Origin of the sequence: Candidatus Villigracilis proximus (assembly GCF_016717045.1) — a bacterium.
Taxonomy (GTDB): Bacteria; Chloroflexota; Anaerolineae; order Anaerolineales; family Villigracilaceae; genus Villigracilis; species Villigracilis proximus.
The window spans coordinates 1-81381 of the sequence record NZ_JADJUO010000037.1; the positions used below are offsets into that span (position 1 = coordinate 1).

An 81381-nucleotide genomic window follows, 5' to 3' on the forward strand; every position below is an offset into this window, starting at 1 on the left:
ACCTGAAACCTGCTCCCGTTTTCTCAAGCATTTCACCATATTTTACATCTTTTGCACGAAGAATGGCACAGACAAAACCTACAATTGCTTTACGTAATGTACGAGCCGTTTCCACTTCAACATATCCCATCTTCACATGTGCGCGGATACTGGACTCATTATCCAGCCAGGTGTCTGACGCCACCTCGGTACAGCCTTTTCCACGGATCCAATCCTCGGCAGCACGTGTCATAATCCCCACGACGCTTTTCCCCCGATAGTCATCCTGAACGAACCACCCCTCAAGATAACCAACGGGACTGGTCTCACACCCTTCGGCTGATCCTTTGATCTGTGCCTCGGTCAAACCGATCGGCTTATCTCCATCGCAGGCAAAGATCACCATATAATTATCATCCGCCAGAATTTCATCCATATCAAAATTCAAATATTCATCAGGCGCTTCGGGCCAGATTCCTTTACGCATACGAAGCCATTCTGCTTTGTCTTCCTGGGTTACACGTCGAATTGTAATATCCATAATTCTCCTAAAAAAAAGACCTAAAGGCATGGAAGCCTTTAGGGTCTTAAGTATAAATCTATTCCCCGCCGCGCTTTGCGAGACGGTGATCCAACATCAAAACGGCTGTGCCGCGCGCTTCGATCAACTTCAAATTTGACACGATCTCAGCGGCGTTCTTCTCTTCTTCGACCTGTTCTGTGATAAACCATTGCAGCATCACCTGCGCGGGATAATCCTTCTCCTTGAGCGCAGTTTCATATAATGCGTAAATCGAAGCTGTGACTTTTGCCTCGTGCGCGGCCACTTCCTCAGCTACTTCGAGCGTGGATGTCCATTCGGTCTTCGGCGCATCAATGGCCTTAAGCACAACCTTGCCGCCACGCTCCAAAATAAAATCATAAAGCTTCATGGCGTGTTCGCGTTCTTCAGCTTCCTGAATACGCATCCAATGGGCAAAACCGGGCAGGTTTCCATCCTCAAAATATGCGGCCATGGAAAGATATAGGTAGGAGGAATATAACTCCTTGTTGATCTGATCGTTCATTGCATCTTGCATTACTTTGTTTATCATATGTATCTCCTTGTTATTAACAAAATTATACATTCGTTTACAAAGAAAAGCATAAGTTTTGTGTAAGACTTACTCTCTACAAAGTGAACCTGTTTTACTCACCAAACACAAACAGGTCACTTAAAGACTCACGATTAATGTTGTGGTGAATGGCATCCGCAAAGACCGGCGCCACAGACAGCACAGTCAATTTTGGGTGCATCTTTTCGGGCGGAATGTGAACCGTATCAGTTGTGATGATCTCGGATATTTCAGCGACAGCCGCCAGCCGCTCCAGTCCGCCGCGGCTGAAGACACCATGCGTACAAACCACACGAATATCCTCGATCCCTTCCGCGACCAACACGCGACTCAACTCCAGGATAGACCCGCCGGTGGCGATCTCATCATCGTAGATCAACGCACGTTTATGACCCTTGACTTGATTCCCGACCAGACCGCTGATGATCACTTCTGTATCTGAAACGCGCTCTTTATTCCCCGCCGCGACGGGCAGATTTAATGCGCGTGCAAAGCGTGCCGCCGATTTCGCTTGTCCCATATCAGGCGCAACGATGATCGACCCGTTCAGGTCAAGTTTTTCAAGGTAATCCTTGAAAACCATACGGCTGCTTAGCGGATCGGTGGGCAGGCCAAAGAATCCATGGACTTGCGGCGAGTGGAACATCATACTCATCACATGCGTGGCGCCGGCTGTCTTCAACAAGTCCGCGACCAAACGGGCTGTGATCGAAATACGCGGTGCATCCTTTTTATCGGAACGGCCAAATGAATAATAAGGAATAATTGCATGAACTTCAGATGCCGCCGCACCGCGCGCAATATCGATCATCATCAACAATTCCATCAAATGATCGTTGACAGGCTGCGAGAGTGACTGCACGATATAGACACGCCGATAACGCACACTGGAATCCAACTGAATATATAGATTGTCATTGCTGAAACGGGTGATGTGGGTATTATCCAATGGCACGCCCAATTGCGCGGCGATCTTGCCTGCCAACTGCGGATTTGAGCTTCCGCTAAAAAAACGAACTTCCCCTGCTGAGATCAAACCTTCTGTCATTTTGCCTCCATTTAAAAATGCACAATATTATTAATGATTCTTTGATTCGCCCCTAAATTTCTGAAAACCAGAAACAAGAAACGCGCCAATACTATACCAAAAAATAACATCCAAAACCAAATAGAAACCATTGAATTCTGAACAAACAGTTCCCGGCTTACAGGGTCCCCAGGCAAGGAAAAACTGCAAGGGAAAGCCCATCGGAAAAGTATCAGAAATGGTCGCCATGATGTACGCCCGCCACAACATACTGGACACCAGAGACAAGGCAAAAGCGATCATGATCTTCAATAGAGATGGCTTAAGGATTTTCTTCATATTTTGAAAGCGGACTGAAGTCCGCGCTCCGTTTTTTACTTTCTTTTTGCCAGCCAACCTAACAACTTCTTTGTTGACCAGGTATTGATCACATCTTCCTTCGTTAACCATGCGCGTCGCGCGGTTGCGACACCATAAAACAAATTATCAAAATCCGCTTCTGAATGTGAGTCTGTATTAATGCTGATCGGAATACCCAATTCCTTTGCGCGGCGGGCGTACATATCATCCAGATCAAGGCGTGATGGATGCGCATTAATTTCTAATGCAACGCCTGTCTCTGCGGCAGCATTGAGTATCGCTTCCATGTCAAGATCCGCGCCTTCACGGTCGGGAATCAAGCGTCCCGTGGGATGACCGATAATATCCACGTGCGGATTGCGGATGGCGTTGATCACACGTTGTGTCACTTTCTCACGCGGCTGTCTTAGACTGGTATGCATGGAAGCCAGCACCAGATCGAGCGTGGCGAGAAATTCATCGGGATAATCAAGCGTGCCATCGGCTTTAATTTCAACTTCACTGGCGTGCAGCACCAAAATGCTGTCGCCAAGTTGTTTTTGTATCTTCTTAATTTCAGCGGCCTGCTTTTTATGGTCTTCCATTTTCAATCCACCGGTGACGCCGAGGCTGGCAGAATGATCAGTGAAAGCGATGACCTTCATGCCGCGTTTCGCCGCCGCCTGCGCCATCTCCAGCATGGATAATTTTCCATCGCTCCATGTCGAGTGAGTCTGCAAATCCGCTTTGATATCTTTCAACTCAATTAACTTCGGAAGTGTCCCCGCCTTCGCCGCCGCCACCTCTCCATGATCTTCGCGCAACTCAGGTGGAATCCACGGCAGGCCGAGGGTTTCATATACTTCTTTTTCCGTGGCGCAAAGAATTTCCCCTGAGCCTGCCGGGTTCCTTTGTAAATGAATGTTCTGATAACGACAAGCCTTTTGAAAGCGCAATTTGTCTTAACTGCACATTATGATCTTTTGAACCGGTTGCATACTGCAAGGCTGTACCAAATTTTTCAGGCGCGTGTACCCAAACCTGCGCGCGCACGCCGTCTGTAAATTCAATGCTGGATTTTGTTTCGCCCTTACCCAACACACGGCTCACACCCGGCAGATTAATGAACGCTTCCATAACAGCGGATGAATCTTTGGATGCCACCAGAATATCAAGGTCGCCCACTGTGGAACGCATCCTTCTTAAACTGCCAGCGGATTCTGCTTCGACGACCCCATCCACCTTTTTGAGAGTCTTGATGATCTCCTGCGCCAGCGGATACGCGCGCCCCAACGGAATCCGCCCTGACCTGCGGGCGAGAGAAGCAATGCCTTCCAAAATCGCAGCTTCGGACTTGGCACCCATGCCCGGGAGGCCGCTTAACTTTCCGTTTTTCGCAGCAGTTTCCAGTTCAGAAAGAGCCGTGATGTTTAACGTCTTCCAAATTAATGCGATCTTCTTCGGTCCAAGTCCCGGCACTTGTAACCAATCTGCCAGAGAAGCAGGGACTTCTTCTTTAAGTTTTTCCAAAAATTCAAGTTTGCCGGTGGTGAGCAGCTCATCAATTTTTTCGGCGATGGCTTTGCCCACCCCGGGAATTTCTCTGAGTTTGCCTTCCTTCCAATATTCGCCGGCTTCACGGCCCAGAGTCATTAAATTTTCAGAAGCCTTGCGATAAGCAAGGATGACATAAATAACTTCGCCCTTGATCTCACATAAATTGGCGATCAGGGTAAACGTATCAGCAAGTTGACGATTATTCATCATGAGACACCTCTAAAATGATTATACGATTAATTACGAATTCAAAAGCGTAACAGATGAAAAAGACAAATACAGTTTTTAACATCATGACCTTTGTTGAATATCTTTTACCCAATTTTCTACTCAGGCACATCAAGCGTTTTGAGATCACGCATTTCAGGCCATGCTTTTGCAGCGATCAGCACAACCAAAATCGTGCAGATGCCGCCACCCACCACCGCGATGACAGGCCCCAACAACGCCGCCGCGAAACCTGATTCAAAACTTCCCAGCTCATTCGAGATTCCGATAAAAATACTATTCACACCGGAGATACGTCCGCGCATTTCATCGGGCGTGTGCGTCAACAGCAGCGTGCCGCGAATCACAACACTAATATTATCAAGCCCACCCAACAGCCCAAGCATTGCTACAGAAAGCAGAAAGGAAGTTGAAAGCCCGAAGATGATCGTGGCGATGCCGAAGCCCGTCACCGCCCACAGCAAAGTCTTGCCGGCGTTTTTCATCGGCGGTAAATGCGCGATCGCAAAAGCCATCAACAACGCGCCAATCGACGGCGCGGCGCGCATCACGCCCATGCCTTGCGGACCGACGTGCAAAATATCAGTCGCATAAATTGGAAGCAGTGCCACCGCCCCACCGAATAAAACCGCGAACATATCCAAAGTGATCGCGGCCAGAATCACTTTTGTATCGCGCATAAATTTAAAACCTTCGATCAACGCGGACCATGTTGCAGATTTGCGTGCGAGCGGCAATGGTTTGCCTTTGATCCGGCTCAATAGAATTGTAAATGTGATCGCACCGATCACTTCAAACAAATACATATAGGTAACATTCCCAGCAAACGCGACCACAATGCCCGCCGCAGTCGGCCCGAGAATGGAAGCAATATGCCAGGTACTGCTGTTCCATGTGGCCGCGCTCGAAAAAAGATGCGGCGGCACAGTCTCAGGTACAAGCGTGGAAGATGCCGGATCATTAAATGCACGTGAGACGCCCATCCCAAACAAACATAAATACACCAGCAAAAGCGGGCCTTCTGTATATGAAAGATACGCGAGTCCCAGCGCACACATACCCAGCGACAATTGCGTGATCAACACAATGCGCCTGCGGTTATATTGATCGGCCACATGCCCCGCCGGCAGCGACAGCAAAATCACCGGCACCACCTGCACCAACCCCACCAACCCCAACGCAAATGCACTGTGCGTGCGCAGCCATAATTCCCACGCGATCGCGAACGAAACCATTTCACTTCCAAAAGAAGTAATAAAACGCCCTGTCAGCAGCAAACGAAAATCAAAAAAACGTAAAGCTGCATACGGATCGTGGCGCACTTCGGGAGTCTTGTCTATTTGAGAATCCATGCCTGTCCTTGAAAAAAATTGGGATGGGGTATGATACCATCTTGGCATGGATCACAACGACCATGTTAATCTTTTAAAACCTGCGGATATACAACCCGGCGGATCATGGGCGGACCTCGGAGCGGGTTCTGGCGCATTTACATTCGCCACCCGTGAGTTGACCGGGCCAACTGCAAACATCCACGCCGTTGATAAAGACCGCGCCAGCCTCAACGAACTGGAGCAAGCCTATCGCGCCCGCTTCGGTGATTCTCAAAATTTGCACCTTATCGTTGGAGATTTTTCACGCACATTGGATATCCCCGCACTCGACGGTATCGTCATGGCGAATTCCCTGCATTTCTTCAAAGACAAGGAAAAAGTATTACGCCATGTAAGTTCGTTCCTGAAGCCGAACGGCCTGCTGCTGATCGTAGAATACAACATAGACTCGGGAAATCCATGGGTGCCGTATCCATTTTCGTTTGAAACCTATTGCAAAATCACCCCGCGCGCAAACTTTAGCGCACCACGGTTACTGGCAAAAGTGCCCTCAAGATTTCTGCGCGAGTTCTATTCAGCGGCCTGCAATAAAAATATTTCTTAATTTCGGGAATAGTGTAGTATATTACGGCGGGTAGATAAACCCGATCATCACAAAAAACAATGAAAGAGAACCAGAAAATAATGGCGTCCAAAATATCTGGCTCGCGCAAACTGAAAAAAAGCTCCCTTCCAAAATTCGAGGCGGATGTTTACTCCAAACTCTCTTCCGGAGAGTTGATCGTCTTTGCTGTTCATTATTTAATTGAGCACAAGGTCGAGATCACCCTGGACGACATCGTCTCTGTTTGCTTTCTCTTATTCCCTCACAAGTTCGGACTCAAAAAATATCCCAAGTGGCCTGATTCTGCCTACGTTGGCAGACGCTGGGGAGATATCCGTCGGAAGCGATACATCGCGGTACACAATGACCCGGAATACAAATTGACCGTCAAAGGGTTAAATCTTGTTGCGCGGATATCAAAAGTCCTGGGTTTAACTGCTGCCAAGTCAACAACAAAAGTACAGCCCAAACAAATTGCAGTTAAGAAAACGAAGTCTCTGGTCAACAAGAAGAAAATAAACAATCCCGCTAAGAAGACCATCAAGGCTTCACTTGTTATTCAGGACAAGAAAGCACAACCGATTCAAAAATCACCTGCGCCGGTTAAAAAGAAACAGACTGTCCACGCGAAAGAAATAAAACAAGTTGCAATACCAGAAGCGAAGAAAATGCAGCCTGTTCAGGAAAAGAAGAAGCCTGTTCGCGCGAAAGAAAAGGTTGTAAACCAAGACGGTTCGGGAGCAACCCGTCTGCACCTGTTAAAAGATACAACCCATTCACGTGAAGCAAGCAAAACAGATCGCGGTACCTGAAATAAAGAAAGTAACTTCGCCTGCACCGGTCAAGAAAAAGCAACCTGTTCACGCGCCCGAAGTAAAACAGATTGCAATACCTGAAATAAAGAAAGTACAGCCAGTTCAGGAAAAGAAAGCAATTTCGCCTACGCCAGTTAAGAAGAAACAACCTGTTCACGCGAAAGAAGGAAAACAAGTTGCGACACCTGATGTAAAGAAAGTAGTTCCTGCCACACCAGTTAAGAAGAAGCAGACTGTTTCAACAAAACCGATCAAACAAATTGAGATGGTCGAAGTTAAACCGCAGATCGTGTCAGTACCTGCGCCGATCAAAGAGAAATCAGTTCGAGTAAAACCGATCAAACAAGTTGAAGCCAAACCACAGGCTGTGACCGTACCGGAAGAAAAAGCGGTTCAACTTAAACTACTGGTTGAGATCAAGCCGGTACAGGAAAAGAAGATCGCACCCAAGCCTGTGAAAAAGCAGGCGGCTCCAAAGTCCGCTGAAAAGATTCAGGCAGTTCAACCGAAGCGGATGGATGCGCCAACAAAACTCACGAAACCGGCACCAATCGAAGCGGTGATTATCCAGCCTGTGAAAGTAGAAAAGGCGAAACCAGTCATTGCGCCAACTCCGGTCAGCAGGGAAGCCAAAGAGCGCGCGCTGAAATTCACGCGCATGATGGAACGGTCCGATGCGTATGTCCATTACAAAAAGAATGGCAGCAAGTCCACCATCAACGAGTTTGATTTTAGAAGTCTTTTACTCTGCACGATGGAATCATCCGCTGAAACTCTGGCCCGAAACGTGGACTTGTTCAAAGGCTATGCAGAAATCCACAATCGACAGGACCTGATGTTATTCCTGAATCACTGTGAAGATAAGTTTTCTTATCTCTTGAAACCGCCAAAAATTGAAAAATAACCAGACCAGACTCAAAGCGAAGAAATAATTGTTGGAGAAAGTATTTAATGAGTAGCAGCAGCAGAAAATTACAATTTGCAGACCGTGTTGCACTTCAACAGGCAGATCAGGCCATCCGCAAGGATGTATTGCGTGCACTGGTGGAAGTGATCACCAACTGCAATGACAGTTATTCACGACTCGAATATACCGGTCAACGCGTTAAGGGCGAAATCGTGATCGACATCCTCAGAAAGCATAAAAATTCGATCATCCGCGTGCGTGACCATGCTGAAGGCATGACCGATGTCCGCATGGATAAGGTAGTGGGCACCTACGGCGAAGCCACTAGCGGATTGAAAGAGGATAAACACGTACGCGGCATGTGGGGACGCGGCATGAAGGATTCCATCTTCGGGCTGGGACATGGCTATGTACATTCCTTTCGGGGCGCGAACTTTTATTCATGCTCGCTGCTGGTGAAGAACGGCATCCCCACTTTTAATTTGAACGAGCCTGTGCGGGCGACTGTCCCATTGCGTGAAAGCCATGAAATGCCCGAAGGGAATGGCACGATCATCGAGATCATTGTCTCGCGCGACGATGTCAAAGTGCCGCAGTTCGATAACTTCCGCAATTATTTACAGCGTCATTTTGAACTGCGCCCGATCATGAGCAACACAAAGCGCAAGATCATTCTGCGCGAGATTAAGTCAGATGGGAAAATTCGTCAGGAACACGTACTCAGCTATAAGTCACCGCGAGGCGAAAAAGTCCTGAGTGAGAAAATAAAGATCGAGGGCTATCCAGTCAGCGCGAAGCTGGAAGTCTTCCGGTCAGCCATCCAATTATCAACCAGAGGCGAGGAAGGCGATTATGCCGATGGCGGCCTGCTGGTGGTGAGCAAGGCGACTGTCATTTCGATGACGATGCTCAAGTTTGAGAATGATCCCTACGCCGGATATTTTTACGGCTCGATCCAATGCGATCATTTGCATGACCTGATGAAGAATGACGAACCCGTGTTGACCGCCACCCGCGACGGCATCAACTGGACTCACCCATTTGCGAAAGCCTTGAAGCTCGCAGTGGAAAGTAAACTCGAACCGATCATCGAAGCCGAGCGTAAACACGCCGTACACGATGAACAAACAAAACTCGATAAACAACTGCGCCAAAAAATAGATCATGCGCTGCATGAATTGAACACGATCGCGTTGACAGAACTCAGCGACAAAAGAGACGGGGTTCAAAAACAAATTGAATTACCGCCTTCAGGAATCGGATTCTTTCCCGAGCGGGCGTATGTCCAAACCGGACAGGTGATCACGATCAATTTGTATGTTGATCTGGTGGAAAATGCGAAAGCGGGCGCGACGGTCAGTGTGATCTCGAACAGCGCGGAAATTATGATCCTGACTCCGCAGGTTGTGATTCAGCCGCATAAGAATGATCCGCAGATCGGGCAGGCGCGGATTCGCGTGGAAGGCCGTCAGGTGGGCGGCGAAGGCGTGGTGACTGCCTATCTTGGAAAGCACAGAGCCGAAGCGTTGATCCAGGTGCATTCCAAAAAAGAGACGATGGTCGTTGCCCCGGCACGCAGCAGCAATGCACTGTTCACGGATATTCATTTTGATGACCGCACTGATCCACGTCAACGGGTGTATTTTGATCGGGTAAATTCAAGCATTGTGATCGCAACTGCCGCGCCTTCGGTAAAGATCTATCTCGATCCGCAGGGACGATTGGACACTACCGTGCAGGGACAGGTCTTATTGGCAGAGTTGATCACCGAAGCAGTGTGCCGTGAGATTGCACGCAGCGGCGTGGAGCGCGGAAGATTCCTCGCCCCCGATGGCGCCGAAGCAGACGCGATCAATAATCACTTTATTCGTTTACAGAATCAATATTCACATCTGATCCATAAATATATTGTGACGCTGGGTTGATGATTTACGCGAGAAAAAGAAAGAGCGGACTTTGACGTGAATGTCAAAGTCCGCTCTTTATAAAATTTTATCCGGGGATATAAATCCGCTTACTCCAATGCTTCAATACTAAGTAAGATCCACACGCCCTGATCCTGCACGGCGTAGGCCCGGTACAGTCTTTTGGATTGAAGAACTTCATATAGTGAAGATGAGATCGAAAACTTGATGCTTTCCATTTCAAGAAAATCTTGTGCATAGTGCGGACGGCGAATATCATTGTAATGATAGGCATGGGCGCACGCTTCGATGATTTGAATGGAGCCCAACGGACTTTCAGCCAGCGGCGTCCCCATCGCTTGAAATGCATCAACCGAAGATTGATACTGACGGGGAATTACGACAAAAATAAGAATCGCGGCAAAAACAAAGGCACCCGCCAAAACCGGCAGGAATAATCCGCCAAGAATATCCCGCAAAACATCAAGCACACCAACAAAATATAAAACTACTGCAAAGCCAAACAACCCGATAAAGAAGATCAAACTGACCAGCGGTGACTTGTTATTGTATTTGACCGCGCTCTGCCGAATGAACTCACGTTCCTCCTCAAAGCGTTTAAGTTGGGCCGGAGAAAACTTTCCGCGCTGATTTTCGATTAGATCAGACGCGGAGAAAGTTCCTGCCTGTTGTAATTCGTGATTATGCTCGAACGTGGAATTCATATTCAAAGTCATCGCTTCATTACCAGTCAGCCATTTCCTTAACACGCTGGCGCTCAAACATAGCCACCAGAGTTAAGGCAGGAATAACCCATCGTTCATTGGCATCTGTCAATTCACCAGCCTTGGACAATGTGTAACGATCAACGAGCAGGTCGCGTTGTTTTTGCAATGTCAACACGGTGGGATTGTACAAATTACCCAGTTTAAATTCATAAGACGGCGCGTAAGCGCGTGCCGCAAAAGGCAGATTAAGAATCTGAATGCGCGTGGAGTAAGGTAAAAAATCAAACCAGCCAGTTCCACGCGAAGGAACAACCCAACCGAGGATGCTGCCTCCCTCTTCATTAAGTACCTGATACACAAGCCTGCTCGGAAGATTGCTACTGATACTATTATTGAGAAAATTGGCGGCGGCATTCCCCAGCGCCCCGCCAATGGAAGCGCGTCCATCCGCCATCATCGCATTTGGCGCATCGACTCCCACAGATTTAAATTCCTCCATGCGTGCATAATAATTACGAACATGGGCTACGGGTTTTCCATCCGGAGTTTGAATATCCCAGCTTGTAGACATACTGGCAAACTGAAAAAGAAAACGAAAACTTGTATCTCCCTTAAAGTAATAAACAGGCGCCCCTGAACCATTTGTGACCGTGACCTGATCCTTAAAGGAAATAAACGGGTCAGCGGCTCGCATAATGAATTTACCATCGCCGTTTCTTACATCCACCTGACGCCCAATGCTGATCATTGGGAATTCAAGCTTAATGGGATATGTATACATATAGTTGCCTCCGATCAAATTTAATAACATCCGGCATTATATAGATACAGCAAAGCGTGCGATATAGGATATAGGTAATGGATTTATTTTACAGTCAACCAGACACCCGCCAAAACAATCGCCAGACCGAAGATGCGCGAAAACTCCAATGGTCTTTGAATTGCACCAAGCAAACCAAAATGATCGAGGATCGTGCCGATAAAAAGCTGGCCCGCCAACAAAATAATGAGCGCGGTCGCAACCCCAACGCGGGGGATCATGTAACTCATGGAGAAAATAACCACAAGTCCAAATACTCCGGCACATAATGCATACCAGGGAACAGTACGCCAGTTGGAAATTTTTCCGCCGCCATAATAAATCAGCGGAATCAAGGCTGCGATGGCTCCGCCAAGATGGATGATGAAAATGCTCTCGATCACACCCAACCGTTGACTGATCATGCTCGAAAGAGGAGACTGTACCCCGACGGCGATTCCACCTACCAAACCAATAAGAATGATGACGATGATTGACTGCATGTTGATTGTCCTTTTTATTTAAATTGAGCAATGACACCGGCGATCAACATGATCTGGCCGAGATGATAGGCGGCGATATTGTAGATACGTCCATGCTGAATGGGGGCGACGAATTTATTCCAGGCGAGGAGGATATCTGAAATATAAAACAGGAGCGCACCCAGGCTGACAAGGGCTGCAGCATTTGCATTCCAGGTTAGATCACTCAGCTTCATCATCGCAGATAAAAGCATGAGCGAGATGACCAGACTATAGATGAGGATCGGCGTCCGCATGGCTGACTGCCCATTGGAAGCCAGAGCAGTTACGATACGTCGAATGATCCGTGCTCCGCCAAGACTGACAATAACAGCGAAGACGAGTCCCCAGGCGGAGAATTCCGGCAGTGGGATGTTGAATCCGATCACGTAGGCGATGTGTGCCAGTAGAAAAGCAACCAGCCCAAAGATAAAGAAACGATCGAGGGCGATCATCAGGAACACGTCACCGGCCAGGGAAAATATAATCCCCAGCCCAAACCAGAGCGCGGCGTCGTTCAATCCGATGGATGTGAAGAGCCAGGCGAAGAGGATGAGCATGACGGCGGGCTTGGCGATATATTCCAGTCTTGTCCAGCGCTTCCACAAGGCCAGCGACTCAAGCGCGGCAAACAACAATGCAGCAGGTAAAAAAATATTCATGGATACTCCGTGGATTGGGAGGAAAAATATGGGCAAAAGAAACCTGGAAGGCCAGCCCGACTCCCATGTATATCCTACCATGACCCACACACCTTTAATGCTATACTGTGGACATGGCATCTAAAACCGTTCACCTCAATTGGAATCCCGAACAGCAGTTCACGCTTCAAGATAATGATAATTACCAGATCATTATGAAGAAGCCGAAGGGCGTTAGCGCCTCAGACTTACTGCCCATGTCTTTGATCGGATGCGCATCACACGATGTTGTCAGCATTCTTGAAAAGCAAAGGCTGCAGATTCACTCATTGAAAGTCACCGCGGAGGCAACGCAGGACGACACTCCGCCCTGGCGATTTAGAAAGATTCATGTTCACTATCAAGTGACAGGAACAGGTATTGACCCGGAAAAAGTTGGCAAGGCGATTCTGTTGAGCGAGGAAAATTATTGCTCAGTCTACGCGACCTTGCGCGATGCGATCGAGATCACACATGATTATGAGGTTGTGGAAGGATAACTCCACTTCAAAAAGCAAATCCCCTTTCCTAAACAGGAAAGGGGATTTTTTATAGGATAAATCTGTGTTTAAGTCCCAACGTATTCGTTAAAAAACAAGTTCAGTACTGCCGCAGATCCCCCGCCGATCAGCAAGGCCATACCGCTTAGTATGGCAGCCAGAATTTTCTGCGAAATAAAAGCGCAACCCAGGATGCCAGAGAAAAAACACCGGGAGCGATAATTAGAATCAGGAAAACAGGGAGCAGAACGGGAACAAACAAGGTTCCTAAAAGCGCCATAACGGCAGGAACGATGACCAACTGCATGGCAAAATATTGCGAAACGATCATCCACACAACTAAAATAACCATCGACCAGGGGACTTTCTTAAGAAATTCCTTCACACGTTCCATTCCACTCTCCTAAAGATAAAATTTAACTCAAGTATATTATATATAGAGACGACAGAGAAATTCTCTCGTCTCTTTTTTTAGAGAATACCCATCTATTATTAGTGTTTCACGAAAAAACTCCAAGATCGGATAGTTCGCCTGCCATGCGGATCACGAATATTCCAAGGGTCAAAAAACCTTTTAAATTCGTTCATTCGGTAAACACCTGCACTGGCGCGCGGCGCAAGCGTTCGCGTTCCAAATACGACACAAAAATTAAGACGCGTCAAGCGAGCTTGGAATCACCATGCCCTGCAGGTGCCGTCTGTGTTTTAAACGCAAATCCATCAACATGATGATCTTCAAAATAAGGAATTACTGATTACACAGAGACGTTACTCATGTAACGTGCGAAGGCTTCGGGTCTGAGAAAGAGCAGGATGGAGAAGCATGCGAAAAATCCGCCGAGATGCGCCCAGTAGCCGGTGCTGTATTCCACGCCGTTCATATAAGTATCCAATGCAGGCGGAATCTGGATCAGCAGATAATACAACACGAACCAAAATGCGCGGACTTTGGGCCAGGTGGGAATAAAATAAATGAACCACAGCGTGCGGATATATCCACCGGGGAAGAGTAAAAGATAGGCACCCATTACACCAAAAATAGCGCCGCTCGCTCCAACACCGGGAATGTCCATCTTTGGCATGGCGAGCGCGGTCATCACATCGGAACTGGTTCCGGCGAGGATGTAAAACATCAGGTAGCGCATCGGGCCGCAGGCATCTTCCACGCGGCGGCCAAAGACCCACAGGAAGAGCATGTTTCCCAACAGATGAAAAATTCCGCCGTGCAGGAACATGGATGTGATGGTGGAGATAACACCTGCTCCCTGCCGCGCCCAGATCAAACTGGGCGTGGAACCGTAGACATCAAAGATACGGTCAAGGGTTTCGGTGGGCAGAGTCAACTCCCAGATGAGAATCATTGTGTTGATCAGAATCAGCATCAGGGTTATGAAAGGAAACGCGCTGTATCGGTTGGGTTCAGTGTCATTGATCGGGAACATGCGCGGGCGTTGTCCTATCTAAAAAAGTCGAAATGAAACAGGCGATTAAATGCCGTGAAAAACATCAACAGGAATGGAAGGGAGAGCAGCACCCAGCCGGCGGCCGCCAGTAAAAACGTGCGACCGGGGTTCCACCGGAACCGGCATCTTTAAAAAGCGTGGACCATAGCCGATGGCGCGAGCGGACAGATGCAAACGCGATCATGATGCCGCCGAGTACCACCCAAATAAATCCGATCCAGAGGAACGGCTCGGGCTGTGCCAGCGGATTGATTCCCACGTGCACGAGGAGCAGCATTAAATATAAAAGCGGCGGGCCAGCGGTGAGGCGCGCAACCGATGCGCCTGGAGAGACATGCGCGATGTTTTCGAAACGGAGATTTTCAAGCTGAACAATTTTTCGGTAGATGCTGTTCCCTTTGTTTTTTAACTCGGGACGCAGCAAGGCAAAACCGTAAGTTTCAATCGCCTTATCAATATTCCCCTGCTCTTCATACATGGCCGCCAGATCAAGCGGATTATTTTAAAGTGGCGGATACGATCAATTTCCTGACGGGCTTTGATATCACCCGGCGTGAGGGTTAATAATTTTTCAAGCGCAAGCAGACGGTCTTCCATATCGGTTGACAGGTCTGCAAATAGACGCCACGCTTCGACAGTTGGCGTGGTCCTCTGGGTTACATCGCGGACGAGGGCCAGCGCATCACCACGGTGATTGGACTTGACCAGTTCACGCGCCCTTTGAAGCTGATTCTGTGCGTGGAGTTTTTCTTCGGCGAGCTGCTTTTGTTTTTTAACCTGGAGTTGATCGAGATACTGACGGGCGCTCGCGTGATGCGGATTAATATCCAGAACCATTTCGCAGGCGTAGATGCAATCATCAAGATCATCAAGCAGACCGGTCAGCCACATCCAGGCGATCTCATTGCGCGGATTGATCTCGATAATTTCCAAAAAAATATCCCGCGCCGTTAATTCGTGCCCGGCACGCGCCGCTGAGATGGCCTGTTGAAGCAAGGTGTCTTCCCGCATCATGGACTTTTTCGCCTAGGAGGATGTTTAATTCAAGTTGCCATCTTATTCAATTTCACCGCGGAGTCGCGGAGAGCGCAGAAAAAAAGCCATAAAAACCCCGCGAACTCTGCGGTTCAAAATAGTCTTATAAAGGCTCTTGTCCTAAAGGAGCAACTTGGGTTGTTTACTGTATTTTACACCTCTCAGCCAATTATCTTTTTATAATGCGCATTTTCTTTAACCTGCGATAGATAATTTTTGCAGGAGGCTGATCTGTGAAGCGAGATTTTTAATTGCACTGGCGGACGAGTCGAGTTGGATCTGTTCGATGAAGCGCAAAACCTGTTGAGCGTAACTGCGTTCAATGGGATCCTGACTGACAGCGTTGGCTTTCAATACAGCGAGCGCTTCGGCTTTGTCTTCTTCAGTTTCGAGATAGCCGTAGATCAAATAGGCATCAAATTGCGCGAGTGTCCATTTGTAAATGCGGTCGTTGATATCAAGTTCCTGCTTGAGCTCGTCTGCCAGGGAGTGGATATCTGCTTTTGAAAGAGCGGCAAGTAACAGGTCGTATGATGCGGGTTTGTGGGCCTTCATCGCCACCAGCAGGGCAAGTAAAAATGGGAACATGCGCGTGTTCGGGGGCGTTGTCCGCAAAACGAGGTTGATCTCGGTGAAGCATTGTTCGATGACGCGCAGACTGAAGCGATAGGATTTCGCAAGATGGACGAAGGTACGCATGAGCGATTCACTTTCTTCACGTCCGCTGCGGCGTTTGGCGAAGATCTCCTGAAGCTTGAATCGGTCAAAAAGGAATTTGCAATATTTTTCAACGGTGGGCTCAGGCAGATTAACACTGAAGTCGATAAAGCGTCTGAGATAGCCGTCTTTGTCGATCTCGGTTCCATGCACTGCTTTGACCGATTGCTCCAGCTGGGTGCGGTCAGTGCCGATGACAAAGATAATGCCTTCAACGCTAAAGACCTGTTTGATGCGTTCAAGCAGCAAAATACTGAATTCAGGACGGCAGCGGTCGAGTTCGTCAATGAAGAAGACGACGGGCGTGCGCCTGCCGCCGCCCGCGGACAATGATTTAACGAAGAGGGTTAACTCGGTTTTGAATTCCTGAATCCCGTTCTTGTCACTTTCGTATTGACGTATTTTTTCCTCGGCCAGTTCGGATGCGAAGTTGGCGATCTCACTGCCTTTGGTAAAAAGAATATCGGATGCTTTCCTGACGGATTCCTGTCCGAGCAGACCTTGTGTAGCAATTTGAATCGTAAGCGGAAGCGCGCGGCGCGCGATCTTGCCGCCGAAGTTTTGCAGTTTCTTGATCTGGGCGTTGAACTGTCCCATGAGACTTTTATCGAGCGAGGTTTTGTTGATCTCGCCGATGAAGGCGATCAGCGGATCATCTACGAAGTCATTTTCCCAGGCGTTGAAATAAAAACAGATGTGACCCGATTGTTCCAACTGCGCCTTCCACATTTTAATGAACGTGGATTTGCCCCAGCCCGAAGGCGCTTGAATGCTGATGACGAAGGGCTGATTGGTGGATTGAACCAGCAGGGTTAAATTATCGGCAACTTTGTTGCGTTCCAACTGGTCGTTTTGAAAGGGATTGTTGAGCGGAATGGTCAGTTCTGGGTTTTTCTGCAGCATCGAGTTCACCTACGTTTTTAGAGTTGGAAAACTTTACCACCAAGTGATGGGAATGCGAAGGTGGAAAGGTTTCGTTCTCCATGCGGACATGGGCATCAGACAGTTCCCACATATCCAAGTCTCTAAATAGCAAACACCGGGACATTCATCCCGGTGTTTTTTCTTACCAAAAAGAAGCGCACTCTCTCGTACAACCAACTATTTCTACCGCAAAAAGAAGAAGATCAATTCCCAGTTTCGTTTTCGCGCCAAATGAGTCCTGCCGCCCAGCGCGAGAGAGCGCTGACAATGGCACCAAGATAGATAAAGGTTGTGCCAAATACAAAGGGGAAAAAGATAAGAATACCAAAAAGACCAAGGACAAAACCAAAGTCCCGCCCTGCAGAAGTTTCCATAAAACCGGTTAAGGACAATAAGTATAAGATCCCGACCGTGACTGCGCAGAAAACGGGAATCGCAATATATACAAGCAAGGTATATAAGACTCGCTTGTCCTTTACCTGTATGTTTGCCAGTTTATTATCAACTTTTGCACCCGTCCTGATCAAGAAGATCAAAATGATGGAGGATATAACCGCCAGTGAAATCATGAATATCAGGTGCTGCACGAACGTACCATCAAAATGCCGTAAGGTGGTAAATATGAATACAAAGGATGCAATGACTGCAATCGCCGAAAGGACATTAAGACTGATCTTGGGAAGGTTGTTTTTGTTGACCATGATGCAGAATTCTATTCACACTCATGCGATTTACCAATGCCCCCATGGTGGGAATATTTCTCGTTAACAAGCGCCACTTCGCGCAGCGGTCCGTTGACAATTGCACGGGGATATGGATGAGCATCAATCAGCCCCTCACCTCTTTAAAAAAACAAAAAAATCCAAGGCCAATGGCTTTGGATTTTTTAAGTCACAGATCACCTACACAGCGACCGTCTCAAATGCGACTTTGATTGCATCACCCACATGACCTGTGAAATTCAATTTCTCGAACCCAATCACTTTACCATCACGGTCTTTCATCAGCACAATTTCATCCCCTGTTTCTTCCGCGACATATTCATTGGCAGGATCGCCAAACCAGACGGTAAGTGTATTTCCTTCTCTATCGTAATAAACTTTTACTTGTGCCATATCTGTGCTCCTTCCTTGATCGCGTCTGTTGGATAAGTCGTGATCAAAAAGCCTGATTCACCTGTTTGTTTGGAAACTGCGCAAATCCATCTCTTTTCACGTTCTGCTTTATAAAATAAATAAACATCCTCATCCGATTTGCTTTGACGAATTTCGTCTGGGTTTTCCAAGGCGTTTCTGACATCATCTTCACGCCCAGACATCACGGGATGTTTTACACTGACAATTAAATCCCAATATCCTTGTGTTACGCGGACATAAAACCCAAGCGGAGTCATCACTTCAAATAAGACATCTTTGTTATCAGTCATATAAATATCCTGCCTTTATTTTACCCTACCAGCCTTCCCCTACACGCGGACATGGCTCCTCATTATTCAGCTTTCCCACCATTGAGATTTATCCACGTCTCAGCACCCTACAATGCGGACAATATGCAAATCGATTCGCCTACTCTTCCGCTATCACTCAGATTTTTTAGATTGAGCGCGCACAACTTTCATTAGCAATATTAGGTAATCGAAATTTCATTTTCCCTATCCTAGCAGAGTGAGGGTCGCTTAGATCGGCTACTGTGATTTTTTACCTTAGGAACAAAGACTGTAGTCTTATTATCTCTTTCCAATTCTTTTAAGATATTTGTTAGTATTTCAGAGAAATCTGGTACAGACTTAATTTTATCTATCACAACTATTTCACTACTCGAAGGTATTAATTTATTTCTCTCACTTTTGTATACTTCTCGCCAATCTCCAACATAATAGTGATACTGGATTTCAGACTTTCTTAAGTTTGGAAAGTTTGACATTACTTTATCTTGGCTTACTCCACTTAAAAAAGGCCATAATGTTATTCGTCTAACAGCCTTTATTGTATTGGAGTATCTACCAAGTTCATCAGGGAGTCTTTCCCATGACTCAAACGCACGGGAAAAGATACTGCGTGGATAAAACCATTCAACATTTTGCTTCGAGAGACTTTTAACACAGGAAAAACAATTAAGTACAACAAGTGTTGTCCCAATTTGTTTCCACGCTACAGAGAATGAAAATGGCCCTTTAGTCCAAATCAATTCTTTATTTCCAAATTCAGTTTGAACCACTTTTTCCATCTGCTCAAAAACTACTGAACATTTTTCAGAGACCGAAAGAACTGAAAACTCGTAACGGGCCCTTTTCCTTGCTTCTGTTTCCTCTGACGTATTAACCGGTTTTTTTGAATACTCTAACCGTGGGAGGCGGGTATATAGCAGTTTTAAGTAAACTTTGAATATTTTCATCTGTTAATTTTGAATTCTGGACACTCGCAAAGTTTTTTACGTCATCAGAAACGCCAAATATTAAATAGCTACTAATGTTTCCATTATTAGCCATTGCACATATATCTTTAACTAACTCAGCCTTTGGGTATTCTAATTTAGAAGCAAACGCATGAGACTCAAACTTGAAATCAACATTCGTTTGCTCCTTATTAACTAAAAGTTTCTTAAATTTTTCATATTCCATGTTTCCTCCCTACCCACCGAATCCCAATTCCTTCATACTCTCTGCTTCACTCTTTTTCCCCTTTCCTCCAAGCAGTTCCTTCCAAAACGCATCATCATACCTGCGTGACTTGACAGGCAGCGGCATCGGCACGCCCCAGCCAAGCAAAAGGACTTCCTCTTTCGGTTGGAGTCGCGCCAGCATACCGCGCAAAGCGTCCCGTCCAGAAAGACCCGAAAGCACGGCTTGAATATCCAGGTCATCGCCGAGCCAGCCGCTGATACGCGTCCCCAACTGACTCATCACCTCGTCATAAATTTGCGACGGGCGCTGGTCCACGATCAGCAGGGTCACATAATATTTGCGCAACTCACGCGCGATGGTCGCGAAGGTCGTCTGCGCCGCCATCTCACGATTCAAAAGTTTATGCGCTTCTTCAACAACGATCACCAACGGCCTTGGCTCACTCTTGCCGTGTGTTCTGAATTCATTGGTCTTCTTTTCCCACGCCGCGCGGATCTTGCGCGTCAACAAATTCGACACTAGCAAATAATCCAGATCGCTTTCGCAGTCGCCATACGAAAGCACCACATGCTGACCATTCTCCAGCGCGTCGATAATATTCTTCACACTGTCCGCGGCGGGCTTCTCAACAATATACGCCGTATTAAACAAGCGACGCAATTTATCATGCAGAGCCTCGGCCGCCATCACATTCGCGCCATGCGCATCCGCCCACGCCGCCACACTATCAGGATGCGGCACCTTCTTGATCTTGCCCTTCTCATCCTCGATCTCCACCTCTTCACGGTTCATGGCCTTGAAGCGCGCAAACCACTCACTCTTAAACGTCCCATACAACGCGTTCAACGTGGTGGGCGTCGTCTCTTTCAGATTCAATTCACGGCTCAACGTTTCAATATCCGCTGTGGATATGTCTCCGGTTGAGATTTCCAAATTAAAATCAGGGACTTGCCCTCTGATGGTTGCTCCTGCTCCCAAGCCGACGATTCGTACCTTCGACTTGAACTTGGTCTTTAATCCCGTAACGGGCTGTTTCGTGTCTGACGCCACATCGTCAAAACCATATTCGTTGTGCATGTCCAACACCAGCACCGAAGCCTTGTTGTAATGCATCAAGCCCGCCAGCACCAAACGCGTCAAAAAAGACTTCCCCGTACCCGTCGCCCCAAACACCCCCGACGACCTCTGCACAAACTTCTCCATATCAATGCAAACAGGATGTCCCTGCTCGCGGGTGTAGCCGATGATAAATTTACCGTCCGCATTCGGGTCGCCAAAGATCTCAGCGATGTCGCCCTCGTTCGCCATCCGCACCTGCGAATGATGCGGCGGAATCGTCTTCACCGGAATCGGGTGTGGAACTTTATCGCCAAGCTTCTTGACCCAAATATCATACTCAGCCGAAGCGGGGTCAGGTCCGCGCTCGAGCATCAAGGCCGGCAGCACTTCGAGATTTGTGTAGAGCGTCTGTCCATGCAAAGCCTTGGCCAACACAGCCGGCAATCGATCAGACTTTTCATCTGCAAACCTATCATCTGTCGCGCCCAGCTGCATATCGGTCACAAGGCCATAGAAATGATAGTCCCCGCTCTCGATCACCACAAACGCCCCCTCCTGCACCGTCAACGGGTCCACTGTAAGACGTACCCGGAAAGACTCCTTGAGTCCGCCGCCAACTACATAGCCGATAATTTTATTTTCCATAATAGCTCCGTTAGATTTTCGATTTTAGATTGATGATTTTTGATTGAGGTGCGCTCGTGCGGTTTTGATGGAGGCGGTGAAAATGGCAACCAGTTCGTCAGCTTCCTTCATCAAGTCTTTGAGTTTTTCGGCGGGAACGATTCCTGCCTCTTGCAGCATTTCCATCCAATACATACATTCATCGGCTTCCTCGAGCGAAATGCCAGCCTTGGCAACAAAGTCAGCTTTTGAACGACCACGACATGCAGCGCGGTAGTTCGCTCCCACCGACAATCCTGATCGCAAAAGTTGATTGCCTATCGTCCTTGCTGTTTGTGTGCCAGGTAAAGACTCTACCAATCGAATCACACGCAACCCGAACTGTTTCGTTCTCTTTTTTAATTCAGCCTCGTTCATTGCAGACTCCTGTGCTTGAAGACCAATCTAAAATCTCCAATCAAAAATCTAAAATACGGTATTCTATCCTTCGTGTTTAATAGGTTTTTGCAAGAATCCCAATACCACCACCGCCGTCAATATCACAAACAAAAACGGAAAAGAATTCTCCAGCACCACCGGCCTTGCATTGGACGGAAACAAGGTCGCTGAGTACGCAAACGAAGCGGATGTGATCAACACGATGGAAAGTATCTTCGCCCACAGCGCATCGCGCACATCCTGAGCGGACATAACCAACACGAACGGCGCAGCGAGCAGCGGCAGGTTGTAATCATGGCTGATAGCGGGGAGCATTAATCCCCCGATCAGGCAGGCCATTAATAAACTGGCATTGATTCCTTTTTCATTTTGAAAATATGCTTTGCCGAGAACGATAAAGAAACAAGCAAAGAAATATAGATACAGAAAACGCTCAAGCCAGCCCGGCGCGGACGCAAGATTGGCAACGAAAGCGTAGATCGAGTGGTTATACATCAACTCGTGGGTGGCGCCGCTTTCGATGATGTGACTAAAGAACAGGGCGAAGTAGGAATATCCCAGCAGGAAAAGCAGGGCAATGTTTGCAATACCCAACGCCGCAAACCGTTTGATAATTCCCTGCCAATCACGCCAGTCGTCCACGAACATCACGACAAAAATAGCGGGGAAGAGTTTAAGCTGAATGGCGATGCTGAATAAAATATAAGCAAAGATTCGATAAGACGGAAATTTATGAAAAATATAAATCGCCGCAACAGTCAACATCATCGCGATGGTATAGAACTGCCCCGTTTCCAACTCGAATTGCAGTCCATACGAAAAGATGGAGACGGCAAAAACAAAAAAGATCAGCAGGCGGTCTTCCTTCTTGCGCATCCACAGCGGAAGAAAAAGATTCAGAAGCAGGTAACTCGTCAGCGTGAGGGCTGTCACCGTGTAAAAATTAGCAGGATAACGTAACAGCAACAAGGGTGTGAAAAGAACCGTGGTCAGGGCGGGGAAAATATACTTCGGTTCACGTCCGCCCTCGAACCAGACGCGGATGTGGTCGAGAGTCAGGCGGGTATCGAAGCCGATATGTTCGCGCTCGGGTAAATATCCGCCGGGATAGTGAAAACGGCCTTCGGGATTTAAGAAAGTGGGGAAAATAAAAAATGCAAAATACGCGATGACAAAACCCAGCACGACCCATGTAAACACGGGTTGATTAAGAATCCTGTCGGCCAATCCGCGCCAAAAATTTGCGGGGAGCGAATGCCCATTGCGCTGACTGATAAAAAGCCCCACACCCAACAAAACGATCAGCACGCCAACTTCTGCGGCGATGATTTGCACAGCGGGAATACCGCCCCGCTTCCCCAACCCGATAAAATCAGCGAGAATGGAAAGCGCGGTGAGCAGTGTGCCAAAGATAATTAGCAGGACGGGGAATTTATTTTTCATAAAATTTATTCACCACAAAGGAGCACAAAGGTTTAATGCTCTTTCCTTGGTGTCCCTTCGTGACACTTTGTGGTTTAAAGGTTTTTTTAAGCAACCTCGCTCAAAGCTCCCAGCACAGACATCAATGTCGGGTAATCATCACGCAGCAATGTGATCACTTCCTGAGTCGCAGACTCGATCCACTTTCCACTTTCCGCGCCTCTGGCTTTGCCTGCCTGCAAAATATGCGCCGCGAGTACTTCGCCCACAGGTACATCCTTACCATTCAATATGTGACGGAAATACCCGAAGCGCTCGGTGAAGCGTGCAATATCTTTATCATCGCATAAATAAATTACATCCAAACTCAAGGGCGGACGTGGCGGCAGCAGATGATGCACCTTTCCATCCTGTTCATAGCCCACGGCCAGCACAGACATTTCAACGGGCACAATACGGCGCTCACGGTTGTCTTTCATCACTTCCGCGCTGACATTATCCGCGGTGACAAGTTGGCGCACCAGCCCGTCATCGTCAATGTGAATATCGTGGATCAGGCCGTACACTTGATAGCCCTCCCCCAACGGAGCGCGGACCAATGCGCCAAAGGCCGGCACGGTCAATTGAGATACACGGCAGCCGGCGATGAAGCCAGTTGTCCCTGCACGAAGTAAACGTCCGATTTCGATTTGTTGTGTCATTGTTGCATTCTCCGTAGGGGCGGGGCTTGTCCCCGCCCGTTATTGTTGCATATATACAAGGACGACCACAAGGGTCGCCCCTACGATTACATTCTTGTTCTGCCCTGCAAATCCTTTGCCGATTGCTTATTCGAACCATCGTCCATGTCTTCGCCCTGATTGCGTAATTCCATGGACAGCATTTGCTCGATCTGCTGTTTCTCTTCCATTTTGACAACGGCGGTTTCGTGTGCGCGATGCAATAAATATGGATAGGGCTTGCTGCCCATCATGCGGCATTGCTCAACCAAAACGCTGTGCAATAGATCCAATTTTGTCTTATCGTCTGCCACCCATTTGGGGATTTCAACCCGCACAGGCCAGGGGTGTCCTTCCGTGCCAACATTAAGATAGAAGAAGTGCAATGAGAGCACGCCTGTATATTTTTTTTCAGAGCTGGATTGAATCCCAAAGACGGCCGAGCGGTGACCGGGCGGCAGCAGCGGATTTTTATGCTCGCCATATAACCAGCGGTCACTCACGCCACGCAGCGGGTGGAATTCTTTCATCTTTTGAATTTGTTCATGGTCGGCTTTTGCGATCTCAAGCAGACGTATTACTAGGTCGGCGGAGGGTTTATCTACATAACCGGCTGTGACCACTCCGCGCTCTTGCAAGCGGGAGAGTACACCGAGATATTTTCGAACGACTTCATCATACGAATTCGCATCTTCGCCTTTTGCGCCCCATAATTCAATTGGACCATCGGTGAAGGTAACCACGGAACCCTTCAAGCCTTTGGATAATTTCTCCAGCTTGGTGCGCTCGTCGAGGTCACGTTTTAAGGCCACCATACCGTCAGACATGGGAAAGCCGTTTGGCAAAAGGGCGTCGCCGTAGAGCAATTCGGTATCGGTAAAAATTTCGGGCGTTTCGCCTGAGTTAAGTCTCATCTGGATCGCGCCCACGTTGACCACGCAAAACTGGATCGCGGCGTGACGATCAGGGTTGATCTGCGAACCGTCAGCGGCGATTAATGTCACATCGGAGGCAGGAGCAGGCGCGGGGTAGGAGGATGCGAGATTCTCATTAACCGGGTAAGCACAGCGGATGTTGGGGTCGGCCTGTTTGGCAGAGTCCACTTTGGCGCGCAGCGCATCCAATTGAGAATCATAAAGGCCAACAACTCACGCGCCGATGCTTGCGCCTCTTCTTTTTTCTTACGGCGTTCCTTCGCGTTTTTACCGATCTCTTTTATTTGAACGAATATTTGCTGGTAGTCTATTGGCATGTTTTTTCCATTAGAACATTTGTGCAAAATTTTAGCCGTAAACAGGCTAAAATACAAGTATGCGATTCGGGAACTTTTTTTTAGGCCCGTCGTCATTAGAGCAACACCATATATCAAGGAGATTTAAAATGCGTACAAAATTTTTAGTTTTTGCAGTTTTGGCCTTTGCCCTCGTGCTAAGCGCCTGCGGCCCAACCACCATCAATCAGGAAGCTCAACCCGTCAGCCGCACCATGAACGTCAACGGGGTCGGCACCGCTTATCTAACACCTGATATTGCCTACATCTACATTGGCGTACACAATGAAGGCGCAACCGCCACTGAAGCCGTGGATGCAAACAAAGTACAGACCAAAGCCGTGCTTGATGCGCTCAAGAAAGCCGGCGTAGCCGATAAAGATCTGCGCACTACAAATTTCAGTATCTATCCTTCGCAGCAATACGGGCCAGATGGCACAGTCATCGGTACGATCTACATGGTCGATAATACGGTCTATGTCACTGTGCGCGATCTCGATGGCCTTGGCAACCTGCTCGATGACACCATCAGCGCCGGCGCCAACAGCATCAACAGCATTCAATTCGACGTGGCCGATAAAGCCGCCGCAATAAAGGAAGCCCGCGCCAATGGCGTGGCAGATGCCAAAACACAGGCTCAGGAATTAGCTGACGCCGCGGGCATTACCCTCGGTGAAATTCAAAACATCAGCTATTACGATAACAGCCCCTACCCCGTAGCGGATGGAAAGGGCGGCGGTGCATTCGCTGCGGATTCCTCCGTCTCGATCCAACCCGGCCAGTTGACCATTTCCGTCTCGGTCAGCATTACCTACGCGATCAAATAACGCTTCACACTTAACGTTGAACCTGCTCCTGTTTCGAGGAGCAGGTTCTTTTTTTTAGCCCCTTCGGATCGCGGACTTCAGTCCGCGTTTTATGTGCCAACGAAAAGATCATGTCATCCCTTCGGGATTTGTGAAATTCTTGCATCACATCTATAATCATTTCACTCCTTCGGAGTTACATTTGCATAAAGTAAGTTGATCATTGAGATACAGGCCAGTCTCCCCCAAATGCGATGCTCGTCGCATTCGGGGGAGATGCCGCAAAGCGGCAGGGGGGCAGGTTATAATCTCGAAATCATTCTCGCTTAAGGAGCTACAACATGCTTAAAGTTGGATACATCGGTCTCGGATTAATGGGCAAATCGATTGCCCGCAATATTCTTAAAGCTGGCTACCCGGTTGTGGTCCACAACCGCTCACGCGCCGCCGTGGACGAACTCGTCGCAGAAGGTGCAATCGCCGCATCGTCACCGGCCGTGGTCGCCGCACAAGTGGACATTATCTTCACCAACCTGCCCGATTCGCCGGATGTTGAAAAAGTAGTATTGGGTGAAAGAGGCATCATCGAAGGCGCCCACGATGGACTGATCGTGATCGACAACTCCACCATCAAGCCGGCCACCGCGCGTTTGATCGCAGAAAAACTCGCCATGAAAGGCATCTACTCGCTCGATGCGCCCGTCTCCGGCGGTGACATTGGCGCGCGCAATGCCACATTAACCATCATGGTCGGCGGTGACGCATCTGCGTTAGAGAAGGTGATGCCAGTGCTTCAAGTCATGGGCAAGACCATTACCCATGTCGGCGATGCGGGTGCGGGGCAGGTGGCGAAGGCCGCCAATCAAATCATGGTCGCGGCGCAAATGGTTGCCATGGGCGAGTTACTCGTCTTCGCAAAGAAAGCCGGTGTGGACCCGCGCAAAGTAGTAGACGCGATCAAAGCCGGCGCCGCGCAATGTTGGGCCTTGGATATCAAAACGCCGCGCCTGTTCGATGGTAACCGTGAACCAGGATTTAAATCCTATATGCAATTAAAAGATATGAACATTGTTTTCGAAACTGCGAAACAATACAACGTCCCGATTTCGGCAACCGAAGAGAACACAAAGCTCTATCAGCAAATGATCGAGATGGGCATGGGCGAGCTGGATAATTCCGCGGTGCATCTTTGAGTTTTGTGCCTTCGTGGTCAAGATATGATGGACATAAATCACCCCGCACCAGACTTTGAATTGCCCGACCTTAACGGCGGGCTTCATCGTTTAAGCGACTATCGCGGAAAGATCGTCATCGTTAACTTTTGGTCGTGTGAATGTCCGCATTCAGAGCGGACGGATAAGGCGATCATGGCGATGTTCGTGCAGTGGCGCGACGATGTGGTAATGCTGTCGATTGCGGCGAATCGAAGCGAGAATGTTGAGGCGGTGAAAACTGCCGCTGACGCCCGCAGCCTGCCAACGGTCCTGATCGATGCGCTGTGTGTCGTCGCGGATTTATATGAAGCACAGACAACTCCGCACGTATACGTCATCGACCGGGATGGAATCCTACGCTACCGTGGCGCAATTGACGATGTCACCTTTCGCCAGCGGACTCCATCCCGCTTCTTTCTGGACGAGGCGGTTGAGTCGCTGCTCGAAGGGCATTTGCCCGCGCTGACGGAATCTCCGGCATATGGCTGCGCCATTGTGCGAGAAGTTTGATAGAATCAAATCGTGATCGAATTAAAGCAACGAGTCAGTTTAATCAATAAGATCCATCTTTTCAATGGCTTGAAAGAGGATCAGCTCGCAGGTATCGCCGTCAAATTTGACGAGCGCGAAATACCTGCCAGCCAAATTGTATTTAAACGGGGAGATAAGCCCGATGGTTTTTATATTGTTTTCAAAGGCAAAGTAAACATCACCCGTCCCGGCACTGGAAAAGATCAGGATGTATTCATCTGGCTGACAGCCGGAGATTACTTTGGCGAGGAAGCATTGGTGGAGAATCGCACGCGCTCGGCAACGATCACCGCCGCTGAAGATACCACCCTGCTTTTTCTAACACGCGCTCATTTTGAAGAACTGTTTTCAAAATATCCAAACCTGAAGCCAAATTTTCTAGTTGCGATTAAAAGCCATAAACTCGCGCGTTCAATAAAATTCTCATGGCTTGGGCCAAAAGAGATCATTTACTTTGTAGCACGCAGACACAAACTGCGCTTATATCAGTCACTGGTTGTGCCTGTCCTGTCCTTGATCGTACCGATCGGATTGTTCTTTTGGGGCACATTGGTCAGTGCGGTAACTCCGCTCGCGCTGGCTGCCATTTCACTGATCTTTATTCTTGGCTGGATAACCTGGAACACGATCGACTGGAGCAATGACTATTACATCGTTACCAACCAGCGCGTGATCTGGCTCGAAAAAGTGATCGGCCTGTACGATAGCCGCGAAGAAGCGCCATTAAGCACGATCCTCTCGGTGGGCGTGGAAACCGATCAACTGGGACGTATGCTGGATTTCGGCAATGTGATCGTGCGTACCTTTGTAGGCCGGCTTGAATTTGATTATGTAGACCATCCCAATCAGGCCGCGGAAATGATCCGCGAATATTGGGAGCGTGTAAAATCTGTGCTCACGGTTTCGCAAAAAGAAGTGATGAACAACACCATCCGCCAAAAGTTGGGATTGCCCGTCGACAAGAAGCAGCTCCCCGATCTGCCGCCGATTGTCACGGTCAGCAAAGACCTCGCACATCTGCCGCTCTGGTGGGTGGCATTTCTCAGTCTGTTCACTTTACGTGTGGAAGATGCGGGCAAGGTCATTTATCACAAACACTGGATCGTATTATTGCAGCAGGCCTGGCGGGCGATGGCATTTCTCCTTGGCATGATCGCTCTTTAAATCTGGCGCGGAGTATTTCTTTGGAATTCCGAAACCGCATCTTTCCTATATAGAAACGCCAAAGACGCGCTTCGCCCTGACACGATCATGGTTGCGCTGCCCATGCTTTCCCTGCCCTTTATCGCCTGGCTGGTCTGGGAATACGTGGACTGGAAGAATGATATCTTTATGATCACATCAGATGAAATCTTTGATATCGACCGCAAGCCTTTCGGCAAGGAAGAAAAACGCGCAGCGCAAATAGAGAGTATATTGAATACGTCCTATACCCGCGAAGGAATCATCGCGTATATGTTCAATTACGGCACGGTCAAGATCACAGTGGGCGGCGCGCAATTTGACTTTCAAGATGTAGCCGACCCGGCCGGTGTGCAGGCGGACATCAACCGCAGACGCATGGTGCGTATCGCCAAAAAGAATGAAGATGCCGGCAAGGATGACCGCGAACGTTTTGCAACATGGATCGCCGCTTATCATGAAAACGCGGACTCATTCAAGAAGCCGATCATTGTCCCGAAGGATGATGAGAAAAAAAGTAGTGAAAAGTAATCAGTTATCAGTGGGCGTTATGTGACGCCAAAATTACAAAAAAAGGAAATAACCAGTATGACATTAAGACCTATCGTAACCCTGCCTGATCCAGTTTTAAAGCGCAAGGCAAAACCAGTTACAAAATTTGACAAAGACCTGCAAACGCTGATCGACGACATGATCGAAACCATGCGCGATGCGCCGGGCGTGGGGCTGGCTGCGCCGCAAGTCGATATTTCAGAACAGTTGATCGTTGTTGAATATTCAGAAGAGGACGATGACGAAGACACCGAAGAAGAGGCTGAGGCGAAACCCAAAAAACTCTATGTGATGATTAATCCGGTCATCGTGAAAGCCTCGGAAGAAAAAGTTGTGGGCGTGGAAGGTTGCTTATCCATCCCCGGCATTCAAGGTGACGTGGAAAGATACGAAGCCATTCAAGTCAAAGGATTGAACCGCTTCGGCAAGCCGCAAAAAATCAAAGTGAATGGTTGGATGGCACGCATCTTCCAGCATGAGATCGATCATTTGAATGGTATCCTCTTCACAGAAATTGCCAGCCGCCTGTGGAAATTCCCGCCAGACGAAGAAGAACACGAGCTTTAACTACTTTGTCGAAAAAGGTCGAAGGTCTTGTGACTTTCGACTTTTGACTTTTGACTCGCCTAATCATGTATCTCAAACACTTATCACTGACCAACTTTCGCAGTCTTACCCGTCTGGATATTGAACTGCCGCGAAGAGAAACCCCGCCAAAAAACGGCGGGGTTGTTTTGCTTGTCGGTGAAAATGCACAGGGCAAGACCAGCGTACTCGAAGCCATTTATTTTCTGGCAGCATTTACATCCTTTCAAACGCATGTGGATCGGCAGATCGTTAACTTTCATGAGGCCAAGAATCCGCTGGCAGTGACACGGCTTGTGGCCGATTATCAGCGCGGAAAAATAAAGCATCGCCTCGAAGCGCGTCTGATCCTTGAGCCGACCGGCGTCAACGGGCAGCGCTTGCGCAAGGAAGTGTTGCTCGATGGCGCGAAGAAACATGTCAGCGATATTATGGGACATTTCAACGCGGTCATCTTTGTGCCGCAAATGTCGCAGATCATTGAAGGCGGACCTGACGAACGCCGACGTTATCTCAACCTTGCACTGGCGCAGGCTGTCCCGGCTTATGCGCGGGCCTTGAGCGAATACAACCAGGCACTCACCCAACGCAACGCACTTCTCAAAGCGCTGAGTGAACGCGGCGGAAACAGCGACCAGCTTCAAGTGTGGGATGAAACGCTGGTAAAACTTGGGGCGCAAATTATTTTGTGGCGCATCCAGGCTGTGCAGGAGATCGAACGTTTCGCGTCCCGCATCCATCATGAGTTGACTCGCGGCAACGAAGTGCTGCGCCTCGCCTATGAGCCGGCTTTTGATCCGCTACCGAAACCTGAAATGCAATTGGGATTAAAACTCGATACGCCGATCGATCGCTCCAGTTTGGAACTCGATGAAATTCAAAAAGGATTTCTCGCGCGATTGAAAGCGATTCGTAGTGAAGAGATCGCGCGCGGCGTGACGACGATTGGTCCGCACCGTGATGACTTGCGCTTCATCATCAACAAAGCCGATGTCAGCGATTACGGTTCGCGCGGACAACTGCGCACGACCCTGCTCGCACTCAAACTCGCCGAAGTGGAATGGATGAAGGAACGCACCGGTGAGTGGCCGGTCATTTTGCTCGATGAAGTCATGGCCGAGTTGGATGTCCACCGCCGCGCCGATTTGTTGAAATATGCAAGCAAGAGCGAGCAGGTTTTATTCACCACCACCGACACAAAATTATTTACCCCCGAATTCGTTGAACAATCACAGATCTGGGATGTCAGCGGCGGCGTGGTGCAGCCGAGAAAGTAAAATATTTACATCCTGAGCGGAGGGCTGAGCGCTCTTGCACTTTGCGAAGCCCGCAGTCGAAGGACGAAATCTCGAAAACAATTATTTATCTTGAAAACTTACATCCTTCGGCTTCGCCGCAAAGTACATCGGCTCCGCTCAGGATGTAGAACTCTTGAAGTAAAATAACCCCCATGCCAAATATCCTCGTCATCGGTTCACTTAATGCAGACCTCGTGGTACGCGCGCCGCATTTTCCTCAGCCCGGCGAAACCATCAGCGGGGACGACCTGCATATCATCCCCGGCGGCAAGGGAGCCAATCAAGCCGTGGCCGCCGCGCGACAGGGCGCAAGCGTGGCCATGCTCGGGCGCGTGGGAAACGACAGCTTCGGCCCCTTTCTTTTAGACAGCCTCAAATCAGACTCAGTAGATATCACCCACGTCCACACAGATGACTCCGCCACCGGCACAGCCATCATTGTCGTGGATGCCAACGGGCAGAATAGCATTGTCTTGTCCGCGGGTGCGAACGGCAAAGTTTCACCCGCGGATGTAGACCACGCATCTGACTTAAGCCCGAGCCTGATTCTGCTTCAACTGGAAATCCCCACGCTGACAGTTCTCCACGCCGCGCAGGTTGCGAAACAAAATAACATTCGCGTCATCCTCAACCCCGCCCCTGCAAAATCCCTGCCCGATGAATTGATCGCGCTGGTTGATTTCATCATCCCCAACGAAACCGAATTAAGTCTATTAACCGGCTTGGAAGTGAAAGATATTTCATCCGCCGAACAAGCCGCAAAAATTTTGTTGGATCGCGGCGCAAAGCATGTGATCGTCACCCTCGGCAGCAAAGGCGCATTATTTGTATCTGACAAACAAGTGACTCACATCGAAGCCTATTCCATCAACGTTGTCGATACCACCGCCGCCGGAGATGCCTTCATCGGCGGTTTTGCATCTGCTTTATTGCGCGGACTTGAAATCGAAGAAGCCGTGAAATACGCCAACGCTTGCGGCGCACTGGCCGCCACAAAATTCGGCGCACAGCCTTCATTACCCACAAAAGAAGAAACAGAAAAATTTATATCGTAGGGGGGGGCCCTGTGTGGGCGCCCCCTCGGGCCCGCGGGGCGGCGGGGGGTGTGCCAAAATGGGCAGGCACGAGGCCTGCCCCTACGGGAACGGGAATACGAATATCACAATAGGACATTATGAATCCAACACGAATCATCATTGACACCGACCCGGGCGTGGACGATGCGCTCACCTTCCTTCTCGCGCTTGCTTCTCCTGAGATTCAACTCGAAGCGCTGACCACTGTCTGCGGTAACATCGGCATCGACAAAACCACACGCAACGCGCTTTCCGTTTTGGAACTGGCACATGCCAGCCACATTCCCGTCGCACGCGGATGTGCGGATCCAATGCTAAATAAACTTGGAAACTCAGGTGATGCCGTACATGGCACCAGCGGAATTGGCAAATCAAATCTGCCGGAGCCAAAGACTCAACCGATTGAACAGCACGCAATCGATTATTTGATCGAGCGGATTCTGGCCGAGCCGCAGCAGATCAGTCTGTATACCATCGGACCCATGACCAATCTTGCGCTGGCGATCCGCAAAGATCCACGCATTGTGCCGGCCTTGAAGGAAGTTGTCATCATGGGCGGTTCGCTCCGGGCAGGCGGAAATATCACACCGCAGGCCGAGTTCAACATCCACGCGGACCCGCACGCGGCGCATGTTGTCTTTCATTCAGGAATTCCAATTACATTGATTCCACTAGACGCCACTTATAAATGTCTGCTTACTTCTGCTGATATTGAACGCTTAAACAAGATCAAATCCCCCATCGCCAGATTTGTCGGTGATGCGACTGCGATCTATATGGATTTCTACAAGAAATACGAAGGCTTCGATGGCTGCGCTTTACACGATCCGCTGACATTGGCGGTCATCATCGCGCCTGAGTTGTTCACTTTTGAAAATCACTACATCGATGTGGATATTTCCACTGGCGTTTCCATGGGAAATACCTTCGCCGATTTTATGAAGGTCACGAAAAAACCTGCCAATATAAAAGTTGCGCTCAACGTACGCGGACGCGACTTCGTTGAATTATTCCTTGAAAGGATGGAAACGCTCAGCCGTTCCATTGCGGATTAACAACCATGCCCAAACATATTATTTTAGACACCGACCCCGGCATAGATGATGCGCTTGCAATTCTGCTTGCGCTCGCTTCGCCCGAAATTGTGCTCGATGGCATCACAGCGATTCATGGAAATGCGTCCACGGCGCAGGTGACGACAAATGCGCTTTCGATTTTGGAACTGGCAAAGGCAGGTCATGTGCCTGTTTACAAAGGCTGCGAGATTCCGCTGGTGCAGCCTTCGCTGCTCAGCCCTGAGACGCACGGCAACACCGGCCTGGGCTATGCGAATCTGTCAGCACCGCAGAATCAGGCCCGGGCGCAGCATGGATGCGATTATCTGATCGAGCAGATCATGTCACATCCAAAGGAAATCACATTGGTGGCGATCGGTCCGCTGACGAATGTCGCGTTGGCGATTCGCAAAGAGCCGCGCATTGTGGAAAATGTCAAAGAGGTGTTTATCATGGGCGGGGCGATTCGTCATCAGGGCAACACCACGCCGCTGGCCGAATACAATACCTATGTGGACCCGCACGCCGCGCACATGGTTTTTCATTCGGGTATGCCGATGACTCTCACGCCGCTGGATGTGACCTATCAATGTATTTTTTCTAAAAGAGGATTTGGATCGATTGCTGAAAATTGATTCACCGATCACAAAATTCATCGCGGACTCAACCCGCTTTTACATGGAGTTTCACGATGAATATCAAAAGATCGACGGCTGTGTGATCAACGATCCGATGACTCTGGCGCTGACCTTCATGCCCGAGATTTGTGATTACGAAAATCTGTATGTGGATGTGGATATTTCAACCGGCGTTGGGCTGGGAAATACCTTCGCAGATTTTTATAACTATGAGAAAAAAGCTCCGAACATGAAAGTGGCTTTGGGCGTGCGCCCGCGCATGTTCATGGAGTTATTTTTGGAAAGAATGGAAAAACTGGCCAAGTCTCTCTCGTGACCATTCAGGTTAAAAAGTGTTATTATGGAAAAGTAAAAAGCATTTCATCAATCATTTCACTCGGAGGATAACATGCTCGAAAAGATCAAGAATAATTTCAACACACAGACCTGGGTACTCATCCCAATCGCCATCGCCATCAATATCGCCATAGGCCAGATCGTGCTCTTGCTCAAATTACCCGTGTTCCTCGATTCCATTGGCACAGTTTTGGTGGCTGTATTGTGCGGCCCATGGGCCGGCGCACTGACCGGTATGCTTTCAAATATTATTTGGGGTATTGCCATTGATCCGGGCGCTTTGCCCTGGTGGCCTGTGGCCGCGATGATCGGTTACATGGCCGGACGCATGGCGCAGTGGGGTTTCTTCAAATCCTGGTGGAAGGTGGTTGTCACTGGTTTTGTTGTGGCGCTGACCGCCGCGATCGTTTCCACCCCGATCGCTGTTTATCTGTTCGGCGGCATTACCGCCAGCGGATCATCCTTCATCACCGCTTATTTGCTCCAGACCGGTCAGGGCATTTGGTCGGCAGTGGTCAGCACCAGCTTCCTCACCGAACCCGTGGATAAGATCACCACGGCCATGCTCGCATTCGCAATTATTCAGGGTTTGCCCAAGCGCACCATTGGCGGATATCCCAAGGCGGAACAGGCAGCTGTTGAAGGCGGCACAAGCCAGAATCAATTGTATATTGCTGTCGGTGTCGTTGTGGTTCTCGTTTTATTCGCGGCTTTCATGCTGCGCAATATTCTCGGCGGATAGTTAATAGTTAGAAAGACTTCGGAAGTCTTTTTTGAGGACTCTATAATCCAGACGAATCAAAGCAGACTTCCGAAGTCCTGTGTTTTATGTGAAAGAGACCGGCTTTTAGCCTGGTCTCTTTTTTGTTTCGAGTGAGATTTCCTACGCTCAATCCGCGCCCCAGCCGACTTTAATCGGCTTCGTACGTGCGGGGATAACCATACCATGGATAGTTTGGAACTGAAATGATCTCGATTCTTTCTTAACTGAAAACTGATTCTGTTTCAAATGATTTTTTCTCCCCTGCATCCCCGCCCGATGATAAATCATCGGGCTATTCCTACGAAGCCCGCTCAGGCGGACTAAATTTAATGAGAATAAAAAAATTCGCGTAATTCGCCTTATTCGCAAATTCGCGTTAATGGTTTGTGGCAGCTTAAAACATACATCGCTACTAAATTTTTTTGTGGTTTATAATCGGCACTTATGCATGAGCGACTTTCATTTTATATCAAACGCGACAGCGTAATCCACGATCTCAATCCGCTCACAAAATTGACGCTGGTGCTTGCGCTGATCCTGATCGCCTTTGTCAGTCCCTGGTATTGGACGCCGCATTTATTGGTATTGATCGCGATCATCCCATTAAGTTTCACTGGCAAAGTAGCGCCCGAGTTTTTCAAAACAGCGTTCCGCCTCATCCTGCCCGCTGCCGGATTCCTGTTTCTAATGCAGGCGTTCTTTCAACCGGTTGGGGAAACCGTGATCTTCAAATTTTATTTTTTGGATGTCACACAGGAAAGTATGCTGTTCGCATTCAGGAACGCGATGCGTGTCATCGTCATGGTTTCCGCGTTCACCTTTCTACTGCTCACCACTCACCCCAGTGAATTAATGTCCGACCTGACACGGCGCGGTCTGCCCGGTCAATTTGCATACGTCATTATTTCAACTCTGCAAATTCTGCCGCAAATGCAAGCCAAAGCACAGACCATCATCTCGGCTCAACGCTCCCGCGGACTGGACACAGAAAGCACCTTCATTAAAAGAATGGGCTCGCTCACTCCGCTGATTGGCCCGTTGGTTTTTGGCTCACTGGCCGAAGTAGAAGAGCGTGCAATTGCGATCGAAGCACGCGGCTTTACATCGAAAAAAGTAAAAACATCCCTGTATGAAATTCCTGATCACAAATCAGATCAGATCATCCGCTGGGTTCTCATCCTCCTCGTCATCGTTTCCATCGCGCTAAACCTATGGCCTTCATAAATCTTCAAAACGTCACCTATCAATATCCGCTTACCAAAACGCCTGTTTTGCAAAATATAAATTTGCAAATTAACGAAGGTGAGTTCGTCGCGGTCATCGGGCCGAACGGCGCGGGCAAGTCTACGCTGTGTTATGCGCTGGCGGGTTTTGTTCCGCACTTTTTCAAGGGCGAGATCAGCGGAAGCATCGAAGTGGCCGGCATGGAATCAAGCAAGTCCACGCTCGATGAGTGGGTGCTGAATGTGGGCCTCGCGTTTCAAAATCCATTCAACCAGATTTCCGGCGCAAAATATACGGTCTTTGAAGAGATCGCATTCGGGCTGGAAAACAGCGGCGTGCAGCGCGAAGAAATGAAAGTCCGCGTGGAGGAAGCCATGAAGTTGACCGACATCAGCGATCTGGCGGATCGCTCGCCCTATTCACTCTCCGGCGGACAACAACAACGCGTCGCTCTGACCTCGATCCTGGTCATGCAACCCAAGCTGCTCGTGCTCGACGAACCGACCTCGCAAATGGACCCGATCGGCACACGCGAGGTCTTCAGCGTGGTGCGCAAGATGGCCGAAGGCGGCATGACGGTGGTGATGGTCGAGCATAAAATGGAATGGATCGCGCAATTCGCAGATCGAGTCATCGCTTTGAAAGACGGTCAAGTTCTGCTCGAAGGCAAACCCAATGAAGTATTAACTTCAAATATTCTGGCTGAAAATGGATTCGGGGTTTCACGTTACACGTCCACGGCCAGAGAAGCGAAGAAGCAGGGACTATGGAAGAAGGAAAATTTACCAGTCACATTGGATGAGGCTGTGGAGGGATTTGTGAAACGTGATGAGTGAAACGTAAAACAAATTACGTATCACGTTTCAGTAAAATAATTATGAAAATACAAATTAAAGACTTACGTTTTACCTATCCTACGGGGCTTGAAGCTCTGCGTGGCATTTCGTTGTCGATTGAGGCGGGCGAGCAGGTTGCGATTGTGGGTCAGAACGGCGCGGGCAAGACTACGCTCGTGAGACACTTTAATGGGTTGTTGCAACCAGCTAGCGGGTCGGTCATGATCGGTGACTGGGACACGAAAAAAACTTCAGTGGCGAAATTAGCGTCACGAGTCGGGTATGTCTTCCAGAATCCTGATGAGCAATTATTCTCAAAAGATGTGGCGACAGAGATCAGGTTTGGTCCGCGCAATTTGGGATATTCAAAAGAGAAAATAGATGAGTTGGTCACGCGCGCGCTTGCGTTGACCGAGTTGAGCGACAAGACCGAAACCAATCCCTACGACCTCTCACCCACCTGGCGCAAGATGGTGGCGCTGGCATCTGTGATCGCGATGGATACGCCGATCGTTATTTTCGATGAACCCACCACCGGGCAGGATGCAGTCAATGTGGCGCGGATCGCGCATGTCATCGCGGAACTGCGCAGGGAAGGCAAGACGGTCATTACGATCACGCATGACATTGATTTTTGCGCCGAGAATTTTGAGCGTGTAATTGCATTATCAAAAGGACAAATTTTGCTGGATGGCCCGGCGCGCGAAGTTTTGGGTCAGGAGGAAATTTTGGCGCAGACCTATGTTGACCCGCCGCAGTTGACAAGGCTGGGGAAAACGCTTAGGGTTAAAAGAAACCGTTAGAAATCAGAACGAGTTTTTGAGTGCAATGAGAAAATAACAAAACGCGGACTTCGGTCCGCGTTTTGTTATTTTGGATAAACCACTAACTCTTCATAGCCAGAGTCGTTTTCCAGCAATTCACGTTTATAGATAACATCTTCAAGGACGGCCAGAACGATCTCGGCGGTTGTGTAGATTTTGCAGCCTGAAACGAGGTGACCGCCGATGGTCACGCCATCGCCATCGGATATGGCGATGTGGATGTGCGAGCCATTCGTTGAGACAGTGCCGGTCATAGAAACGATCTCGAAGTGGCCTTCGTATTCATTGTAATAACTGCGGTTGGCAAGGCGCAAGGTGGCATGCGTTAAACTCCCGACAGAGGAGAGTACGCAGCCCGCTTGAATATGCTGTTCGGAAACAAAATTTTCAATTGAGTCGAATAAGTCCGCGCCGGGTTTTAGACGAAAAGTATGCGTTTTCATTTGAGCCTCTTTGTGCATTTATGGTAAATAAAAAGGACATAAAATGCATTTTTATTGCACTCATGTCTTTTGATGTTTTAGAAGATGTTTTCTACCAGAGTGGAAAACCGATCAACGCTGTCAGCCAGACAATCATCGGCGGGTAGATCTGCAAACCGATCAAGGCAACGATGGTACCTAAAATTGCACCGGCAATTACATCTGAAAGGTAATGTACGCCCATGGCTACGCGGGCTAAAGATACCAGCGGCGCCCAAACCCAAAGAACAGTGGCAAGCCAGAGCGGGGCAAGAGCCGAGCCGAGGACTGCGATCAGGAATGCACGGGCGGCATGTCCAGATGGAAATGAATGCGGGTCGGTGTTGCGATAAATTCCGCCCCACTCACCTTGCGGCCTTTCCCTGCGGACTAGAAACTTAATGGCAAGCACAACGCCGGCCAAACCCAGAATCCCAAAAAACTCAACGACTTCCCATTGCTTCCAGGCTGAATTGCTGAAAAACCATAACAGGATGATCGCCGCCGCCCAGAACCATGAGTCACCGGAGTGTGCAAGGAAAGCGGCAAGGTTTCGCAAAAGACCCGGCTTCTCAGCCACACGCAGTTGACCGGAGAGTCGGGCATCGAGTTCGAGTAAAGAACGAAAACTCATTTTGTCTTTGCCTTCGTTCTAAGCTGCACGCACTTTGGGTGATGTGGATTTTTTAACGCTGCGGATTTTTTCACCACGGCAGATTCTTTTTTATTTTGACGCGCAAGGTCTTCGCGCATGATTTCCAATTGATGCGGTTTATCCACATCCATGCCGGGTTCGGCATGATCCCAAAGAATGGCGCGGCCTTTGATACCGATGCGTTGAGAGGCGCGTTCCACCATGCCTTGTAAAGTTAATTGGCGGGTAAATAATTGAAAAAGTGTATCCCAGCCGATGACAGCCGCCGATGCGAGCGGACTCTTACGGTTGCCGATTAACGCTTCCCAGGTTTCAAGATGCTCAGTGACCTGATTAACATGAATGATGTTCATGTCCGCACCGCAGACCTGCATATCTTTTAATTTTGTATAGGTCCGGTTGGATGTGGGATAACGTGACTCCATCACTTCCTGCGGACATACGCCATAATAAATATCGTCTTGTGTTTCCATGGCAGTCTTAACCAGCCAATCCACCATTTCGCCTTTGATCGCGGGAATATCAGAAGAAACGATCAGTACATATTCGCTCTTTTTATTTAATTCAATGGATTTCTTCACACCTGTGACAATGTTTGCCAGCATCCGCCCCTGATTGGATACGTAATGCAAAGGCTTCTTGCAAGTCAGTCCGCTCTTTGCAGTCAAACCAATGACGATCACATTTTCCACTTTTTTGGAATCACTCAATGCATCCAAAACCCACTGCACCATGGGCTTGCCTGCAACATCAATCAAGGCCTTGGAGTTTCCGTTTGAGTAGGCATACAAGGGATCACGAGCTTGCGGAATTCCGCCTGCGGTTACGATCGCATCCATAATTTAATTCAACTCCTGCAATTGCGGCTCGAAGCCGAGTTTATCAAGCATCTCAGTTAACTCAGGCCAGGTGAGTGCGCGGCCCTTTCCAGCGACGGCCACCAACGCGGCTTCCATCATGTTCGTACCGAAAGAGCGTCCGTCCAGAACGGGGGTGGTGGTGATCAGATATTTCACGCCGGCTTTTTTAAATTCGGCAACATCTTCAGGGGTGGTGGTGTTGGTGACGATCACTTTGCCAGTCAGATCATCAGGCATAAAGCGTTTGATGTAATGACAGTCGCCGGCAATGACAGTTGCCCACGCGTAATGCTTTCCCCATTTTGGCGTGCGCTTTTCCTGCTTTTCGCCCGTGGGATAGATCCACGAAAAAGGCAGACGCCCGGCAATGGGCATGAGCAGGGCAGCAACAATTTTAAGTTGGCTGATCTTATAAATGGCAATTGGAATATCCAACCCGAACATCAAGTCACCGTAGACGGTTTCATAACCTGCATCGGCAAAAGCCTGCGAGAGTCCCCAGCGATCCACACCCACGGTGACGAGTACTTTCCGTCCACGGGCGTTGATGTAATCGCCGATCTTCTGATCTAAAAATGCAGGGGCTTTGTTTTCGAGCGTGTTCTTTAATCCGCCGCCATCCACCAGTGGAGTCTTTTTTACATAACGCACCATGGGGGTTACAGAATGTAAGGGATACCATTTTCCGTCTGCGAGAGCGCCCAGGTCTGCGCCGCCTACACCAAAGGCATCCACTGTGCCATCGAGTTCTTTATATTTTAGTGCAGCGACTTCCATGTCGCCGTCTGTGCCAATTCGTTCGATGCTGATCTTTTCCCCCAGCAATGTTACTTCCACTGCCTTATTTCTTTTAGATGAGCCAATGCTGATGCTGACCGCACGTTTCATGAAGAATCCTCCATAGATGAGATGACGCCATTTATAACACGAATCAGGATGCAGGTCCGGTGGGAAGCGTGAAGAAGAAAGTGGATCCAATTCCCGTTTCACTCTGGACCCAGATCCTGCCTCCGTGGACTTCGACAATTCTCTTCACGAGAGCAAGCCCGATCCCCGTGCCTTCCGAGTTTGCATCCAGTTTGTTAAATAAGCCAAAGATGCGGTCATGATGAATGGTTTCAATGCCCATGCCGTTATCTTTGACATAGAAAATCGGTTTTTCATCTTCATATCCATGCAAACCGATTTCGATTCGAGGCTGGGTTTGAGTCCCTATAAATTTTGCAGCGTTATCAATCAGGTTTTGCAGTACTTCCACCAGGCGTTGACGGTCTCCATAAACCACTGGAAGGTTTTCCTGAATATGTACTTGAAGATTGCCCGCAACAAGACGCCCCTGTACGATATCAACTGCGGCGCTGGCGAGATCTGCAAAATTAATAGATTGATAAACATTCATTAAACGCCCGACACGTGAAAGTTCGAGCAATTCATTCAGCAGGGTCTGCATTCTGTCAGTCGCATCTGCGATGCGGGTAATGTCGGTCTTCAAACGGACGCTATTCCCGCTGAATGCATCCTGCTCAAGAAAGCCCAGGAAACCCTTGATCGTGATCAGCGGAGACTTGAGATCGTGAGAGACCGTATACGTGAAGCGTTCCAACTCACCGTTCTTTTCCTCCAACTCATTGATCAGTTTCTCGCGTTCGGTCTCCACCCATTTGCGCTGACTGATATCGCGCACCATGATCATCGCGGATTCAGATGAGATGGCGGCAACCCGCGCCTCAAAAAACTGGATTTCCTCACCCGGGGGCAGACCATACTCAAAGGCGTGGACTTGATCTGTTTCCAGAGTTCTTTCGAGCGCAAATATGGTCTGTTCGGCGATGGCTTTCGGAAATAATTCCCTGATATTCTTTCCAAGGAATTGCGCAGGCGGCATGACGGGTCTATGTTCGGCGGATGCCATAAAATCCAAAAAGGTGCCATCTTTGGAAACTTCAAAGATCATGTCGGGGATGGAGGTGAGAATGGCGCGCGTCCGCGCTTCTGTATTTTTCAAGGCGTCCTCTGCCTGCTTTTGCTCGGTAATATCATAGAACATGGACAGGACACAGGTCTGGTCCTTGATCTCGATCAATTCATACAAAGGCAATTGCAAAGTGGCGTTCCAGCGTAAGATAGGTAAGGAATTCATAACTTGGTTAAGAATGGAACGCTTGGTCGCTTTGATCTGCGTTACAAAATGCAGACGGTCCTCCATGGAATCCCACATTTCCAATTCTTCGGCAGAGCGCCCAATGGACTCTTTCGGGTCATACCCGCTCATTTTCCAGTAGGCATCATTCCCATCCAGCAGTGTGCCGTTATCAAGTGAAGTGATACAAATCGCCACGGGACTGGCTTGAAAAACTTTTCTAAATCTTTCTTCACTGGCGCGCAGCTCAATCTCAACCACGCTGCGTTCATGGATCTCTTTTTGCGCCTGTTCATATAAGCGGGCATTATCAATGGCAAGTGCAGCCAGCGCGGCGAACTGCTCCATCAAGCGGACTTGTTCCTCGGTAAATGTGCGTTCCTTCTCAAGATAGGAAATGGCAAGTACGCCGATCACCACATTGCCTACTTTGAGAGGCACACCAAGCACCGCGTTAAATCCGGCATCAATAAAATCCGGCAGACTTTTTTCCCAGGTGCCATATTCCTGGATCACCATTGGCTGTCCACTGACCCACACACTTCCAGTCACTCCTTCATTTTTACCGGTAAGAGTCCCATTATATTTGGAGAGAACGCCATGTCCTACATCCTGCCGCAGTGCAGACCCGTCTGGTAACACCAGATCGATCAATCCATGCCGCGTATTGAGCAGATCGCAGGCGCGAGTCAAAATAGATTCAAGTAATGGCTGAAGTTCGGAGCGGCTTAACAACCCCATAGCAGTTTCGTTTAGCGCGGTGAGATAATCTGCCTGCCGCTGAAGTTTCTCCTCGATCCGCAGGCGTTCATTTAATTCAAGGCGGGCTGACTGTAATGTACGTGACCAACTGGAGATCAGCAGATAGATCAATATACCGATCAGAATAATAACGAGTGAAATATCACGCGCATAATTAAAAGGGGAATCCACATGAAAAGAACGCAGTCCGTTTTTTTCCATGATCGCAAAAACCCAGATCGCAGCCACACTCAAGCCGCCCACAGCGGATGCAAAACGCCACCCCAGCAAAAGACTGGAGAATATGATTACAACGATGTAGGCGATCACCGCCACATCGCGAATTCCATCCGCCTCCCAGGCTTGATAGGTCATCACGATCCATAATGCACTTACCAGGAATACACTCGCGCCGCGCACATATCCACGACGGATCAAAATCTGTCCCCCGACCAATACACCCACAACCGTCAGCAAAACCAGGATTGGCACATATCCATTTTCGTCCCAGACAACCACACGAAAAAGAATAATGGATAAAAAGAATGGCGATTGCACTCCACACAAAGCTATTGAGAATAAACGCAACTCGCGTTTTCTCTTCGTCAGCAAAAATGGGCGGGGCCAACAAACGACGCAAACGATTGGGCATGATGTTTCATTATATATCAGACTTTTTACAATGACATATGCATTTTTAATAAAAACGGGATTGCCATTTTGGGCAATCCCGTTTTTATTATTATATTTTTCTGTTTAGCGTGACATCAGATCTTCCAAAACCTTCTTTGAAGATTCGTCGATCACCGCGTGTTGACTTCCACCATGTGAATCCATGGTGACGACGACCGGGAATTCTTTTACTTCGATCACCCAGATCGCTTCAGGCACACCAAACTCCAACTTGAACACGCCATGCACTTTGGTGACTGTCTGCGCGATATAGGAAGCCGCGCCGCCAATCGCATGGAAGTAAACAGCGGGGGTTTCTTCACAGCCTTTCAGGGTCTTTGGTCCCATGCCGCCTTTGCCGATCACACCTTTGATATTAAAGTGTTTCATCACATCAGCCTGATACGGTTCCTCGCGGATGGAAGTGGTCGGCCCGGCGGCTACGAATTTATAGTCTTTCGTATCAAGCCCCGAGACGACCGGTCCGCAATGATAGATGACCGAGCCGTTCAGGATTCTCTTCAGTTCTTCATACACCTGAAGGTCATCGCCTTGCGGCTGGCGGGTCTTCTTAATAAAAGTTTCCATCATCCACTTATGGACTGCATCGCGCCCAGTGATCATCATGCCTGAAAGGGCAACCGCATCACCCACTTTCAGGTCACGGATCACATCATCAGTTATTGGAGTAGTAATTTGTTTCATTGGTTCTCCTTGCGAACAGTGGTCTCAATATGCCCCTCAAAAAACATCCGGGGCTACTCGACCACCAATCGTAAATCCCAAATCGTCAATCGTAAATAATCTCTTCGCCCTTTACCGTCATCTTGCGGCGGCGATATGCCCAGCACATATATGAAACAGAGACAAAATATGAGGCGGGCAGGCGGCTCAAACCAACGATCTTGGTATCCAGCACAGTGGTCTTGCCGCCGAATCCCATCGGACCGATTCCCAGTTCATTGGCTTCGCTGGTCAGGCGTTCTTCCAACTCTGCGAGTTTGGGATCTTCATTACGTGTGTCCATTTCGCTGAACAACACTTCCTTTGATTTAATATAGGAAGAACCTCTGTCACCGCCAATGGCAACGCCCAAAATACCGGGCGCGCAGCCCTGACCTTGCGCCTTCTGCACCGCATCCAACACCACTTTGCGCACGCCGGCCAGGTCACGCCCCGCGCCAATAGTGTTATCTGGCAGGGAGTATTGACGGCCGACATTCTCACATCCGCCGCCTTTGAGCATTAACTCGATAGTGAGATCGTCGCCTTCAACTTCATCAAAATGGATATACGGAAAGTCGTCGCCTCCAAGATTATTACCTGAATTTTTATCGTAGATGGCATCCACGGCATTCGGTCGCATATAGGACCGTTTGGTGGCTTCGGCCATCGCAGAGCGGATCTGCGCTTTGAGTTTGATCGTGGAAACACCCACTGGATAATGCACATAAAAGATCGGTGTACCGGTGTCCTGACAGATCGGCGTGGACTGTGTACGGGAAAGATCAATATTCTTAAGGATCGTTTCCAATGCTCCGCGCGCCGTGGAGCCCGGTTCTTCCTTTTCAATGGATGCGCGCAGTTTCTTCTCTACATCCGGCGGCAGGCTGGATGATGTGCGGCGGATCAATTCAAGGATTTCGTTTGTTAAATCTCGCATGGGAGCCTCCAATGTCGTTACAAATCATAATCCCAAAGATATAAAAATGCCATATAAAAATCAGTAAAGACTCTGGAGTAGGACAGCAAGCTGTCCGTTTGTTATGAGAAATAAAGAAATACCAACTTACGACAGTTTAACTGTAAAAAATTCTTAAAAGTCCATCAGCAAGCTGATGGACTCCATAATTGTGCTATTGATTACGTGTCAACTTTACGCGCATTACATATTGATTGACTGCGCCGAAGCGATATTTATACTCTTCATCACCGCGCATGAAATCAAACTCGGTGCGTTTGTTTTCACAGCACCACTGGAGCACATATCCCAGCAAGACCCAGCCGGGAGAAAGATCCATAAAGGCGCGGTTGACGCCTGCGTTATAACCCCATAATTTATTGTTGTAATCAAAGTTGAGCGCAGCCGCGATGCGTTGACCATCTGCTTCGAGGAAGGCCAGCCAGAGCCAGCCGTTTTCGTGCGCCGTGCGGATGACGGCGCGCATTTGATCGCGCATGGATTCCTGCAAAAAGCCAGCCTTGCCTTGATCCTGTTCCATCAGACCGAGAAACGCATCGATCTCAGCATCTACATCGGCCATGTCTGAGATGAACCAGCGTACACCGCGTTCACTCTCTTCGGCTCGTCTTATTTTTCGGCGAATCTCATGGCGCTGTTTCTTTTCCACGCGCGAGAGATATTCGTCAAAGTCACCATTCAGGGCGATGCGCGGCGTGGGACGATACATCTCTTCGAGGTGAGTCCAGCCGCGTTGTGCAGATTCTGCTTTGAGGGCGGCGAGGGTGGGAGATGAATCGGGGAGGTTATACCAATCGAGACCGCGCCAACTGTCGGCTAGGGAAGATGCGAGGAAGTCTAATAATCCGGTGATGAAATGTGCGTGGTCGTCCATCCGCACGATCAGATCCAGATAGTCAGAGATTTCAATACTGCCATTTAAAAGAAGCGCAGGCTGGCCGTCGTATTCTGAAATAAAGAGCGGCGCGATGCCGATCAGTTTTTCATCTTCGCGGGCAGTGACCAAAACCAGTTGGGCATTTGCCCATTCACCGCCGCCGCGATGTTCCCACCAGGCGCGTTGATATTCATAACGCAAAAAAGGATTATCACTGACCGAACCTTGTACAAGGTCGTTCCATTCCTGTGTATTTATTTCAGAAAAATCTTTGTGAAGTGTATATTTCATGGCCGCCGAATTTTACCAGTATAATGATGGTGAAGCATATCTTGAAGAACAACAAACGCACCCTTCTGGATAGGCATTCAAGGTTTTTTCTTACATGACTCTTGATCTCACTCTCTCACCCATTTATCGTATCAGCGGACAGGAAATCGCCAGTTTACCCGGCCTACTCGCGGTTATGCCTCCGCCGAATGCCGCACGCGGACGCGAAAAAGACCGGCTGTTGGTGTATTTGCTGCTTACCGGCAATTCCACTTTTTCAACCAGCGAATATATGCAGGTTGCAATTGATGCTTCAACTATTTTTTATCAGACACCCGGCGCGTTGACCAGCGCATTACGCGCCGCAACGGAATCAGTTAACAAGGTTTTGCTCGAACGAAATATGACCACCAGCGGACAGGGCCAATACGCGGTCGGCTGGCTGACGCTTGCCGCACTGCGTGATACACAATGCACATTTTTATTAAGCGGGCCGATGCATGTGTTTTGGTTTGGTCAGAGTGAAATGCGTCACATTCACGAACCGATCGTATCTGGCAAAGGTCTGGGCGTTCATCCAGTAACCAGCATTCATTACGCCCAAACTTCTTTAAGCGCCGGCGACCGTCTGCTCTTTTATGGCAGAGCGCCAAGCGCGTGGGATAGTACACTCGAAGACCCAACCCCTTCTTCACTCGATGCAATGCGCCGCCGATTAACCACACTCACCAGCGGCGACTTAAACGCCGTCTTGATGCAAGCCACAGACGGCACGGGACTCTTAACTCTTTTAAAGGGGACGGCTGAGCTGAAAGAGCAAGAGGATGAGAAGCACAAGCCGGATCTTCCTTTAACGAACAACCTGCCCAGCCTCGAAGAAGCAGTATCCACGCCCGAGCCTGATCCTGAATTCTCCGCACACATGGTGCAGCCTGCGGATTATACAATTCCGCCGCAACTGGAAGAAACACAACCAAAAGAACAAAATGTTAAACCCGATCCCCTGGCAAGTTTGCCGCGCACAGGGCCGCGCGAATTCCCTGCATCCATTCCGCGCATCAAACCTCAAGCCCAGCCAGTTGCCAGCGAACCGCTTGTCGAAAAAAATGATTCTCCCGCAGATGAAATAAAAACCATACCGGAAGAAAAAAGCGAAGCCGAAAAAATCGTTTTGCCTGCGCCGGTCAAACAACCCGAGCCGCCGCGCGAACCCTCCGCACGGACACGTCAAACCGCGAAGCTGATCGCAACCGGCATACAATCCACACGGCGCATCAGCGAAACCATCGGCGAGAAATTAAAAAATTTCCTGCCGCGCTTATTGCCAAATACAGAAACCAATGAAGTCATTATGCCTTCCAGCGCAACGATGATGTTCATGGCGGTCCTGATCCCCTTAATGGTGGTGACCATTGCGAGCGTGGTGTATCTGCGCTATGGGCGCAGTCAACAATACGAGACGTATCTGGGGCAGGCGCAGGAAATGAAAGCGCAAGCCCTGACCCAAACCAACCCGGTGGAACAACGCATCACCTGGGAAAATGTTTTACTGAATGTGGATATTGCAGAATCTCACCGCGAAACTTCTGAAACCATCACACTCCGTCAGGAAGCGAACGCCAATCTCGATACCCTGCTAGGTATCACACGAATGCAATTTAATCCTGTATTCAGCAGTAATTTGGGAATCGAGATCAGCCGCATGGCAGCCAGTGAACTGGATCTGTTCATGCTCAACGCCGCCAATGGCGAAGTGCTCCGCGCTGAATTAACCAACGGGCGCGGCTTCCAATTGGACACAACCTTCAATTGCAAACCCGGTCTTTATGGCAGCTACACCGTCGGTCCGCTGGTGGACATACTGGCAATGCCCGCGCTGAATTCGATCAATGCCACCTTGCTCGGCATAGACGCCACAGGCAATCTTCTTTATTGCGCTCCCGGACAAGTGGCGCAAGCCATTCCCCTGCCTCCGCCCGATACCAACTGGGGGCGTGTCACTTCATTTACATTGGACAGCGGCAATCTCTATGTGCTGGATGCTCCCGCCCGCGCGGTCTGGGTCTACACCGGCAAAGACAGTACATTTATTGACCGTCCCTACTTTTTCTTTGGCGAACGAACCCCAACTCAGGATGTGATCGATCTCGTCATCGCCGGAGATGACCTCTTCATGCTTCATGCCGATGGACATCTCTCCACCAGTTCATACAGCCGCATCGAATCAGCGCCCAATCGTTATCAAGACCCTACCCCCTTAATTAATCCGTTTGCCGCTTATCAGGATATAGATCTGTTCGGGAACGCGCACTTCACACAAATGTTGTTCACCGCCCCGCCTGACCCATCCATCCTTTTATTGGACGCCGACACACAAGGCGTATTACGTTTTGCGCCGCGCTCTCTTGAGTTACAGAATCAATTCCGCCCAACAACCGGGAATGCGAATCCGATTCCATCCGGACCGGTGGGCGCCGTCACCGTTGGGCCAAACCATGTGTTATATCTTGCAGTGAATGGACAGGTTTATTTCGCAACAGGCATGCCATAATATGCCGGATATGTGGAGAATTTATGCCTAACTTCTTAAACACGCTCTTCAACTTCTTCAAACCCGCCCAGGCGAAATATCCTGCCGACAGTGCCACAGAACCCGCGCAGATCACCCTGTGTAAAGTATTGGTGATCGTGTACGACCCGATCATGGATAAATCCACAGGAGTGACACTTTCTCAACAACAAAGATGGTACCGCCCCGCCGACTTGATCACCGGATTCATGGCAGATATGCTCCAGGTCAGCGGCGGCATGGCGCGTTTCCAAATCGTCCAGCGCGTGGATGTGGATGAATTCCCGGCCAAGACAGATAACTTTCAATACACGCCGCAAACGTATATGAGCGTTTTACGCGGCGAGGCAGCAGCGCACACGCCAGTGGAAATTAATTACAATGCCATCCTGGGTAAATATAATATTTTACAATGTGTGGCAAACAATGAAATTGATGAAGTATGGATCTTCGGTTTTCCTCACGCAGGACTCTACGAATCCACCATGGGCGGGCCGGGAGCTTTCTGGTGTAATGCGCCTCCGTTGAAAAACACAGAAGCCAGCAAACGCCGTTTTGTGGTGATGGGCTATTCTTTTGAAAGATATATCGGCGAAATGCAGGAGGCTTATGGTCATCGCGCCAGATCGATCATGGAAAGAACCTTCAGCAAATTGAACGGGGATGCAAATTTATGGAAACGTTTCATCCGCTATGAAAAATCTGCACCAGGGAAATCAGCCTGCGGAAACATTCACTTCGCGCCAAATAGTCAACGGGATTACGACTGGAACAACCCGGCGCCTGTGATCAGCGAATGTCACGACTGGCAATTGAATTTTCCCAACTTCAAAGGTGACAAACGCATCGTCGCCGCCTCAGAATGGGGCAACGGCGATATCCGCGAACATCACAAATGGTGGTTCAACCACTTCCCACGCGTTGCCGGACGTAAAAATGGAATACACAATAACTGGTGGCAATATGTCGTCAACCCGCAATTGGTGATCTTATAGAATAAAAAAAATTGCGTTGTTATTCACGCAAAGTTTTCTTAAAACCTCCTCAAAACCGTAAATCAAGCGCAAAGAAACAAAACTAACAAATAAGCAAAAAACGAGTATTTTGACCCATTTGCAATGTAATAGAAACAAATTCTGTATACAATTATTGTATGTTCTTTTTTTCACCAAGTAAAAAACATGCAAAACCGTCCTGATCTTTACGTACCTTTCATTTACTTCCTGACTGCGGTCATTTACGCATGGCTGGGGTTATTTGCATGGCGTAAACGCCCGGCAATCGCGGTGACCACATTTGCATGGACGATGCTTGGCATGGCTATTTGGTCATTCGCATATGGTCTCGAAATTTTTGCGCCATCGCTTGCTTTAAAATTACTGTTTACAAACATCGAATATGTCGGGATCGTGTCCATCCCGGTCTTCCTCCTGATCTTCTCCCTCGAATTTATCGGAAAAAGCCATCTGCTAACCCGGCAGTGGCGAATTTTGCTTTGGGTTATGCCCGTACTGATCGTAATTCTGGTCTGGACGAACAGTTACCACCATCTTGTATGGGATGCGGAATCCATCAACGGCTCCAGCGGACTGACATTACTAGATATCCGTTATGGCATTTTCTTTTGGGTGCAGGTAATCTACTCCTATATCCTTGTACTTGTGGCGAGCCTGCTACTTGTGATTGAAATGATACAAAGACCGGGCGTATATCGGATTCAGGTCAGTTTGATCGTTATTGGAATCCTTGCGCCCTGGCTGGGCAGTCTCATTTTTATTGCAAAAGTAAACCCGGTCAACAACCTCGACTTCACACCGCTTTTCTTCCTCCCCACAGGGCTTGGCCTTTCGTGGGCGATCACACGCTATCACCTGTTGGAAATCCTGCCGCTTGAGCATCTCACCGTGCTAAAAAACATGGCTGATGGCGTGATCGTAATCAACAAAAATAAACGCGTGCTGTATATCAATCCATTGATCGAAAAATTGCTTAACCGCTCTGAGGTGGATACACTCGGACAACCGTTTAATTACATCTCCAAAGAATATGGCGAGGCGCTCGCTTCAGCCAAACATCAATCGGAGATCACGATCGGAGAAGAAGATCAAGCCCGAGTTTTTGAAGTAAACATTGCACCGGTGTCCACGACATCAGCTTCCAAAAATCAGGCCGGACCCGATCACATGATCGTTCTGCACGACATCACGGAACGCAAAAAAGCAGAAACCGCGCTCAGCAGACGCGAAACCATGATGTCAGCCATCAGCCTAGCCGCTGAACAATTTCTAAAAGAATCCACATGGGAGCATAATATACCCGCTGTATTGGAAAGTATCGGACAAGCCATCAGTATCAGCCGGGTCTATGTCTTCATGAATTACTCGGATGAAAAAGGCATCATCCATACCAGTCAATGCTATGAATGGTCGGCACCCGGAGTTACACCCCAAATCAACAACCCCAATCTTCAGCATATCAATCTTCGTGAAGCGGGTTTTAAGCGCTGGGAGGAATCTCTCTCAAAAGGAAAAATGATCCGCGGCCTCCTGCGTGAATTTCCCGAAACTGAACAATTGGCATTGCAAGATCAAGGCATTCTTTCGATGGCGCTCATCCCCATCTTTGTGGATAATCAATGGTGGGGCTTCATCGGCTTCGATGAATGTACCTATGAACGTCATTGGACAGGCACAGAACTCGAAGCCCTGCACATTACCGCCAGCATTTTTGGCTCGGCAGAAACCCGCGTCCGAACCGAACAGAGACTGATCCGCCGTCAACAAGCCTTGAGCCTGTTGCAGGATATTGTCAGTGAAGCATTGCAGGCAAAAACTCTAAGACACATGACAGAAGATATTGTAGACCGGCTGGCAAGGCTGATCAACGCCAACGAATGTTTCATCACCCTCTGGGACGCAGACCACACACAAACCTCCCAACTCGCCACCTATGGCACCAGTGGAGACACCTACCTACCCCTTCAGCCTGTTTCAGGTGAACACACATTTACAGAATTAGCCCTAAACGCAGGACATACCCTGATCGTGGACGATGCTCTCAACTCACCGTATCTTGAACATGAGATCGCCAAACATTGTCCATCACGCTCGCTGATCGTACTGCCATTGATCGCGGCAAAAAACAAACTTGGCGCCATCCTCCTTTCATTCAATGAATATCATCACTTTCAACCGGAGGAAGTCGCGCTCTGCGAACAAGCTACCAGTCTGATGTCACTTGCGTTGGAAAAATTCAAAGCCGTGGAGCAGGCGCAGCGGCGCGCTGATACTTCTGAAGCGCTTAGAAAAGCAGGCGCGGCCATCACGGAAACTCTTGAAATCAAAGAAACCGTGGAACGCATTCTTGAACAACTTAAACAAGTAGTCCCTTATGACACAGCATCTGTCCAATTGCTTAATGAAAATGAACTGGAAATCATAGGCGGAAAAGGCTTCATCGATGCAAAAGCTGTGATCGGGATGCGCTTCCCCGTTCCGGGAAATAACCCAAATACAATCGTAATGCAAACCGGAAAACCGTATCTTCTGCCAGAAATAGGCGATATATACACTGAGTTTCAAAAACCGCCGCACAACCACATTCACTCCTGGCTGGGCATTCCCCTTATCTTTCAAGAGCGCATTATCGGCCTGCTGACCATAGACAGTACGATGCCCAATCAGTTTACACAGGAAAATATCACCCTGGTCGCGGCGTTTGCAGATCAGGTATCTGTTGCGCTTGAAAATTCACGCATCTATGAAAAGGCAGAGAAGCAGGCCATCACGGAGCCGTTGACCGGCAAATACAACCGCCGCGGTTTATTTGAAGTTGGAGAATTTGAATTCTCACGTTCGCGCCGCATTGGCCGTCCCTTCTGCGCCATGATGTTTGATATTGATCACTTCAAACGAGTCAATGACCATTACGGGCACGCAACCGGAGATCAGGCGCTTCACAAATTGGCGCAGCGCTGCGTCTCAGGTTCGCGCGCCGTTGATCTCGTCAGCAGATATGGCGGTGAGGAATTTGTAGTCCTGCTGCCCGAAACTCATCTTGAATCTGCGCGGCTTGTCGCTGAACGTCTGCGGCAAGCAATTATGGCAGAGCCTTTCGCCACAGAGGCCGGCCCGCTGCGCATCACGATCAGCATTGGTGTTGCAGAAGCTGAAAAAATGGATACATTAAGCACGCTGATCGAAAAAGCCGATTCTGCTCTTTACAGCGCCAAACATGCCGGACGCAATTGTGTATTTGTGAACGAAGCGACTCAGACAGATTCCCAAACCTGATACAGTCCTAAATTTCCGCCATCACCATCGGATGGAAAAGACGCGGTCACACGCATTTCAGCCTGTCCGGCCAACCCAAGCAGTTCTTGCGCTGAAAAATGGTGTGCGTACCGCAGCCCCTCTCCCCCGCTGCGCCAATCCAATAAATAATCATCCTGATCCAAATCATTTTCGTTGACGCCAACTCTATCCCAGGGTTGAATCCGTGACTTGAGTTTCGCACTATTTAAAAACTGCCAGTTCGACAGGATAAATTTTCCATCGGGTTTCAATATTTTCCTAACAGTTCTCAAAATATCCAAACGCATTTCAACAGACGGAATATGATGAAGCGTTGCGAACATCGTAATCACATCCCAGCCGCCGGGCACTGATAACTGATCACTGACTGCTGATAACTGCGACAGATCAACTTCGCGGAAGATCACTCCCGGCGCTGATTCTGCATCTCGGAGCAGAGGCAGGCTAAAATCTACGCCGAGAAGCGGTTGTTTGTGGCCACGTTTACTGATCTCGTGTAGAAAATGCCCGTTGCCGCATCCCAGGTCCAAAACGGAGACATCCTCCTGAATTGAATCGAGGATTTTTTTTACGCCGGGCTGCAAACGCTGACGTGTGGCTGAAAATTGATCGCCAAAACGGTTATAAAATTCGTGATTAATGGCCAGCAGTCGCTGCGCTGTGAGTGAATTCATAACGGCATTATACCCATTCGGGCAGTATGTAACGGTATAATCCCAGCATGTTATCGGTAATGGAAATCAAAAAACTTTCAGAGGAATTTGAAACGAAGACCCCGCAGGAGATCATCGAATGGGCAGTGGGAACCTTTTGGCCCGAGATTGCAATGAGTTCATCGTTCCAAACACAATCCATGCCGTTGCTGCACATGGCAACAAGCATCAAGCGCGGACTGCCTGTCTTCTTCATTGATACAGGTTATCATTTTTGGGAAACGCTGATGTTCCGTGAGCAGGTGGCATCTGAATGGAAGATCAATGTAATTGATCTGTATCGAGATACACGCTGGGATGTGTTTGCCCGCCAAAACACGCGCACGCTGCCGCTTGAAGATCCGAACTTGTGTTGTTACCTGCATAAAGTTCAGCCCATGCAAAAAGCTTTGCAGGATATTAAAGCATGGATCAGCGGCATCCGCCGCGATCAGACCGCGGTGCGTGCACACGCAAAAATTTTAGAACTGCAGGATGATGGGTTATTAAAGGTCAATCCATTATTAAACTGGACGAAGGCAGATGTGCAGCGTTACACGGAAGAACATCATCTTCCAAAACATCCGTTGTATGAAAAAGGCTATCGCAGTGTGGGCTGCGCGCCCTGTACGATCGCCATTGGCATAAACGATGACGAACGCGCCGGTCGTTGGGCGGGCCGCGGCAAAGTGGAATGCGGGCTGCACACAACCATGTTTAGCAAAAAGAATATTACCGAGGCGCAGGTTGAATTTCAAACGGATGCCGCCAAGGTGGAAAAATTGGAGCACAGTTAATTCAGGATACAGGCTTTAGTTGGCAAAAGAAAAATTAAAACCTGCCATCCTTATAGAAAAATTTATGGAAACTTCTGAACGACGACAACGCTGGAAAAAAAATAATACCCTCACACCAGAGAAACTCACGCTGGCGCATCACGTGTTGGAGGAAATCCGCGAAGGGACAGAGGTAATGCGTGCCCTGCGGACTCATCCACTGGAGGGTGGTGAAGGTTACTTAACGAAAGCGGCTTTGGTGGCTGCATATAATCAAATGGTGGCGGCAGGCACGATTGAACCCGACCGCGGTCTGCTGGAGCGCATCCGCATGAAACCGATGCGCACGCTTTCCGGTGTGACCACGGTCACTGTTTTAACGAAACCGTATCCATGCCCGGGCAAATGCATCTTCTGCCCGACCGATGTGCGTATGCCGAAGAGTTATCTGCCCGACGAACCGGGCGCGATGCGTGCCTTGCAGCATGAGTTTGATCCTTATGAACAAGTCTACGCGCGGATTCTTGCGCTTGAAAATCTCGGCCACCCAACAGATAAGATCGAATTATTGATCCTTGGCGGCACATGGTCATCGTACAGACGCGATTATCAGGAATGGTTCATCAAACGCTGTTTCGATGCGATGAATGAAACTGAAAGAGGCGCACTGCGCGATCACGCCGATAAAGTAGAAACTGCCGGAGTGGACATCGCGCAGGCGCAGGCCACAAATGAAACTGCGATGCATCGCAATGTGGGACTGGTGATCGAGACCCGGCCTGATGAAATTAATCCCGATGAATTGCGCTGGCTGCGTCACCTCGGTGTGACCAAAGTGCAAATGGGCGCGCAAAGTTTTGATGACCATATTTTGGAGATCAACAAACGCGGACATGATGTAGAGTCTACGCGCAAGGCCACTGCCCTGCTGCGCGCCGCCGGCTTCAAGATCGTTCTGCATTGGATGCCGAATCTTTTAGGTGCGACTCCTGAATCAGACCGCACAGACTTCGCCAAATTCTGGCAGGATTTTTGTCCCGATGAAATCAAGATCTATCCGAATCAATTACTGGCAAATGCCGAACTATATGAATACTGGAAGCGCGGAGAATTTCATCCGTACTCCACTGAAGAATTAGTGGATCTGATCGCAAACATCAAACCCACCATTCCGCGTTATTGTCGGGTCAACCGTGTCATCCGTGATATTCCCGGAAACAACGTAGTGGAAGGAAATACGCGAACCAGTCTGCGGCAGGATATTCAGGCGATCATGAAAGAGCGCGGCACGCATTGTCAGTGTATTCGCTGCCGTGAAGTGCGCGGAAAAACTGTCGAATCAGAAACCCTGCGCCTTGATGATCTCACCTATCAGGCTGGCACAGCCGAAGAACATTTCATTTCCTTCATCACCCCCGATGATGGACTCGCGGGATTTATCCGTTTGTCATTGCCAGCCAAAGATGCGACACTGACAGGCATGTCTGATCTTGATAACGCAGCATTGATCCGCGAAGTGCATGTCTACGGACAGTCACTCGCAGTCGGCGCGGAACAAACCGGCGCGGCCCAGCATTTGGGGCTTGGCACCCGTCTGCTTGAAGAAGCTGAAAGCGTGGCGCGAAAACATGGTTTTGAGAAACTTGCCGTTATCTCAGCGATTGGAACACGTCACTACTATTTGGATCGCGGCTTTGAACGCGGCGAATATTATCTGGCAAAGCAGATCTAATTTACAGAATGTGTATTTTTACAATTTCGCTGCCTGCCATACCGGCGTAAAAATATTATGACAAATCAAAAACCACATCACATTGGCACGCTTTCTCCTGAAATGGCATTACTCGGTCTGCTCTATAAAGAAGCCGGACACGGTTATGACCTGCACCGCAAAGTAAACACAGACCTCGGTCAGGTCTGGCATCTCAGCCAGAGTCAGGCCTACGCGATTCTGAAACGACTCGAAACGCGCGGCGATATTTCAGTGGAAGAGATTCCACAGGAAAAACTTCCCAGCCGTCAGGTATTGCAAATGACCGCACAGGGCCGCCAAAATTTTTTAGACTGGCTTCATGCTCCCAGCGGCGGCAGCACCCGCGCCATCCGCATGGAATTCATCACCCGCCTGTATTTTCTAAAATTATTTTTTCCAAAAAAAATTGCGAAGGCTTTTGAACAACAGCGCGCCGAAGCCGTCACACACATTCAACGACTGGAAAAAACACTGGCTGCATTACCCAATGACCAGCTCTACAACCGCCTGAGTCTCGAAATGCGATTGAAACAATTGCGATTTGTTTTGGAATGGCTGGATGAAACCCGGCAATTTTTTTAGCGAAGGCAGAGTCAACATGGAATTTTGCATGAAGCCCATTGGCGTCATTCACACGCCATTCAAGGAAAAATCTGAAACACCCATTCAATTTTCGCGTTCCACCGCGTCTGGAGAAATCGAAGTTTTCCCAGAATACGAAGCAGGGCTAAAAAGCATCGACGGACTCTCGCACCTCATCCTGATTTATGTTTTTCACGAAGCGCTTCACAGCCAGGAACTATGGGTCAAACCTTTTTTGGATGAGAAAACTCACGGCGTATTTGCCACCCGTTTTTATCAACGCCCCAATCCGATCGGGTTTTCTGTTGTGCGTTTGATTCAACAAACCGGTTTACGTTTGCAAATTGAATGGGTGGACATGCTCGACGGAACCCCGCTGCTTGATATCAAACCATACATCCCCGAATTCGATGTTCACACAGTTGAAAAACTCGGCTGGTACGCCAATCGTGCCCACCCATAAAGCCATGTGATTAATCACTTGTCAGGCATAAGGTTTCTGGATATACTCACTGAGTGAGTACAAAACTCCCAATCATTGTTACACAGAAGGAGATTCCATGAAACGATTAATATCCCTGACTCTTTTGCTGTCCATCTTTTTGACAGCCTGCGGCGCATCATCCGCCCCGACGCCTGCTTCTGCCGCCGAAGCGCCAACTCTTGCGCCGACAGAAGTTCCGCCAACTGCCACACCCGAGCCTGAACCTCAGACCCTGACAGTTTTCGCCGCCGCATCCCTGACAGACGCCTTCATCGAAATCGGCGCAGCATTTGACGCCGCCAACCCTGGCGTCACCACCACTTTTAACTTCGGCGGTTCGCAAACCCTGCGGACTCAAATCGAAGAAGGCGCGCCGGTGGATGTATTCGCTTCTGCAAATGCCAAAGAGATGGATACGCTCGTAACAGACAATTTTGTCACTGCAGATATTGCGCAAGTTTTTCTGACAAATAAACTGGTCGTCATCCTGCCTGCGGATAATCCCGCTGCGCTTGAAAAGTTGGAAGACCTTGCAAACCCGGGGATTAAACTGGTACTTGCAGCCGAGGAAGTCCCAGTCGGCAAATATTCACGTCAGGCATTTGATCTCATGGATGCCTCATTTGGAACAGGGTTCAAGGACAAGGTTTTGGCAAATGTCGTTTCCAATGAAGATAATGTCAAACAGGTGGTTGCCAAGATTCAGCTTGGCGAAGCAGATGCGGGGATTGTCTACACGTCCGATGCGATAGCCGCACCTGATTTGAAGACCATCGAAATCCCAGCCGATTTGAACGTCATCGCGAAATATCCGATTGCACCACTGGTCAACTCTGAAAACACAGAACTCGCTGCTCAGTTTATTGAATACGTGCTCTCTGCCGAAGGACAATCCGTTTTGGCGAAGTGGGGATTTGCCCCGATTAAATAATTTTGAGTAAAATAAAAGCCGCGGGATGATCATCCCGCGGCTTTTTATTCACATGACCAACTCTCGTAAACTTTTCAGCCGCTTTTTTGGAGAAGGATATTCAAAATGGATATTCCTTCTACCCAGTTTGATTCTGCTTGCTTTTTTCGCGCTTCCATTAATTGCGTTGGCATATCGTTCCATCGCGCCTGATTTTTTTGAGAACGCACTTTCACAACAGTCATTTCAGGCGCTTAAATTAAGTCTGGTCACCAGTTCCATTACCACGCTTATTGCTGTGGCACTGGGAACACCATTGGCCTATCTTCTGGCACGCTGGAAATTTAGGTTCAAAGCATGGCTGGAATTAATTCTCGACCTGCCGATTGTCTTGCCGCCTTCCGTGGCGGGGCTGGCGTTGCTGATCGCTTTTGGGCGTAGGGGGTTATTCGGCGCATTCCTGAATGATATCGGAATCAGCATTCCATTCACCACAACCGCAGTCATTATGGCGCAAATATTTGTGGCAGCACCTTTGTATGTCCGTTCGGCGCGAATTGGATTCGCGCACATTGATAAGCAGCTTGAAGAATCTGCCTATGTGGAAGGGGCAAATCAATGGCAATTATTTTACGAAGTCATGATTCCAATTGCCATCCGCGCACTTGCCAGTGGAGCCATCCTCACCTGGACGCGCGCCCTTGGTGAATTTGGCGCGACGATCTTATTTGCCGGGAATTTGGAAGGCGTCACCCAGACCATGCCGATCGCCATTTACATTGGGTTTGAACGCAACCTCGGCGTGGCAATGGCCTTGTCAGTGGTCTTGATTCTGGTTTCGGTGATTCTATTGCTGATCACCAAACAATTGGACAAGGAAGAAGAGTAGCATCTACGATCACAGCTTTCATATTGCGCGTACGCTGGCGAACACCAGCCGCAAGACAAATGATGGATATACTTATTAGACTTTATCCGTATAAATGATAAACTCAAGTCGAAAGGTAAATCACATCAGGAGTTCAATTGAAAACAAAACATTGGGTCGCATTTATTGCCCTCGGCATTATTTGGAGTTCATCCTTCCTGTGGATCAAGATCGGCGTACAGGAAGTCGGCCCGATGGCGCTGGTCGCCTTCCGCATGTTATTTGGTGTAATCACCGCTGTCGCGATAGCGCTCTACCAAAAAGATGTATGGCCGCGTGATTGGAAAACCTGGGGCATCTACGCCATTCTCGGCCCCACCAGCCTCGCCATTCCGATCTTCCTCATCTCATGGGGCGAACAAAGCATAGACTCAGCCGTGGCTGCCATTCTTAATGCAACAGTGCCGCTCTTCACCTTGATCATCGCTCACTTCTATTTACATGATGACAAAATGACACTGCAAAAAGTCATCGGGCTGCTGGTTGGGTTTGTCGGCATCATTATCCTTTTAAGTGAAGATCTATTTGCAAGCCAGCATGTTTCAGTTTTAGGGCAGGCCGCAGTGATTCTAGCCTCGCTCTTTTATGCAGGCAGCGCCGTGTATGCCCGCAAAGTAACACAGCATGTCAAAGGCGCTGTGCGCGCCGCCGCTCCCCTGCTGACCGCCACCCTCTTCATGTGGATGATCGGCCCCGTGGCAGAAGTCCCGTTTAAAATCCCTGCTTTGCCCATCACATGGATCGCGGCCCTATGGCTCGGCATCCTTGGCTCAGGAATCGCCATGGCCCTCAATTATTATTTATTACACGAGATCGGCCCCACCCGCACCACCATGGTCACATACACTTTCCCCCCCGGCGGTGTTATCCTTGGTGTTATCTTCCTCAATGAAAAACTATCCTGGCAATTATTCGCAGGTGGCGCATTGATCATTGCAAGTCTTGCCGTTGTAAACTGGAAAACAAAACAATCATGACAAGTACAGCGCATCACTCAGGTTTTATCGCCATTATCGGACGCCCCAATGTGGGCAAGTCCACTTTGCTCAATGCATTGCTTGGGCAAAAAGTTGCCGCCGTTTCACCGCGCCCGCAAACCACGCGCCGCCGTCAGCTTGGTATTCTCACCATTGAAAATGCCCAGCTCGTTTTTGTCGATACGCCCGGTATCCATCAAGCCCGTCATAAACTGGGCGAGTTCCTAAACTATGAAGCCGAAGAAGCCGCAGACGGCGTGGACATCATTATCTGGCTGGTGGATTCTTCCGACGAACCCACAGAGGATGACATCCGCATCGCGGACCTGCTTAACAAACTTCCGCTTCGCGCTCAACGGTTGCTGGTCCTCAATAAAATAGATACGCTCACCCCTGAAGAGGAAACTGCCCGGGTATATACATTCTCCAATTTGCTAAATCATGCCGATGTTTCGACCGGGCTCAACACAGGCGCTATGAAAGTGTCTGCGACGAAAAAGCTCGGGCTGGATGAACTGCGCGAGAAACTGATCAGCATGCTTCCAGAGAGAGAAGCCGATTATCCCGAAGAACAAGTGACAGACTCTTACGAGCGCGACATCGCATCAGACTTGATCCGTGAATCATGCCTGAAGATATTACGCGATGAGGTGCCGCACAGTCTGGCTGTCCGCATTGACGAATTCAAAGAGCGCGAAAACGGCATGGCCTACATCGCCGCGACTATTTTCGTGGAACGTGAATCACAAAAGGGAATCGTCATCGGCGAAGGCGGCAAGATGCTCAAGTCGATCGGCACCGCCGCGCGCAAAGAGATCGAAGAAATGGGCGGACGAAAAGTCTTTCTCGAAGTGCGCGTGAAGGTTTCAAAAGACTGGCGCGATAATCAAAATATGTTAAATCAGTTTGGATATATAAAGAGGAAGTAATAAGTAATAAGTAATAAGTAATAAGCAATGAGATGCCCTGTGAGTTTTTAAACTCACAGGGCATACTACTTCAAGTTTCTTTACTTCTCACTTTTTACACTTTTTACACTTCTCACTTCTCACTTCTCACTTCTCACTTCTCACTTCTTCACTTTCCACTTCTCACTTCTTCATCCTTTCAACGGCCTAAAGCCTTCCCCTAATGCTTCATGCGCAACCCCGATCACCATAAATGCTTCGGGATCAATTTCATGTACGATGGTTTTTAACGTTGCAACCTCTGCACGTGAAACCACGCAATACAAAACGGGACGTGAACTGCCGGTGTACCCGCCGCGCCCTTCCAGATATGTAACGCCGCGTTCAAGTTCGTCCATAACTCTGGAGGTAACATCTTCTGGTTTATTCGTCACGATCATCGCCGTGCGCACGGTCCCGCCGCCTTCGAGCACCGTTTCAGCTACAAGTCCGCTGACATATAACGTGATCATTGCATACAAGGCCTGCTTCCATCCAAAAATAAACCCGGCAGAAAGAATGACCAAAGTATCCACCATCAAATAACTTTGGGTCATCGAAATGCCGCGCCACTTGTTAAGAATGCGCGCCAGAATATCCGAGCCGCCGCTTGTACCGCGTGCGCGATAGACCAGTCCATAGCCGACGCCGCTGATGATCGCGCCATATAAGGAGTTCAGAAAGATATCGCCTTTCAAGTCATTAATCAAAATATCAGAGTAGTACATGAACAGCGGAATCTTCAGCAGCAGATCGGTCAACAGGGAATATGTGACGATCGCCACCGCCGTCCGCAGGGCAAAGCGGCGCCCGCCGAGAAAACGCCATCCCAACAGAAAAAGCGGAACATTCCCCACCAAAACCATCAAACCGATCGGCCATTCCGTATAGAAATTGATCAATTGAGCAATTCCGCTCACCCCGCCCGAAGCCAGATCCGCAGGGACAAAGAATATCCGCAAGCTAACCGCCTGAATTAACGCGCCCAGGACGATCAAAATATAATCCCGGCTATTTATCCAATATTTTTTCATAAGAAATCCTTTTCCATTATGTTGAAGTCAAATCATTATAGCCGAACGAATTTAGCATCTTCTTTTTTCATCATGGTTTTTCCAAGATCGCTTGATGTGTCTTAATTTCTGTGGCGTACTTGGAACGCGAATTTCTCGAATGAACGAATTTTGCGGATTAAAAAGGTTTTTTTCGCGTAACACCTGCACTGGCGTGCGGCGCAAGTGTTCGCGTTAAGATTTTCCTGACCTTGGAATAGCCATCCATTTTTTCATCCTTTATCCCTCATCCTTTCCTTTGGTACAATAATCGCCTATGAAAAAATGGCAATTTTGGCTTGGGGTGCTGATCAGCATCGTATGTATCTGGCTTTCCCTGCGCGGATTACATCTAAATGATTTCTGGCAAACTGTGCAGAAAGCGAATTATTTCTGGTTGATCCCGGGAATTGGCGTGTACTTTATCGGCGTGTGGATTCGCGCATGGCGCTGGCATTATCTGCTGGGACCGATCAAAAAGATTCCCACAAAGACCATGTTCCCCATCACAACCATCGGCTACATGGGAAATAATATTTACCCCGCGCGCGCCGGCGAAGTATTACGCGCCGTGATCCTCAAACGCAAGGAAGGCGTGCCGGTTTCCGCTTCGCTTGCCACCATCATTGTCGAGCGCATCTTTGACGGCGTGGTCATGCTCGCTTTTGTTTTTTTAAATTTATCAGAGCTGGCAAAACTCACCAGCGCATCCGGCTTTGTGGGCAACATTCAACAAGTGGCGATCTACGGCACGGGAGTTTTTCTCGGCGCTTTATTGATTTTTCTACTGGCCGCCATGTTCCCGCAATTCACAGCAAAGATCGGATTATGGTTCATTGAACATCTGACCCCCAAACGCCTGCATGACAACATCACCAGTGTTATGAATAAATTTCTGGATGGACTCGCTTCGCTCCGATCTCCCTTTAACGTTTTGATGGTCTTCTTTACTTCGGTCATCATCTGGCTGTTGGAGACGGGAAAATACTGGTTCGTGATGCACGCGTTTAATTTTGAAGTGTCATTCTTCGCGTTGATGTTGATGAACGGCATTGTCAATCTCGCCACGACCATTCCTTCCGCGCCAGGCTACATCGGCACCTTCGACGCCCCGGGCATCGCTGTCCTCACCGCCTATGGCGTGGATCAGGCCACAGCGGCAGGGTACACGCTCACATTACATGTCGCCTTGTGGCTGCCGATCACTTTGCTCGGCGCATATTACATGGCACGCGAAGGATTAAAGTGGAGTGATGATTTACGTGAAGAGACAAAAAACTAATACGTTTCAACGTTCAAATGAGGAAAAATGAAAATAGCAATTGTTGGAGCAGGATACAGCGGCATGGTGGCTGCGTATGATCTAAAAAAAGCAGGACACGATGTGACCATTTTCGAAGCAGCCGATTATGTGGGCGGACTGGCATCCGGTTTCAAGGAACCGCACTGGGATTGGTCGGTGGAAAAGTTTTATCATCATTGGTTCCAAAGCGATTCAGAAATGCTGGGATTGATCCGCGAGCTGGGGCTGGAGGATAAGGTCCGCTTCCCCCGCCCCTTGACTGTGATGCTGCACAAGAATAAATGGTATCCATTTGACTCGATCATCAACGCGCTTCGTTTTCCCGGACTGGGATTTGGTCTGAACAAAATTAGATTCGGCTTCGTCGGATTATTCCTGCGCCTCACGAACAATTGGCGCGCGCTGGAAAAAGTCACCGCTGATGCGTGGATGTTGAAATACGCCGGCAGACAAGTCTACGAGCAGATGTGGAAGCCGTTATTGATCGGCAAGTTCGGTCCGTTTTATAAGGATGTCAACATGGCGTGGATGTGGGCACGCATTCATGCACGCACGACCCGCCTCGGTACATTTGAAGGCGGCTTTCAGAAGTTCGCTGATCTGTTCGCGGAGAAGCTGCGTGAGATGGGCGTGGAGATAAAACTCAACGCGCCGATCAAGTCCATTAAGCAGGGTCAGGCGTCGGTGAGTCTGAGCGTGGACGGTGATATCGTCGATAAGGTATTGGTCACTTCGTCGCCCAATCTGATTGCAAAGTTATGTCCCGATCTGCCTGAAAATTATGTAAAGGGTTTGCTTGAATTGAAATCAATGGGCGCGGTGGTGATGACTTTATCACTCAAATATTCTTTATCGAAGGAAGGTTATTACTGGTTCAACGTGCCGAAAGATGAAGGCTATCCGTTTTTGGCGCTGGTGGAACACACGAATTTTGTGCCGAAGGAAAATTTTGGCGGCGACCATATTATGTATGCCGGCGATTATCTCGAATTGGGTCACGAATATTTCACAATGAGCGATGATGAATTGCTCGAAAGATTTATTCCCGCATTCAAAAAATTCAACCCTGAATTTTCGCGCGACTGGGTGAAGAAGATATGGGTTTCCAAAACAAATTATGCCCAGCCCGTGCCATTGGTGAACCATTCAAAAAATATTCCTGAGATACAAACACCGATCAAAGGTTTATATTTTGCTTCGATGAGTCAGGTCTACCCGTGGGATCGCGGCACAAACTTTGCGGTAGAGATCGGAAGAAAAGCCGCGAGGATGATGAAGTAGTAATTTTGTGAGCGCAAGAAAATATTTCTTGCGCTCTATTTTTAAGGCGGTTGCTTTGAATGAAACTTTCGTAAAACCAAGATATGACTCAGGCGGGTTTGCAGGATTCCAACTCGCATTAAGGATGCGTTTGCTTCCAAAAAATATGATGCTGTCATTGTCTTTTTTATTGACGCCTTTGGCTGGCGTTTTTACGAACGCTTTCAGGATGCGGCCTTTATCAAGCGCATTGCCCAACACGGCAAAATCGAAAAGCTGACTTCGCAATTCCCGTCCACTACGGCAGCGCATGTGACCACCATGCATACAGGATTGCCCGTCGGCATCAGCGGTGTGCATGAATGGATCTACTACGAACCGCAAGTGGACCGGATCATCGCGCCGCTCTTATTTTCCTTTTCAGGCTCAAAGGAAAATAATTCACTAAAAGCAAAGAATGTGAACCCGGCATCGATTTATCCGAAGGGAACACTTTATCCTGAGTTAAAAGCCATGGGCGTTGAATCCTTTAATTTTGGTCTGCGTGATTACACGCCTTCCATCTATTCAAGCATCATCATGGAAGGCTCAGAGGCGCATCCATTCAAGACACTTTCCGAGGCTTTTACAAATGTAAATCTGCTGCTGGAAAAGCAAACGAAGCCAACTTATATTCATCTTTATTTTGACAAAATCGACTCGCTATGCCATGAGTATGGTCCCAACGCGCCGCAGGTCGATGCGGAAATTGAAACCTTCCTGCTGATGATGGAGCATTATTTTGAAACCCTACTCAAGGGAAACAAGAAGATCCTGTTCATGATGACCGCCGATCACGGCATGTGTGAAATTGACCCGCAGACCACCACCTATTTGAATATCAATCCGAACTTTGAGAATTTTCAACGCTTCATCAAGAAAAACCGCAAGGATCATCTACTTGTCCCGGCTGGTTCGCCGCGTGACATGTTCCTCTATATCAAGGACGATATGCTGGATGAGGCGCAGTCATTTCTTGCCACAAGATTGGAAGGCAAGGCGGATGTGGTCAAAACGGAAGCACTCATCGCAGACGGGTACTTCGGCCCGGAAGTGTCCGCTCGTTTTCGAGAGCGTGTGGGCAATCTGGTGATTCTTTCGTATCGGTATGAATCGGTCTGGTGGTATGAAAAAGGGAAATATGAACAGCGGTTTTACGGTCACCACGGCGGACTAACTCCGCAGGAAATGGAAACCATTCTGTATTCCTGTGAGATTGGGTAATATAAAAAATAGAAGGAGCGTCCTGTTAATATGATCGACTCTAATGTCCTTACCCCGCTCATATTTTCGGCCTTCACCAAAGAAATAACCTGGTTGGATGCCTCCTCCCGCTACTCGCTGGATGAGTTTATTGAGACCTTTCTCCGCACACGGGCACAGTCACAGGCAAATCTTGAAGACCTGACGGATGCGCAAGTGTCTTATTCATCCACTGTTCATCCATTCTGGTCGATCAGCGAATCTGTAACTCACCTTATTTTTACACAAGGGTTTTACCATAACAAATTGCTCGATATTTCCACCAGTCAACTGGCTCACGCGGTTGAAGCGCCGCGCGGGTTCGGAGAAGGCGCCAGGTTAAATATCCCTGCCAACGAATTAACCGCAAATCTGAGCATGGCTACCCGGAAAATCCAGGTGGTGATCGAAGGTACGCGTAAAAATCACAACCCTGAAAAAATCGAAGAGAGTTCTCCATTTGGAAAATGCACATACAAAACATGGATGTTACTCATGCTGGCTCATGAATCAGATCATTTACGTCAAATATCCGCCATGAGAAAACTGGCACGCACAAACAATTAAGCTAATAAAAAACGAAGGCTTTCGCCTTCGTTTTTTATTAGCTTAGAACCCATTCTCTTGCTTTTTCAACATCATCAAACTGAAAAAAATTATATCCGCGATTTCTGAAAACTGTCTCCATAAAATAGGTGTCCTGACTTAATTCCTTGAATACCATGGCGATCTTCCATTTCGGCGAAATACCGATCTTTGCGTTAACTTCCGGACGCTCATAATATTGCAAAAAACTGAAAGCAAAAGACGTCTCACGATGGTCAACGATCTGTCTGTCACATTGATGATACTCTGCAGCCTTGACGATCTCACTCACCATTAAATTTGCGGCTTCAGCGGTCATCACGCCTTTTGTTTTGATATATAAAATTTCTTCGCTTTCAAGATATTCTATTTTCCAATCCATGGCAGTTTACCGGTAAAAAATAAAAGAGCATGACATTTTTTTTATCATGCCGGAAACAGGTTCCTATTTTCCAAACCACATACGCGCAAGCAAATTATCCTTCTTCAAAAACTGGTGGTATAAAGCCGCGCCAACATGAAGAGCGATCAACGCAAGTAGCAGCCACGAGGAAAGTCCATGCCCCATGCGCGGCAGATAATCAAAGAAATTTGCAGGATAGGGTTTTTCCGCGCTGAATACGCCGGGCAGGTCTGCCATTTGGAATAACCCCAGTCCACTGAGTGCCATACCGAGCAAAAATAAATATAAAAGGCCGTGCACTGCTTTCCCGACAAGATTCAAAAAGGCATTTCCAGCATCCGCAGGCGCGGGGCGTTTCATGGTAAAAAGCAGAACAATGCGAATGAGCAGCAGTATCGCAATGGATCCGCCAATATAAGTATGACTTTGGAGCATCATCACTTTTTGCGGGTCTTCAGGTGATATGCCCGGCATGACAAACTTACCGATGCCGAGCATCATAAAGACCAGCAAAGCCATCAACCAATGAATGGCAACATGGGCGGGGTGGTAGCGTTTTGGTGTGGATTCAGACATGATTATTTTCTCCTTAGAAATGTTTGTGTTATGACAATATCACGAATTGCTTTCTTACAAAAGGGGTAGTGGTGTAAAATAGCTTTTGTTTCATTTTCCCCGTCGCGATTCGACGGGTACCTCAAACCCCAAAGGAGTAATCCCCATGTATCACACTATTATCATCGTCGGTAACGTAGGCAAAGACCCCGAAATGCGTTACACCCCATCAGGACAGGCCGTCACTTCATTTTCTGTCGCCACCAACCGCCAATATACTGCCGGTAACGGTGAACAGGTGAAAGAGACCATCTGGTTCCGTGTTTCCACCTGGGGCAAGACCGCAGAAGTCTGCAATCAGTATGTTAAAAAAGGCTCAAAGGTTTTGGTCGAAGGCAGATTGACTCCCGATAAAAACACAGGCGGCCCCCGCATTTGGACAAAATCTGATGGCTCTTCCGGCGCATCCTTTGAGATCACAGCCTCCAATGTGCGTTTTCTCTCAGCACGTGGTGAAGGCGGCGAAGGCGGACCCATCTCAGGCGGCGGAATGGAAATGGCCGAGCTTCCTCCTGAAGATGAAATTCCATTCTAATCTCGTAAACATATACCAGCCTTCGGAAGTCTCTGTCTTTGAAGCAGACTTCCGAAGTCTTTGAATTTACCACCCGTTCAGCACATTTGGATTCCCTTCCCATGACCATTCCCCAAACTCCTCAAAAACAAACCGGCCCCGTTCTTGAACTCCCCGCAGATCTTGAGCTTGTCTACGCCAACCTCGCACGCATCGCCCACTCCCCCGCCGATATCGTGCTTGATTTTGCACATCTTCTACCCGGTGAACCGCGCGCCAAAATTCGCTCGCGCGTGGTGATGACTCCGCTTAGTGCAAAATTATTGGTGCGCGCACTTACCGAAAATATTGCACGTTACGAAACCGCATTCGGCGAGATCAACATCCCAACCAACTCAACACTCGCTGATAATCTTTTCCGTCCCTTTCAACAGCCGCCTGAACCACCCAAAGAACCGTAGAAAAAAATATGCATAAACTCGAACAGATCACAGACAGCATCCGCAAAACATTTGACGCACGCACATCCGCCCGCGACCAGGCACTCGCTCAGGCACGCCAGTTAACACGCGCCTGCTCACTCGCCATCCGCGCGGTGCATCGTGAAGAAGCCGATGTGATGAACGCGCATTTACAGGAAGCACGTCAACTGGCAGATACGCTGCGCGCCTCTTTGGCAGCATATCCCGACTCTTTTTTACGCCGGATACACACAGGATGCCTTAAAGGAATTTGTCGAAGCGAACGTCACTTGCGCCTTAATTCGGAATGAACCGCTTCAGACTCCCGAAGAACTGGTCGTTGAACCTTCGACCTATCTCAACGGGTTGGCAGAAGTGGTAGGCGAATTACGCCGCCGCAGCCTCGATATTCTTCGCCACGGGTATTCTCCTGAAGTGGAACGCCTGCTAAACATCATGGACGAGATCTACTCGATCATGGTCACCATGGACTATCCCGATGCCATCACCAATGGCCTGCGCCGCCAGACAGATCTGGCACGCGGCATCATCGAAAAGACTCGCGGAGATATTACCTTTAGTCTGCGTGGGGAACATCTCACACAAGCCATCAGCCAGTTGAGCGCTCAATTAAACAGCGACCCGCTCAACGGTCAAAAAAGAAACGGGTAATTCATCATGGCAAAAGGTGGCCGCCGTTATCCGCTTGTCGTCTACACTCACATGATCGATCGCTGGTGGCCTGCCATTTCTGCGATCGGCGTTTCATTACTTGGCGTGGCCTGGCTGGTTAAGTGGTGGGGATTTGAAGAATGGCGCTGGCTGGCTTGTGCAAGCGTTGGCGCAGTAAATATATTTATCGGCTTATTCTTAATTCTTATTCGCAAAGCCGCTTATGTGCAGCCGTTCAGTGACCACCTTCGGCTGGCGACCCCCTTATTACGCCTGAATATTTCGTATAAAAGATTTCAGCGCACATCATCGGCAAACATAGGCGTACTCTTTCCGCCCAATAGTGTAACCAAATGGCAGGTTGAGATCATTCAACCGCTCGCAAAAATGACCGCGATCGTAATTACATTAAACGCCTTTCCCATGTCGCAATCTTCGCTGCGGCTTTTCCTTTCTCCGCTTTTCTTCAAAGACAAGACACCGCATTTCGTCATCCTTGTTGATGATTGGATGAAACTCAGCGGTGAAATAGAAAGTATGCGGTCAGGCACATCAGATTCATCTGCGCCCAGGCAAAGACGCGACAACTCGATCCTTTCACGATTGCCCGGCAAAGACCAATGAACATTTATTTTGCATGTTCCATCACCGGCGGACGCGAATTTGAAAGTACATATCAAGAGATTGTCGCTGCGCTTATAAAGGATGGTCATCAAATCCCCACGTCGCATTTGGTGCTGTCGGATGTGATGGAAAATGAGCGAGAGTTGACACCCGGGGAAGTTTACGAGCGCGATGTCAACTGGATCAAGAATTGCGATGTGCTCATCGCAGAGGTCAGCACGCCTTCGCACGGCGTTGGATACGAGATCGGTTTTGCTTTGAATATCGGGAAGCCGGTATTGTGTATGCACCAAAAGGAACGTAAAGTGTCAAAAATGATTACTGGGAATCAAGATGCCGCGCTTGTTATTCAGGCCTACGAAACAGTGGAAGAGGCGATTTTACAGGCACATTCATTTATTGCCAGCCAGTGAATATTTGTGAATATTGTCACAATCTATTCGTGACATTTAGCGATGGTGCAAAAAAAAGAAGTGGGCTACTATATAGACGGAGACGGAACAAAGACACCTCCAAACATGCTCCTCCTGTCTCCTCCTTTGAGAAGAGCGGTAGCGGAACATCCGGCGCGGTTGACTTGCCACAATCTTCTCCTTGGGCGGCCGCTGAGTTCCCACTCAGCGGCAGCATCTTTAAGTCGATATTTAATTTTTATTTCTGCTTTTTTATTCTTGCGCGGGGAGAATTACGATGAAGGACGAGCCCTTCCCTACGATTGATTCCACCCATACGCGTCCCTGATGACTCTCGACAATGGATTTCACAATTGCCAATCCCAAGCCGGAACCTTCCACCTGCTCCGGTGCATTCGTGGCACGGAAGAATTTCTCAAATACGCGGGATTGCTCTTCCGGTGGAATACCCGGACCTGTATCTTCAATTTTAAAGAATGATCTGATGATCTTGCATTGACATCTTCACATGCACGCTGCCTTCCGCAGGTGTGTACTTAATGGCATTGCCTACAAGGTTATCCATCATTTGGCGGATGCGAATCGGGTTGGCGCGCAAGGCTGTGATATCTCCGGCGATGGTGACATCCAGTTTGATATTCTTTTTCCTCACTTGCGCATCAAACATATCCAATGAATATTTCAAAATATTTTCAAGTTGAACCAGTTCCCGGCGGGTGTCGAACCTGGCTTCGAGACGGCCAAGATCAAGCAGGTCGTTAACAAGGGTTGTGATATGTTGAATACTGCCTTGTAAACGATGTAAAAACTCCTGTTGATTTTGATTCAGCGGCCCCGTGCGCTCGATCAATTCTGTATAGCCGAGAATCGCAGTTAATGGAGAGCGCAGGTCATGTGAAACGGTATGGATAAAATCACTTTTTAAGCGGTCAAGTTCTTTCAGGTAGGAAATATCCTGCATGGTAATGGCAGACCCGATCTTGGGAATGGGCGTATATTGCGCATTAAAAACACGGCCATCATCAAAGTTGATCTCATGATATTTCAACGGCCCTTCGCTGGAACGTGTGATCAAGGCTTCAGGTCTGCATTTGAAATGACCTCCTCGATCAACTTGCCATAGGTATCTTTGCCATCCAAATTAAAGATTTCATAAACAGCGCGATTTGCAAGCAGGACATGATGCCTCTCATCCATGACGATCACACCATCCTGAATGTTGCCAATGATCGCTTCCAGTTTATACCGCTCGGTTTCGGATATTTTAGCTTTTTCTGCCAGTGACGAAGTGGTGCGTTTTACTTCGCGGCGCAGCCAATCTCCCAATTCTCTCGCGCGCGCAAGACTCCTTTGCACTTCATCAATAATGTCGGTCATTCTAAGCGGCGGATATAAATAACCGCTCAGCCCGATCTTAAGCGCAGACTTGGCGAGACCGGAGGTGTCTTGATCTGCATATAAAATAATCGGCAGAGTGGGGAATCTTCCCAGCAAATTTCTTGAAACGGAAAAACCATCATCCTCGGCGAATTTTTCGCCAACGATCATCAAAGCGGGGATGGCTTCCTGCACAGATTTATTCAAACCTGTCTGGTCATGGGCAACAGCCACTTCATATCCAGCCGCACGCAGGGCACGTTCCATTAAATCTAAAATTGGGGATGGATTTAATGCCAGTAAAATCAGATCTTGTTTCGCCATGGGATCAGTGTAATCTTTTCTACTTTATTTATTGGGAACAACGGTCTTTTCAGAAGAACGCGAAAGGCGCTGGAGCGCCCCCTGCACAGATTCAAGCGCCTGCCTTTGCTCAGGGTTAAGCGCACCCGGCATCTCCGTCAACACCAGATTAAGCGGATAACTTGCCGCCTGTAGTTCGGTCTGAATGGAATTCCGCACTGCTTCAAGCGCCGCATAGCGATGCTTTTCACCTGTGCGCGCACTTTCAGCATTTTTTTCCAACGCGCGGAACAAACGCGCATTGACCAGTGAAATTGAAGCATAATCTGCCATGGCTTCCAGCAGAGTCTGCGCTTCGCGGGTGATCTCACGGTCTATTTTTCTCGCGACGATCAGCAACCCGATCACTTCGCTTTGGATCTTGATCGGAATCACACCGATTGATTTGCCCAAAGCCGAAACTTTTAATTTTTGTAATGGAGAACCACTCATCACCAGACTCTCCCCTGAAAGCGCAACCAGCGAACTGATGCCATCATCCACGGGCTGATTCATTTTCTTGGCCCATGCTTCAGGCAGGTTACGTTGCGCGCGCAGCAAATACGCATTGCTGCGTTCTTCACGCAGCATCAGCCAGCAAATATCCGCTTCGGCCACCTGCAAGGCGCTTTCAAGAATTCGGTCAAACAATACACGCTGATCTGTGATCGAAACCACAGCCTTGGCCGTGGACAGGATCGTCGTTAGATCGCGCAATCTTTTTTGCAACTCGGCGTTCATCGAGTCAATTTGGCTGCCCATTTTTTGCCGTTCACGCGATTCGCGAGTCTGACTTAAAGCGCGCTCGACAATGGAAACAACTTCCGCATCACGCACCGGCCAAAAGATCACATCTGACGCGCCAAGCCGGAAAGCTTGAATCGCATCTGACCTCCTGTCCCTTTTCAGCAATGACGATCACGGGAGATTTCACACCTTGCGCGTTCAACGCGGCGAGCATGTCTTTTCCGCTCAGGCCTGGTAAATTTAAATTGGCGAGGATCAGGCTAGGGGTCGTTTGAATCGCAAATTTGATCGCAGAAGCAGCATCGCCAACCACAGTCACCTGATATCCAAGCGGCTGTAAAGACTGTCTTCCGATCAAATCGGCAATATCTGGATCACTTTCAACAATGAGAATTTGTTCCCCGGGCGCCATGTTTTTTTCCTTTCGCCGATTCTATCACCTTTTCGGGTACAATCTTTGCGATGAATTTTACTGCTTATGCTATTGCAACGGTCATTCCCGCCTATCGGGTGGAGCAGAATATTGAATCTGTTTTACAGGATTTGCCTGCATATATCAAACATATTATTGTCGTGGATGATGCTTCGCCCGATTCCACTTCTGACCTGGTAACTGCTGCCGCAAAAAAAGACAGCCGCATCACCCTGATTCATCACACCGAAAACTTGGGCGTGGGCGGAGCGATGATCTCCGGCTTTCGTAAGGCGCTCGAACTCGGCGCGCAGATCGTGGTCAAGATCGACGGCGACGGTCAAATGGATCCGGCGCACATCCCTGCACTCATCACGCCGCTCATTTTAGGCAAAGCTGATTATGTAAAAGGCAATCGCTTTCGTGATTTTCAGTCGTTATTACAAATGCCTTTCGTACGCCGCATCGGAAATTTAGGGTTAAGTTTTCTAACCAAAGCCGCGACCGGATATTGGAGCATCTTCGACCCAACAAACGGATTCTTCGCCATCCGTGCCGAGATTCTCACACAGCTTCCGCTTGAGAAAATAGATCACCGCTACTACTTTGAAACATCCATGCTCGCAAATTTATACTTAATCGGCGCACTGGTCATGGACATTCCCATTCCGGCGCGTTATCGAAATGAAACATCGAGTCTTTCCATTCGACGTTCCTTGTTTGAATTTCCGGTCAAATTACTCATCACTTTTTGCGGCGCATCTTATTAAGATATTACATCTATGATTTTTCGATGATGTCGCTGTATTTGATGATCGGCATTCCACTTTTATTATTTGGCGGAATCTTCGGCAGCGTAAAATGGATCGAATACGCGAGTCAGAATATCCCCGCCCCCACAGGTACGGTTATGCTCCCACACTCTCTGTAATTTTAGGATTCAAATTTTATTATCCGCAATTGAAATTGATATGAACTCCACTCCACGCAAGGCGCTTTCGGATCCGCTATGAAAACATCAGACTTCAACACTTATAAAACACGCTATCGCAACGCCATCCGTCAGGTGCTCACACAAACTGAGGCAGGCCGTTTGGATGAAGCTGCATTTCCCGCATACTCCATCGTAACCCGATCATCAACTGGCTTTTCTGGCAGCGACTGCGCAAAGTGATGGAGCACATTCAACGCCCAACATCTTATGAACGCATTCTTGATTTTGGATGCGGCAGCGGCGTGATGCTCCCCTATGTTTCACAGATCAGCAATCAGGTCACAGCGATGGACGTGGACTTGCTTCCGCTTGAAAGTGTGCAGGTTCATATTCCACTCGCAAAAAATGTGGAAGTGAAAGATGCATCCAAAACAAACATCAGCGACCTGCCCGCAAATTCTTTTGACCTCATCATCGCGCTAGATGTGCTTGAGCATGTTAAAGATCTGCCGCGCACATTGAATGAACTTCTCACATTGCTCAAACCGGGCGGACAGTTGATCGTCTCCGGGCCTACAGAAAATATTCTATATCGCATCGGGCGCAAGATCGCCGGCCCCGAATATTCCGGCGCGTATCACGAGCGCGGCATCGCAGAGATCAAAACTGAGCTCGTGCCGATCTCTCGCATCGAACCTATTGCCACACTGTACTGGCCGAGTCCGCTGTTTGAATTGTTTGCCGCCAAAAAGTTATGAACGCGTTGCTCACGGGGGATGTATACTTAACCCAAGATGGATTTGCAACCGGACATCGCCGGATTAGGTCACACAGAGCGGGACCGCTCTCGCTTTCTTCCCGCGCTTGAAGACGGAGTGATCTCTGCCTGGCTCTCACAACAAACGGCCGGCACGGGTCAACCTCTAGCCGGTAGCTGGCTGCTCGACCCATTCGGATTCTCCCCGCGGCTGGTACTTGAGGCCGCGCGCAGCGGATATCGCGTACTGGTGACGGCAAATAACCCGGTCACCCGTTTTTTGCTGGAGATGTTTGCCAATCCGCCGGCGCAATCTGAATTCACAGCCGCACTCGCAGATCTGGGCGCAGTCAAAAAGGGGACGAAAGACTCGCGGGGCATCTGCAATCTTTATATCTCACGTCATGCGAAAATGTGAACAAAAATATATGCTCATTCTTTTTATGGCGCAAAGGGAGAGGATATTCCCTACGCGCGCATATGAATGCCCGCACTGCGGCGACTCGGGCGAGCTAGCATCACCGAAGAAGATATAGAACGTGTCAAAAAATCGCAAGACAGATACCCGCATCGCTCACGCGCCTTCGAAAAAGTTGTCGCATTAAACGATGAAGACCGCATCTACGCCGAAGAAGCCATCGGATATTATTTACCGCGTCCACTGTATGTGATCACAACCGTTATCAACCGTCTTGATAGTTTAAATTTATCACCCGAAAGAAAACGCGCATTGACCGCTCTGATCCTTGTCGCATGTGACGCGGGCAATACGATCTGGGCGCACCCGGCGGAACGTCCACGGCCGAAGCAGTTGAGCACGCCGAATCAATTCCGCGAGCATAATGTGTGGATGATGCTTGAGCTTGGATTAAGCCTGTGGACAGAAACCGGTTCAACGGTCACGGTTGAAGCGTGGCCTACGAAAATTCCAGAGAGTGGCGGCTTCTTAATCTACGAAGGTCATATGACAGACCTCGCAAATATTGTCAAAAAGGAAATTCCGATCGCGGCAGTGATCGGCTCGGTGCCGCATACTAATCAGGCATTTTGGACTCTCTCTGCTTTATGGGCGGGCTGGCTGTGGGGCAAGGATGCGGTGGAGCAGTATAAAGCTTGCGCCGCCGCCGATATGATTGGGCATGGAACGCCACCGCGTTGAATTCTGCTTTCAATCATCTGGGGGATTTGCTGCCCGAAGGCGTGACGTTTTTTGCGCTGCTACCTGAACCCGAGCCCGCATTCCTTACATCCGCTTTTACGGCGGCAAGCGCGGCAAAATTTTCGTTGCAAAGTGTGGCATTGCGTACCGAACATGATGCAGTGCAAGTCGTATGGAAGAACGAGCAAAAACGAAAAGCAAAAAAAACAAGCGCAGATATTTTACTCAATGCAATTCAAGAATATCTTCTGCTGCGCGGCGAACCTGCTCCTTATTTACACATCCACGCCGCAGGCTTGATCGCTTTAGCCGAAGCAGATTCTTCTTAAGATCCCTGAGCAGGAATTTGATGAAGCACTGCGAAAGAGTTTTATGGGATTGCTCACGCCATCCAAAGGTTTGATCTACGCCATTTTAAATTCGTACGCAGAAAGAGAATCAGGCTATTGGAAATTGCGTGACGAGGATATTGCAGCAACACGGCGTGAAGAATTAAATAATATTTACAAATTGATCGAAGCCGTCGGAAAAAGATTAAACTATACAACGCGCAAGCAGGATAAACTTCTGCACTGGGAAGAAAACGGAAACAGGGTGCGCACATTTAACGTATTGGCTTCGGCCCTGCTCGGGCGCGCAGTGCAGGATGCCGCGCCGGACACCATTATTGTCATCCCCGGCGGACGGGCAGCGCTCGCCGCCTATCAGCAGGATCGCGCCCCGTCGCTCGCGGCACGCTTGAAAAAGCATCCGCTGGTGAAATATCGTTTGTTGCGCACCCTGCTCAAGGTCCCGATCTTGACCCGCGAAACATTTGAAGAACAGATCGCCAGCGACCCCGTCGAAAAATCCACGGGACAGATGATGATGTTTTAAAGTACATGAAGTTCACCTTGATAAACGGAGATACCCATACGGGCACAATGTGAACAAAGATTTAAAAACATCCTTTTTTATCACTGATCGCATTGCACCTGCATGGGTGTCTCTGATGAAAATCAATTTGCATAATTTCTAAAAACAAGGTAAAAAATGAAAAGATTTTTTTACACGCTGTTAATCACAACTTTGCTGACGTCCTGCATTTCCGTCTCAACCGATTCAAATCCTCCCACGGTTGGACCAGATTTCGTAACAGCCACGCTGCCCCCCACCAAACAATCCTATGTTCCCCCCACATTGACCCCAACTTCAGAGATTGTAAACACGCCAACGATTGCGATCACCGCTCCGCCAAACTGCACTGACAGCGCCGTGCTTACGTGACGTGACTATTCAGGACAATACGCAGGTGAAAGCAAGCGAAAAATTCACAAAGACATGGGAATTTCAAAACACAGGCACTTGCCCGTGGATTAATTACACGCTGATCTTTGCAGCCGGTGACGCAATGGGAGCGCCTCTTTCCGCGCCGATACCTGTTACTGTTTCGAGTGAGAAGGCACTCGTCTCTGTCGACTTGACCGCACCCGCGGCCAGCGGGACATACACCGGGTATTTCACATTACACAACTCAGCAGACAAGATCGTGATGATCGGTGTTGAAAAAACATTCTGGGTAAAGATCGTTGTGGGCAGCGGCGTCATTGTCCCAACCAGTTCTTCGAGCACAAGCCCGACGCAATCAGTCAATACGACAACAACGACTACAACCAACTGCAACTACAGTTCTAATGCGGGATATATCAGTCAGATCGCATCGTTAATAAACGCAGAACGCGCAAACGCCGGTCTGCCCGCGTTGACAGTTAACTCACAGCTTGCTGCATCTGCACAAGGTCACGCCGCAGACATGGCATGTAATAACATGATCAGTCATACCGGTTCGGATGGCTCATCAGCATACTCTCGTATTCTGGCTTCAGGGTATTCGCCTTCATATTCAGAAGAAATCATCTACGGTGGAGGCGGTCCGCAGGCGGCCATGAGTTGGTGGATGAGCGACCAGATCCATCGTGACGCGATCTTAAATCCACGGTCAACGGAAATCGGGGTCGGATATGCATATTTTCAAATGGCGCGTATGGGGATTATATTGTTATAGATTTTGGAAGCCCATAAATTTATAGTTGCTACAAAAATAAAAAAAATTATATAACCTGTATAAGCGGATTCAGTAACGGATTACTGCGCAAAACGGATAAACGGATAAAGAATATATTCAAGTTTAAAAATCAACATTTGGCATGATCGGTTGATATTCAGGAAATATCTCATTTGTGGCGGGGTTATTTAATCGTTTGGTTAATATTTCAGAAAGCACATCGCGGTAATCCGTTGTGACTGCTAAATCACCCGGCCCGATCAGTTGACCTTCCGCCAGTCCCGGCCATTGCCCGTGGACTTTGCCACCGTCTACATTGCCACCCAACACCATCATCATACTGCCGTGACCGTGGTCTGTGCCGAGGCTGCCATTCTCAGAGGCACGCCGCCCAAACTCGGACATGGTGACGGTGGTGAGTTGATTTTGATGGTCTGCCATATCGGCATGGAAGGCGGCGAGTCCTTCGGCGAGGTCTTTCATCAGGTTGGGCATGATACCAGCGGATGAGCCCTTGCGCAAATGCGTATCCCAGCCGCCGAGGTCAATGGCTGAGACTTCGAGTCCCACTTCCGCTTTGATGAGCATGGCGGTTTGTTTGAGGGCGAGGCCGAATTCGGTGTCGGGGTAATTATTGGAGATTGGAGATTGGTAATTTGTGGGGTCAAGTCTTTGGAGAGTATCCATGATGGATAAAGTCTCTTGTCCCAGAATGTCATTGGCGTAGACGGTTTCAAGCGAGGCGCGCATTTGCTGCAGGATGCGCTGGTCGCCGCCGAGGTGGAAATCCGCGATGGAACGCAGGGCGGAGACTGGCACACTTCCGCTCAAACTACGTTGTGGGCGGGTGCCCATTCCCACGGCACGCAAGGGAGATGTGTTGCCTGTGTTCAAAGTCGCGAGGTGACGTCCAATCCAGCCTGAGGCGGGACCGCGTTCATCGTCGACGCCGCGCTCCATGAGTTCCATTGCTTTGAAGTGACTGCGAGATTCATCAGGTGCGCCGCAAGCATGGATGATGGCAAGTTGCTCGCTTTGCCATGCTTCAAGCAGCGGACTCATATTTGGATGCAAACCAAAAAAATCCGTCCAAGTCAACACTTCTTTCCTCTTTCTTCTTTCTTGAATCATCAGGTCTCGCAATTCCCAATGACGGCCGCAATTGATAATAGGCGTCCTCGCCATGTGGCACGACCATGTTTAATACATCCGCTGCACCGCGGAGAAAAACGACGACGAGTGTATCTCCGCGCGGGGCGGTGTTGACAGGGGCAAAGGATAAGCGGGGGAGCCAGGTTTGAGTAAGCATTAAAAAATCTCCATTATTCGTAGTAACGACTTTAGTCGTTACAAAAGCGACTGAAGTCGCTACTACATAATCAACGCCATTGAAAGGCAGGGATGCAATGATGCTCGCGGCGATGATCTGACGAGTCTCTTCATCGGTGGCGCCTGCTGCTCGGACGGTATCAATTATTTCGTTACGGGCGAAGCGATCTAACCGGGCACCTACTAATAAAGATGAAATCGCATCCACATCGTCTTGCAAAATGCCGGTAGATGAGACATCCAATAAATTTTGCAAATTATGTTTCGTGTCATTGAGTTCGTCCCGAATCAGCGCGAAGGCAAATTGCCAGCGCGGCATGAGGTTGCCCTGCCACGCCTCGCTGGTGTCGGGGTAGCCCTCGGGCGTGGGCCAGTTGAAATAAAGGCGCCCCCATGCGGACGAGATAATCGTAGCAATACCATCAGTTTCAACGTTGAGCATACGCAGCGCGGACAAAAGAAAATTGACGGGACGTTTGTATTTGTCTTTGCGCGAGCGGCAGGCCATCGAGCAGGATGACACTCAGCACAGATTTGATATCGCCATTCGTGTTGAGAAAAGTTTGCGCGGCTTTTTCGATGAGCTGCTGTGGCGGATTATCGGCGATGAAGCGACGCGCGAGTTTGGTGCAGATAAATTTTGCAGTGGATGGATGCATGACCAGCATTTCGATGACTTGCTCCGCCTCTTTAATACCCGACGACTGAATCGAAAGACCCAAAACATTTTTCTCACCCGTGTCATGGATGTCTTCCTTGAAGACGAAATCGCCAAGCCAGAAATGTTCCTTAACATTCCAACCCGTGAGACAGCGAGCGAGTTCCATCACATCTTTTTGAGAGTAACCGCCGTCCACGCCAAGAGTGTGAAGTTCCATTAACTCACGCGCATAGTTTTCGTTGGGATGACTTTTCTCGTTGGCTTGATTATCGAGATAGATCATCATCGCTGGCGAATGCGCAGATGCCCACACAAGGTCGCGGAAATTACCGAGCGCATGTTTGCGGATCACTTCGCGGTCATCCACGGTTTTGAGGAAGAACTCTTTTTCCTTGTCCATGAAGATGTTGAAGTGGTCACTCCAGAATTCAACCATCACTTCGTAGAGTTGACGTTTGCTATAAAGCTGTCGCAGGAAAGTTGCCTGACGCAATTCGTTGGGGACTTTCTCGCGGTCGTATCCATCGAAGAGTTGATTGCTGATTCCTTCGAGTTCGTTGGCTTCCATGTTTAGTGTGTCGAAGGTTGAAAGTTGAAGGTTGCAGGCTAAGTCGTCGATGGTTTCGAAGTTGAGTTGTTCTTCAATATAGTTTTTAATCATTTCCTATAAAGCGGGCGCTCCACCCTGCTGCGCCAAAGGTGAGGCGATTTAGCGCGAGGAAATCGCTTGCGGTAAGCGCTGTCCACGGAACGGTGGGAAGGTCTCCTGCGAGTTTGCGATACGCTAGTGCGGGAGCGCAAGATGAGAGTGCGGCACTCCGCTACGCTCGCGGTAACGAGGGAAGCGAGTTTGAGGAAGTCACGTCGAGAGAGGGT

General features: G+C 48.8%; 97 protein-coding genes and 1 pseudogene. 51 read left to right on the forward strand and 47 right to left on the reverse strand.

What is annotated here, in order from left to right:
- The 7 genes from IPL71_RS24860 to IPL71_RS24890 form a co-directional block, all read right to left on the reverse strand.
- A partial coding sequence (locus IPL71_RS24860) for a GNAT family N-acetyltransferase (protein WP_345326350.1) occupies positions 1-520 on the reverse strand: 520 nt, incomplete at its 3' end.
- A gap of 58 nt (positions 521-578) precedes the next feature.
- The gene (locus tag IPL71_RS24865; RefSeq protein WP_345326352.1) at positions 579-1073 is read right to left on the reverse strand and encodes a ferritin; all 495 of its coding nucleotides are present in this window, start codon (positions 1071-1073) and stop codon (positions 579-581) included.
- A 94-nt stretch (positions 1074-1167) separates the two neighbouring features.
- On the reverse strand, positions 1168-2142 hold the full coding sequence (locus tag IPL71_RS24870; protein WP_345326354.1) for a ribose-phosphate diphosphokinase: 975 nt from the start codon (positions 2140-2142) through the stop codon (positions 1168-1170).
- Between the two features lie 30 nt (positions 2143-2172).
- Positions 2173-2424: a hypothetical protein gene (locus tag IPL71_RS24875; RefSeq protein WP_345326356.1), complete on the reverse strand. Its 252-nt coding sequence runs from the start codon at positions 2422-2424 to the stop codon at positions 2173-2175.
- Positions 2425-2495: 71 nt separating this feature from the next.
- Positions 2496-3416: a PHP domain-containing protein gene (locus IPL71_RS24880; RefSeq protein WP_345326358.1), complete on the reverse strand. Its 921-nt coding sequence runs from the start codon at positions 3414-3416 to the stop codon at positions 2496-2498.
- Positions 3316-4227 carry a helix-hairpin-helix domain-containing protein gene (locus IPL71_RS24885; RefSeq protein WP_345326359.1) on the reverse strand — a complete coding sequence of 304 codons (912 nt, stop codon included), beginning with the start codon at positions 4225-4227 and terminating at the stop codon, positions 3316-3318. The genes IPL71_RS24880 and IPL71_RS24885 overlap by 101 nt, the downstream gene beginning before the upstream one ends.
- A gap of 116 nt (positions 4228-4343) precedes the next feature.
- Positions 4344-5597 (reverse strand): MFS transporter, encoded by a 1254-nt coding sequence (locus tag IPL71_RS24890; RefSeq protein WP_345326361.1) that lies wholly within the window; start codon positions 5595-5597, stop codon positions 4344-4346.
- Between the two features lie 46 nt (positions 5598-5643).
- Here IPL71_RS24890 and IPL71_RS24895 point away from each other — a divergent pair, with 46 nt between their 5' ends.
- From IPL71_RS24895 to IPL71_RS24910, 4 genes are read left to right on the forward strand one after another with little or no spacing between them, the layout of a single operon-like run.
- On the forward strand, positions 5644-6183 hold the full coding sequence (locus tag IPL71_RS24895) for a class I SAM-dependent methyltransferase (protein WP_345326363.1): 540 nt from the start codon (positions 5644-5646) through the stop codon (positions 6181-6183).
- 59 nt (positions 6184-6242) lie between these two features.
- Complete coding sequence (locus tag IPL71_RS24900) at positions 6243-6995, forward strand: hypothetical protein (RefSeq protein ID WP_345326365.1); 753 nt, start codon at positions 6243-6245, stop codon at positions 6993-6995.
- Positions 6964-7902, forward strand: a complete 939-nt coding sequence (locus IPL71_RS24905; RefSeq protein ID WP_345326366.1) for a hypothetical protein — start codon at positions 6964-6966, stop codon at positions 7900-7902. Before IPL71_RS24900 ends, IPL71_RS24905 begins: the two co-directional genes overlap by 32 nt.
- Positions 7903-7949: 47 nt before the next feature.
- Positions 7950-9830, forward strand: a complete 1881-nt coding sequence (locus IPL71_RS24910) for a hypothetical protein (RefSeq protein WP_345326368.1) — start codon at positions 7950-7952, stop codon at positions 9828-9830.
- 89 nt (positions 9831-9919) lie between these two features.
- Here the strand turns inward: IPL71_RS24910 and IPL71_RS24915 are convergent, their stop codons facing one another.
- The 4 genes from IPL71_RS24915 to IPL71_RS24930 form a co-directional block, all read right to left on the reverse strand.
- A complete protein-coding gene (locus tag IPL71_RS24915; RefSeq protein ID WP_345326369.1) occupies positions 9920-10546 on the reverse strand; it encodes a hypothetical protein in 627 nt (208 codons plus the stop codon).
- A 7-nt stretch (positions 10547-10553) separates the two neighbouring features.
- On the reverse strand, positions 10554-11318 hold the full coding sequence (locus tag IPL71_RS24920; protein WP_345326371.1) for a hypothetical protein: 765 nt from the start codon (positions 11316-11318) through the stop codon (positions 10554-10556).
- Positions 11319-11401: 83 nt separating this feature from the next.
- The gene (locus IPL71_RS24925; protein ID WP_345326373.1) at positions 11402-11839 is read right to left on the reverse strand and encodes a DMT family transporter; all 438 of its coding nucleotides are present in this window, start codon (positions 11837-11839) and stop codon (positions 11402-11404) included.
- Positions 11840-11853: 14 nt separating this feature from the next.
- Positions 11854-12519 (reverse strand): lysoplasmalogenase, encoded by a 666-nt coding sequence (locus IPL71_RS24930; RefSeq protein ID WP_345326374.1) that lies wholly within the window; start codon positions 12517-12519, stop codon positions 11854-11856.
- A 113-nt stretch (positions 12520-12632) separates the two neighbouring features.
- Here IPL71_RS24930 and IPL71_RS24935 point away from each other — a divergent pair, with 113 nt between their 5' ends.
- A complete protein-coding gene (locus IPL71_RS24935; protein WP_345326375.1) occupies positions 12633-13037 on the forward strand; it encodes an OsmC family protein in 405 nt (134 codons plus the stop codon).
- A 145-nt stretch (positions 13038-13182) separates the two neighbouring features.
- On the opposite strand, the gene IPL71_RS24940 is transcribed toward IPL71_RS24935, so the two are convergent.
- From IPL71_RS24940 to IPL71_RS25010, 15 genes are all read right to left on the reverse strand, one after another.
- Positions 13183-13431, reverse strand: a complete 249-nt coding sequence (locus IPL71_RS24940; protein WP_345326376.1) for a hypothetical protein — start codon at positions 13429-13431, stop codon at positions 13183-13185.
- A 361-nt stretch (positions 13432-13792) separates the two neighbouring features.
- Positions 13793-14479, reverse strand: coding sequence for a rhomboid family intramembrane serine protease (locus IPL71_RS24945; RefSeq protein WP_345326377.1), 687 nt, complete (start codon positions 14477-14479; stop codon positions 13793-13795).
- Between the two features lie 64 nt (positions 14480-14543).
- The gene (locus IPL71_RS24950; RefSeq protein WP_345326378.1) at positions 14544-14924 is read right to left on the reverse strand and encodes a BPTI domain-containing protein; all 381 of its coding nucleotides are present in this window, start codon (positions 14922-14924) and stop codon (positions 14544-14546) included.
- Positions 14906-15514, reverse strand: coding sequence for a hypothetical protein (locus IPL71_RS24955; RefSeq protein WP_345326379.1), 609 nt, complete (start codon positions 15512-15514; stop codon positions 14906-14908). The genes IPL71_RS24950 and IPL71_RS24955 overlap by 19 nt, the downstream gene beginning before the upstream one ends.
- A gap of 216 nt (positions 15515-15730) precedes the next feature.
- Positions 15731-17155, reverse strand: a complete 1425-nt coding sequence (locus tag IPL71_RS24960; RefSeq protein ID WP_345326381.1) for a KAP family P-loop NTPase fold protein — start codon at positions 17153-17155, stop codon at positions 15731-15733.
- Between the two features lie 224 nt (positions 17156-17379).
- Positions 17380-17877 carry a hypothetical protein gene (locus IPL71_RS24965; protein ID WP_345326383.1) on the reverse strand — a complete coding sequence of 166 codons (498 nt, stop codon included), beginning with the start codon at positions 17875-17877 and terminating at the stop codon, positions 17380-17382.
- 201 nt (positions 17878-18078) lie between these two features.
- Positions 18079-18291: a DUF2283 domain-containing protein gene (locus tag IPL71_RS24970; protein ID WP_345326385.1), complete on the reverse strand. Its 213-nt coding sequence runs from the start codon at positions 18289-18291 to the stop codon at positions 18079-18081.
- Positions 18279-18602 (reverse strand): DUF4258 domain-containing protein, encoded by a 324-nt coding sequence (locus tag IPL71_RS24975; protein WP_345326386.1) that lies wholly within the window; start codon positions 18600-18602, stop codon positions 18279-18281. Before IPL71_RS24975 ends, IPL71_RS24970 begins: the two co-directional genes overlap by 13 nt.
- A 230-nt stretch (positions 18603-18832) precedes the next feature.
- The gene (locus tag IPL71_RS24980) at positions 18833-19402 is read right to left on the reverse strand and encodes a hypothetical protein (RefSeq protein ID WP_345326387.1); all 570 of its coding nucleotides are present in this window, start codon (positions 19400-19402) and stop codon (positions 18833-18835) included.
- Between the two features lie 91 nt (positions 19403-19493).
- Positions 19494-19796, reverse strand: a complete 303-nt coding sequence (locus IPL71_RS24985; protein WP_345326389.1) for an AlbA family DNA-binding domain-containing protein — start codon at positions 19794-19796, stop codon at positions 19494-19496.
- A 9-nt stretch (positions 19797-19805) separates the two neighbouring features.
- Entirely contained in the window at positions 19806-21503 is a 1698-nt protein-coding gene (locus IPL71_RS24990) for a helicase HerA domain-containing protein (RefSeq protein WP_345326391.1), read from the reverse strand.
- Positions 21504-21527: 24 nt separating this feature from the next.
- Positions 21528-21899 (reverse strand): four helix bundle protein, encoded by a 372-nt coding sequence (locus IPL71_RS24995; RefSeq protein ID WP_345326393.1) that lies wholly within the window; start codon positions 21897-21899, stop codon positions 21528-21530.
- A gap of 63 nt (positions 21900-21962) precedes the next feature.
- Positions 21963-23363 carry a glycosyltransferase family 87 protein gene (locus IPL71_RS25000; protein ID WP_345326396.1) on the reverse strand — a complete coding sequence of 467 codons (1401 nt, stop codon included), beginning with the start codon at positions 23361-23363 and terminating at the stop codon, positions 21963-21965.
- A gap of 86 nt (positions 23364-23449) precedes the next feature.
- Complete coding sequence (locus IPL71_RS25005; protein WP_345326398.1) at positions 23450-24043, reverse strand: hypothetical protein; 594 nt, start codon at positions 24041-24043, stop codon at positions 23450-23452.
- Positions 24044-24129: 86 nt separating this feature from the next.
- Complete coding sequence (locus IPL71_RS25010) at positions 24130-25185, reverse strand: DNA double-strand break repair nuclease NurA (protein ID WP_345326400.1); 1056 nt, start codon at positions 25183-25185, stop codon at positions 24130-24132.
- A 256-nt stretch (positions 25186-25441) separates the two neighbouring features.
- On the opposite strand from IPL71_RS25010, the gene IPL71_RS25015 reads away from it, so the two are divergent.
- From IPL71_RS25015 to IPL71_RS25085, 15 genes and pseudogenes are all read left to right on the forward strand, one after another.
- The gene (locus tag IPL71_RS25015) at positions 25442-26158 is read left to right on the forward strand and encodes an SIMPL domain-containing protein (RefSeq protein WP_345326401.1); all 717 of its coding nucleotides are present in this window, start codon (positions 25442-25444) and stop codon (positions 26156-26158) included.
- Positions 26159-26466: 308 nt separating this feature from the next.
- A pseudogene (locus tag IPL71_RS25020) lies at positions 26467-27330 on the forward strand (NAD(P)-dependent oxidoreductase); the annotation flags it as partial.
- 24 nt (positions 27331-27354) lie between these two features.
- Positions 27355-27861 (forward strand): redoxin domain-containing protein, encoded by a 507-nt coding sequence (locus tag IPL71_RS25025; RefSeq protein ID WP_345326402.1) that lies wholly within the window; start codon positions 27355-27357, stop codon positions 27859-27861.
- Between the two features lie 12 nt (positions 27862-27873).
- The gene (locus IPL71_RS25030) at positions 27874-29046 is read left to right on the forward strand and encodes a cyclic nucleotide-binding domain-containing protein (RefSeq protein ID WP_345326403.1); all 1173 of its coding nucleotides are present in this window, start codon (positions 27874-27876) and stop codon (positions 29044-29046) included.
- An 87-nt stretch (positions 29047-29133) separates the two neighbouring features.
- The gene (locus IPL71_RS25035; RefSeq protein ID WP_345326405.1) at positions 29134-29595 is read left to right on the forward strand and encodes a YdbT family protein; all 462 of its coding nucleotides are present in this window, start codon (positions 29134-29136) and stop codon (positions 29593-29595) included.
- Positions 29596-29652: 57 nt separating this feature from the next.
- Positions 29653-30183 (forward strand): peptide deformylase, encoded by a 531-nt coding sequence (gene def, locus IPL71_RS25040; RefSeq protein WP_345326407.1) that lies wholly within the window; start codon positions 29653-29655, stop codon positions 30181-30183.
- A gap of 65 nt (positions 30184-30248) precedes the next feature.
- On the forward strand, positions 30249-31478 hold the full coding sequence (gene recF, locus IPL71_RS25045; RefSeq protein ID WP_345326409.1) for a DNA replication/repair protein RecF: 1230 nt from the start codon (positions 30249-30251) through the stop codon (positions 31476-31478).
- 173 nt (positions 31479-31651) lie between these two features.
- Positions 31652-32554, forward strand: coding sequence for a ribokinase (gene rbsK, locus IPL71_RS25050; RefSeq protein WP_345326410.1), 903 nt, complete (start codon positions 31652-31654; stop codon positions 32552-32554).
- A gap of 119 nt (positions 32555-32673) precedes the next feature.
- Positions 32674-33630 carry a nucleoside hydrolase gene (locus IPL71_RS25055; RefSeq protein ID WP_345326412.1) on the forward strand — a complete coding sequence of 319 codons (957 nt, stop codon included), beginning with the start codon at positions 32674-32676 and terminating at the stop codon, positions 33628-33630.
- A gap of 5 nt (positions 33631-33635) precedes the next feature.
- Positions 33636-34265: a nucleoside hydrolase gene (locus IPL71_RS25060; RefSeq protein WP_345326413.1), complete on the forward strand. Its 630-nt coding sequence runs from the start codon at positions 33636-33638 to the stop codon at positions 34263-34265.
- Positions 34252-34584 carry a nucleoside hydrolase gene (locus IPL71_RS25065; protein WP_345326415.1) on the forward strand — a complete coding sequence of 111 codons (333 nt, stop codon included), beginning with the start codon at positions 34252-34254 and terminating at the stop codon, positions 34582-34584. Before IPL71_RS25060 ends, IPL71_RS25065 begins: the two co-directional genes overlap by 14 nt.
- 72 nt (positions 34585-34656) lie before the next feature.
- On the forward strand, positions 34657-35346 hold the full coding sequence (locus IPL71_RS25070; RefSeq protein WP_345326417.1) for an ECF transporter S component: 690 nt from the start codon (positions 34657-34659) through the stop codon (positions 35344-35346).
- A gap of 465 nt (positions 35347-35811) precedes the next feature.
- On the forward strand, positions 35812-36591 hold the full coding sequence (locus IPL71_RS25075; protein WP_345326419.1) for an energy-coupling factor transporter transmembrane component T family protein: 780 nt from the start codon (positions 35812-35814) through the stop codon (positions 36589-36591).
- Positions 36579-37427, forward strand: a complete 849-nt coding sequence (locus IPL71_RS25080; protein ID WP_345326421.1) for an energy-coupling factor ABC transporter ATP-binding protein — start codon at positions 36579-36581, stop codon at positions 37425-37427. The genes IPL71_RS25075 and IPL71_RS25080 overlap by 13 nt, the downstream gene beginning before the upstream one ends.
- Before the next feature lie 41 nt (positions 37428-37468).
- Positions 37469-38230, forward strand: coding sequence for an energy-coupling factor ABC transporter ATP-binding protein (locus IPL71_RS25085; RefSeq protein WP_345326423.1), 762 nt, complete (start codon positions 37469-37471; stop codon positions 38228-38230).
- Positions 38231-38295: 65 nt separating this feature from the next.
- Here IPL71_RS25085 and IPL71_RS25090 read toward each other — a convergent pair whose 3' ends face one another.
- From IPL71_RS25090 to IPL71_RS25125, 8 genes are all read right to left on the reverse strand, one after another.
- Complete coding sequence (locus IPL71_RS25090) at positions 38296-38712, reverse strand: PPC domain-containing DNA-binding protein (RefSeq protein ID WP_514130860.1); 417 nt, start codon at positions 38710-38712, stop codon at positions 38296-38298.
- Between the two features lie 73 nt (positions 38713-38785).
- On the reverse strand, positions 38786-39346 hold the full coding sequence (locus IPL71_RS25095; RefSeq protein ID WP_345326427.1) for a phosphatase PAP2 family protein: 561 nt from the start codon (positions 39344-39346) through the stop codon (positions 38786-38788).
- Positions 39343-40206 (reverse strand): NTP transferase domain-containing protein, encoded by an 864-nt coding sequence (locus tag IPL71_RS25100; RefSeq protein WP_345326429.1) that lies wholly within the window; start codon positions 40204-40206, stop codon positions 39343-39345. The genes IPL71_RS25095 and IPL71_RS25100 overlap by 4 nt, the downstream gene beginning before the upstream one ends.
- 3 nt (positions 40207-40209) lie before the next feature.
- Entirely contained in the window at positions 40210-41115 is a 906-nt protein-coding gene (locus IPL71_RS25105) for a DUF8754 domain-containing protein (RefSeq protein WP_345326430.1), read from the reverse strand.
- A 43-nt stretch (positions 41116-41158) separates the two neighbouring features.
- A complete protein-coding gene (locus tag IPL71_RS25110; RefSeq protein WP_345326431.1) occupies positions 41159-43666 on the reverse strand; it encodes an ATP-binding protein in 2508 nt (835 codons plus the stop codon).
- Between the two features lie 198 nt (positions 43667-43864).
- Entirely contained in the window at positions 43865-44485 is a 621-nt protein-coding gene (locus tag IPL71_RS25115; RefSeq protein WP_345326433.1) for a FumA C-terminus/TtdB family hydratase beta subunit, read from the reverse strand.
- An 85-nt stretch (positions 44486-44570) separates the two neighbouring features.
- On the reverse strand, positions 44571-45443 hold the full coding sequence (locus IPL71_RS25120) for a fumarate hydratase (RefSeq protein WP_345326435.1): 873 nt from the start codon (positions 45441-45443) through the stop codon (positions 44571-44573).
- Positions 45444-45636: 193 nt separating this feature from the next.
- Complete coding sequence (locus IPL71_RS25125; RefSeq protein ID WP_345326437.1) at positions 45637-46650, reverse strand: GNAT family N-acetyltransferase; 1014 nt, start codon at positions 46648-46650, stop codon at positions 45637-45639.
- Between the two features lie 94 nt (positions 46651-46744).
- Here IPL71_RS25125 and IPL71_RS25130 point away from each other — a divergent pair, with 94 nt between their 5' ends.
- The 3 genes from IPL71_RS25130 to IPL71_RS25140 all read left to right on the forward strand — a co-directional run bounded on the left by IPL71_RS25130 (position 46745) and on the right by IPL71_RS25140 (position 53490).
- Positions 46745-49180 carry a hypothetical protein gene (locus IPL71_RS25130; RefSeq protein ID WP_345326439.1) on the forward strand — a complete coding sequence of 812 codons (2436 nt, stop codon included), beginning with the start codon at positions 46745-46747 and terminating at the stop codon, positions 49178-49180.
- Between the two features lie 23 nt (positions 49181-49203).
- The gene (locus tag IPL71_RS25135; protein WP_345326441.1) at positions 49204-50193 is read left to right on the forward strand and encodes a hypothetical protein; all 990 of its coding nucleotides are present in this window, start codon (positions 49204-49206) and stop codon (positions 50191-50193) included.
- A 186-nt stretch (positions 50194-50379) separates the two neighbouring features.
- Positions 50380-53490 (forward strand): histidine kinase N-terminal 7TM domain-containing protein, encoded by a 3111-nt coding sequence (locus IPL71_RS25140; protein WP_345326442.1) that lies wholly within the window; start codon positions 50380-50382, stop codon positions 53488-53490.
- Here IPL71_RS25140 and IPL71_RS25145 read toward each other — a convergent pair.
- On the reverse strand, positions 53469-54185 hold the full coding sequence (locus tag IPL71_RS25145; protein WP_345326443.1) for a class I SAM-dependent methyltransferase: 717 nt from the start codon (positions 54183-54185) through the stop codon (positions 53469-53471). The genes IPL71_RS25140 and IPL71_RS25145 overlap by 22 nt on opposite strands.
- Before the next feature lie 59 nt (positions 54186-54244).
- Here IPL71_RS25145 and IPL71_RS25150 point away from each other — a divergent pair, with 59 nt between their 5' ends.
- The 8 genes from IPL71_RS25150 (at position 54245) to era (ending at position 61542) form a co-directional block, all read left to right on the forward strand.
- Positions 54245-55000, forward strand: coding sequence for a phosphoadenylyl-sulfate reductase (locus tag IPL71_RS25150; protein WP_345326445.1), 756 nt, complete (start codon positions 54245-54247; stop codon positions 54998-55000).
- A 19-nt stretch (positions 55001-55019) separates the two neighbouring features.
- Positions 55020-56711 (forward strand): elongator complex protein 3, encoded by a 1692-nt coding sequence (locus IPL71_RS25155; RefSeq protein ID WP_345326447.1) that lies wholly within the window; start codon positions 55020-55022, stop codon positions 56709-56711.
- Between the two features lie 57 nt (positions 56712-56768).
- Positions 56769-57314, forward strand: a complete 546-nt coding sequence (locus tag IPL71_RS25160; RefSeq protein WP_345326449.1) for a helix-turn-helix transcriptional regulator — start codon at positions 56769-56771, stop codon at positions 57312-57314.
- Positions 57292-57777, forward strand: a complete 486-nt coding sequence (gene tsaA / locus IPL71_RS25165) for a tRNA (N6-threonylcarbamoyladenosine(37)-N6)-methyltransferase TrmO (RefSeq protein WP_345326451.1) — start codon at positions 57292-57294, stop codon at positions 57775-57777. The genes IPL71_RS25160 and tsaA overlap by 23 nt, the downstream gene beginning before the upstream one ends.
- Positions 57778-57874: 97 nt before the next feature.
- Entirely contained in the window at positions 57875-58729 is an 855-nt protein-coding gene (gene modA, locus IPL71_RS25170; protein ID WP_345326453.1) for a molybdate ABC transporter substrate-binding protein, read from the forward strand.
- A 52-nt stretch (positions 58730-58781) separates the two neighbouring features.
- Entirely contained in the window at positions 58782-59597 is an 816-nt protein-coding gene (locus tag IPL71_RS25175) for an ABC transporter permease (RefSeq protein ID WP_345326455.1), read from the forward strand.
- Between the two features lie 137 nt (positions 59598-59734).
- Positions 59735-60613 (forward strand): DMT family transporter, encoded by an 879-nt coding sequence (locus IPL71_RS25180; protein WP_345326457.1) that lies wholly within the window; start codon positions 59735-59737, stop codon positions 60611-60613.
- Positions 60610-61542: a GTPase Era gene (gene era, locus IPL71_RS25185; RefSeq protein WP_345326458.1), complete on the forward strand. Its 933-nt coding sequence runs from the start codon at positions 60610-60612 to the stop codon at positions 61540-61542. Before IPL71_RS25180 ends, era begins: the two co-directional genes overlap by 4 nt.
- Positions 61543-61712: 170 nt before the next feature.
- Here era and IPL71_RS25190 read toward each other — a convergent pair whose 3' ends face one another.
- Positions 61713-62594, reverse strand: a complete 882-nt coding sequence (locus IPL71_RS25190; RefSeq protein ID WP_345326460.1) for a YitT family protein — start codon at positions 62592-62594, stop codon at positions 61713-61715.
- Between the two features lie 295 nt (positions 62595-62889).
- Between IPL71_RS25190 and IPL71_RS25195 the strand changes: the two genes are divergently transcribed.
- From IPL71_RS25195 to IPL71_RS25210, 4 genes are all read left to right on the forward strand, one after another.
- Positions 62890-63894: a lysylphosphatidylglycerol synthase transmembrane domain-containing protein gene (locus IPL71_RS25195; RefSeq protein ID WP_345326461.1), complete on the forward strand. Its 1005-nt coding sequence runs from the start codon at positions 62890-62892 to the stop codon at positions 63892-63894.
- Positions 63895-63921: 27 nt separating this feature from the next.
- A complete protein-coding gene (locus IPL71_RS25200; protein WP_345326463.1) occupies positions 63922-65196 on the forward strand; it encodes an NAD(P)/FAD-dependent oxidoreductase in 1275 nt (424 codons plus the stop codon).
- A 156-nt stretch (positions 65197-65352) separates the two neighbouring features.
- Positions 65353-66438 (forward strand): alkaline phosphatase family protein, encoded by a 1086-nt coding sequence (locus tag IPL71_RS25205; protein WP_345326517.1) that lies wholly within the window; start codon positions 65353-65355, stop codon positions 66436-66438.
- A 30-nt stretch (positions 66439-66468) separates the two neighbouring features.
- The gene (locus IPL71_RS25210) at positions 66469-67023 is read left to right on the forward strand and encodes a DinB family protein (RefSeq protein ID WP_345326465.1); all 555 of its coding nucleotides are present in this window, start codon (positions 66469-66471) and stop codon (positions 67021-67023) included.
- 37 nt (positions 67024-67060) lie between these two features.
- On the opposite strand, the gene IPL71_RS25215 is transcribed toward IPL71_RS25210, so the two are convergent.
- The gene (locus tag IPL71_RS25215; RefSeq protein ID WP_345326467.1) at positions 67061-67423 is read right to left on the reverse strand and encodes a hypothetical protein; all 363 of its coding nucleotides are present in this window, start codon (positions 67421-67423) and stop codon (positions 67061-67063) included.
- Positions 67424-67486: 63 nt separating this feature from the next.
- Positions 67487-68020 (reverse strand): cytochrome b, encoded by a 534-nt coding sequence (locus tag IPL71_RS25220; RefSeq protein ID WP_345326469.1) that lies wholly within the window; start codon positions 68018-68020, stop codon positions 67487-67489.
- A 145-nt stretch (positions 68021-68165) separates the two neighbouring features.
- Between IPL71_RS25220 and IPL71_RS25225 the strand changes: the two genes are divergently transcribed.
- The 6 genes from IPL71_RS25225 to IPL71_RS25250 all read left to right on the forward strand — a co-directional run bounded on the left by IPL71_RS25225 (position 68166) and on the right by IPL71_RS25250 (position 70743).
- On the forward strand, positions 68166-68594 hold the full coding sequence (locus IPL71_RS25225; protein WP_345326471.1) for a single-stranded DNA-binding protein: 429 nt from the start codon (positions 68166-68168) through the stop codon (positions 68592-68594).
- A gap of 38 nt (positions 68595-68632) precedes the next feature.
- Positions 68633-69034, forward strand: a complete 402-nt coding sequence (locus IPL71_RS25230; protein WP_345326473.1) for a DUF3467 domain-containing protein — start codon at positions 68633-68635, stop codon at positions 69032-69034.
- A gap of 8 nt (positions 69035-69042) precedes the next feature.
- Positions 69043-69345, forward strand: coding sequence for a hypothetical protein (locus tag IPL71_RS25235; protein WP_345326475.1), 303 nt, complete (start codon positions 69043-69045; stop codon positions 69343-69345).
- A 64-nt stretch (positions 69346-69409) separates the two neighbouring features.
- Complete coding sequence (locus IPL71_RS25240) at positions 69410-69706, forward strand: hypothetical protein (RefSeq protein WP_345326477.1); 297 nt, start codon at positions 69410-69412, stop codon at positions 69704-69706.
- A 6-nt stretch (positions 69707-69712) separates the two neighbouring features.
- On the forward strand, positions 69713-70330 hold the full coding sequence (locus IPL71_RS25245) for a hypothetical protein (RefSeq protein WP_345326479.1): 618 nt from the start codon (positions 69713-69715) through the stop codon (positions 70328-70330).
- A complete protein-coding gene (locus IPL71_RS25250; protein WP_345326481.1) occupies positions 70327-70743 on the forward strand; it encodes a nucleoside 2-deoxyribosyltransferase in 417 nt (138 codons plus the stop codon). Before IPL71_RS25245 ends, IPL71_RS25250 begins: the two co-directional genes overlap by 4 nt.
- Before the next feature lie 252 nt (positions 70744-70995).
- Here IPL71_RS25250 and IPL71_RS26335 read toward each other — a convergent pair whose 3' ends face one another.
- From IPL71_RS26335 to IPL71_RS25270, 5 genes are read right to left on the reverse strand one after another with little or no spacing between them, the layout of a single operon-like run.
- Positions 70996-71232, reverse strand: coding sequence for a sensor histidine kinase (locus IPL71_RS26335; RefSeq protein ID WP_514130862.1), 237 nt, complete (start codon positions 71230-71232; stop codon positions 70996-70998).
- Entirely contained in the window at positions 71213-71818 is a 606-nt protein-coding gene (locus IPL71_RS25255; RefSeq protein WP_345326483.1) for a sensor histidine kinase, read from the reverse strand. Before IPL71_RS25255 ends, IPL71_RS26335 begins: the two co-directional genes overlap by 20 nt.
- Positions 71815-72444: a response regulator gene (locus IPL71_RS25260; RefSeq protein ID WP_345326485.1), complete on the reverse strand. Its 630-nt coding sequence runs from the start codon at positions 72442-72444 to the stop codon at positions 71815-71817. The genes IPL71_RS25255 and IPL71_RS25260 overlap by 4 nt, the downstream gene beginning before the upstream one ends.
- 24 nt (positions 72445-72468) lie before the next feature.
- Positions 72469-73314, reverse strand: a complete 846-nt coding sequence (locus tag IPL71_RS25265; protein ID WP_345326487.1) for a GAF domain-containing protein — start codon at positions 73312-73314, stop codon at positions 72469-72471.
- On the reverse strand, positions 73292-73621 hold the full coding sequence (locus tag IPL71_RS25270) for a response regulator transcription factor (RefSeq protein WP_345326489.1): 330 nt from the start codon (positions 73619-73621) through the stop codon (positions 73292-73294). The genes IPL71_RS25265 and IPL71_RS25270 overlap by 23 nt, the downstream gene beginning before the upstream one ends.
- A gap of 50 nt (positions 73622-73671) precedes the next feature.
- On the opposite strand from IPL71_RS25270, the gene IPL71_RS25275 reads away from it, so the two are divergent.
- The 10 genes from IPL71_RS25275 (at position 73672) to IPL71_RS25320 (ending at position 78515) form a co-directional block, all read left to right on the forward strand.
- A complete protein-coding gene (locus tag IPL71_RS25275) occupies positions 73672-74391 on the forward strand; it encodes a glycosyltransferase family 2 protein (protein ID WP_345326491.1) in 720 nt (239 codons plus the stop codon).
- A gap of 23 nt (positions 74392-74414) precedes the next feature.
- Positions 74415-74552 (forward strand): hypothetical protein, encoded by a 138-nt coding sequence (locus tag IPL71_RS25280; protein WP_345326492.1) that lies wholly within the window; start codon positions 74415-74417, stop codon positions 74550-74552.
- Positions 74553-74630: 78 nt separating this feature from the next.
- On the forward strand, positions 74631-74795 hold the full coding sequence (locus IPL71_RS25285) for a hypothetical protein (protein WP_345326494.1): 165 nt from the start codon (positions 74631-74633) through the stop codon (positions 74793-74795).
- On the forward strand, positions 74795-75313 hold the full coding sequence (locus IPL71_RS25290; protein WP_345326496.1) for a class I SAM-dependent methyltransferase: 519 nt from the start codon (positions 74795-74797) through the stop codon (positions 75311-75313). The genes IPL71_RS25285 and IPL71_RS25290 overlap by 1 nt, the downstream gene beginning before the upstream one ends.
- Before the next feature lie 42 nt (positions 75314-75355).
- A complete protein-coding gene (locus IPL71_RS25295) occupies positions 75356-75730 on the forward strand; it encodes a hypothetical protein (protein ID WP_345326499.1) in 375 nt (124 codons plus the stop codon).
- Positions 75731-75796: 66 nt separating this feature from the next.
- Positions 75797-76471, forward strand: a complete 675-nt coding sequence (locus IPL71_RS25300; RefSeq protein WP_345326501.1) for a hypothetical protein — start codon at positions 75797-75799, stop codon at positions 76469-76471.
- Positions 76426-76800: a hypothetical protein gene (locus tag IPL71_RS25305; protein ID WP_345326503.1), complete on the forward strand. Its 375-nt coding sequence runs from the start codon at positions 76426-76428 to the stop codon at positions 76798-76800. Before IPL71_RS25300 ends, IPL71_RS25305 begins: the two co-directional genes overlap by 46 nt.
- 43 nt (positions 76801-76843) lie before the next feature.
- Positions 76844-77347, forward strand: coding sequence for a hypothetical protein (locus tag IPL71_RS25310; protein WP_345326505.1), 504 nt, complete (start codon positions 76844-76846; stop codon positions 77345-77347).
- 156 nt (positions 77348-77503) lie between these two features.
- Positions 77504-77737 carry a lipoprotein gene (locus IPL71_RS25315; RefSeq protein ID WP_345326507.1) on the forward strand — a complete coding sequence of 78 codons (234 nt, stop codon included), beginning with the start codon at positions 77504-77506 and terminating at the stop codon, positions 77735-77737.
- A 1-nt stretch (position 77738) separates the two neighbouring features.
- A complete protein-coding gene (locus IPL71_RS25320; RefSeq protein WP_345326509.1) occupies positions 77739-78515 on the forward strand; it encodes a CAP domain-containing protein in 777 nt (258 codons plus the stop codon).
- A 123-nt stretch (positions 78516-78638) separates the two neighbouring features.
- Here IPL71_RS25320 and IPL71_RS25325 read toward each other — a convergent pair whose 3' ends face one another.
- The 4 genes from IPL71_RS25325 to IPL71_RS26340 all read right to left on the reverse strand — a co-directional run.
- Entirely contained in the window at positions 78639-79616 is a 978-nt protein-coding gene (locus tag IPL71_RS25325) for a DUF1501 domain-containing protein (protein WP_345326511.1), read from the reverse strand.
- Positions 79561-80286, reverse strand: a complete 726-nt coding sequence (locus tag IPL71_RS25330) for a DUF1800 family protein (RefSeq protein WP_345326513.1) — start codon at positions 80284-80286, stop codon at positions 79561-79563. The genes IPL71_RS25325 and IPL71_RS25330 overlap by 56 nt, the downstream gene beginning before the upstream one ends.
- Positions 80273-81166 (reverse strand): DUF1800 domain-containing protein, encoded by an 894-nt coding sequence (locus tag IPL71_RS25335; protein ID WP_345326515.1) that lies wholly within the window; start codon positions 81164-81166, stop codon positions 80273-80275. Before IPL71_RS25335 ends, IPL71_RS25330 begins: the two co-directional genes overlap by 14 nt.
- The coding region (locus IPL71_RS26340; protein WP_514130861.1) for a twin-arginine translocation signal domain-containing protein at positions 81163-81381 on the reverse strand (219 nt) is incomplete at its 5' end. The genes IPL71_RS25335 and IPL71_RS26340, both read right to left, overlap by 4 nt.

Excerpts from the sequence above, each read along its gene's own strand:
- IPL71_RS24865 (WP_345326352.1), bottom strand. The coding sequence starts at position 1,073 with ATGATAAACAAAGTAATGCAAGATGCAATGAACGATCAGATCAACAAG.
- IPL71_RS24870 (WP_345326354.1), bottom strand. The coding sequence starts at position 2,142 with ATGACAGAAGGTTTGATCTCAGCAGGGGAAGTTCGTTTTTTTAGCGGA.
- IPL71_RS24875 (WP_345326356.1), bottom strand. The coding sequence starts at position 2,424 with ATGATCGCTTTTGCCTTGTCTCTGGTGTCCAGTATGTTGTGGCGGGCG.
- IPL71_RS24885 (WP_345326359.1), bottom strand. The coding sequence starts at position 4,227 with ATGATGAATAATCGTCAACTTGCTGATACGTTTACCCTGATCGCCAAT.
- IPL71_RS24890 (WP_345326361.1), bottom strand. The coding sequence starts at position 5,597 with ATGGATTCTCAAATAGACAAGACTCCCGAAGTGCGCCACGATCCGTAT.
- IPL71_RS24895 (WP_345326363.1), top strand. The coding sequence starts at position 5,644 with ATGGATCACAACGACCATGTTAATCTTTTAAAACCTGCGGATATACAA.
- IPL71_RS24900 (WP_345326365.1), top strand. The coding sequence starts at position 6,243 with ATGAAAGAGAACCAGAAAATAATGGCGTCCAAAATATCTGGCTCGCGC.
- IPL71_RS24910 (WP_345326368.1), top strand. The coding sequence starts at position 7,950 with ATGAGTAGCAGCAGCAGAAAATTACAATTTGCAGACCGTGTTGCACTT.
- IPL71_RS24915 (WP_345326369.1), bottom strand. The coding sequence starts at position 10,546 with ATGACTTTGAATATGAATTCCACGTTCGAGCATAATCACGAATTACAA.
- IPL71_RS24920 (WP_345326371.1), bottom strand. The coding sequence starts at position 11,318 with ATGTATACATATCCCATTAAGCTTGAATTCCCAATGATCAGCATTGGG.
- IPL71_RS24925 (WP_345326373.1), bottom strand. The coding sequence starts at position 11,839 with ATGCAGTCAATCATCGTCATCATTCTTATTGGTTTGGTAGGTGGAATC.
- IPL71_RS24930 (WP_345326374.1), bottom strand. The coding sequence starts at position 12,519 with ATGAATATTTTTTTACCTGCTGCATTGTTGTTTGCCGCGCTTGAGTCG.
- IPL71_RS24935 (WP_345326375.1), top strand. The coding sequence starts at position 12,633 with ATGGCATCTAAAACCGTTCACCTCAATTGGAATCCCGAACAGCAGTTC.
- IPL71_RS24940 (WP_345326376.1), bottom strand. The coding sequence starts at position 13,431 with ATGGAACGTGTGAAGGAATTTCTTAAGAAAGTCCCCTGGTCGATGGTT.
- IPL71_RS24945 (WP_345326377.1), bottom strand. The coding sequence starts at position 14,479 with ATGTTCCCGATCAATGACACTGAACCCAACCGATACAGCGCGTTTCCT.
- IPL71_RS24955 (WP_345326379.1), bottom strand. The coding sequence starts at position 15,514 with ATGATGCGGGAAGACACCTTGCTTCAACAGGCCATCTCAGCGGCGCGT.
- IPL71_RS24960 (WP_345326381.1), bottom strand. The coding sequence starts at position 17,155 with ATGCTGCAGAAAAACCCAGAACTGACCATTCCGCTCAACAATCCCTTT.
- IPL71_RS24965 (WP_345326383.1), bottom strand. The coding sequence starts at position 17,877 with ATGGTCAACAAAAACAACCTTCCCAAGATCAGTCTTAATGTCCTTTCG.
- IPL71_RS24970 (WP_345326385.1), bottom strand. The coding sequence starts at position 18,291 with ATGGCACAAGTAAAAGTTTATTACGATAGAGAAGGAAATACACTTACC.
- IPL71_RS24975 (WP_345326386.1), bottom strand. The coding sequence starts at position 18,602 with ATGACTGATAACAAAGATGTCTTATTTGAAGTGATGACTCCGCTTGGG.
- IPL71_RS24980 (WP_345326387.1), bottom strand. The coding sequence starts at position 19,402 with ATGGAAAAAGTGGTTCAAACTGAATTTGGAAATAAAGAATTGATTTGG.
- IPL71_RS24985 (WP_345326389.1), bottom strand. The coding sequence starts at position 19,796 with ATGGAATATGAAAAATTTAAGAAACTTTTAGTTAATAAGGAGCAAACG.
- IPL71_RS24990 (WP_345326391.1), bottom strand. The coding sequence starts at position 21,503 with ATGGAAAATAAAATTATCGGCTATGTAGTTGGCGGCGGACTCAAGGAG.
- IPL71_RS24995 (WP_345326393.1), bottom strand. The coding sequence starts at position 21,899 with ATGAACGAGGCTGAATTAAAAAAGAGAACGAAACAGTTCGGGTTGCGT.
- IPL71_RS25000 (WP_345326396.1), bottom strand. The coding sequence starts at position 23,363 with ATGAAAAATAAATTCCCCGTCCTGCTAATTATCTTTGGCACACTGCTC.
- IPL71_RS25005 (WP_345326398.1), bottom strand. The coding sequence starts at position 24,043 with ATGACACAACAAATCGAAATCGGACGTTTACTTCGTGCAGGGACAACT.
- IPL71_RS25015 (WP_345326401.1), top strand. The coding sequence starts at position 25,442 with ATGCGTACAAAATTTTTAGTTTTTGCAGTTTTGGCCTTTGCCCTCGTG.
- IPL71_RS25025 (WP_345326402.1), top strand. The coding sequence starts at position 27,355 with ATGATGGACATAAATCACCCCGCACCAGACTTTGAATTGCCCGACCTT.
- IPL71_RS25035 (WP_345326405.1), top strand. The coding sequence starts at position 29,134 with ATGGTTGCGCTGCCCATGCTTTCCCTGCCCTTTATCGCCTGGCTGGTC.
- def (WP_345326407.1), top strand. The coding sequence starts at position 29,653 with ATGACATTAAGACCTATCGTAACCCTGCCTGATCCAGTTTTAAAGCGC.
- recF (WP_345326409.1), top strand. The coding sequence starts at position 30,249 with ATGTATCTCAAACACTTATCACTGACCAACTTTCGCAGTCTTACCCGT.
- rbsK (WP_345326410.1), top strand. The coding sequence starts at position 31,652 with ATGCCAAATATCCTCGTCATCGGTTCACTTAATGCAGACCTCGTGGTA.
- IPL71_RS25055 (WP_345326412.1), top strand. The coding sequence starts at position 32,674 with ATGAATCCAACACGAATCATCATTGACACCGACCCGGGCGTGGACGAT.
- IPL71_RS25060 (WP_345326413.1), top strand. The coding sequence starts at position 33,636 with ATGCCCAAACATATTATTTTAGACACCGACCCCGGCATAGATGATGCG.
- IPL71_RS25070 (WP_345326417.1), top strand. The coding sequence starts at position 34,657 with ATGCTCGAAAAGATCAAGAATAATTTCAACACACAGACCTGGGTACTC.
- IPL71_RS25075 (WP_345326419.1), top strand. The coding sequence starts at position 35,812 with ATGCATGAGCGACTTTCATTTTATATCAAACGCGACAGCGTAATCCAC.
- IPL71_RS25080 (WP_345326421.1), top strand. The coding sequence starts at position 36,579 with ATGGCCTTCATAAATCTTCAAAACGTCACCTATCAATATCCGCTTACC.
- IPL71_RS25085 (WP_345326423.1), top strand. The coding sequence starts at position 37,469 with ATGAAAATACAAATTAAAGACTTACGTTTTACCTATCCTACGGGGCTT.
- IPL71_RS25090 (WP_514130860.1), bottom strand. The coding sequence starts at position 38,712 with ATGCACAAAGAGGCTCAAATGAAAACGCATACTTTTCGTCTAAAACCC.
- IPL71_RS25095 (WP_345326427.1), bottom strand. The coding sequence starts at position 39,346 with ATGAGTTTTCGTTCTTTACTCGAACTCGATGCCCGACTCTCCGGTCAA.
- IPL71_RS25100 (WP_345326429.1), bottom strand. The coding sequence starts at position 40,206 with ATGGATGCGATCGTAACCGCAGGCGGAATTCCGCAAGCTCGTGATCCC.
- IPL71_RS25105 (WP_345326430.1), bottom strand. The coding sequence starts at position 41,115 with ATGAAACGTGCGGTCAGCATCAGCATTGGCTCATCTAAAAGAAATAAG.
- IPL71_RS25115 (WP_345326433.1), bottom strand. The coding sequence starts at position 44,485 with ATGAAACAAATTACTACTCCAATAACTGATGATGTGATCCGTGACCTG.
- IPL71_RS25120 (WP_345326435.1), bottom strand. The coding sequence starts at position 45,443 with ATGCGAGATTTAACAAACGAAATCCTTGAATTGATCCGCCGCACATCA.
- IPL71_RS25125 (WP_345326437.1), bottom strand. The coding sequence starts at position 46,650 with ATGAAATATACACTTCACAAAGATTTTTCTGAAATAAATACACAGGAA.
- IPL71_RS25130 (WP_345326439.1), top strand. The coding sequence starts at position 46,745 with ATGACTCTTGATCTCACTCTCTCACCCATTTATCGTATCAGCGGACAG.
- IPL71_RS25135 (WP_345326441.1), top strand. The coding sequence starts at position 49,204 with ATGCCTAACTTCTTAAACACGCTCTTCAACTTCTTCAAACCCGCCCAG.
- IPL71_RS25140 (WP_345326442.1), top strand. The coding sequence starts at position 50,380 with ATGCAAAACCGTCCTGATCTTTACGTACCTTTCATTTACTTCCTGACT.
- IPL71_RS25145 (WP_345326443.1), bottom strand. The coding sequence starts at position 54,185 with ATGAATTCACTCACAGCGCAGCGACTGCTGGCCATTAATCACGAATTT.
- IPL71_RS25150 (WP_345326445.1), top strand. The coding sequence starts at position 54,245 with ATGGAAATCAAAAAACTTTCAGAGGAATTTGAAACGAAGACCCCGCAG.
- IPL71_RS25160 (WP_345326449.1), top strand. The coding sequence starts at position 56,769 with ATGACAAATCAAAAACCACATCACATTGGCACGCTTTCTCCTGAAATG.
- tsaA (WP_345326451.1), top strand. The coding sequence starts at position 57,292 with ATGAAACCCGGCAATTTTTTTAGCGAAGGCAGAGTCAACATGGAATTT.
- modA (WP_345326453.1), top strand. The coding sequence starts at position 57,875 with ATGAAACGATTAATATCCCTGACTCTTTTGCTGTCCATCTTTTTGACA.
- IPL71_RS25175 (WP_345326455.1), top strand. The coding sequence starts at position 58,782 with ATGACCAACTCTCGTAAACTTTTCAGCCGCTTTTTTGGAGAAGGATAT.
- era (WP_345326458.1), top strand. The coding sequence starts at position 60,610 with ATGACAAGTACAGCGCATCACTCAGGTTTTATCGCCATTATCGGACGC.
- IPL71_RS25190 (WP_345326460.1), bottom strand. The coding sequence starts at position 62,594 with ATGAAAAAATATTGGATAAATAGCCGGGATTATATTTTGATCGTCCTG.
- IPL71_RS25195 (WP_345326461.1), top strand. The coding sequence starts at position 62,890 with ATGAAAAAATGGCAATTTTGGCTTGGGGTGCTGATCAGCATCGTATGT.
- IPL71_RS25200 (WP_345326463.1), top strand. The coding sequence starts at position 63,922 with ATGAAAATAGCAATTGTTGGAGCAGGATACAGCGGCATGGTGGCTGCG.
- IPL71_RS25210 (WP_345326465.1), top strand. The coding sequence starts at position 66,469 with ATGATCGACTCTAATGTCCTTACCCCGCTCATATTTTCGGCCTTCACC.
- IPL71_RS25215 (WP_345326467.1), bottom strand. The coding sequence starts at position 67,423 with ATGGATTGGAAAATAGAATATCTTGAAAGCGAAGAAATTTTATATATC.
- IPL71_RS25220 (WP_345326469.1), bottom strand. The coding sequence starts at position 68,020 with ATGTCTGAATCCACACCAAAACGCTACCACCCCGCCCATGTTGCCATT.
- IPL71_RS25225 (WP_345326471.1), top strand. The coding sequence starts at position 68,166 with ATGTATCACACTATTATCATCGTCGGTAACGTAGGCAAAGACCCCGAA.
- IPL71_RS25235 (WP_345326475.1), top strand. The coding sequence starts at position 69,043 with ATGCATAAACTCGAACAGATCACAGACAGCATCCGCAAAACATTTGAC.
- IPL71_RS25245 (WP_345326479.1), top strand. The coding sequence starts at position 69,713 with ATGGCAAAAGGTGGCCGCCGTTATCCGCTTGTCGTCTACACTCACATG.
- IPL71_RS25250 (WP_345326481.1), top strand. The coding sequence starts at position 70,327 with ATGAACATTTATTTTGCATGTTCCATCACCGGCGGACGCGAATTTGAA.
- IPL71_RS25260 (WP_345326485.1), bottom strand. The coding sequence starts at position 72,444 with ATGGCGAAACAAGATCTGATTTTACTGGCATTAAATCCATCCCCAATT.
- IPL71_RS25270 (WP_345326489.1), bottom strand. The coding sequence starts at position 73,621 with ATGGCGCCCGGGGAACAAATTCTCATTGTTGAAAGTGATCCAGATATT.
- IPL71_RS25275 (WP_345326491.1), top strand. The coding sequence starts at position 73,672 with ATGAATTTTACTGCTTATGCTATTGCAACGGTCATTCCCGCCTATCGG.
- IPL71_RS25280 (WP_345326492.1), top strand. The coding sequence starts at position 74,415 with ATGATGTCGCTGTATTTGATGATCGGCATTCCACTTTTATTATTTGGC.
- IPL71_RS25285 (WP_345326494.1), top strand. The coding sequence starts at position 74,631 with ATGAAAACATCAGACTTCAACACTTATAAAACACGCTATCGCAACGCC.
- IPL71_RS25290 (WP_345326496.1), top strand. The coding sequence starts at position 74,795 with ATGGAGCACATTCAACGCCCAACATCTTATGAACGCATTCTTGATTTT.
- IPL71_RS25300 (WP_345326501.1), top strand. The coding sequence starts at position 75,797 with ATGCCCGCACTGCGGCGACTCGGGCGAGCTAGCATCACCGAAGAAGAT.
- IPL71_RS25310 (WP_345326505.1), top strand. The coding sequence starts at position 76,844 with ATGGGATTGCTCACGCCATCCAAAGGTTTGATCTACGCCATTTTAAAT.
- IPL71_RS25315 (WP_345326507.1), top strand. The coding sequence starts at position 77,504 with ATGAAAAGATTTTTTTACACGCTGTTAATCACAACTTTGCTGACGTCC.
- IPL71_RS25330 (WP_345326513.1), bottom strand. The coding sequence starts at position 80,286 with ATGCTCAACGTTGAAACTGATGGTATTGCTACGATTATCTCGTCCGCA.
- IPL71_RS25335 (WP_345326515.1), bottom strand. The coding sequence starts at position 81,166 with ATGATTAAAAACTATATTGAAGAACAACTCAACTTCGAAACCATCGAC.